Origin of the sequence: Dactylosporangium sp. NPDC051484 (genome assembly GCF_040689395.1) — a bacterium.
Lineage (GTDB): Bacteria > Actinomycetota > Actinomycetes > Mycobacteriales > Micromonosporaceae > Dactylosporangium.
This window is the reverse complement of the sequence record NZ_JBFAZX010000019.1, coordinates 55,466-139,539: the sequence shown is the minus strand read 5'-3', so window position 1 is coordinate 139,539 and position 84,074 is coordinate 55,466. Positions and strand designations below refer to the sequence as shown.

The following is an 84,074-nucleotide window of genomic DNA, read 5'->3' as shown; positions in this document are numbered from 1 at the left end:
TCGAGGGTCACGACATCCAGCTCGATCCGCGGATGCGTACGGTGGAAGTCCTGCAGCAGCACCGCCGGCGCGATCCGGCGACTGTGGACGTCGACACGCAGGGCGCGCCGACCGGGGCGCACGGCAGCGTCGGCGCGCGCTTGCACCCGGAGCAGTTCAGCGCGTGGGGCAGGAAGGCCTGGCCGTCGATCGTGAGCTGGACGCCGCGAGCCGTGCGGGTGAACAGCCGTACCCGCAAATCCTTCTCCAGTGCGGCGATGCGCTTGGACACGGCTTGCTGGGTGATCGACAGCGCGGCGGCGGCGTCCTGGAACTGGCCGGCATCCGCGGCCGCCACAAAGGTACGCACGGCGTCGAGGTCCACCACCGAACCCTACGCACACAACGGCCGGTTGTGGCTCGCCGCCGGTTCGATTGTTTGATCCCTTGTCCCCGGCCTTGCTTTGATCGGCGTGATCAACGGCGAGTTGTCCCGGGAAGGAGTGGGGTGGACCGGCGGTTCGGATGGCTGTGGGCGGCCTACGCGATCAGCGCCTACGGCTCCGGGCTGGGCTTCGGCGCGTTCCCGCTGATCGCCGTGCTGGTGTTGCGGGCCAGCCCCGCTCAGGTGTCGGCGCTATCCGCGGTGGGGCCGGCAGCCCGGAGTCGCCGGCCTCGCGACCGTGATCGCTGTCGAACTCGCGATCATCGTCGGCATGAGCCTGTACAACCCCGTGCTCGCCACCTACCGGCTCGAACACACCCCCAAGGACCGCATCGCCCGCACCCTGTCGGCCTGCTCGATCAGCAGCAGCGCGTCCATCGCCGTCTTCAGCGCGCTCGGCGGACTGCTCGCCGGCGCCACCAGCCCACGCGCGGCCATCGCGGTCGCGGGACTGCTGATCCTCGCCAGCCCGATGCTGCTACCCCCGCCGCCGCAAGGAAACGATCGCGGCTCAGGCGCAGGCCGAGGCGGGCAGGCCCTGGACCGGGACCGGCGTGCGGCCCCGCGCCTTCGCCTTGCCCACCAGCACGTCGGCGAGCGCGGACATCGAGGCGCGCGATCCGGAGTATGTCGCGACCAGGGTGCCCTTGGCCGAGCCGAGCACATACGGGGTGTCCAGCGCCACCGTGACCGCCGACGACGGCGACAGGTCGGCCGAGCCGCGGCCGTAGCCGATGAGCCGCACCTCGGCGCCGCCCTGGGTCACCACCTCGGCGCCCGCCTGGCGCAGCGACTCCTCCAGGATGCCCCGGGCGGTGTCGTTGCCCGCGGACGTGACCCGGATCGGGCCGGTGACCAGGGCGCCGGAGCACGGGCCGCGCAGGACGGTGATCGCGGCGGCGGCGCCGGCCCTCGCGGCCGACCTGCCGGCGTCGCCGTCCACGACGCTCATCGGCGGGCGCGACACCTCGGCCAGCCGCAACTTCAGCGTCAGGATCCGGGTCGCCGACTCGATCAGCCGCTGCTTGGTGATCCGCCCGGAGTGCACGGCGTCGAGCAGGCCCTTGTAGGCCGCGGTCAGGTTGGGCGGCATGAGCAGCACGTCGTTGCCGGCGAGGATCGCGCGGACCGCGGCCTCCCCCGGCGGCCACGCCTCGGCCGGCGTCATGTTCAGGGCGTCGGTGACGACGACCCCGGTGAAGCCGAGCTTCGTGCGCAGCAGGTCGACGAGGACCTTGCTGGAGAACGAGGCCGGTCCGCCCGGGTCGACCGCCTTGACCTCGAGGTGGCCGGACATGATCAGGCCGATGCCGGCGTCGCGCGCGGCGAGGAACGGCGGCAGGTCGGCGGACTGCAGCGCGTCGAGGCTCTGGCCGAGCACGGGCAGGCTGCTGTGGCTGTTGACGGTGGTGTGGCCGTGGCCGGGGAAGTGCTTGGCCGTCGCGGCGACCCCGGCGGACTGCAGGCCCCGGACGGCCGCGGCGACCTGGACGGCGACCTTCGCCGGGTCGCTGCCGAACGAGCGGGAGCCGATCACGCCGCCCGGCTGGGTGCCGAGCACGTCGGCGTCCGGGGCGAAGTCGACGTTGACGCCGATCGCGGCGAGCTCGGAGCCGGCCGCCCGCCACGCGGCCTCCGTCACCGCCGGGTCCCCGGCCGCGCCGAACGCGAGCGCGGACGGTAGCTGGACCAAGCCGTCGCGGATGCGGGTCACCTGGCCGTACTCCTGGTCGGTGCCGATCAGCAGCGGCAGCCGCGCGGGCAGGCTCAGCGCCGCCTGCTGCAGGCCCGCGGTCAGCTTCGCGACCTGGGCCGGGGACTCGACGTTGGTGGTCATGTTGGTGCCGGCGGTCGGGTCGTCGGCGCTGGAGGAGACGAGGATGAGGCCGCCCAGGTGGTACTTCTTGACGATCTCCGCCGGGGTCGCGGCGCCCGCGTAGTTGCGGTTGGCCGATGCCGAGCCGGAGGACACCTTGTCGGCGGCGTTGCCGTACGCGTAGGGCATCAGCAGCTGGCCGACGAGCTCCTCATCGGACAGGCGCCCGGCGACCTGCGCGGCCTGCGCCGCCGGGTCGCCGCTGGGCACCAGGGCGGACACCGGCCCGCTGGAGCTCGGGTCGGTGGCGCCGGATCCGCCGTCGGTGCAGGCGCTCAGCAGCAGGGCGAGCGCCGTCAGGGGCGGCAGGAGGCGGCGGGAGGCAGGCATCCCGCAACTCAACCATAAATGCGCAAACTGTCTCTGCCGGTTATCCGACCCGGGTGAGCAGGGTCAGCGGAACACCGTCGCCGGCGTGGCGGTAGGGCTCGAGCTCCGCGTCCCAGGGTGCGCCGAGCGCCTTCTCCAGGGCGTGGGCGAACGTCTCGTAGCCGCGGGCGCCGGCCACGAGGGCCCGCAGCCGGTCCTCGGACAGCACGATGTCGCCGTTGGCGCTGGTCGAGCCGCGGAACAACCCCCGGCCGGGCACGTGCATGAACCGCTCCCCGTCGAGGCCCGGACTCGGCTCCTCGGTGACCTCGAAGCGGATCATCGGCCACTGCCGGAGTGCGGCCGCGAGCTCACCGCCCGTGCCGGTCGCGCCGGTCCACGAGCACTGCGCCCGGCGGGCCGAGGGCTCGACGGGCTGCACCGACCACTCGAGTCGCACCGGTGTCCCGAGGACGCGTGCGATCGCCCACTCAACGTGCGAGGACACGGCGAGCGGGGTCGAGTGAACGTATATGACGCCACGCGTGGGCACGTAAGACCTCCTGGAGACCGAGGTGCGTCTTCCCCTACGACCTCGTGCCCCGTGGGTCATGCCGTCGCGTCGGCGGTGACTGTTGCGACCAATGATGACGATGTTGTCCCCGGTGCGCCAGAGAATCGGTCACACCGGTCGTACGAATTGTCCAACGATCGGAGCTTCCACCAGGTAACTCGCTTTTTCCGGGTGGTGCGGCCGGGTGTTACAGTTCCTTGTTCCGTACGCAGCCTCGACAAGGAGTTCCCGCCGTGGCGAGCAACACCTCAAAGACCGCGCGGGCCTCAGTCCGCGCAGGTCAGGCCGGTGCATCCGGCGCCCTCAGTGTGCTGGGTGAGTTCAAGTACCTCATCCCGCTCAACAAGGGCAAGCACGTCTACGTGCGCAACCTGACCAACGGCAAGACCGTGCACCTCAGCACCACCTCGGACGCGTTCGTCGAGGAGATCCGGCAGTTGGCCGGGGCCGGTCACGCCACGAAGATCCGCGCGGAGTTGCAGGCGCTCGCCGCCGCCACCCCGCAGGACGGCTGGGACGCGGCCGAGAAGCGCCTCGTCGAGGCGGGCGTGTTCGAGGCGGCCTGAGCCTCCTCTCGCTATGCGGACGCCGCCGGGTCACCCGGCGGCGTCCGGCGTTTCGCCGGGAGTACATCCGGGAGTACTCCTGGCGTACTCCCGGATTACTTCCGAGAATCACCGGGGTAATTTCAGGTACTTCCGGGTAACAATGGTCCATGGGTACCGTCGTCTCTCCATCCGTGAGGCTCAAGGACGGCGCCCGCCTGTACAGCGTGCTCCACCCCGCCGCGCTGGCCGCCCCCGGCCGGCGCCCCGTCACGGTGGTCCTCCTGCACGGCTGGACGCTCGACAACCGCCTCTGGCAGCAGCAGATCGCCGACTTGCCCACCCGGCTCGGCGCTCCCATCCGGCTGCTCGCCTTCGACCTGCGCGGCCACGGCCGCTCGTCGGCCATCCGCGGCGCCGACGCCACCCTCGAGCAGCTCGGCGACGACCTCGCCGAGGTGATCGAGCAGCTCGTCCCGCACGGCCCCATCGTCCTGGCCGGGCACTCGCTCGGCGGGATGGCGATCATGGAGTACGCCCACCGCTACGCGGCCGACTTCGCGCGCCGCGTCGTCGGGGTCGTGCTCGTGTCCACCTCCGCCGAGGGCTCCTCGCGCACCAGTTACGGGCTCAGCCCCCGGCTGGCCCGGGTGATGCGGATCCTCGAGGTCCAGGGCGCCGGGCTGCTGGCCCGCTCCGGCGCGTGGCGGCCGCATCGGCGCCTGATGCCGCTGCTCGCCCCGGGTGTGCGATGGCTCGTGTTCGGCCACCGGGTGGACACCAGCTGGGTCGCGCTGACGGCGTCCATGGTCGGCAACGCCCCGCTGTGCGCGATCGGCGGCTTCCGGCCCTCGGTCGACCTGCATCACCGCGTGGAGAGCCTGACCGCGATGCGCGGGCTGCCCGTGGCGGTGCTGGTCGGGTCGATGGACCGGCTCACGCCGCCGATCTGCGCCGAGACGATCGCCCGGGAGCTGCCCGACGCCGAGCTCCAGGTGTGCGACGAGGCCGGGCACATGCTGCCGATCGAACGCCCCGACGCGGTCACGGACGCGATCGTGTCGGTCATCCGGCGCGCCGCCCGCAACCGCCGCCGCGCGCCGAGGCCGCGCCGGCCGCGCACCACCGTGGCGGATGACGGCCTCGCCGCGTCGACGGGCTGAGCGTCCATCTCCGCGAACGCGGTGCCGCGCGGCCCCCCGCCCGGCGCGGGGAGGCGAGCCCAGCGCCACCGCGCCGGGCAGCTCGGCGGCGGGACGTCGCAGCCGGCCCCGGTGACCATCGTCACGCTGGCGGCGCGGGCGGCCCGTCCTGGCCGAACATATCCTCGAACACGGCGAGTTCGCCGGTGACGTCCAGGTGGTGCGTCACGGCCGCCAGGCAGGCGGCGACGGGCCCGGCGATCTCGGCGGTCCCGGCGAATGGCCCGGCACGGTTCACGACGGCATCGATGCCCTCGAACAGCCCCGGGGTGAGCGGACCCACCCGATGCGGCAGACCCTGCGGCAGGTTCGAACCGATCGGCCGGCACGGGGCACTCCCCGAGGGTCGCGGCCAGCCGGGTGAGCGGCGACCCGCTGTCACCGTTGATGTCGTAAACCATCCAGCTCACGCTCAGCAACGTATGAGACGCTGAGCACCGACGGAAGTCTCTGGGGAGGAGGGCCGCGGTGCATTACATCGAGGCGTGGATGGGCACGCTCTCCCCGATCTGGGTGTACCTGTTGGTCGGCACCATCATCGGGATCGAGAGCATGGGCGTGCCGCTGCCCGGCGAGATCGCGCTCGTCACCGCCTCCCTGCTTTCCGTCACCACCTCAGTGAACCCGTGGATAGTCGCCGGGGCCGCGTCGGTCGGCGCGATCGCCGGGGACAGCGTCGGATACCTCATCGGCCGCCGCGGCGGCCGGGCCCTGCTGGAGCGATTCGGCCGGCGGTTCCCGAAGCACTTCGGGCCCCCGCACCTGGCCAAGGCCGAGCGGGCGTTCCAGCGCTGGGGCGTCTGGGCGGTCTTCTTCGGCCGGTTCATCGCCCTGCTGCGCATCCTCGCCGGCCCGCTCGCGGGTGCGCTGCGGGTGCCGTATGGCAGGTTCCTCATCGCCAACGCCCTCGGCGGGCTGACCTGGTCGTTCGGCACCGTGTTCGCCATCTACTCGCTGGGCCAGGTCGCCGAGAAGTGGCTGAAGGACTTCTCCTGGGTGGCCCTCGTGGCCGCCGTCGTCGCCGGCCTGGTCACCACCATCTACGTGCGCCGCCGGGCGGCCGCTGAGGCCCGGGCGCTGCGGGCCGAGGCGGACAAGGCGGACCAGGAGCCCGCGGCCACGCCGTAGGAGGAGCCCTCCCCCATCCGGTTCGGCGGGGCAGTGCGCCGGTCGACCCCGGCCGTGCGCCGACGCGCGAGTAGGATTTCGGGGTTGTTTTTCGCCGGGCGGCAGGAGTAAAGCGTTGAGCGACGCGGTTCGCGACTCGGAGATCGCCGCTGAGCAGGCATATCTGGACCGGGTGTATGTGCGGCTGGACCAGTTGCGCGTCTCCGCCGCCGAGGTGGAGAAGGCCGGGTACAGCCTGGCCCGGGTCGGCAACTTCGGCGCCCTCGTCGAGCGCGACGCGATGGTCTACCACGCGGCGCGGCGCCGGCGCGCGCTGGAGAGCGAGCACGACGGGCTGGTCTTCGGCCGCCTCGACCTCGGCCCCGACGGGGTGTCCGGCGCGGACGCCGCCGCCATCGAGCCCGCGGTGCCGGACGGCGAGGTGCGCTACATCGGGCGGCTGGGGCTGCGCGACGAGGAGTACGAGTCGCTGGTCGTCGACTGGCGGGCACCCGCCGCGGCACCGTTCTACCGGGCCACCCCCGCCGACCGGATGGGTGTGGTGCGCCGGCGCAGCATCCGCAGCGCCGGCGAGAGGGTCGTCAGCATCGAGGACGACCTGCTCGACCCGGCGGGCGCACCCCCGTCGATGGCCGTCATCGGCGACGGGGCGCTGCTGGCGAACCTGTCCCGGGCCACCGGCCGGGGCATGAAGGACATCGTCGCCACCATCCAGCGCGAGCAGGACGACGCGATCCGCTCCCCCGCGTCCGGGATCACGATCGTGCGGGGCGGACCGGGCACCGGCAAGACCGCCGTCGCGCTGCACCGCGCCGCATACCTGCTCTACGCCGACCGCAACCGGTACGAGTCCGGTGGGGTGCTGGTGGTCGGGCCGTCGGACGTGTTCGTCGGGTACGTCTCGCGGGTGCTGCCGTCGCTCGGTGAGGACACCGCCACCCTGCGCTCGCTGGGCCAGCTGGTCGAGGGCGTTCAGGCGACCCGGCACGAGCCGCCGGAGGTCGCCGCCGTCAAGGGCTCGCTGCGCATGCAGCGGGTGCTGGGGCGCGCCGCCCGCAGCCCGGTCCCCGGTTCACCCGACAAGATCCGGATCTTGTACCGCGGGGAGCTGCTCAGCCTCGACCGGCCCGCGCTCGACGAGCTGCGCCGCACCGTGCTGGGCCTCGGCGTGAAGCGCAACGCCGCCCGGGCCAAGGCCGCCGGGTATGTGCTCGACGCGCTGTGGCGGCAGAGCGTCGAGCTGCTGCCCGCCGGCCGGCAGCAGAAGCGCGAGGATTTCGCCCCGGACATCGCCGAGCGCCCGGAGTTCATCCGGTTCATGCGCGGGTGGTGGCCGGTGCTGCGCCCCGTGGAGGTGCTCGGCTGGCTCGCCGACCGGCAGCGGCTGTCGCGCTGGGCGGGCGGCGTGCTGAGCAACCGGGAGATCGCCACCCTGGCCGCCTCCCTCGACCCCGACGCGTTGCCCGGCAGCCTGTCGGTCGAGGACGTGGCGCTGCTCGACGAGCTGCACGAGCTGCTCGGCGAACCGCCGGCGCGCAAGCGCCCGCCCCGCGACCCGTTCCACGTCGCCGAGGGCGTGCGCGAGGTGACCACCTACGCCGACCGGATGGCGGCGGCGCGCGCCCAGGCCGTGGAGCGCCCGGACGACTACCGCGACTACGCGCACATCATCGTCGACGAGTCGCAGGACGTCTCGCCAATGCAGTGGCGGATGGTCGGCCGCCGCGGCCAGCACGCCACCTGGACGATCGTGGGCGACCCGGCGCAGGCCGCGTGGGCCGACGCCGCCGAGGCCGAGCGGGCGATGCAGAGCGCGGTGGGCACCCGCCGCCGCTCCGCGTTCACGCTCACCACCAACTACCGCAACTCGGCCGAGATCTTCGCGGTCGCCGCCCGGGTGATCCGGGCGGCGCACCCGGACATCGAGCTGCCGACGGCGGTGCGCTCCTCCGGCCTCGAGCCCGTCGAGATCGTGGCCGACGACCTGGAGACGGCGGTGCGCGAGGCCGCGAAGACGCTGCTCGACCAGGTCGAGGGCACGGTCGGCGTGATCACCCCGACGGCGCGCCGCGCGGAGGTCGCCGGCTGGGTCGACGGCCTGGACCCGCGGCGCCTGCAGACGGTCGGCGCGCTGGACGCGAAGGGCATGGAGTACGACGGCGTCCTGGTCGTCGAGCCGGCCGACATCCGCGAGGAGGCGACGACCGGCTTCCGGACGCTGTACGTCGCGCTGTCCCGTGCCACGCAGCGCCTGACCACGGTCGGCACCCGCCCCTTCTGACCCAGAAGCGGCAGCGGCCGAGCGATCCGCGCCGATCCCGTGTCCCCAGGTGGCATGGCCGGCATGGGCTCTGGCCGGGTGCCGTTGCCGAGGCGCCGGCCGCCTGGCGGCGGATCGCCGCGCGTCCGGGCACGCGGGTGTGGCTGCCCTGCGACTGCTGCGGCCGCCATCCCCGGGCGCTGCTCGAGGAGGCCTTGGAGTCCTCGGACGCCTATCCGCTGCTGCCCGCCGGGTGGCCGTGGTGGGAGCGGCGATTCCCGCGCTGAGTCAGCTCTTCGGGGTGGCCGCCCGGCGAGAGACTTCGACCGGGCCAGCGGGGTACGCATGCGTGCGGGAGACGTACCGTCTGCGTGGGAACCCGTTGTGGGTCCGGACACTCGCGCAGTCGTGAACGCCCCCGCTGCGCCTGCGAAGGGAACGGCGTGATGCTCGCACAGCAACGTCAGGCGGCCATCCTCGACCTGGTTCGCCGCCACGGTGGCGTGCGCGTGAGCCAGCTGGTCCGCCAGTTCGGCGTCTCCGACATGACCATCCGTCGCGACCTCGAGGCGCTCGCCGACCGCGGCCTGGTCGACAAGGTGCACGGCGGTGCGACGGTCGCCGGGCCCGGCTCGACCGAGGAGCCCGGCTTCGACGCCAAGTCCGTGCGCCAGCGCAACGAGAAGGCGGCGATCGCCGAGCGGGCCGCGAAGCTGATCGAACCGCACACCGCCATCGCGCTGTCGGCCGGTACCACCACCGCCGCGCTCGCCGCGCACCTCGTCGACGTCCCCGGGCTGACCGTCGTCACCAACTCGATCCCGGTCGCCGACACCCTGTACCACGCCGGGCGCCCGGACCAGACGGTCGTGCTCACCGGCGGGATCCGCACGCCCTCCGACGCCCTCGCCGGCCCCGTGGCCGAGGCTGCGATCGGCTCCCTCAACGTCGACGTGCTGTTCCTCGGCGTCCACGGCATGAGCCCGCGCACCGGCTTCACCACGCCCAACCTCATGGAGGCCGGCACCAACCGGTTGCTGGTCGCCGCGGCGCGCCGGCTCGTGGTGCTCGCCGACCACACGAAGTGGGAAATGGTGGGTATCGCCACCATCACGCCGCTGGACGAGGCGGACGTCCTCATCACCGACGTCGGGCTGGCCGCCGAGGCGCGCGTGCAGCTGGCCGAGCGCGTCGGTGAGCTCATCGTCGTCGATCCGAACGGTTAGTCAGAAATTCGACAGGCCAGACCCCTCCAAACCCTCCATACGCCGGAGAACGAGTGAAGCGCACGGTCACCCACCTCGCCGACGGCCGGGAACTCATCTACTTCGATGAGCGCGACGACGCGCCCCGTGACGCCATCGACCAGCGGGACCTGCCCCCGCCGCCGGCGGCGTCGGAGATGCGGTACGACCCGATCCTCGACGAGTGGGTGGCGATCGCCGCGCACCGGCAGTCCCGCACCTTCCTGCCGCCGTCGGACCAGTGCCCGCTGTGCCCGTCGACGCCGCAGCGGCACAGCGAGATCCCGTCGCCGGAGTACGACGTCGTCGTCTTCGAGAACCGCTTCCCCTCCTTCAGCCACCGGGTCGGGCCGGTCCAGGGCGACGTGCTGCCCGGCCTCGTGCCGACCCGCCCGTCCGCCGGGCGCTGCGAGGTCGTCTGCTTCACCTCCGAGCACAACGCGTCGTTCGCGTCGCTGGACCCGCACCGGGTGCGCACGGTGATGGAGGCGTGGGCCGACCGTACCGCCGACCTGTCCACCCGTGACGACGTCGAGCAGGTCTTCTGCTTCGAGAACCGGGGCGAGGAGATCGGTGTGACGCTCTCCCACCCGCACGGGCAGATCTACGCCTACCCGTTCATCACCCCGCGCACCCGCCGCATGCTGCGCTCCGCCCGCGAGCACGCCGCCAAGAGCCCGGGCGGCGCGAACCTCTTCGCCGACGTGCTGGCCGCCGAGCGCGCCGGCGGCACCCGGATCGTGGCCGCCAACGAGTGCTGGACGGCGTTCGTGCCCGCCACCGCCCGCTGGCCGTTCGAGATCCACCTGTACCCCAACCGCCGGGTCGCCGACATCCCGGCGCTCAGCGGCGCGGAGCGCGACGCGTTCGGCCCGCTGTACCTGGAGGTCCTGCGCCGCCTCGACGGCATGTTCGGGCTGGCCATGCCCTACGTCGCCGCCTGGCACCAGGCGCCGGTGCGGGTCGCGCGGGACCTGGCCTACCTGCACCTGCAGCTGTTCAGCACCCGGCGGGCGCCGGGCAAGCTCAAGTACCTGGCCGGCTCCGAGTCCGGCATGGGCGTGTTCGTCAACGACGTCCGGCCCGAACAGGCCGCCGCGATGCTGCGTGAGGTGGCCCTGTGAGCAGCACCGCCGAACAGCGGCTCCCGGACGGACCCTACGACGCCGTCTGGGCCAGCCCCGGCCGGGTCAACCTGATCGGCGAGCACACCGACTACAACGATGGGTACGTGCTGCCCTTCGCCCTGCCGCACAGCACGGTGGTGGGCGCGCGCCGGCTCGACCGTCCCGAGTGGACGGTCACTTCGGAGCAGGCGGGCGAGACGGTCACCTTCGGGCCGCAGGACAGGGTGGCGGGCTGGGCCTCCTACGTCGCCGGGGTGGTGTGGGCGCTACGCGAGGCCGGCCACGACGTGCCGGGCGCGACCCTGACGGTCACCTCCGACGTGCCCCTCGGCGCCGGGCTGTCCAGCTCCGCGGCGCTGGAGTGCTCGGTGATGGCCGTCCTGCTCGACCTCGCCGGGATCGACCTGCCGATGGCGCTGCGGCCGCGGCTGGCGCAGCGGGCCGAGAACGAGTACGTCGGCGCGCCGACCGGCGTCATGGACCAGTCCGCCGCCACGCTGTGCCGGGAGGGTCACGCGCTGTTCCTGGACTGCCGGTCGCTGGCCACCGAACAGGTGCCCTTCGACCTGGCCGCGCAGGGCCTGGCCATGCTCGTGGTTGACAGCGGGGCGCCGCACGCGCACGTCAGCGGCGAGTACGCGGCCCGACGGCGCGGCTGCGAGGAAGCGGCGAAGATCCTCGGCGTGCCGGCGCTGCGCGACATCGACCCGGCCGGGCTGCCGGCCGCGCTGGAGCGCCTCGACGACAAGGTGATGCGCAAGCGGGTCCGGCACGTGGTCACCGAGGACCAGCGGGTGCTCGACACCGTGGCGGCGCTGCGGGCCGGCGACGCCCGGCTCATCGGGCCGCTGATGACCGCCTCGCACGCCTCGATGCGCGACGACTACGAGATCACCGTGCCGCAGGTGGACACCGTGGTGACCGCGGCCCTGGCGGCCGGGGCGCACGGGGCCCGGATGACCGGCGGCGGCTTCGGCGGGTGCGTGCTGGCCCTGGTGGACACCGACCGGTGCGACGAGGTCGAGGCGGCGGTGCGGGAGGCGTCCGCCGCAGCCGGCTTCACGCCGCCCGCCGCCTTCGTCGTGACCCCGGCGGAGGGAACCCGCAAGGTCAGGTGATCAGCAGGAGATCCAAGCGTCCGCCCAGTCTGCGTGGTCGTGGTCGCCGCCGCTTTCGGATCCTGACGTTGCGGCGCCTGCCGCACACGGTGTGCGATCTGCGTTCCCACCGCGCCGACACGATGGGTGCCTTGTCACCACCGGAGGCGTTTGGGAGGTAGGCGCGTGAGCGTGCCTGGATACCGCGACATGCCGGGGCCGCAGTGGGATGCCCACGCACCCGTGGACCTTGCGGAGGCGGAGGACTTCCTCGCCCTCTACCACGGCGAGCATCATGATCGCGGCGACGGGCGCGAGCGGCTGGCCCAGGTCCGCGACGAGATCGCCGAGACCGGCACCTACGCGCACACGCACGACGAGCTGGTATTCGGCGCCCGGGTCGCGTGGCGCAACTCGAGCCGCTGCATCGGCCGGCTCTACTGGCGCAGCCTGCTCGTGCGGGACCTGCGCAAGGTCACCGCCCCGGCCGAGATCTTCGGGGAGCTCGTGGACCACCTGCGCCTGGCCGGACAGCGCGAGCGCAACGTGGTCCGCCCGGTGATCTCGATCTTCGCGCCGCACACGCCGGGCCGCCCCGGCCCGCGGCTGTGGAACGAGCAGCTGATCCGCTACGCGGGGCACCGCCACCCCGACGGCACGCTCGTCGGCGACCCGCGCTACGCGCAGTTCACCGAGACGCTGCGGCAGTACGGCTGGCGCGGCAAGCCCGACAACCCGTTCGACGTGCTGCCGCTGGCGATCGAGTCGCCCGACGGCACGGTGAGCCTGCACGAGCTGCCGGAGGACGCGGTCTGGGAGGTGCCGATCACGCACCCTGAGCTGCGCTGGTTCGCCGAACTGGGGCTGCGCTGGCACGTGATCCCGGCGATCTCGAACATGCGGCTGACCATCGGCGGCGTCGACTATCCGCTGGCGCCGTTCAACGGCTGGTACATGGGCACCGAGATCGGCGCGCGCAACTTCGCCGACCCGGACCGGTACAACCTGCTGCCGCTGGTCGCCACGCGGCTGGACCTGGACACCGGCACCGAGCGCTCCCTGTGGAGGGACCGCGCGCTGGTCGAGCTCAACCGGGCCGTGCTGTTCTCCTTCGACCAGGCCGGCGCCCGCATCAGCGACCATCACACCGAGTCGGAACGATTCCTGGCGCACGTGGCCAGCGAGGAGCGCTCCGGCCGCCACACCCCGGCAGACTGGTCGTGGATCGTGCCGCCGATCAGCGGCGCGGCGACCAGCGTGTTCCACCGTTACTACGCCGAGGCCGACCAGCGCCCCAACTTCTACCTCGACCCGGACGCGCGGGAGCTCGGCCGGCGGGGCCGCTCTCCCGTGACGCCGGCCGCCAGCTGCCCGGTCGTACACGGGGAGCGGGTGACGCCGCCCCGGCCCCGGCCCCGGCCGGGCCCGGTAGACAGCCCGACGGGCGTCCGGCCGGTCCGCACCTAGAGCGCGGGACACCTAGAGCGCGGGACGTCGCGGGGCGGGACGGGTCCGCGGTCGTGCCCAGGCAGCGCCCGGCTGGCTCGGCCGCCTGCCGCGCCACTGAGCCCGGCTGCCGCGCCGCCAAGCCCGACTGCCGCTGCTGACCGAGTCCGCCGACAGCGGCACTGAACCCGCCGGCCGCGCTACCGAACCCACCCGCCGCCGCACCGAACCTGCTGCCGCGCTGCCGAGTTCGCCCGGTGCGGCACCGAACCCCGCCCGCCGTGGCACTGAGCCCGGCGGCGGCGGTGCTGGGCCGGCCGGCTCAGCCCTTGAGCACCTTGGCCAGGGCGTCTACCGCGCCGTCGATCTCGTCGCGGGTGACGATCAGCGGCGGGGCCAGGCGCAGCGTCGAGCCGTGGGTGTCCTTGGCCAGCACGCCGTGGGCCATCAGCCCTTCGCACGCCTCCCGGCCCGTCATCAGCGCCGGGTCGATGTCGATGCCGGCCCACAGGCCCCGGCCGCGGACCGCGGTGAGCCCCCGGCCGATCAGCTCGCCGAGGCGGCGGTGCAGGTGGGCGCCGACCTCGCGGGCGCGCGCCTGCGGCTCGCCGGTCTCCAGCAGCGCGATGACCCCGCGGGCCACCGCGCAGGCCAGCGGGTTGCCGCCGAAGGTGGAGCCGTGCTCGCCGGGGCGCAACACGCCGAGGATCTCGCGGCCGGCGGCGACCGCGGACACTGGCACGATCCCGCCGCCGAGGGCCTTGCCCAGGATGTACATGTCGGGCACGACGCCCTCGTCGTCGCAGGCGAACGTGGCGCCGGTGCGGCCGAGGCCGGACTGGATCTCGTCGGCGACGAACAGCACGTCGCGCTCGGAGCACAGCCGGCGCACGCCGGGCAGGTAACCGCTCGGCGGGACGATGACGCCGGCCTCGCCCTGGATCGGCTCCAGCAGTACCGCCACCGTGGTCTCGTCGACCGCGGCGGCGAGCGCGTCGAGGTCGCCGTAGGGCACCACGCGGAAGCCGGGAGTGTACGGTCCGTAGTCGGCGCGGGCCTCGGGGTCGGTGGAGAAGCTGATGATGGTCGTGGTGCGACCGTGGAAGTTGCCGTCCGCGACGACGATCGTGGCCTTCCCGTCCGGCACGCCCTTGATCTTGTACCCCCACTTGCGGGACACCTTGACCGCGGTCTCGACGGCCTCGGCGCCGCTGTTCATCGGCAGGACCATGTCCTTGCCGGTCAGGCGGGCCAGGTCGCGGCAGAACGGGCCGAACTGGTCGTGCAGGAACGCCCGGCTGGTCAGCGTGACCCGGTCGAGCTGCTCGCGCGCGGCGGCGATCAGGTCGGGGTGGCGGTGGCCGAAGTTCAGTGCCGAGTAGCCCGCGAGGCAGTCGAGATACCGCCGGCCGTCGACGTCGGTGACCCAGGCGCCCTCCGCCTCGGCGATGACGACCGGCAGCGGGTGGTAGTTGTGCGCGGTGTACCGCTCGGCCTCATCGACCGCGGGGTCCGTCAGGTTCGCAGCGCTGATCATGCCCGGACCTCCAGGGTGCAGCACTTCGGGCCGCCGCCGGCCTTGTGCAGCTCGGACACGTCGACCGGCACCGGCTGGAACCCCTTCGACGCTAGCTCCCGGGCCAAGCCGGTGGCGGCGGACGGCAGGACGACCCGGTGCCCGTCGCTGACGGCGTTGAGGCCCAGCACGGCGGCGTCCTCGGCGGTGGCGAGCACCGCATCGGGATACAGCCGGCGCAGCACCTGCTGGCTGCCGGGCGAGAAGGCCCCGGGGTAGTACGCGACGTTGCCGGCGGTGCCCGTGTGCTCCAGCACGGCCAGCGCCGTGTCGAGGTGGTAGTAGCGAGGGTCAACCAGTTGCAGGGTGATCACCGGCCGGCCGAACAGCTCCTGGGCCTCGGCGTGCGCGGCGTGCTCGGTGCGCAGCCCGGTGCCGGCCAGGATGACGTCGCCGGCGAGCAGCAGGTCGCCCTCGCCCTCGTTGACGTTCTTCGCCGCGTGCACGTCGAAGCCGTTGCGGGCGAACCACTCCAGGTAGGCCGGGCCCTCGTCGGCGCGCTCCGGGTGGCGGAACTGCGCGCCATACACCCGGCCGTCGACGACCGTGGCACCGTTGGCGGCGAAGACCATGTCGGGCAGGCCGGGCACCGGGTCGATGAGGTCGACGGTGTGGCCCAGGGACAGGTACAGCTCGTAGAGCGTCGTCCACTGCGCGACGGCCCGCTCGGCGTCGACCGGCGCGGTCGGGTCCATCCACGGGTTGATCGCATAGTCCACCGCGAAGTACGTGGGGCGGCACATGAGGTAGCGACGACTCATGGATAAAACCTACGACCGCCCGGCGCGGCGAACCATTGCGATTCGGTGCTTGTCAGCGCATGTTCCTTGTGTACTGACCGCGATTATCGGTGATTCATTGCAACCGTGGACGTGTGACCCAACCGGGACGCCGAAGACCTACTTGATCTCGCGCCAGTTGCCGGGCTGGGCCAGCAGGCCGGAGACGCAGTCCATGGCGCGGTCCTCGTCGGTGAACTCGTAGCGCCGGCCGCGGCCGTCGGCACCGCCCTCCCGCGACTCGACCCACCAGAGCCCGGCGTCCTCGAAGAGATACACGTCGCGGCGGGCCAGCCGGCCCCAGGTGCCGTTCCACCAGTGCTTTCTGCGCTCCATGAACAGGTATTCGAACACATGTGCCAACCGACCGGAAGGCGGCCCCACCCATATCGAACGCGGCGCGTGTGACGGAATGATTCGGCGGGTAAGCCGCTATTCATGGCACTTTCCGAGGACAGGCAGCCGCTGATCGCCACCCTCAAGAAGGCCGCGTTCCACCTCAAGGACGCGGGGATCCCGTTCTGCCTGGCGGGCAGCTTCGCGGTGTACGCGCGCGGCGGCGAGTCCGTCGACCACGACATCGACTTCCTCATCAAGGAGAAGGACGCCCAGCGAGTGCTCACCGCGCTGTCCGACATCGGCTTCCGCTGCGAGGTGCCGACGGAGGGCTGGCTGGTCAAAGCCTGGGACGTCACCGAGCACGGGGACCTGCTCATCGACTTCATATTCTGCCCGGTACAGCGGCCGGTGACCGACGCGACGCTGCAGGCCACCGACATCATCGCGGTCAACGCCTGCCACATGCCGGTGCTTTCGGCGACCGAGCTGATGATCCACAAGGTGCTCACCTGGTCGGCGCACTACTGCGACTTCGCCCGGGGGTTGCCGGTGGCCCGCTCGCTGCGGGAGCAGATCGACTGGCCGCGCGTGTACCGCGAAACGGCCCACTCGCCGTACGCCCATGCTTTCCTGTTCTTGATCGACCGCCTCGGCGTCATGTCGCTGGCCGAGGCCAGCGCGCTGTCGGCCGCCGTGTAGGCGGGAGGGAGAACGCCATGACCATCGACCGGTACATCGAAGGCGAGCTGCAGCACCTGCTCGCCGAGGACGAACGCATCACGGAACAGGGCATCAGGTTCGTGCGCACGGGGACGGGGATCGCCCTCGTCGGCGAGGTGGAGAGCGCCGAGCGGCGCGCGCTGATCTGCCAGGCGGTCGCCGAGGCGTTCCCGAACCTTCCGGTGCAATGCAACATCGGCCTCACGCGCGTGCACGAGCCGGAGGAGGTGGAGGAGCTGTGACGGCCGAGGACGGCCACGTGCGAGTGGCGGCGGTCGGCGACGTGCACCTGGACGCCGACGTCGTCGGACGGTACCGCCCGGCGCTGGAGCACCTCGGCTTCAAGGCCGACCTGCTGCTGCTCGCCGGCGACCTGACCCGTCACGGTACCGAGGAGGAGGCCCGCTGCGTGGCGCGGGAGTTCGGCGGACTGGCGGTGCCGGTGGTCGCGATTCTCGGCAATCACGACTACCACAGTGATCAGCAGGAGGGGGTGGCGGCGGTACTGCGCGACGCCGGCATCACCGTCCTGGAGTGCACCGGCACCGTCGTGAACTGTGCCGGCGTCCGCGTCGGCGTGGCGGGCACGAAGGGCTTCGGCGGCGGCTTCGCGGGCGCGTGCGCGAGCGAGTTCGGCGAGCCGGAGATGAAGGAGTTCACCCGCCACGGCCGCGAGCTGGCCGCCCGGTTCGGCGCGTCGCTGGCGGCGCTGGACTGCGACGTGCGGATCTCGCTGACGCACTACTCGCCGGTCCCGGAGACCCTGCTGGGCGAGCCGCTGGAGATCTATCCGTTCCTGGGCTCCTACCACCTGGCGCAGGCCATCGACGCCGCCCCGGAGGTGGGCCTGGCGGTGCACGGGCACGCGCACGCCGGCTCGGAGCGGGGCGCGACGCCGGGCGGGGTGCCGGTGCGCAACGTGGCGCACCCGGTCATCAAGCAGGCGTACAACGTGTACCAGCTGTCGCCGGTGCTCACGCCGGCCTGACACCCTGCCCCGATGCGGGTCAGAGGGGTTCGGCCAGCTCGCCGCGCAGGAAGGTCAGGGCGTGCGCCAGCAGGCGGGACACGTGCATCTGGGAGATGCCCAGGCGCTGCGCGATCTGGGTCTGGGTCAGGTTGCCGAAGAAGCGCATGGCGATGATGCGCTGTTCGCGCAACGGCAGGCGGGCGATCAGCGGGCGCAGCGACTCGCGGTCGTCCACGGCCTCAAGCGCGCGGTCGGCGCCGCCCAGCAGGTCCGCCAGCTCGGCGCCCGACTCTTCGCCGCCGGCGGGGGCGTTGATGGACAGGGCGCGGTACGCATGGCCGGACTCGAGGCCCTCGATGATCTCCTCCTCGCCGACGCCCAGACAGGCGGCCAGGTCGGCGACGGTCGGGGAGCGGCCGAGCTCCTGGGCCAGGCCGCCGGAGACCTTGGCGATCCCCAGGCGGAGCTCCTGCAGGCGGCGGGGTACGCGCACGTCCCAGCCCTTGTCCCGGAAGTGGCGCTTCAGCTCGCCGACGATCATGGGGATGGCGTAGCTGGTGAACGCGGCGCCGCGCGCCGGGTCGTACCCGTCGACGGCCTTGATCAGGCCGACGCCGGCCACCTGGGTGAGGTCGTCGAGGGGCTCGCCGCGGTTGCGGAAGCGGCGGGCCAGGTACTCGGCCAGCGGGAGGTGCAGCTCGATGAACCGGGCCCGAATCCGCGGGCGGTCGGGGCTGCCCGCCGGGAGGTCGGCCAGCAGCGTGACCAGCGCCTGCGCGGCGGCCTCGGTCTCCTTGCCGCCCGCGCGACCGGGCGCGGACGGGGCGGGTGCGGTGTTTCGGAATCGAGCGGTGACGGTCATGAGGGGATCCCCCTGCCTGCCGGGGACCGCGGCGCGCGAGGTCGGCACGCGGCGGCCCGGGCTTGAGAGTCGGCCGGTGGACGCTCTGGTCTCAGAGCGCCCGGCACGGGCCCGGCGGCGGGGTCGCGGCTGTTTGACGACCCGCCGGGCTGGTCCGGGGATGACCCGGATCATCCGCATCCATCCGACGGACGACCGGCGGATGGACTATCGGCCGTTCGGCTGATGAGGTCTGACCAACGTACCGCGAGGTGCACGCCACGGGCAAGGCGCGGGCACGGACGGGGGACCCTCCCGCGGTACGACATCCGGGGGTCATGAAACCTCGGAGAGGGCCTCGTCCTCCTCGTCGGCCTCGTCCGCGGCGCCCGGTTCCGGGTCGCCTCCGGTCACCGCGCGGTAGACGCGCTCCAGCTCCGCGGCCGTGCGCTCCCACGTGTATCGTGATCGAACTCGGTCGATGGCTGCGCTGGCGAAGCTCATCCGGCGCACCTCGTCGCCGAGTAGGTTGCGCAGGGCGGCGGCCAGGGCGGCGGTGTCGCGGGGCGGCACGAGCACGCCGGTGACGTTGTCGATAACGCTCTCCGCGATCCCGCCGACCTCGTACGCCACGACCGGCACACCGCAGGCCATCGCCTCCAGGGGCGTGAGGCCGAACGGCTCGTACCAGGGCGCACAGGCCAGCACGTCGGCGGAGCGGTACCAGGCGGCCATCTCGTCGTGGCCGACCGCGCCGACGAAGCGCAGGCGGTCGGCGACGCCCCGCCGGTCGGCGAGCTGCAGCAGCCGGCGGGCCTGCGGGTCGCGGTCGATGCCGGCGGGGTCGGGGCCGCCCACGACGACCAGCTCGGCGCCCGGGACGCGGCGCAGCGCCTCGATGAGGTCGGCCAAGCCCTTGCGCTCCACGAGCGGGCCGACGCTGAGGATGCGGCGCAGGCCGGCGCGGCGGTGCTCGGCGGCCGGACCACCGGGCGTGAACCGCTCCATGTCGACGCCGGACGGCACGATGACGGTACCGGAGCGGCGCACGCCCAACCGCCCCAGTTCGGCGACCTCGTCCTCACTCTGCGCGACGACCCGGTCGGCGAGCGAGCCGAGGGTACGCTCGAGCCCCACCCGCGGGCCGAGGCGGGCGTTGCGACCGGCGGGCAGGTGGCGGCGCTCGGCGGTGGCGAGGCCGTGATACGTGACGATGACCGGCCGGCGGTCCTCGGCGGTGGCGGTGAGCGCGGCGAGGCCGGAGAGCCAGTAGTGGGCGTGCACGACGTCGGGGCCCGGGGTGCGCCCAGTCCAGCGGGTCGCCAGCGCGCGGCCGAAGTCCCCCATGAGGGACAGCTGGTCGGCGGGCGGCAGCGGGCGGGCGGGGCCGGCGGGCACATGATGGACGGTGACGCCGGGCGCGAACTCGACCGCGTCGGCAACCGCGGGGTCCTCGCGCCGCGCGTACACGGCCACCTCGTGCCCGAGGCGCCCCAGCGCCTGGGAGAGGGCCGCCACGTGCGTGTGCCGCCCTTGCGCGCCCGGCCCGCCCAGTGCGAGCGGGCTGGCCTGGGCGGAGACCATGGCGATCCTCAAAACACCGACCTCCACCGAGCCGACTGCACTGACCGGTTCGCCCCTACCCGAGCCGGTTGGTGGTAAACATCAACGGGCGAGCCGATGGGCGGCGCGCACGGAGCGGAGAGGCAGGAGGCATGGTCGACAGGGCCCCCGCTGAGGGCGGCAGCGCCGAGCCGGCCGAGGCGCTCGCCGCGCTGGTCGCGAAGCTGCGGGCCGAGCTGACCGGGGTGCGCACCGCCATGCGGAACCGCGCCGTGATCGAGCAGGCCAAGGGCGTGCTCGTGCAGCGGCTCGGGATCACCCCGGACCAGGGCTTCGACCAGCTCGTACGGCTGTCCCAGCGCACGAACATCAAGCTCATCGAGGTCGCCGCGGCGATCGTCGGGACCACCTCGCCGGACCCCAACGCGCCGGACGTGGTGAACCTCATCGACGACGAGCTGCGCCAGCACGTGGCGCGCCGCCGGGCGGAGGGCAAAAAGCCGGAAAAGCCGGATACGGTACCGCAAAATGCCCGCAGACGGGCCGGCCGCACGCCCGAGGTGGAGGCGCTGCAGTCGCAGCACCAGCTGCTGAGCGCCCGGATCGCGGCGGCCCGCACCTACGACGAGATCTGCGACGTGCTCGGCACCGCGCCGACCGCCTGGCCGGCGCCGACCTCGGTGATGCTGACCCTGCTCGACCCGGACGGCGCGCAGCGCGCGGTCGGCGCCTGCGGGGTGCCGGGCGAGGTGCGCAGCCGGTGGTCGCGCATCCCGCCGGACCCCGGGGTGCCGCTGGTCGTGGCCGTGCAGGACGTCGAGACGCTCTGGTTGCGGGCGCGGTCCGAGCCGGCGCGGCGCTTCCCCGTGCTGGGCCAGCCGCCGTTCAGCGGCGAGACGCTGCTCGCCTCGCCGCTGATCTGCGGCGAGCGGGTCATCGGCGGCATCCTGCTGACCTGGACGGACGGGCTGCCCGACGGCGAGGAGCTGCGCCGATACGTGGCCGCCCTGCTGGAGCCGGTGGCCCGGCAGGTCGACGCGCTCATCGGCGACGACCTCGCCAGCGCCTGGTTCGACGTGGCCGGCGAGGAGAGCGGGCAGGCGGCGCCGGCACAGGTGTGGCTGCCGACCGTCATGGACTCGCTGCACAACCCGGCGGCGTTGCTCGCCCCGGTGCAGCAGGACGGTCAGCTGGTCGACTTCCGGGTGGAGTACGCCAACGGCCTGGCCCGGCAGATCTTCTCCGGCGCCCGGGTGGACCCGGACGAGGCGACGCTGCTGGCCGCGTACCCGGCGCTGGGCAGTTCGACGCTGCTGCCGGAGTTCGCCCGGGTGCTGCAGGACGGTCAGCCGCGCCGGCTCGACGGGCTGCGCGCCGACCCGCGCACCGACGGGGTGCCCGGTCCGCAGACGCTGTCGGTGCACGCGGTACGGCTGTGGGATCGGGTGTTCGCGGTATGGCGGGTCGCGACCGAGGCCGACCTGCTGTACGACCAGCTGCTGCAGGCCGAGCGGATCGCCGGGATCGGCTCGTTCTGCTGGGAGCTGCGCGATCCCGAGCCGCGCTGCTCCCCCGAGCTCGTCCGGCTCTTCCACCCCGGCCAGGTCACTCGCAGCCAGATCACCAGCGGCCAGGGCGAGGGCGACGCGGCCCGGCTGCCGGTTGAGGAGCTCACCGCCGCCGTGCACCCCGACGACCTGCTCGCCGTGCAGGACGCGGTACGCCGCACGATCATGGACGGCAAGCAGCTGCTGGCCGAGGTGCGCGGCGCCGGCCGGGTCAACGGCCGACGCCTGCGGCTGCGCGCCGAACCGATCTTCGACGACACCGGCAACGTCACCGCGGTGCGCGGCACGGTGCAGGACGTCACCGACGAGCGCGCGACCGAGGCCCGGCTGCGCCGCGCCGAGGAAGCCCTCGCCGCGCAGCGGCACCGTCTCGCCGGCGACCGACGCGCGGCCGAGGCGCTGCAGCGGGCACTGCTGCCCACCGGCCCCGAGCTCGCGCACCTGGAGGGCGTGCGGGTCCGCGGGCGGTGCCGCTCCACCGAGCGCGTCGGCACCGTCGACGGTGACTGGTACGACGCCACACCGGTCCCCGGCGGCGACACGATCCTGGTCCTCGGCGACGTCGACGAGCGCGGCCTGTCGTCGATGACGACGGCGGCGCGGCTGCGGTACGCGGTGCGCGCCTACGCCACGCTGGACACGGCGCCGGGCGACATCCTGACCGCGGTCAACGAAATGCTGTGCGCGATGGAGGCCGGGCACACCGCTCGTCTCGTCGTGGCGCAGTACTCCCCCGCCACCCGCGAGCTGCGATGGGCCGCCGCCGGACAGGTCGCGCCGGTCCGCTACGACCCTGGCGGGCGGGGAACGGTGCTGTCCGGGCCGCTGGGGCTGCCGCTCGGCGAGGTCGCGGAGATGCGGTACACCGACACGGTGGTGAGCCTGGAGCCGGGCGACCGGGTGCTGTTCTACGCCGACGGCCAGAAGGCGGGCGGCCGGCCGCGCGCCGACCGCCGCCGCGGCGGCGGCCTCGACCTGGTCCGGCGGGCCGGCGAGACCATCGACCTGACCGACTTCGACGCCGTGGTGGCGCACCTGGTGACGAGCCTGAACACGCCCGACGACGAGGACGTCTGCGCGCTGCTGGTACACGTATCCTGAGCCGCCTCGTTCGCTGCTCCATCGTCCGTCTACTTTGGCGAGGCCACGCTTTTGACGGGTTCGCGGATCTCGGCGCTTGTCAGAGCGTGCGGGTGTCCCAGTCCCAGGGCAGGGCGAGGCCGTCGAAGCGGCCGAGGGCGTCACGGTGGCGGCCGGCGAGCACGATCCGGTCCGGGCCGAGATGGCCGAGCAGGTCGTCGTCGCCGTAGTAGCGCACCCGCGGGTCGGGCCACTGCCAGAGGCTGTCGTCGAGCTCGCGGAGCCGGACCTTGACGGCGCGCAGCTCCTCGGGCTCGGGGTTCATGTAGACGAGCCCGTGCAGCGGGGCGTATGTGGCCTCGTACACGGCGGCGTACACCAGGAAGCGCGACAGCGTGAGGCCGGTCGGCAGCTCGTCGTTCTCGATGACCTCGGGATCGGCGATCCCGGAACCGAACGCTCCGTCATCGTACGAGTACCAGTCGTCGGCACCCTGCCAGAAACGGACCGTTTTGCTTCCATCTTTGTTTCCGTCGCGCTCGGTCACGGCACGCTGGTTCACGTCGCGAGTCGCGGGCGGGAGCATGGCGTGGTCGCGGCTGAGCGGGTACGTGTAGCGGGCGGCCAGGCGGTGCCACTCCAGCAGCGGCGCAGGCACGCCGGGGTCGTCGAGGGGCATCGGCGGGCGGTCGGGCGGGCCGTGCCAGCGATAGACGAACCGGCCGAGGCTGCCCGGCGAGACGACGTCCAACTCGTACACGGACACCATGATGCCGCCTGCCCCCGGCGCTGGAGTAGAAGTCGCCGCGGGAGCGAACGTTTCGGCCGACGCAGCGAAATGACGGCGCCGGCCACCCGCCGGCCGTGGCCGCACCAGTCAGGCGTCAGTCGCTGACCGCGACCCGCACCTCGCGAATGGGGGTCGCGGTGTCGTCGGGCGACGCCACGCCGGGGTTATCCCCTCGCTCGCACCCTGGGTGCGGGGTCGGGGAGGGAAGGGATCGGTCGGGCGGCACGCGGCGACGGGTCGGTCAGGGGCAGCCCGCCGCCGAGGTCCTCAAGGAGTTGGGGTCGGGCCGGAGCGGGCAGGTCGGTCAGGTGCGCGTCCGGTGCGCAGGACGCCGAGCAGGTGGGCGTGGACTGTTCGGGCCGCGGACTGGGCGGCACGGATCGCTGCCACGTCCGTCGGGTCGTGCGGGAAGAACGTGAGGCGGCCGTCGTCACGGAGCATGACGGGAACCTCCACGCGTTCGAGGATCGCGGTCAGGGCGCGCTGGGCGTCCAGCGCCGCCCGGCCGGCCCGGCGCGCCACGGCGGCCGGCACACGCCACAGGTCGTCGACGGTGAACGCCGACGGCATCGCCACATCGACCGTCATGCCTTCGACGATAAAAAGGGCACACGACGTACCGCCACCAAGATTTTCTTCCTGTGGATAACTTCGCTTTCCGGCGTTCCCGCTTGCCTCTCCGCGCGGCGTCTTCCGGTTTCCAGGCCGTGGCCTCGAGGCCCCGGAGCCCTCCGGTTCGCACCGGAAGGCCCCGTTCTGCCGTCGGGGCGACTGCGTGGCTAGAGGGTCTGCGTGGCGGCCACGGCCAGGAGCTCGCTGGAGTGGCTGCCGAAGACACCTACCGTGGGCGGCCGCGGGGTGAAGCCGGGCAGGCCATCCAGGCCGTCGCTGCCGTCGACCAGCCGGAGCTTGAACGGGCCGGCGCCCTTCAGGACCAGGGTGACGTCCACGCCCTTGGACGACGGGCCGTGGAAGACGACGCCGAAGCGGTCCTGCTCGGTGATGTACGTGGTGGCTTCCCGGCCCTCAACGGTGGCCGAGACGACGCGGTGGTCACCGACCTCGCCGTAGAAGGACAGGAAGCGGACCTGGCGCTTCGAAGTGATGCGCAGGTGCAGGGTGCGCTGGTCGCCCGACGTGTCGTCGGACAGGACCGTCGCCTCGGGGGCGGGCAGGTCGGCGGGCCGGGCGGGGCCGACGGAGAGCATGCCCTCGGGCAGGACCGGGAACAGCCGGTTGAGCGCCTGGTGGTTGCGCACATAGCCCGACGTCCAGTGGCCCGGGGACCGCTCCAGGCTGACCCACTCGGCGGTGCCGGTGTCGCGGTCCAGCGCATACATGAGGTGGGTCGGCTCGGGGTGGCCGGTGTCCCAGTCGTCGACGACCATGCCGGTCGTGGTGCAGATCAGCGACACCACCAGGGCCGCGGCCGCGGGGGCGGCGCCAAGCCGGCGATGGCTCGCCGCGAGCGGCGGGCGGAACAGCAGCTCCAGCACCGGCAGCGCCGCCAGGCCCAACAGCATCGCGAACATCGCCGCGGCGGCGCCGGTGGCCAGGCCCAGCGCGGGGAAGAACAGGGCGATGGTCGGCGCCAGGATGAGCGTGGCCACGGCGGCACCGGCGGTGAGGACGACGACCTTGGCCACGGCGGGGCGCGCGTAGAGGGCGCCGATGCCGGCCAGGGCGCCGACCAGGGCGGGGATGGCGACCAGGTACGAGCCGCCGGGGAAGGCCGCCGCGAAGAGCGCGCCGAGCAGCGCCAGCAGGGCCAGGCCGCCGGTCGCCAGCGGCACGGGGCCCAGCCGGCGGCGGCTCAGCGCATACCAGCACAGCAGGATCGCCCCCGTCAACGCGACGACGCCGAAGCGGAACCAGGTCGGGCGGGCCGGGTCGAGCAGTTCGCCGTAGCCGGGGCGAATCGTGACGAGCAGCGCCCACAACGCCTGGGCGGCGACCGCGACCGCGATCGGCGGGACCAGGGCCAGGCCCAGCCCGGCGAGCGTGCGCGGGACGGAGGTCAGGCCGCGGCGCCGGGCGAGGAACACCAGCGCGGCGACGGCGAGCAGGGCGAGGACGGCGATCGGCCAGGTCAGCGCCGACGGGTACCGGACCAGCAGGCCGGCGAACGGGAAATACACCGCGTCGCCGGAGGCGGGTCGCATCAGCGGCGGCAGGTCGGCCCGGCCGAACTCGCGGGCAAGCGCGAGGGCGTTGTCGCCGTGGTGCTGCAGGCTCGCCTTGTCCATCGTCGAGGGCCGGTCGAACGGGCTGTGGTAGACCGAGGAACCGTCGATGTACGCGGTGTTGAGACCGGTGAAGCGGCGCTGCGCGAGGAACGGCGTGAAGTCGGTGTCGTTGGACAGCAGCCGGTAGACCTCGACGGCGAGGCTGGTGCCGACCGGGTGCGGCGTGCGGGCGTAGACGTCGATGAGGTCGGCGTTGCCGTCCGAGGTCTGGAACATCACCGCGGGGCCGCTGCTGCCGCGGGCCTCGAAGTTGAGCACCACCGACTGCTTCTGGCCCAGCGGGTGCCGGCTGACGAACGCCTCGGCGCCGCAGAGGCACGCCTCCTCGGCGTCGGTGAACAGGAAGACGATGTCGTTGCGCGGGCGCGCGCCGCCGCCGGCGGTGAGAGCGCGGGCGACCTCGAGCAGGGTGCTGGTGCCCGCGCCGTCGTCGTTGGCGCCGTAGCTGACCTGGACGGAGTCGTAGTGCGCCATGAGGACGACCTGGCCGGTGGACGAGGTGCCGGGCAGCACGGCGACGACGTTGCGCACGTGCGCCATGGCGCCCTCGCCGAACTTGCCGGCGTTGACCCCGACCGTGTCCTGGACCTCGGGGTGCAGCCCGTAGCCGGTGAGCGTGTCGATGATGTGCTGCCGCACCCGGTCGGCCGCGGGGCTGCCGGTGACGTGCACCTCCTGGCCGATGCGCAGGACGTGCTCGAAGGCCCGGCCGGCGGAGAACTCGCCGGCGGGGGCCGAGGCGGGGCGGGGCGAGGGCGGCCGCACGTCGGCGATGCCGAGCGCGGCGATCAGCGCCAGGACGACAAGAGCCACGGCGGCCACGAGCGGGCGACGGGGCGGGGTGGTGAAGCCGCGGTCGGGGGCGCGGCCGAGGGCCGGTGCGGGGTCAGGGCCTCGATCGGGACCTTGATCAGGGGTTGGATCAGCAACCGGGTCGGGGGCGTCGGCGGCGACCTCGCCGCCGTGCTCAGGACCGGCCGACGACCTCGGGGACGCGGTGGTGCGCTCGCCGCCCTGGCCATGGCCGGAACCGGTGGGCGAGCCGGCGGACGGTTCCGGGGCTGGGGTTTCGCCCGAGTCGCGGTCGGGGGTGTTGTCGGACACGGTCTTCGGTCCTCCTGAACGGGGTGCCGGCGGGGTGGCCCGGCGCGGGGTGAGGACATTCTGCACGCCACCCCCGACATTTCTGGGGCGGCCGGGCAAACCGATTCCGGAGCGTGACGTCGTATGAACGGAGTGCTCAATGAGGCTTGGACTTCCTAGCGCCATCGTCCATGAACATCGAACTCACCCCCGCCGCCCCGGTGGCCTTCGACGTCGGCTACCTGGCGACCGCCGAGTGGCCATGATCGGCGTGGACGGGCTGGCCGAGGCCATGGCGCAGCCGTTCCTGCTCGCGCGGGTCGACCAGCACACCGCGGCGGTCTGGGAGAGCCTGATCGCGGCCGGGAAGGCACTCGACCCGATCTCGCTGGCCGCGTACGCCCGGTCGGCCATCGCGCGTACCAGTGTCACGGCCGGCCCCTGCCGACGCCGACGCCGACGCCGACGCCGACGCCGGACAGCATGGACTGGTCGGACGCGGACTGGACCGTGCCGCGGCTGGTCGCGGACTGCCACCTCGCCGACGCAGCCGACGCATTCTGACCGCCGACCGGTGCCGTGCCATCCCGATCGTGGCCGCGTCGGAGAAAAATCCGCCGTCAGGGCGCAGCGCGGCGCCGGGCGGGGCACAAGAGGTACGACTGCGAAATCAGCGACGGCGGCCTGAGGACTCGTTCCAGCGGAAGTGCACGAACAGGCGGCCGAAGTTGTCGGAGTCCTTCTCGACGCGGTGATACAGCGCCTTGATCTCGCGCTGATCGAGGAAACGCAGCACCCGCTTCTTCAGGGCGCCCGACCCCTTGCCGGGAATGATCTCGACGAGGGTGGCCCGCTTGGCCACCGCCTCGTCGATGATTCCGCGCAGGGCGCGCTCGATGTCGCCGCTGCGGTTGAAGATGTCGTGGAGGTCGAGCTTGAGCTTCACCCTCCTAGGGTAGTCACTCCGCGGTGACCGGGTGTCCGGCCGCCTTCCACGCGTGGAAGCCGCCGGCCAGGTCGGTCGCCCGGTACAGGCCAAGGTCCTGCAGCGCGGCCGCCGCCAGCGACGAGGTGTAGCCCTCGGAGCAGAAGACCACGACCGGCAGGTCGTACCGATCGGCGATGTTCAGACGCGCGTCGCTGCGCGGGTCGAAGCGCCACTCCAGGACATTGCGCTCGACGATGAGCGCGCCCGGGATCTCACCTTCGGCGGCACGCTGCGCGGCGGGGCGGATGTCGACGAGCACGGCTCCCTCCGCGGCGGCGAGGCGGGCCTGGTCGGCGTCGAGGCGGTGCAGCCGGGCACGTGCCTCGGCCAGGATGACGTCGATGCCCCGGCCCGGGTCGCGACGGATAGCCCGCTCGGTGGTGGGCTCGGCCGGCTCGGTGGTGGGCTCGGCCGGCTCGGTGGTGGGCTCGGCCGGCTCGGTGGTGGGCTCGGCCGGCTCGGTGGTGGGTACTGTCACCAGTCCGCCCCCGCCCTCGTCACTGACTCGACGCTGAGCCGGCCCTCGTGCAGCCGGTACCTCGTCATCGCGGTCAGCGCCGGACCGTACACGTGCACAGTGACGGCCGGGCGGGTGCCGTTGTTGACGATGCGGTGGACGTGGTGGGCGCCGAAGCGGCGACCCTCGCCCGCGGCGTGGACCGTGTTCGCCAGCTCACCGCCGCGCACGGTCTGCTCGACGACCTCGCCGGAGAAGACGGTGAACGCGCCGGCGGAGCCGCCGTGGTCGTGCAGGTCGGTGGCCTGCCCGGGCAGCCAGGTGAGCAGCCAGACCTCGTGGTCGTCGGCGAGGGCGAGGCGACCGTACCAGCGCCGCGCGGGATCGAAGCGGGGCGCGAACGGCCAGTCGTCGGGGGCCGCGGCGTAGGCGCGGGCGAGCGACAACAGGTCCGTCGCGCGGGTGACGGTGGTGACGACAGACATGGGCATGTTCTCCATTATTCGCACGTACTAGATAGGAATTAAAGCAGAAGACGCGGCCCTGTGGGGGAAGCCACGGCCACAGAAAACGGATGAAACGGAGCGGGACCGCGAGCGGGAGCTCTAGCGGGTACAGCGCGCGCTGGCGTGTCGAACCAGGTCGACCACCAGTCGTTGGGTCAGCAGCGCGCCGTCATGCCCCATGGAATGGATGCTGCCGAGCCGCTCGCGGCATCGTCAACTCGTGTCCACGATACGGGAAGCGGGCGACCATGGGGTGGTACGGCGGCCTGTCAGCGCATGACAGGGCGATGTGCGCGGTTTGACAGCGGCGCCGGGCATACTGCACTGCGTAGGCGACATTCACAGGGGGACACGCCATGAGCTTCGCTTTCCAGGCGACCGGCCTGGTCAAGCGCTTCGGCAAGACCACCGCGCTGGCCGGGGTGGACCTGGCCGCCGAGCCAGGGACGGTACTCGGCGTACTCGGCCCGAACGGCGCCGGCAAGACCACCGCGGTACGCATCCTGGCCACGTTGCTGCGCCCCGACGAGGGGCGGGCGGTCGTCGGCGGGTATGACGTCGTGCGCCAGCCGGGGGCGGTGCGCCGCATCAGCGGGCTGACCGGGCAGTTCGCGTCGGTCGACGAGGACCTGACCGGCACCGAGAACCTCGTCCTCATCGGCCAGCTGCTCGACCTGCGCGCGAAGGAGGCGAAGGCGCGGGCCGCGCAACTGCTCGCCGAGTTCGACCTGAGCGAGGCGGCGAACCGGCCGGCGAAGACGTACTCCGGCGGCATGCGTCGCCGCCTCGATCTGGCCGCCAGCCTCGTCGGCCGGCCCGCCGTGGTCTACCTCGACGAGCCCACGACGGGCCTGGACCCGGCCAAGCGCGAGGACGTGTGGAACATGGTGCGCGCCCAGGTACAGGAGGGCACGACGGTGCTGCTGACCACGCAGTACCTCGAGGAGGCCGACGCGCTCGCCGACAACATCTCGGTGATCAACCACGGCAAGGTCATCGCGCACGGCACTCCGGCGCAGCTCAAGCACATCGTCGGCGGCCAGACGATCAGCGTGCGGCCGGCCGATCCGGCGCACCTGGACACGGTCGCGACGATCCTGGCCAACGTGTCCGGCAACGAGCCGGAGTCGCACGGACGCGGGGTGATGTCGGTGCCGGTCGCGGACGGCAGCGCCATGACGGCCGTCGTACGCCGGCTCGACGAGGCGGGCATCAGCGTCATCGAGCTGTCACTGCACCTGCCCAGCCTCGACGAGGTGTTCTTCACGCTGACCCGCGAACGGCAGGAGGTGGCGGCATGACGACCACGACCACACGCAAGACCGCGGCCGACGGCACCCAGTTCATCGCGGCCGTCCCGGCGCGCCCGTTCGGGCTGGCGCGGCACAGCCTCGTCATGGCGCGGCGCAGCCTCATCAAGACGATGCGCACGCCGGAGCAGCTGCTCGACGTCACGCTGCAGCCGATCATCTTCATCGTGCTGTTCGTGTACCTCCTCGGCGGGGCCATCGCCGGGTCACGTCACGAGTACCTGCAGTTCCTGCTCCCGGCGCTGATGGTGCAGAACGTGCTGTTCGCGTCGGCGCCGACCGGTGTGAGCCTCAACACCGACATCAAGACGGGCGTCTTCGACCGGTTCCGCAGCCTGCCCATCGGACGGTCCGCGCCGCTGATCGGCGGGGTGCTCGGCGACATGATCCGGTTCGTGGTGTCGATCGTGGTGATGATCGGCTTCGGATACCTGCTGGGCTTCCGGATCGGTACCTCGGTGCCGGAGGCGGTCGCCGCCTGCCTGCTGGTCATGTTCATGGCGTTCTGCTTCAGCTGGATGTTCGTGCTGCTGGGCATGATCGTCCGGGAGCCGGGCGCGGTGCAGGGCCTCGGCTTCGTGATCATGTTCCCGCTGACGTTCGGCACCAACGTGCTCGTACCGACGAACACGCTGCCCGGGTGGCTGCAGGCGTGGGTGAACATCAACCCGGTCGCCGACGCGATGGAGGCGGCGCGGGGGCTGATGGTCGGCAACGCGCCGGTATTCGAGCCGGTGATGAAGACGCTCATCTGGTCCGTGGCGATCCTGCTGGTGTTCGCGCCGCTCGCGGTGCGCGCCTACCGCCGCAAGGCCTGACGACAGGGCCGGCCGCTCGGCCGGGCACGTGATGGTCACGGCGTGATGGTCACGGCGTGATGGTCAGAAGTGACTGTCACACCACGACCGGTCAGGGTATGACCAGCTCCAGGGCCCTGGCCCGCGGCATGTCCATGCCGCGGGCCAGGGCCGCGTCGAAGGCGGCGGCGCCGAGGTCGGCCCGCAGCTGGGCCAGGCGGCCGGTCCAGTCGGCGTTCGCCGCGTCGCGGGTGCCGGCCAGCCGCTCGGCCGCGCCGAGCAGCTCCGCGGCCCGCACGTGGTCGCCGAGCGCCCGGACGAGACCGGCGAAGGTGACCGCGAGCCGGCCCACGACCGGCATGTCCCGGGCCGGCAGCGCCAGGTCGAGCGCTTCGGCCAGCCGTGCCCGCGCCAGGTCATGCTCGCCGCGAGCCACATCGACCTCGGCGCGCGCCGCCAGCACGATCGCCTTGTACTGCGGGGCGACCAACAGCGACTGCTGCTGCAGCCGCCACGCCTCGAGGTAGAGCCGGTCGGCCTCGTCGATGTCGCCCTCGGCCCGGATGAGATGGCCGAGCTCCAGCATCGCGCGCGAGACGTCACGGGCCGGCTGCCGGGCGTCCTCGACGAACGCGCGCAACAGCGCCCGCGCCACCTGCGGTCCGTCGGTGTGCCGGCGCAGCGCCGCCATGCTGATCCGCAGATACGCACCGCTGGAGTGCACGCCGAGCTGTGAGTGCAGCTCGATCGACTCCTCCAGGTGCGTGATCGCGGCCGCGAAATCGCCCCGGCGGGTGTGGGCGTCGGCGACGGACGCGAGGGTCATCGCCAGGCCCCAGCGCTCCCCGACCCGGCGGAACTGCGCCGCGGCGGCGTTGAGCTCGCGAACCATACCGTCGATGTCGCCGTCGTTCTCGTGGAGGAGGCCAAGGATCGACAGCAGCATCGCCCGCGTCCAGGGATCGACCGAGCCGTCGAGACGGCGCCGGATGACCTCGCCGCCGCGCTCGCTGTCGTCCCGGAACAGCAGCACCACCGGCTCGATGAGCTCCACGAACGGGTGCCCGCCCGGCGGCACGGCGGCGGCGAGCGAGACGAGCTCGTCCAGCTGCTCCGCAGCGACCTGGAAGTCGCCCGCGAACCCGCTGTTCACGACATACATCGACGTAACCACGAGCCGCAGGTCCGTGGGCACCGGATCCGGCCCGCTGTCGGCCACGGCGAGGATGCGCCTGAGCCACAGCACCGCCTCGGCGTGGCTGTCCTCGAATATCCAGAACCAGCCGCTGGCGGCGCCGAGCCGGAACGCGCTCAGCGCGTCACCGGTGTCGCAGACGTGCGCCACCGCGGCGTGCAGGTTGTCCTGCTCAGGGCGCAGCCGGTCGAGCCACTCCACCTGCGCCCCGGTGCGCAGGTGCGGCTCCGCCTCCTCCATCAGGGCCAGGAAGTGGGCGGCGTGCGCGGCTCTGGCCGGGCCCGCTCCCCCGCGGCGGCCGAGCTCCTCGAGCGCGAACTCGCGGATCGTCTCGAGCATGCGATACCGCACCCGGCCACCCCCGGCCACCTGCAGCAGCGACCGGTCGACGAGGACATCGAGCAGTGCCTCGGCGTCGGCGGCGCCGCTGACCGCCGCCGCGGCGTCCGCGTCGAACGTGCCCGGGAACACCGCGAGTGACTCGGCGAACTCCCGCTCCTGCGGGCCGAGCAGGTCCCAGCTCCACGCCACCACCGCGTGCAGGGTGCGGTGCCGTGGCAGGGCCGTCCGGCTGCCGCCGGTGAGCAGCCGGAACCGGTCGTCGAGGCGCGCCGCGAGCTGCTCGGGTGTGAACGAACGCAGCCGGGCCGCGGCGAGCTCGATGCCCAGCGGCAGGCCGTCGAGCCGGCGGCAGATCTCGACCACCGCCCCGACGTTGTCGTCGGTCACCGTGAAACCGGGCCGCACGGCCGCCGCCCGATCCCTCAGCAGTTGTACCGCGGGAGACGCGCTCGCCCAGGCCGCTGTCATCGCCCGGTCGCGTGTCAAGGCCCGGCCATCCGTCATCGCCCGGTCACGCGTCGTCGCCGAGTCGAGCACCGTCGCCGGGCCGCCCGTTACTGCCGGGTCTCGCCCAGGCTGGAGTGCTAGCGGCGGGGACAGTCCGGGCGGGAGCGGGCCGGGCAGGGGCAGCAGGCCGGGCAAGGGCAGCGGGCCGACGGGGAACAGCGTCTCGCCGAGGATGCCCAGCGGCTCCCGGCTGGTCGCCAGGATCCGCAGCTTCGGGCACCGGCCGAGCAGCTCCTCGCTGAGCTTCGCGGCGGCGTCCACGACGTGCTCGCAGTTGTCCAGCACCAGCAGCACGCCGGGTAGCGTCAACGCCTCCGCGAGCTGGTCCAGGAGGTCGATGCGGCGGGGGCGCATTCCGCTCTCCGGCTGGCCGAGGCCGCCGGCGGTCAGCGTGCGCAGTACAACCGCGGGAACCTCGGCGGCCTCGGCCACCGGGGCGAGCTCAACCAGCCAGGCCCCGTCGGACAGCTGCCGCCCCAGCGCCGCGGAGACCGTGGTGGCGAGCCGGGTCTTGCCGGCCCCGCCGGGGCCGACGAGCGTGACGAGGCGGCTGTCGGCGACCTGCGTGGCGAGCCGTTGGACGTCGCCGGCCCGCCCGACGAAGCTGGTCAGCGGCGCCCGCAGGTTGCCGGTGCGGGGCGGGCGGGCCCCGGCGCGCAGGACGGCGGTGTGCGCGCCGCGCAGCTCGGGCGAGGGATCGGCGCCGAGGCGGTCGGCGAGGCGGAGCCGGCACTCCTCGAACGCGGCCAGTGCCTCCGCCTGTCGCCCATCGGCATGCAGGGCCCGGATCAGCAGCGCCACCAGCCGCTCACGCAGCGGGTTGGCGACGATGAGCTCCTGCAGCTCGGCGATGGCCCCGGCCCGGGTCTCGGCGGCGAGGCCGGACGCCTCGATGAGGTCCTCGGTCGCGGCCAGGCGCAGCTCCTCCCAGCGGGCGACGACCGCGCCGCGCTCGCCGCCGCTGTCGGCCAGCGCCGGGCCGCGCCACAGGTCCAGTGCCTCGCGCAGCAACCGGGTGGCGCTGCTCGGCTCGTCGGCCCGCAGCGCTGCGCGCCCTTCGGCGGCGAGACGCTCGAAGCAGCAGGCGTCGACGTCGCCTGGCGCGATGTTGAGCCGGTATCCGCCCGGGCCCGACTCCAGCGCCGGATTGCCGGCGCCGAGCGTCTTGCGCAGCCGCGACACCAGCGACTGCACGGCATTGGCGGGATCGGCCGGCGCCTGTCCGCCTCGGGCGCCGGAGCCGCCGCCGGGCGTGCCGTCGGGCCACAGGGCGTCGACGAGCTGGTCGAGGGGAACGAACCGGCCGGGCTCAAGGGCGAGGCGGACGAGCAGTGTGCGCAGCCTGGCGCCGCCGACCTCGACCGGCCGGCCGTCGACCTCGACGGTGAGTGGTCCGAGCAGCCCGACGCGCATGCCACAACTCTGCCACCCGAGTACGACAAAAACGGGGACCGGGTGATGCCCCCTCTGTGCAAGTCTCTGCCGCTGGCCACCAACGTCCGCCCAGGGCATTCATCGGGAAGGAACCCATGTCGTACTTTCCGACGGGCCTCGACTCTTTATGGTGCGCTGGTCACGTTCGACGGCGCTGGGCTCTGCTGTGCCCCGGGACAGGCCCGCCGGGGGTCACACGGCGGGCACTACCCCCTCCAGCAGGAACTCGCTGACCGGGCCGTACAGCTGCGGCTGAACGTTGTCGTCGATCGGCACCGTCACCGAGACCCGGCCCTCAGCCTCGCCGATGAACAGAGCCGGATCGTTGCTGTCCGCGAACGACACCACGTCGAGCCCGGCGGCCGCGGCCGCGCCGGCGAAACCGTGGTCGGCGACGACCAGGTCCGGGAGCGCCTCCCGACGCCACTCGAGCTCGGCCAGCATGGCCCGCATGCCGTCCGGCGAGTGGGTGTGCCACAACGCGATGCCTCGCTCCGCTGCGACCGCTACGCCACCGATGTACCGCACCGCCAGGGGGAACTCGCGACCGGCGTAGTGGACAGGGGCGTCGAACACGGCACCCGGCGCCGGCTGCAGCAACTCGCACCCGGCCGCGCGCAGCGCCGCGGCGATCGCCAGGTGTACCTCGATGATGCCGGCCGGGTGGCCGGTCGCCACGATCACCCGCTCGCGGCGCCGCGCGGCCAGGCGCAGGCGGTCCCGCATGCGCTCGAGCGCACGAACGGTCTTGTAAGGGTCGATGACATCGGCGCCCGTCGACCGCTCCGGGTTCGGGTCGATACCGACGCGCTCGGCCATGACCGCGAGCACCTGCGGCAGCGTCCACGTCTTGAGCGGTACGAGGCCGAAAACGTAGCCCTCGCGCCCTTCCGCGAAGGCGGCGGCGTTGCTGTGATTGGAGTCCCGGGTGGTCTCCACATCACCGGCGAGCAGGGCCTCGCGAAGGTAACTCACAAGATCAGGCATATGAACCATGGTAGGTACGGAGCCCGGCACCGCCGAGGGATGCGGCTTAAGGTCACAGCATGGCCGACATCTACCTCGAGACGGGCAAGAAGAAGGTCTTCGCCGGCAGCCTCGACTGGCCCGGCTGGGGACGGTTCGGCAAGACCGAGGAGGAGGCGGTCGAGGCGCTCGCCGCCTACGGCGCGCGGTACGCGCCGATCGCCACCGCCGCCGGGTTCGGCTTCCCCACCGCTGCTCGGCTGAACGTCGTGGAGCGGGTGCCCGGGACGGCGACCACCGAGTTCGGCGCGCCCGACGGGCGACCCGCCGCGGATGGGAGGCCGGTCACCGCCGCCGTCGCCGACCGGCACACGAGGCTGCCGCGAGCCGCGTGGGCGGCGTTCGACGCGTACGCCGCAACCGCGCCCGAATCCCTGCGCAAGGGGCCACGCGGCGGCGGCCGGGACCGCGACAAGATGATCGACCACGTCGTCGGGACCGACGCCGCGTACGCCAGAAAGATCGGCGTCAAGCACCGGCAGCCCGCAATCGGCGACCGCGCCGCGATCGAGGCGCTGCGTGACGACGTCATCGCCACGCTGGGCCGACCCGGAGACGGCGGACCGCTCACTGGCAACGGATGGACGGCGCGGTACGCGGCGCGGCGGTTCGTCTGGCACGCGCTCGACCACTTGTGGGAGATGGAGGATCGCTCAGAGTGACATAGAGGATTGGGAATGCATGGGTTGGGGGTGGGGGTGGTTACGGTCGGGGGGTGGATACGACGGGGGTGGTGGAGCCCCTCACTGAGGCGCTCGTTTCGCTCGCCGCGCTCGATCCCGACACGCTCGACGACCCGACGGTACGGGACTCGCTGCTGGCGCTGCTGCGCTGCCAGCATCGACTCGATGCGGTCATCGGCCGGTTCGTGGGGATCTTCGACGATCGCCGGCTGAGCCACCGCGACGGTTTCGGCACGACGAAGCAATGGCTGGTCGGGTTCGGCCGGTTGTCGGGGCCCGCCGCCAGCGGGCGGATGCGCGCCACCGGGGTCACGCGGCTGCTTACCGAGCTCGCGCAGTCGTTCGACGCCGGCGAGGTCAGCGCCGAGCATGTCAACCGGATCGGGCTGACCGCCGAGGAGGTCGGCGACGAGGTCATCGAGCAGGCCGAGCACACGCTGGTCGAGCTCGCGCAGAACGCCAACCCGGAGCACCTGCAGGAGGCGTGCGGCCATCTGCGGGACCTGGCCCTGGCGGATAAGAACACGCCGTCCGAGGAGCAATACCGGCGGCGGGGTGTCACGCTCACGCGGCTCGGCGACATGTGGCGCCTGCGCGGCGTCCTCGACACCGAGACCGGGGCGCTGTTCGGCACTGCCCTGGACGCGTTCACGGAGCCGCCCGGCCAGGGGGACGATCGCAGTCCGGCGCAGCGGCGGCACGATGCGACCGCGGACATGCTCAATGCCGTGCTGCGCTCGGGGCGGGCGCCCGAGGTCGCCGGGGGACGGCCCAGCATCGGACTGCTGATGCCGGTCTATCGCTATCTACGGGTGCACGACCACGGCGGTACCGATGCGGAGGAGACAGCTCGCGACGACGGCCCGGACGGTGCCGACTCCGTCCGCGGCGACGGCGTTGCGGGCGGCCCCGACGGTGGCGACCGCGACGGGCCCGCGGTGATGGCCGGGTGGGGGCCGGTGAGCGATGCGCTGGCCGCGCGGCTCAGCTGCGATGCCACGCTGCAGCAGCTGTGGCTGCATCCTGAGAACGGGGTACCACTGAAGCTCGGCCGGGCATACCGCAACACGCCCCCGCCGCTGCGACGAGCGCTCGCGGCTCGTGACCCGTACTGCCGATGGCCGGGCTGCCGGATACCGGCGAACTGGTGCGACAGTCATCACCTGCGCGAGTGGATCCGGGACCACGGCGAGACCGACGTCGACAACCTCGTGCTGTTGTGCCGGTATCACCACGTGTGCATGCATGAGCGGGGCTGGCGGCTGTTCCGAGAGCCCCGCAGCGGCTGGATCTGGATCATGCGGCCGGACGGGCGGCGGTACGAGCTCGGGCCCAGCCGGCCTCGGGTTGATGCAACGCCGCCCAGGAGTCGAGGCGGGGACCCGCCGCCAGGACGACATCGTGGGTACGGCGCCTCGATGGCCGGGCCATCGGGCTCACCGGTGGCGCTGGCGTCTGCGCCGGACGTGGCGACATCAACTGCGTCACAAACGGCCGCCTCGTCAGCGGTTGGGGCGGCAGGCCCGCCGGTGACTCGGCCGCGAGCGACGCCGAAGGCGCCGTCAACCGCGCCGGGCGCGATGGCGGACGCGCCCGTGGCACCGCCGAACGCCCCAGCGGATCGGTCCCATCCAAGGCGCGCAGGGTCAGCGCGACGCGGGCGGGAAGAGCAGCGCCACGTCAACCGTGAAACGCCGTGAGTCGGTCGGCCTCCGCGTCGACCTGGCGGCGGATCCGTGCCGACAGCGGCGCGAACTCGTCCCATTCCACACGGCTGGCCTTCAGCGCCCAGGTGCCGGCCACCTGACCGTCAACGAGGAACGTGCCGATCGACTGCGGCATGCGCACATGGAAGACCTTCGAGCGGTGCTCCTCCGGCAGGATCAGCGTGCGCCGTGCGTGGGCGAGCAGCGTGGCGTCGTAGGTCGGTAGGAACCGCACCGGCGCCGGGGTCTGCGGGTCCGGCAGCGGTCCATCGGGCACGTCGATCAGTTCCCGGCCGCGTTCGTCGCGGAATGTGCGCAGCTCGTGGCGGGCAAGCACCTTCGCCACCACGGAGACGGGCAGGCCCGCCCAGTCCGCGATCTCGGTGCGGTGGGCTGGCCCGAACGCACTGAGGTACCGCCGGATCAACAGGTCCTGCGCGTCGTCCTCGGTCACGTCGGGCGGGCCGACCCAATCCTCGGCGGCGCCGAACAGGTCGGCCCGGCGCCGCGCCCAGGTGCCGGACGGCGGCACGCGGACCATGTCGAGGAACATGCCGATGCCGTGCCGGATCCGTGGCCCGAACAGCTCGTCGAGTTCGCTCCGGCGCACCGGGCGTTCGCTCAGGAGTGCACGCAACCGTGCTACCGCGTCGTCAATCGCTTCGGGCTCTGGCCGGTCCCGGACCGTCCGCAGGTAGGCCGCTTGGCGCGCCGATCTGACGCCCACCTCGAACGGCCAGTAGTCGGCCTTGGACACCAGGTGAAGCGTGGCACGCAGGAGGGTCGCCTGGACCACCTCGCGGCGCTCCAACATCCGGGTCAGCCCATCACGATCGAAGCCCTCGATACGGGCCCACAGACCGATGTACATCGACGGCGCGTACTGGGCCTGGAGGCCGCCCATCCGCTGCAGCACCTCGGGGATGTCGAGCGACACGCGCTCCAGCAACATCTGGCGGGCAAGCAGCGCCCGGTTCAGGTCGCGCCAGGTAAGCGTCCGCTCCATACGGGAACGGTAGACGATCCCTCGCCGAACTCCTGGAATCGGCCGTTCCACAGGTTGACTCCGAGCTGCTCGACTCCGCGCTGCTCGACCGGATCGCGATCACCGAGCCGTTCAACCGTCGCTCGAGCGGCTGCGTTCGGGTCGCGTTCTTACGCGGCGTTCTTCAATGCGGTCAGCACGAGATCCATCGTGCGGTCATAGGTCATGCCCCGCTCTCGCAGCAGGCGCCCGCCGGAACCCCGCTCCTCCTTGATGACCGCCAAGAGGATGTGCTCGGTGCCGATGTAGTTGTGTTTGAGCGAAAGCGCGACCCGCAGCGACAGCTCCAGGCTCTTCTTCGCCCCGTTGTTGAACCGGGTCGGCAGCTTCGAAAGGCGGAACAGGAGGCCGCCGCGCTCGGCTGGCTCGGCGCGTTCCAGAGCACCCGGCCCGAAGGTCTGCTCCACGCTGGCGCGCACCGCGTCGAGATCGATGCCGATGGAGCGCAGTGCCGCCGCGTCGTCCCCGGCGGCGACCGTGGCCCGGATCTCGTCGTACTCGATGCCGCACGCACGCAGTACCGTATGCCCGATTCCGCCGTCGTCACGCAGCAGCGCCAACACCATGTGCTCGGTGCCGATCGCTTGATGGCCGAGTTCGTCGGCCTCCTGTTTCGTGACCTTCACGACGGTCCGGGCATGGTCGGTGAACCGCTCGAACATCACTGCTCCCCTTTCAGTGTTTGCGCCGATCCCGGCGCTGTGGTGGTCGGTGTTTCGGTAGCCGGCGTCTCGGCTCCCGAAGCCGCCCGCGCTCGCGACGCATCGGGGACGGCCGCGGACCGCGTCGGTACCCGTCCGGCGTGCTTCTTGTGCACGGCCTGCCTCGAGACGTCGAGGGCATCGGCGATCTCCTGCCAGGACCAGCCCTGCAGGCGCGCGTTGTCGACCTGGAGCACCTCCAGCGCGTCGGCGAGCCGGCGCAGCGCCACCGCGGCCCGCAGACCGATGCGCGGGTCGGGGCTCGCGGCCGCGGCCGCGAGGTCGTTTACCTCCGTCATGCGTCAACTTTAGTTGACATCACACCTCTCCGTCAACCATGGTTGACAGCACGCGAAACACCAACGGGCAGCCGGGCCGCCTACGCTTCCGGGCGCGAGCTCACACCTCCGGCCGACCTCCCAGTCGTCGACGTCACCAACCTGATTCGTCACGGCGAGGACGAACGAGCCACACACGAGATCGAATCGGCTGCCGATCACACCGCCCCCGCCGCCCGGGACCCTTCCAGCGGCCGCGACGGACAGCACCCGCACCCACGATCACCCCGGAAGGGGCTCGACGCCCCACCGATCCCGGTATCTGCGTGTGCGACATCGGCGGCATGCTCGATCGGATGACCGGCGGCTGGTACCGCTCGACGCCACACCGGGTCCGCAACGTGAGCGGGAACAAACGCCTGTCGTTCCCGCTCTTCTTCCACCCGGACTTCACCACAGAGGTCCCGCCGCTGCCCGGCCGGGCCGCCGCCGACGGCTCCGCCGGTGCCCAGCGGTGGGACGGGTCAGGACCTGAGGCTTTTACCGGCGCCTACGGTGAATATCTCGTGCGAAAGGTGGGCAAAGTGTTTCCGGAGTTGAGCGCGGACGTCGGGAGCGGCACCACAACCGGCATCGGCCCGACGACCTGAGCCCGCCGGCCGTTTCGAACTGCCTCCCAGGCCGCCCGGAGACCAGACCAGCAAGTCGGTCCGGGGCGATTGCAGAGGTGGTACCCGTTGCCCGGCGGCGGTTCGGATCGCAGAACCCGCGAAGGGGTTCGAAGAGCCGTTCCAGCAGGTCGGGCGCGTGGCACGATGACGGGAGCAAACCTGTCCGCGGTGTCCTTAGCGTATGAGTCACCACACCGCAACAGGAGGCGACGATGGCCACCCCGACCACCACCACGACCCGCAAGCTCACCAAGCTCGACAGCGAGCAGGGCATGCTGCTGTTCCTGGCGTCGGTCGTCCTGCTCAGTGTGATCGGCGTGATCGCCGTCGGCGCCTGACAGACCGCCGCCGAGCAGCAGGGCCGCCACGTGACGATCAGTGGGGCGAAGACGGTTCTCCTGGTCGGCATCGACCCACGGCCGAACCAGGACCCGTTGGACACGATTCGGTCGGACTCGATCATCGTCGTGCACATCCCGGAGGACCATCGGCCCGCGTACCTGATCTCGATCCCGCGCGACACCTGGGGTCGAGATCCCGCCTTTCGACAACGGCAGGTCCAGGTACGACGGCGGCCACGACAAGATCAACGCTGAGTTCGCCGAAGGCGGCATCAAGCTGACCGGCAGGGACCAGCGCCGATACGGCATGTCACTGCTCGCCGACACGATCAAGAGGAACTGGGGCATCTCGTTCGACGCCGCGGCAATCGTGGACTTCACCGGCTTCACCAAGGTCGTCGACGTGCTCGGCGGCGTGGACATGTACGTCGACCAGGAGACCCGGTCGATGCACATCGGCCACGACAGCAAGAGCGCCGCAGACATACCACGTCGGCTATCAGCATCTCGAGCCGTGGCAGGCGCTCGACTACGTGCGCCAGCGCGACACCCTGCCGAACAGCGACTACGACCGCCAGCGGCACCAGCAACAGTTCATCAAGGCGCTGTTCAAGGAGATCGCGAGCCGCGACGTGCTGACAGATTCAGGGAAGCTCAAGTGGGTGCTGGACGTGGTCGGCCAGTCGATGACCATCGACTCTGGCGGCATCGATCTCCAGGACTGGATCTTCGCCATGAAGGACATCGGCGGCGACGACCTGCTCACGGTCAAGTCCAACAACGGCACGTTCTACGAGTCGTCGGAGCAGTCCGGTGCCGAGGCGCTCGACGACAACACCCTGGTGCTGCTCAAGGCGGTCCGAACCAACACCGTGGCGACGTTCCTGTCGTCCCACGTCGACCTCTTGAGCAAGAGCTGAAGCCGCCGTTCGTACCGCACAGGAGCGCGGGCGAATCACGACCCGGCGCCGCGCAGCGCAACCATGCCCCGCGGCGACGATCGCCCGCGAGGGAGGGAGGCACCTCACAGTGCGCCGTCCGATCGCCGCTAGTCCACGTGTTCGCGCAGGTGCTCCAGCACCGTCCCGGTGATCTCGCCGAGGACCCGCACCTGCTCCTCGGTCATCAGATCGATGAAGTGCTCCCGGACCGCCGCCACGTGTCCTGGCGCGGCCGCCCGCAGCGTCGCCATGCCCTGCTCGGTGAGCACGATGAACGCGCCGCGCCCGTCCGACTGACACTCCTCGCGTGTGACGAGGCCACGCTGCTGCATACGCGTCACATGGTGGGAGAGCCGACTCTTGGACCACAGCATCCGGTCGGCCATCTCGCTGAGCCGGATGCGCCGGTCCTCGGCGTCGGAGAGGCTGGTCAGTACGTCGTAGTCGGGCTCGGAAAGCCCCTGGTCGGCGGCGAGCCGGCGAGCCAGCCGCAGGTCGAGCAGCGCCCGCATCCGGCGATAGCCGATCCAGGCACGGAACTCGTCCTCGTTCAGCCAGCGCGGGCCGGCGTCCGCCGGGACCCTGGTGGCGCCGGACGCGGGGAGAAGCGGGGTGTCGTTCACGTCTCAATCGTAGATGTTGACGTGTCATCAATCCATCGTCAGGATGATGACATGTCAACAATTAGATTCGATCCCACCGCTTCCGCATCCACCCCGGAAGCCGCCGAGCCGGCATCCGCAAACGCCGCAGCAACTACAAGCGCAGCGGCGGCAACCACCGCGATGACTGCCGAGCGCCGCCCGCGCCTCGAGATCATCGTCGCGAGCACGCGCCCCGGCAGGGCAGGCCGCGTCATCGCCGACTGGTTCATCGAGCAGGCCGAGCAGCACAGCGGCTTCGACATCCACGTCACCGACCTCGCCGAGCTCAACCTGCCTCTGCTCGACGAGCCGGAGCATCCGGCACTGCGCCGCTACACCAAGCAACACACGCGCGACTGGAGCGCGACCGTCGACGCCGCGGACGCGATCGTGTTCGTCATGCCCGAGTACAACCACAGCTTCACCGCTCCGCTGAAGAACGCGCTGGACTTCCTGTCCCAGGAGTGGCGCGACAAGCCGGCCGCGTTCGTCAGCTACGGCGGCATCTCCGCCGGCACCCGCGCGGTGTACGCGCTGCGGCCGGTGGTCAGCGCGCTCGGCATGATGCCGATCAACGCCCAGGTGGCCGTCCCGATCCGCACCCACATCACGGCCGACAAGCAGTTCCGCTCCGACGACGCCCTGGACGCCGCCGCGAAAGCCGTCCTCGACAACCTCGCCCGCCTGGCCCCGGCGTTCACTGCCCTCCGCGCCGTCAAGTAGCCATCAAGGTGGGCGTCCAGCAGTCCATCCGGCAACCGACGGCCGGCCGAAGGCGACACCCGTGCGGACGGTAGACCGCGACAGAGCGTTGCGCACCGAAGGGCCGCGCCGGCGCAGGCCGTGAAGCAGACACGCGAGCGGACCACGAACCAGTCCGGGCTGACTGATCTGCCTGATCTGCCCCGCCAAGCCGCGCGCCAGGGGTCGCATGACAGGATCGGCGCATGTCGAGGATCGTCGTCACGGGAGCAAACGGCAAGACCGGGCGGGTGGTGGTCTGCGACCTGCTCGCCCACGGCTACGACGTCGTCGCCACCGACGCCGTCGGCCGAGCCGGCCACCTCAGCGACCTCGGCACCCCCATGCTCGTCGCCGACCTGACCGACTACGGCCAGGCGGTCGAGGTGCTGCAGGGCGCCGACGCCGTGGTACACCTGGCCAACATCCCCGCACCCGGGATGTATCCGCCGGCGGTGACGTTCAACCGCAACTCCACCATGAACGCCAACGTCTTCCTCGCCGCCCAGGCCACCGGCATCGGCCGGGTGGTCTGGTCCTCGAGCGAGACGACCCTCGGCCTGCCGTTCGACACGCCGCCGCGGTACGCGCCCCTCGACGAGGACCACTTCCCGTACCCGACCACGACGTACGCTCTGTCCAAGGTCGTCGGCGAGACCCTCGCCCGGGAGATCTCCGGCTGGAGCGGCATCCCGTTCGTGGGCCTGCGCCTGTCCAACGTGCACACAGTCGACGGGCCGCGTCCCGGCGACTACGCCGCGGTGCCCGGCCACTGGGCGGACGCGCACGCGCGGAAGTGGAACCTCTGGGGCTACGTCGACGCCCGCGACGTGGCCGCCGCCTGCCGGCTCTCGCTGGACGCGCCGATCGAGGGCGCCCAGTCGTTCGTCATCGCCGCCGCCGACACCATCATGAACCGCTCGTCGGCGAGCCTCATGGCCGAGGTGTTCCCGGACGTGCCGATCCGCAAGGACCTCGGCGAGTTCGAGACCCTGCTGTCGATCGACCGCGCCCGCGAGGTCCTGGGCTACACCCCGGCCCACTCGTGGCGAGACCACGTGACGCACTGAAGCTCCAGCGGCCGGCCGCGACAGGCAACGGCCTCCCGGACCTCCGCCGCCGGGACCGCCCCGCCGCGGCCACCGCACGGCGACAAGCCGCGCCCCGTACGCGGAGGCAGGCCGCACCCCAACGTCAGGCCGTACGCCAGAAGCAGGCCAGACACGAGATCTCACGGCTCGCGTGACAGCAGCTCCAGCAGTACCGCCAGCGCGGCCGGCGAATCGAGCGCCGCCCGCGCCAGCAGCGTCAGGTTGTGCTGCTCTCCGTCCGGGCTCACCAGCACCCCCGCGGCCGCCGGATGGACCCGTCGCCACCCGCGCGCGGTGAGCGCCGATTCGGCGACCACCACCACCGACGGGGTACCGTCCAGCTCCTCCGGCTCGGCCGGCGGCTCCGGCTGCGCCGGCCAGTTCGCCGCCACCAGCTCGTCCAGCCGCATCAGCAGTACCTCCACGACCTCAGCCGGCCCGATCGGCGGCCGCCGCAGCAGCGTCGCCACCTGATCGGTCACGACCCGGGCCTGCCGGGCCAGCCACGTCGGCCACTCGTCGTCGGGCACGGCGGCGAAGGTGACCCACTGCCCGCTGTCGCGCTTGAGTACCTGCCGCGCCAGCTCGCGCTCGACGTCCGGCGACAGCGGCATCAGCGGTACCGAGTCCACGGTCCGCAGCGCCACGTGCGCCGGTGACAGCGACGCGATGGCTCCGGCCAGGCTCGGGTGACGCGCCATCAGGGCGGTCCGCGTGTCCTCGTCCAGCGACGCGATCACCGCCCCGGCCCGGACCGCCTCCCGCCATCCGGCGTGCAGATCCTGTACCGCGGCGCTGGTGCGCTGCCACACCTGCTCCTCCACGTCGAACGCCAGGTCGGCGAACTCGAACGCGGCCAGGTCGGCCTTGACCACCGCCCGGGCCGCGGTGTGCAGCCCGGAGGCGCTGCTGGCCGCCTGGTCCGCCTTGCGCTCCAGCGCGACGGCGAACTCCCGGGTCGCCTTCGCGATCGACTCCGAGCGTGACGACGGCACCACCGACAGCGGGTCCACCGCCTCCTCGTACAGCGCCCGCAGCCGCACCACCAGGTGCGCCCGCCGATGGTCGACGACCGCGAGCTCGTGCGCGACGAGCGCCCGCACCTCGTCGACGGTCAGGCACTGCAGCAGCGGCAGCCCAACGAGCAACAGCCGCCGCCGTCGACTCGCCCAGGAACGGATCGTTCCGTACCCGGTAAGCAGCACGGCATCGGGCCGCGCCACCCCCACCCGGGCCGCCACCTCGGCGACCAGGTCCAGCAACTCGGCCTGAGCCGCGGCCGGCACCCCGGGGTACGACGGATCCCCCGGGTCGCGGCCACCGTAGCGCATCAGCAACCACCGTGCCCGCCAAATACTGATATTGCCGGGCAATCCGCTTCTGGGTTCTTCCACGACGGCAACCGACACAGCGAAGCATCCTCACGACGGCGCCGCGACGCGTCAACGAGTCCGGCACATGCGCCAGGGGTGAAACCCGAAAGTCACCCGGATAGCCGCCGATGAGTCCTCCATCGACACGGGGGTGAGATGCACCAGAGGTTCAGGCCGCAACTGGACGCGCTGAAACAACGCGGGGCGGACGCGCAGGCCGTCGACCGGGCGGCCGAGGAGGCCGAGCACACCGGTCGATCGATCCGAGCCGTCCTCATCAACGGCCACGTCATCACCGAGGGGCAGCTGACCGCCGCGTCGGCCGACGCGTACGGCATCGCCACCCTCGACCTCGTCGATTACCCCATCGGCCCGGCCGCCGTCACCAAGATCCCGATGGCCCTGGTGCTCAAGCATCGTCGCGGGCATCGCCCTGAACGAGCACGAGATCACCGTCGGCATCACCGACCCGGGTGACGTGCTCGCCCCGGATGAGGTATGCGCCGCGACGGGCCGCACGGTGCGCCCGGTCGCGTCGCGCGCTCCGAGCTGCGCAAGATCATCAACCGGCCGCAGCGCGAGGAGAGCGACCTCGGCGAGGTCACCCAGAGCCTACGCGCGGAGGCGGCACCGGCCGTGTCCAACCGCACGGCCGTGAGCCAGGACGCGCCGATCGTCCGGTACGTCAACTCGCCGCTCAAGCAGGCCATCGTCACGAGCGCCGCGTGCCCCAGAACGGCCGCATCACGGTCGAGATCAACCAGCGGAAGGGTCAGCAAGCTCACCGTGGCCGCCGGCGACGGTTCGAAGCCGCAGGCGCGTCGGCGAGAGGTGAGCGTCCCCGTAGGGGTCGGTCTTGAGGACGCCGGCGCGGCATTCAGGGTCGGATCGGTGCATCGCCTGGATGGCCTCGAGGCCGGCGAGGACGAGGCTGACGGCATGACCATCCCGTGGGCGGCAACCTGGCGGTGTTCGCCGCGCCCGGGGTGTTCGGCCCGATGCGCTGGCGCCTGAACGCCTGGGCGGTGACCGGCCTGGCCGCGCTCGGCTCGGCCGTGCTCGAGACGCTGCATTACGTCCTGGACCTCGGCCGTGTCACCGCCGTCGACGACGTGCTCATCAACGGCGCCGGGGCTGGTCTTGCGGCGGTCCTGGCACGACGCTGGCACCGGCGCGCTCAGCAGCCCGATGCGCCCAGCCCGTCGCGATGAGCGCGAGGGCCGCGGCGTAGGTGGCCATCACGAACACGTCCCGGCCGGCGAAGTCCAGCCCGGCCGCGCCGGCGCCGATGAGCAGGTCGGAGACGAAGAACAGCGCCCCGCCGAGCCCCGCCCGGGCCGAGACGCCGGTCGCGGTGCACGCCATCGCGGCCAGCGCCATGCTGTACCCGAGGATCGGCCCCCGCAGCGCGCCGAGATGGCCCCACAGCAGCGCGTTGAGCCCGGCCCACAGCACCGCGTAGCCGACGACCGCGACGGCCCCGGGGTGCGCCCGGCGCAGGAACGCGGCCAGCAGGCACACCTGGGTGCCGAGGAAGCAGGCCATGCCGGCCAGGAACGGCAGCCGGCCGGGCACGAGCAGGACCACGTCGCCCGCGGTGGCGAACGCCAGTGCGGCCGTCACCGCGTCGCGGCGGCCCCGGCTCACGAGGTACCAGATCAGGATCGGGGCCAGCAGGGGCTTGGCGATCCACTGCAGGACGCGCTGGTCCGCGGCGACCCCGGCCAGCTCCACGGCGGCGGCAGCGACGAACAGCGGCAGCGACAGGCGCCTCATGCCGCGGGCCGCCAGCCGGGACGGCCGAACACGAAGCGCAGCCGGTCCCCCAGCGCGCGGCCGAGCGCACGTCCCACCAGATCGCCGTCCGTCCGGCTCAGGTCGTGAGCTCGTCGACGATCCGCTGCGCGTTGGTGGCGTGCTTGGCGTAGGCGCTGGCGAACGCGCTGCGCTGGACCGCCTGCGCGGCGTTGGTGACGCTCATCTGCTGCCAGCCGTTGACCTTCATCAGCTTGGTGTAGAACTTCGCCGACGCGAACGCCGGGTCCATGAGCTGCTCCGGCGTGCCCCAGATGCTGACCCGCTGCTGGAAGATCCCGACCGAGTCGTAGTTCGTGCCGGTGCCCTCGTGCGGCAGCTTCATCGACTCCGGCACCTTCGGGTTGGCGAGGTTCCTCAGATACGTCTCCTGCAACGCGGTCGCGATCGCCACCACCATCGCCCGCTCCGGCAGGTTCATCTGCCGCGCCACCTCGATCACGATGAACGCGTTGTTGGTCTGCTCCTGGGTCAGCCCCGCCACCGGCTTCGGCACCAGCGGCTGTCCCGGCAGCGCCGCCTGGGCGGCGCCGCGGGCCGCGTTGGCCCGGGCATGGGTCTCGTAGAACTTCGTGGTGTCGAAGCTGGTGTCATCCGCGACCGCCGCCTGCTGCTCGGGGAAGATCGCCCAGGAAACACCGACACTGATCAACGAGGCGACCAGGCTGACCGCGGCGAGCAGCGCCAATCTGCTGATGTGCAGACGACGTGCGGCAGCGCGCCTGCGCCGGGAGGTGGCGCCACGCACCGCGACAGCTTACGAACGTGGCGCCCGTACCGAAAGGCGGGATCCCCGGATAAATCCTGGCTTTAGGAAAAACTAAGGAACATCACGGAACATCATTATTCGGCTCCACCCGCCAGCCCGCGCCGTTTCAGCAGCGGCTCGATGAACGGATCGCGGCCGCGGAACGCGCGATAGACCTCCATCGAGTCCGCACTGCCGCCCTTGGCCAGCAGGCCGTCGCGGAACGCGTCACCGCTGTCGCGGCGCAGGCCGCCCCGCTCGGTCAGCCAGTCGACGGTGTCCGCGTCGAGGACCTCGCTCCAGATGTACGAGTAGTAGCCGGCGCTGTACGCGGCACCGCTGAAGACGTGCGCGAAGTACGGCGTGCGGTAGCGGGGCGGCACGAACGGCGTCGCCACCCCAGCCCGTTGCAGGGCCGCCTCCTCGAACGTCACGACGTCGTCGACCGCCGCCACGTCCTCGACGCTCAGCGTGTGCCAGGCGAGGTCGAGCAGGGTGGCCGCCAGGTACTCCGTCGTGGCGAACCCCTTGTTGAACCGCTCGGCGGCCTGGAGCCGGTCGACGACCTCCTGCGGCAGCGGCTCCCCGGTGCGGTGGTGCAGCGCGTAGCTGGCCAGCACCTCCGGCCAGAGCATCCACACCTCGTTGACCTGTGACGGGTACTCAACGAAGTCGCGCGGCACCCGCGTGCCCGCGAACTTCGGGAAGTACACCTGCGAGAACAGCGTGTGCAGGGCATGGCCGAACTCGTGGAAGAGGGTGCGGACCTCGTCCAGGGTGAGCAGCGTCGGCGCGCCGTCCGGCGCCCGGTTGATGTTGAGGTTGTTGACCGCGACCGGTGCGGTGCCGAACAGCCGCGACTGCGCCACGAGCGCGTTGGCCCAGGCGCCGCCGCGCTTGGACGCGCGGGTGAAGAAGTCGCCGACGTACAGCCCGAGCGGGCCGCCGTCGCGGTCGAAGACCTCGAACACCCGGGCGTCGGGGTGGTACGCCCGCAGGTCCGGCCGTTCCTCGAAGCGCAGCCCGTACAGCCGGCCGGCGGCGAAGAACACCCCGTCGCGCAACACCCGCTCCAGCTCGAAGTACGGGCGCAGCTCGGCCTCGTCGATCGCGTAGCGCTCGCGGCGGATCCGCTCGGTGTAGTACGCCCAGTCCCAGGGCCGCAGCGGGAACGCCGCGTCGCCGTGGGCCTCGTCGATGGCGGCCTGCAGGTCCTCGGCCTCGGCCGTCGCGTTGGCCATCGCCGCCGGCACGAGCTTGGCCAGCATCTCCTCGACCGCCGGCACCGAGCGGGCGGTGTTGTCGGAGATGTTGTACGCCGCGTGGTGCTCGAAGCCGAGCAGCCGCGCCCGCTCGGCGCGCAGCCGGACGATACGCAGCACGATCGCCGTGGTGTCGAGCTCGCCGCCGCGGGACCCACGGCTGACGGACGCGGTGTGCAGGCGTTCGCGCAGCGCGCGGTCGCGCAGCGACGCGAGCGCCGGCTGCGCCGTCGGCAGGATCAGGTTCAGCACGTACTTCCCGTCGAGCCCCCGGTCGCGCCCGGCCACCGCTGCGGCGGCGATCGCGTCGGCGGAGAGCCCCGCAAGCTCCGCCTCGTCGTCGACGACGACGGCGCCGGCCTTCATCTCGTCGCGCACGCGGTTGCCGAAGTCGGTCGCCAGGGCCGCCAGCTCGGCGTTGATCTCCCGCAGCCGCACGTGCTGCTCCGGCGACAGCTCGGCGCCGGCACGCACGAAATCGGTGTGGTACCGCTCCAGCAGCCACGCCGGCTCGGGCTCCAGGCCGAGCTCGTCGCGGTGCTCGTAGAGGGTCTTGATCCGGCGGTACAGCCCCGCGTCGAGCATGATGGCGTCGCCGTGCGCCGACAGCTTCGGGACGACCTCGGCCTCGATCGCCTGCAGCCTCGGCGTAGTGTCGGCGCTGGTCAGGGTGAAGAACACGGCCGAGACGCGCTGCAGGACGCGCCCGGAGCGCTCCAGCGCCACCAGCGTGTTGTCGAAGGTCGGCGGGGCCGGGTCGGCGGAGATGGCCGCGACCTCCGCGCGCTGCTCGGCCATGCCCCGCTCGAAGGCCGGCAGGTAGTGGTCGACCTCGATGCGGTCGAACGGCGGCAGCTGGTACGGCAAGTCGCTCGGCGCGAAGAACGGGTTGTCCGTGGTCACCTACCGACTGTATCGGCCCCCGCCCGGCCGTCACCTCCCCTGCAATCTTTCAGACGCCTTTTGCGACACACCTTGCGGAAACCGCGCCCGGCGATCCCCGGCCGGGCGGATCAGCGGATCGACGGGTCAGCCGCACCGAACAGCAGCCTGGCAATAAATTGATATCAATCACATCGATGCCGAGCTGCGGCCCTCTGGCCGGCGCCGGACCGCGCCGCTCAGTCGAGCGGCCCGGTGTACGCCGCCCGCAGCCGCAGTCGCGTCGGCCGCGCGTACTCCTCCATCGCGTGGGCGAGCCAGCCGACCGTGCGCGCGATGCCGAAGATCGCCTCGCCCGCGCCGCGGGGCATGCCGGCCAGGTGCGTCAGCAGCGCGAGCGCGAAGTCCACGTTCATAGCCGGCAGCCGCATCCGGCGCGCCTCGTCGAGCATCGCCTCCGCGACGGCCAGCCGGGGATGATCCGGTACCGCCCGGCGCACCCGTTCCAGCAACGCCGCGCCGCGCGCGTCCCCGGCGCGGTAGACGGCGTGGCCGAACCCCGGGATCCGCTCCCCGCGCCGCAGCCGCTCCCCCATCGCGTACGAAGCCCGGGAGGCCGCGCCGATCTCGGCGAACATCGACTCGACGCCGAGCGTGGCGCCGCCGTGCAGCGCCCCGCTGGTGACCCCGAGCCCCGCGAGGACCACAGCGTACGGGTCGGCCCGCACCGAGGCGGCCACCCGAGCCGCGAGCGTCGAGGACGCCAGCTCGTGGTCGGCGAGCAACACCATGGCGAACCGCAGCACGTCGGCGAGCCGCTCGTCGGCCCCGTCCCCGGCCAGCCTGCGCCACAGCCGCCCGTGCACGGTCAGGTCCCGCGCGAGCACGCCCGGCTCCACCACGACGTACGGCGTGTGCGGCTCCCCGGACCCGTCCCACACCGGCAGCGCGTCGACCATCCCCGCGACGAGCCCCTGCCCGACCCGCGCGACCGCCGCCGGCTCGAGGTTGAGCCGCACGGGATCGGCGACGGTGAGCGCGGTGACGATGACCTGAAGGCGCTCGAGCGGCAGCACCGCGCAGGACAGCCCACGCTGCGCCTCCCGGGCCGCCGCGACGGCCTCCGCCCCCGCCGCCCACGCCTCGGCCTCCGCTACTCGCGTGTCCGATGCCCGCTTCCTCGCCCCACGCACGGCTACCTCGACGGGCGGTTCGACGGGCGGTTCGGCGGGCGGCTCCAGCCCCGTCCACAGCCAGACGGCGACCTGCTCGAGCCGCCAGGCGTCGGCGAGCACGATGGCGTCCCGCCCGCGGTAGTAGTGCCGGTCCTCGCCGAGCATCGTGACGGCGGACTCGATGACGACCTCGGTTCCGCCGGGCTGCTGCCGGGGCCGCCCACGGCGCGCGAGGCGGTCGATCTCGGCGGGGTCGAAGACGCTGCGCCCGTCGGGGGCCTTGCGCCGGGTCAGCGCTCCCCGGCTGACGTACGAATACAGCGTCGCCGGCTTGACCCCGAGCCGCCGCGCCGCCTCGTCCGCCCCGATCCATCCGCTCACCCTCGGCCCCCCTCCGGCCACCGTTCCGCCACGCACACCATCCGCCCGCCGCGGGCACAGTCACTTCCGGTCCAGCCCGCAGCGATTGTTCGCCCGTCATGTTGCGCAAGCAATGTTGATTTTCATCAACATTGACACTTCTCCGTCCATATCGTCAAGCTGAATCCCATGTCGACCACAACGAAGCCGCGCATCCACTTCCTCGACGTCACCAATCGCGACGGGGTGCAGACCGCCCGGACCGGGCTGTCCAAGTTCGGCAAGACGATGGTGAACTTCCATCTCGGCTGCCTCGGGGTGACGCAGTCCGAGATCGGCTTTCCGTTCCTGTTCCACGAGGTGCCGTACATCCGCGCCCAGGCGGCGCTCGAGCGCGCCGGCGCGTTCGGGCAGCTGCGGCTGTCCGGCTGGTGCCGCGCCGTCCCGGCCGACGTCGAACGCTCCGCGGGGCTCGGGCTGCGCCACTACAACCTGTCGATCTCGACCTCGGACCAGATGCTGCAGAACAAGTTCCGCGGCCGCCTCGACCGCGACGCGCTGATCCGCGAGATGGTCGCGGCCGTGCGGGCGGCCAAGGCGGCGGGCGCGCAGACCGTCGGGGTCAACGCCGAGGACGGCTCGCGCACCGACGAGGGGTTCCTGACGGAGTTCGCGCTCGCGGCGCGGGAGGCGGGCGCCGACCGGCTGCGCTACTGCGACACGATCGGCGGCGACACGCCCGGGCGCATCGGCGAGCGGTTCGCCAAGCTGGCCGGCGCCGTCGGCATGCCCATCGAGACGCACTGCCACAACGACCTCGGCATGGCCGTGGCCAACTCGCTGGCCGGAGCCTTCGGCGACCTGGCTGCCGGGCAGGACGCCTGGATCAACACCTGCGTCAACGGTATCGGCGAGCGCTCCGGCAACGCCGACCTCGTCTCGTGCATCCTGGCGCTGCGGCACGGCTTCGGCGTGCCCGAGGGTGCGGAGATCGGCGACCCGATCGACCTGACGTGGGCGCGCCGCTTCGCCTGGTGGGCGTCGTACGCGTTCGGCCAGCCGCTGCCGAACAACCAGCCCGGCGTGGGTCCGAACGCGTTCGCGCACGAGTCCGGCATCCACGCCGACGGCGCGCTGAAGGACCACCGCAACTACGAGCTCTACGACGACGAGCTGCTCGGCCCGTTCCCGCGGGAGCGGCACGCCCGAGCCGGCCGCATCGTGCTCACCGGTGAGTACGGCGGGCTCGCCGGCTTCCGCCACGTCATGGACGACCTCGGCGTCGAGGTGAGCGACCAGGCGCTGACGTTCAAGCTGGTCCAGCTGTGCAACGCCGCGACCGGCCGCCCGCTCACCGACGACGAGCTACGCCTGATCGCCGCGTACCCGAACGAGCTCGCGCTGCTCTACCCGGGCTACCTGGACCGGCCCTGAGACCCGAAGGGCCTGGCAGGCCCGGCGAGCCGATCAGAGCATCGCGTGCTCGACGATCCAGCCCAGCCGCAGCGTCTCCTCGTACGAGAACTCCAGCGTCACGATCTCTTCATAGCGGCGCGACACCCGCATCGGCGTGAACCGGTGCACGGCACACTCCATCCACACCGGGATGCGAGAGGCCGGATTGGCCAGAACGACATGCTTGCCGCAGCGATGCGCATTCCCCATGGCGGTCAAGCTATCCGTGCCGCCCGGCGCTACCTACCCGGCCAGCCGGAGCCGCCTGATGCGTCAAGCGCACCACGCCGCGGTACACCAATTGGAGGGGAACCTGGGAGCAGAACGCGGTGTCGCCGCACAGACGACCGCGGGGATGCCAGCACGGACCGTGCCCATCTGCGCGACGACGATCGATGCGGCATCGAATAGCGCCGGACACGCAGCGTATCGAGCATGGCCATTACCCGTTCCGTGATTTCCCCGAAACGCACAGTTCACCGCAGAACCCGCTGTTTCGGCCTGACAGAACCGGCACCGCAGGTCATGATTTGCCCGTGGCCAGCCAACTGCGCGTGATGTCGATCTATGAGGGATTTTTCTCCGGCGGCGCCCGGGCCCTGCACACCACCGTGGTGGCCGGGCTGCACGCCGGGGGCAGTCATCACCATGCGGTGCTGAGCATCTATGGCGCCATGCGCCGGGAGACGATCCTGCAGCGCATGGAGGACGACGCCAGCTACCGGTCGCTGCGCGCCGCCGGCGTCGAGGTGCGCCCGCTCGGCCGCCGCATCGGCGGGGACACCGCGGCCCGCAAGACGTTCAGCCCGGCCGAGGTCGCCACCGCCGTCGCGCACGCGGAGCGGGCCGACATCATCCTGTCGCTCAAGGAGCAGCCGCTGCGGCTGGTGAACCTGCCCGGGTTCCCGCGCAAGCCGGTTGTCGTGTGCCTGCACCGCTGCGACCCGGAGAACCAAGGCAGCGCGCTGGTCGAGTTCAAGGCGGCGGTCGCGGACGGCAGGGTGGCCGCCGCGATCTGCTGCGCCGAGTCGACCCGGTCGGCGTACGAGGCCGCCGGTATCCCGTCCGGCCTGCTCGAGGTCATCCCCAACGGCGTGGACCTGTCCCGCTTCCGGCCGGTGCCGGCCCGCTGGCGCGCCGCGCTGCGCCGCTCGCTCGGCGTGCCGGTCAAGGCCGAGGTGGTCACCCTGGCCGCCCGGTATGACCCGATGAAGAACATCCCGCTGTTCCTGGCCGCCGCGCGCCGCTACCTGGAGCGCGCGCCCAACGGCCACGTGCTGCTGTGCGGTGCGGGCATGACCACGGCCAACGCCGAGCTGTGCGGCCTGCTCAACGACCTGTTCGACGACGAGCCGCGGTATCTCGGCCGCCTGCACCTGCTGGGCATCCGCCCCGACATGGAGGCCGTCTTCGCCGCCACCGACGTGGTGGCGCTGACCTCGACCAGCAGCGAGGCGGCGCCGCTGTGCCTCATCGAGGGCGCCATGTGCGGCGCCGTGCCGGTGTCGACCGACGTCGGCGACACGGCCGCCATCGTGGCCGGCCACGGGCTCATCACCCCGCCCGACCCGGAGGCGATCAGCGCCGCCTGGTCTGAGGCGGTCGACCGCCGCGCCGAGTTCGCCCCGCGGCTGCTGGGCAGCCGCGAGCGGTTCAGCCACACCCGGATGATCACCTCGTACGCGACGGTCATCGAACGGGCCCACCGCGCGGCGGGCCTGCGGGTCCCCCAGCGCCTCTAGCGCCCGAGCGACCGGCGCGGCGCCGCCGGCCCACGCAGCGCGCGCAGGCACCCCCCGGCGGCTCGGACCGCTTCACGGGCGATCCGCCGGGCGCGGCAGCCACCTATGTACCCGCATGCCGTCCGGCCTCCGCCGGCAAAGCGAGTCACCAGGGCCCGGGCGATAGCGGGGGCGACGCCCCGTCTACCGCCGTTGACCAGCGCGACCTTGAGGCGCGATTCATTCATGCACCCCAGCCCGGCCCGGGCGTGGCCGACGGCCTGACCGCCATCGGACTCGGCACTGCGGATGGAGAGCGCTCTCCATCCGCACCTTGCCTTTGCTTGCCTCCCGCCCGAATCACCCCGTTTCAACCCCTCCGGCACACGCTAAGTATTGACGGACCGGGCGGCCGGGCGCACCATTTGGAGAGCGCTCTCCGAGCGCGTTCCCGCCGGACCGCCACCGGCGAACGGCACCCGTCCACACCCCTGGGAGCTGCATTGAGAACAAGACGGCTCAGAAACATCGTGATCCCGGTCGGGGTCACCACCGCGGTCGTCGCGTCGATGGTCGTCGGCGCGATCCAGCTCACCGCGGCCAACGCGGCCGACGCCACGTTGCTGTCGCAGGGCCGGCCAGCGCTTGCGTCCTCGACCGAGCTCGGCGAGACGCCGGCCGCGGCCGCCTTCGACGGCAACAGCGCCACCCGCTGGAGCAGCCAGTGGAGCGACCCGCAGTGGCTGCGGGTCGACCTGGGATCCACCGCCACCATCTCCCAGGTCGTACTGCAGTGGGAGGCCGCCTACGCGACGGCCTTCCAGATCCAGACCTCGCCCGACGGCAACGCCTGGACCAGCATCTACAACACCACCACGGGCACCGGCGGCACGCAGACCCTCAACGTCAGCGGCAGCGGGCGGTACGTGCGCATGTACGGCACCCAGCGCGCCAACACCTACGGCTACTCGCTGTACGAGTTCAAGGTCTACGGCACGCTCAACAGCACGCCGCCGGCCTCCAACGGCCCCGGGTACGTGATGGCCAACCCGCCGGTCACCGGCGTGGTCCCGTCGACCGCGACGCCGCCGCCCACCAACCCGCCGACGACCCACCACGAGTTCCAGGCCAACTGCTCGGTGAGCCGCAGCAACCTGCCCGACGACCCGATCGTGTTCTTCGGCCTGCCGGGCGCGTCGCACTCGCACACGTTCATGGGCAACACCACCACCAACGCCAACACGACCCTGGCGTCGCTGCAGGCCGGCGGCACCGCGTGCATCACGCCGGGCGACAAGAGCGCGTACTGGATGCCCACCCTGCTCAACGGCGACCAGGCCGTGCAGCCGATCGGCCGCCAGGTCATCTACTACAAGAGCGGCGTCATCGACTACCGCAGCGTCCGCCCGTTCCCGGCCGGCCTGCGCTACGTCGTCGGCAGCCCGTCCTCGACGCTGGACGAGTTCAAGAACCACCCCGGCGCCGTCGAGGGCTTCGAGTGCGGCGACATCACCAAGCAGTGGGACATCCCCGCCAACTGCGTGGCCGGCACCCAGCTCAACGTCCGGTTCCAGGCCCCCAGCTGCTGGGATGGCCTGCACCTGGACACGCCGGACCACAAGTCGCACATGGCCTACCCGGTCGTGGGCGTCTGCCCGCCGGACCACCCGGTGGCCGTGCCGATGATCGAGTTCAAGATGGCCTGGCCGGTCAGCGGCGACATGAGCAACGTCCACTTCTCCAGTGGCCGCGGCTACTCGTTCCACTACGACTTCTACAACGCGTGGGACGCCCCGACCCTGAAGGCCCTGTCGGACCACTGCATCAACGGTGGGCTGCAGTGTGACCCGCGCGGCTTCGACCTGTACAAGCCGGACCGCGGCGCCGCCCTCAACGAGAACTACGTCCTGCCGTAACCAGCACCGCCACCAACCGTTCCCTTCCACACCGGCAAGGGCCCGCCTCCTTCCACGGGGCGGGCCCTTGCCATCATGGGCAGTTCAGCCTGGCCAGCACCGTGGAGATCATCTGCTGGTGTTCCTGCAGCGTCGGCAGCGTGTCCTTGGCGAAGCGCGCCAGGTCGGGGTTGGTGCCGTGCGCGGCCTCCTCCTGGAACAACCCGATCGCGGCGACGTGGTCGAGGTACTCGGCCGGCACGTACGAGCAGTCGAACGCCCTGCCGTCGAGCCGCGACCAGACACCGAGGATGTTCTGCCGCCCCGGGCTGGTGCCGTCCGGCGCGGTGGCGCCGTTCTGCCCGGCCAGCGCGGCGAGCTTGGTCCCGGCCCGGGTGTGGTCGGTGACCATCCGCGCCCCGAACGCCTTGACGTCGGCGGAGGCGGCCCGGGCCTGCGCCAGCTTCCCGCCGGCGACCTCGAAGTTACCGCCGTACGCGGCCGCCGTGACGAACGCGGAGTCCTGCGGCGAAAGTCCGGTTGGCGCCGCCGTCGCCGGCACACCGCCGAGGGCCATCCCGCTCAACGCCACGACCGCGAGCATCGGCAATCGCATGACAACCTCCCGCAAGAGCGATCTTGGTTGCCTGATTTCCAGGTGTACGGCGGGAAAACCCCCTCCCCGGCGGCAAACGGTCCTCATTCGGCGGCTCCGCGTCGAAGGCCAGCGGCCAGTGCTCGCGCGGCCCCGAGCGCCGGGTGCCCGCTCCTTGAGGCCGGCCTTCCGCCGTCAGGCCGGTGGCGTGAAAGCACTCCGCAGCCGCGGCCGGACCGTCGCCGGGTCCCCGGACAGGGTGGCGGAACAGGTCGGCGCTGGGGCCGGCGCGGGGGCCGGCGCCGGAACAGGCGCTTCCTGGGCCATTCCCTAGGCCATTCCCCAAGGCCATGTCGCGGTGCCGGGAGCAAGGACCGCCAGGGCCCGCAGCGGTCGGGCGCGCCCGCGTCAGGTCGATGTCGGGCGCGGCCCGTCGACCGCGACCGCCTCGAAGCCGGCCGGCCGGCGCACCACCACGCTCGCGTCGAACGTGCCGGCGCCCAGGTCGTACACGACGAGTGCCTTGCCGGTCGGCACCTGCTGGCCGAGGACGGCGGTGAAGGCGTGCGCGGCGGCGACCGGCTCGGGCACGAGCAGCGCGGCGCCGAGCCCGGCCCGGCGGGCGGCCTCGGCGAGCACGGCGCGGCGGGCGGCCTCGGCGAGCACGGCGCGGCGGGCCGTGCCCCACCCGGCCGGATGGGCCAGCGCCACGGTGAAGTCGTCGGACCCGGCGACCCGACGGGCCTCCGCGAACACAAACCGCAGCACCGCCGCGATCAGGTCGGTGACCGCCACCTCGCGGGCGCCGAGCAGGATGGCGTTTCGTCGATGTGCTGCTTCGGGTTGGGCTCCAGCCCCGCGGGATCGAACCGCGCGTGGTGCAGCGCGTCGCCGCCGACGACGAGGTCACCCGGGACCGCGCCCGCACGAGCGGCACCGGTAACGCCGCCAACACCACCCGGGGCGGCCGTGGAACCGTCCGGGGCCGTGGCGCCTTGCACGGGGCCGCCGGCCGGGGGCGCGGGCGAGGCCGGACCCGGCTTTGTCGGGGCGAAGACGGCGGACGGGAGCAACGGGTTGGCATCGAACAGCAGCGGTCTGACACGGCCATCGGGCCAGCGCATCAGGGCTACCGTGTTCGATGTACCGAAGTCGATCCCGAGCCCGAAGGCCGGTGACATGGCCTCATCGTAGTTCCACCGGGCGCTACGATCGCGTTTCGGACCGTTGCGGTCGCAACCCGGACAGTTCCTGGTACGCCTCGATGACCACGGCCGTGCGCCCCTCGACCCCGGCGAGCGGGTCCGGACCCGGATCGGCGGCTGGCACCGGCACAGCGAGCAGGCCGCGGACCCGTTCCCGCCGCTCGTGTGCGCGCAGCGACGCGACGAGCCGGCCCAGCGCCGCGATCCGGGCCGCGAACTGCGCGTCGAGGTCGCGCAGGCGTTCGGCGGCGGCCTCATGCCGCTCGTCGACCTCGTCGAGCAGGTCCCCCGTCGGCAGCCCGGCGCGCGCCAGGCGCAGCTCGGCGGTGTAGCCGTCCAGCCGTGCCCGGGCGCCGATCAGCTTGGCCAGGTGGTAGGCGGTGCGCTCCAGCGTCGGGCGGATGTCGGAGGGCTCCGCCATCGCGCCGAGCGAGGGCCAGCGCCGGGCGATCTCGGCCAGCAGCGCCTCGGCGTCGCGCCAGTCGCGGGCCCCGCCGCCGGTGAGCCGGATGCCGCCGCCGGTCCGGCGGCGCACGACGACCGCCACGGCGAGCAGCAGCGCGGCCGCGACGAGCAGGCCGGCCGCAGACGCGATGGGCCACAGCGCCAGCCCGCACAGCGGGATCGGCCACAGCCACCACGGCGCCCGCGCGGCACGCCGGGGATCGCGGACCACGCATGCGCTCCGCCGCCGGATTTCGTGCCGCCCCATCGGCACATCATGCCGTACGCCGGGCAGCGCGGCCTTCGCGTCCGCGCAGTACGTCTGCCGAAAACCTGTGCCACGGCGGGCGATCCCATCGCAGGCAGTGCCAGTCCGCCGTACGGTGGGCGCCATTGACTTTTAGTTAAGTTTATTTATCGTTGTGCATCAATAGCACCTGTCCTTCTCAGGAGGCAGTGATGACATCCCGACTCCGGCTCGCCCTGGCCGCCGCGGCGGTCCTGGCGACCACCGGCGGTATCACGGCGATCGCCACGCCGGCCCAGGCCGCCGGCTCGCTCACCGCGACGCTCAGCTACGACTCCGACTGGGGCACCGGCTACCAGGCGAAGTACACGATCGCGAACGGGACGGCCGCCACCGTCACGTCGTGGAAGATCGAGTTCGACCTGCCGTCCGGCTCGACGCTCGGCAGCTACTGGGACGTCCTGATGAGCCAGAGCGGCACGCACGTCACGGCGACCAACCGGACGTACAACGGCACCCTCACCGCCGGCGCCTCGACGAGCTTCGGGTTCTTGGTGACCGGCTCCGGCAAGCCCGCGAACTGCAAGCTCAACGGCGCCTCCTGCGCCGGCGTCGTCGACGACCAGGCCCCGTCGGTGCCCTCGAACCTGCAGGTCACCGGCACGACGTCCAGCAGCGTGAGCCTCTCCTGGGGCGCCTCGACGGACAACGTCGGGGTGGCCGGCTACGACATCTACCGAGGCGGCACCCTCGCGACGTCGGTGACCGGCACCAGCGGTACCGTGTCCGGCCTTTCCGCCTCCACGACCTACACCTTCACGGTGAAGGCCCGCGACGCCGCCGGCAACTCCTCCGGCGCGAGCAACCAGGTCAGCGCGACCACCCAGGCCGGCGGGGGTGGCGGAGGCGGCGGAGGCGGGACCACGCTCGCGGTCGCGCCGTACGTCGACATGGGCGCCTGGCCGACGCCGGCCCTCACCGACCTGGCCACCGGCGGCAACCTCAAGAACCTCACGCTCGCGTTCGTCAACAGCGCCGGCTGCAAGGCCTCGTGGTTCAACGCGTACGACCCGCGCGCCGCGTGGGCGAAGGACCAGATCGACGCGATCCGCGCCCGCGGCGGCGACGTGAAGATCTCCTTCGGTGGCGCGAGCGGCATCGAGCTCGCCCAGGCCTGCTCCACGGCGGCCGCGGTCGCGACCGAATACCAGGCGGTCGTCGACGCGTACGGCCTGAAGTACATCGACCTGGACATCGAGGGTGCCGCGGTCGCCGACCCGACCACGATCGCCCGCCGCTCGCAGGCCCTGGCCCTGCTGCAGGCCGCCCGCCCCAACGTGAAGATCTCGCTCACCCTGCCGGTCCTGCCCGAGGGCCTCACCAGCGACGGCGTCAACGTGGTGCGCTCGGCGCGCGACGCCGGCGTCAACCTGGACCTGGTCAACATCATGGCGATGGACTACCAGCGTTCCAGCGGCGACTACGGCAACTTCGCGGTGCAGGCCGCCCAGTCGACGTTCACTCAGCTGAAGGGCCTGTACCCGGCGAAGACCGACGCCCAGGTCTGGCGGATGCTCGGCGTCACCCCGATGGTGGGCAAGAACGACGACGGCGGCACGTACACCCAGGCCCACGCCCGCCAGCTGGTGACCTTCGCACAGACCAACCACCTGGGCATGCTGTCCTTCTGGGAGGTGTCGCGCGACCGCAACGCCTGCAACGGGGCGCTGTACCTGTGCACCAACGTCCCGCAGTCGCCGTACGAGTTCTCGAAGATCTTCGCCGCCTACACCGGCTGACCGGCTTCGCACCGGCGAGCCTCGAACGCGAAGCGGCGCCCGGCCGACGGCCGGGCGCCGCCTGCATAGGACACCCCCGCGGGTACCGGCCCGGCCGGGCATCGGGAGAATGGCCGCCAAATGACCCCGTTGCTCACCGCCGACGTGTTCGGCTGGACCGTGCACCACGCGCGCTGGCGCCGCGCCCGCGCACTGCTCGTGGTGGTCGCCGCGATCGCGATCCTGTCGCTGCACGCCGCGTTCGACCCGCCGGTCGAGTGCACCGACGCCGCCCCGTGCGGCCCGGACGCGCTCAACGCCGTGCTCCTCGGCCTGGTCGTGGCCCTGCCCGTGGCCGCGTTCGTGTCGCTGCCGGTCACCGCGTGGCTGGCCGCCGGGTTCTTCGCCGCCGCCGTGGTGTGGCAGGTCGCGCACCCGGCGCTCGCCTCGCCGGCGTGGCTGACCGGCGCGGACGCGGGCCTCGTGGTGCTGGCGTTCGTGGCCGCCCGGCTCGCGCCGCCGGGGCTGGGCAGCGGCGCGCAGATGTGGGCGGCCACCACGTCGCACCGCACACCGCCCGCGCCTCGGGTCCTGCCGCGCTACGGGCTGGGGTGGCGGCTGCTCGCGGTACCGCTGCTGCTCGGGGCTCTCGCGGTGAGCACCGCGGCGCTGGTGTCGCAGTCCCGCGCCGACGCCCGGCTCGACGGCGCGCGGCGGGTCACGGCGGAGGTGACCCGCCACCCGAACGAGTACTCCCTCGAGGTGCGGCTGCCAGGCGACGCGACCGCGCGGGTCACCGTGTCCGACGCGAGCGAGCACCCCGTCGGCGACCGCGTCGCGTTGCTCGTGGCCGAGGACGGGGCCGGGGACGGGGACGGGCTCTACCAGCTGGTCAGCGAACCTTACGACACCAGCGGCTGGCTGAGCCTCGCCGTGCTGCTGGCCGGGCTCGCCGCGGCCTGCCTGGCCCGGGCGCGGGAGCGCGCCGCGGCCGCAAGGGCGCTGTTCGCGGGCGAGCAGCCGGCGACCGAGGTGTACGTCTGGGCGCTCGGCGGCCACGTCGCCGTCTACGCCACCGACGCCCGCCCAGGCGAGCCGGCGCTCGTGGAGTTCTTCGCGCTGACCCGCAACGGCTCGCAGGACCTCCGCCGCGGCGTGCTCTTCGGCGTCCCCGCCCAGCGCCACTGGTGCGCGGTGGCGGTCGACGGCGAGCTCGTGGTGCCGCGCGGCCCGGCGCGCAGGGCCCGGTTCGCCCCGGTCTTCGGCGGCCCGGCCGGCGGCGACACGGACCTCGCCGCCGTGCCCGACGCGGCCCGGCTGCCGCTGCGCCCCGAGGAGATCATGGCGCTGCGCCCGGAGGACGTCTCGGCCGACCCGGAGACGGTGCACACGCACCGGCATAACCGGTTCTCCGGCTACGCCGCGGTCGTCGCCTCCTCCTGGCCGTTCCTCTTCGTGCTGTCGCGGCTGCTGCCGGCCCTGCCGTACTGGGCCGCGGTCGCCGTCACCGCCCCCGTCACCGCGATCGCCTGCGTCTCGGGCTGGCGGATGTTCCTGCGCCCGCGCGTGAGCTGGAACGGCGCCGGGCTCAGCGTCGTGGGCAGCATCGGTGCGCGGCTGCTGGTCTGGTCGGAGGTGCACGCGGTCCGCACGGACCGCCGCGGCGCGGTCGCCGTCGAGACCGACCGGAACGGCGCCGGCCTGGTCGTCGCCGCGCGTGGAGAGCACGCCTGGCTGCCCCGCGCCCTCGCCGGCGACGAGCGCACGGGCGCGCAGCTGGCCGGGGCGCTGCGCCTGGCCGCGGAGCGGGCGGCCGCCCGGTCGCGGGACCGCGTCCGCGACGTCGTGTCCCTCCCGCCCGCGCCGGTGCCGCCGGTCGCCCCCGCCGTGCTGTACGCGGCCTGGCTCGTCGAGACGCTCGTCTACGCCCTGGCGGTCCGGCTCTAGGCTCCAGCGCCGGCGCGGGGTCAGCCGCAATTCGTCAGAGCGCGGCGGCGAAGACCAGCACCTCCAGCTCGCCGGTGCCGTAGCCGCGGGTGCGCTTCTCCAGCGTCAGGCCGGCCTTGCCCGCCACCCGCTGCGAGGCGACGTTGTCCGGGTGGATGATCGCGATGACGCGCCGCGCGCCCAGGACGTCGCGCGCGTGGTCGCGGCAGGCCACGGCGGCCTCGGTGGCCAGCCCGGCACGCTGGAGGCCGGGCGCGACGTGGTAGCCGAGCTCGATCTCGTCGACGCCGTCCACGCGCTGCATCGTCAGGCCGCAGTCGCCCGCGAACGCCCCGCCCTCGCGCAGGTGCATGACCCACAGCCCGAAGCCGTCGTCGCGGTACCGGCGGCGGTTGTGCCCGATCCACTCGAGCGTCTCCTCGCGGGTCTTCGGCCGCGGGTAGTACCGCATCACCCCGGGGTCGCCGAGCAGTGCCGCGAGATCGTCCAGATCGTCGTCGCGCATCTCCCGCAGCACCAGCCGCGGCGTCGTCAGCACCGTCACAAAACGAATGTAGCGGGAAGTGATATATTGACAATAATCAGCGAGCTCCGGTGTGCTGTGCGACGCTCCCCGCATCCGCCACCCAGGAGGTCCCGTTGCGCAAACTCGCCGCCGCCGCGCTCGCCGCACTGTGCACCGCCGGCGCCGCACTCGCCGCCACCGCCCCCGCACACGCCGCCGATCCGGCCTGCACCGGCACGATCCGGATCGCGTCGATGACCTGGTCGCCGGCCCAGATCATGCCCGGGCAGGGCAGCACCCTGACGCTCGTCGCGCAGAACTGCACCGGCACGGCGCAGCAGGTCTCGTTGTTCTCCTACGGCCGGTTCCTCGGCGCCGGTTCCGACATACCGCCCGGGTGCCCCGTCATCGACCCGCTCGCGCCGCGCCAGATCACCATCGCGGCCGGTGAGACGTACACGGCGACGTCCGGCTACGGCACGTTCGCCACCTGCACCGCCACCCGGCTCCAGGTCACCGCGCAGTTCAGCATCGACGGCACGCCGGTGGCCTCCCGCTCCGCCGACCTGGCGATCGCGCCGATCCCGCCCAAACCGGGGTGCGCGGTGACGTACCGCACCACGAGCCGGTGGGACGGCGGGTTCGTCGCGCAGGTCACCGTCGCCGACATCGCGGCCGCGCCGATCGACGGCTGGAGGCTCGCCTTCAACTTCGGCGGCGACCAGCGCGTCAACGGCGCCTGGAACGCGACCACGGCCCAGTCCGGCGCCGCCGTCACGGCCCGTAACGAGGACTGGAACGCCGTCATCTCCCCCGGTGGTACTGCGACGTTCGGCATCACGGGCACGTGGCACGACAGCGACGCGCCGCCCACGGCCTTCACCGTGAACGGCGCGCCCTGCGAGGTGCGCTGACGCGCGACGTCACTCGACGTAGAGGTTGACCACGGCGCCGATCGGCAGCGCCACCATCACCAGCAGGAAGGCGAGCAGCGCGGCGGCGCCCTTCTGCTGCTGGGCGTGGATCGTCTTGAGCGTGCAGTCGCCGGTGAGGACGAACCAGTCGATGAGGTATCGCGCCACGTACAGCCCCACGTAGGCGACGCCGAGGGCCATGCCGAAGCCGGCCAGGCTCTCCCCCCAGGTGGTGAAGTCCCCGGCGATGGCGCCGTGCAGGATCAGCCCGACGGCGGTGAGCACGGCGGCGGACTCGAGGCCCTCGGTCACGCCGCCGGCCACCACCTCGGTGCGCAGCTTGCCGGGCGCCACGAGACCGTGCAGGTAGAACGCGATCACCAGACCGGCCACGCCGGCGACGGCGAACACGAGCGTGGACAGCAGCGAGGTCCGCAGGTCCGGCGCGTGGCCGATGAACGTGGCCCGCACGACGAGCGCCAGGCCGAGGTAGTAGCCGAGCCGGACCAAGCCGACCGAGAGCGGCACGCCGTTGAGCGCGCCGAGCGGGGTGGCGCGGGTGCGCAGGATCATCCAGTCGGTGATCCAGAACCCGAGGATCGCCAGGACCGTCGCCCACACGATCCCGCCGCCGATCCAGGCCAGCGAGCTCCACTTGGTCAGCTCATGCCCGATCAGGCTGGACACGCCGATGACCTGCACGGCGACGAAGCCGACCCGCTGGACGAGATAGCCCCAGTTGGATCGACGCCAGAGCTCGTCATGGTCGTCGAACGACGTGGCGGCGTTGAGCAGCCACCATCCGCCGCCCACGCCTACGATCACGATGAGCACCTGGAGCACCGCGATCAGGGCGGCGGTACCGTTCATGCCGTCACTCCTACAGAAGTCTCAGCCGTTTTCTCAGCCGTTGTGGTCGATGGTGTGCGGGACGAAGTGGCTCAGGTTGTCGGTGATGAGCCCGGCGCTCTCGCGGATGCCAAGGCCGGCCGGCTCGCCGTCGATCATCCAGACCCCCAGCACCGGATGCCACTCGCCGCCACGCTGGTCGGGGAAGGCTGGCAGCGGCGCGAACGCCTGGCACACGAACGGGCCGCCGTAGTCGCCGGGGGTGCTGGCCACGGTGACGCCGTCGACGACGATGGAGACGTTGGCGCCCTCGCGGCCCAGCAGCGGCTTGCGCACGTAGGACGTCATCCAACCCGGACGCTCGGACTCGAAGTACGCCGGCAGGAGCAGGTCGCGCTTGTCGGGGTCGTCGCCGTACAGGTGCCACAGGACCGGCAGCAGGCCCTTGTTGCTCCAGAGCATCTTGTAGGGCGGCTCGATCCAGACCGTTGAGTCACGGCGCGGGTCGCTCATGTCGCGGAAGCACTGCTTGCCGAACTGCTCCTGGACCATCCACTCCCAGGGGTACAGCTTGAAGACGACGTCGATGTGCTGCCCGTCGGGGTCATAGAAGCGGTCGCCCGCCGCGACGTCGCCGGCCCCGATCTGGTCCATCCAGAGGAATTTCGTGCGGTACCCCAGCGGGCCCAGCGCCTGGCGGGCCGTCTCCATGAGGTACTCGGTGTTGAACAGGTCCTCGCCGCTTTCCTCTTCCCGGTCGCAGGCGAAGTGGATCGTCACCGGGTCGAGCAGGTGCGTGCGGGCCTGACGCAGCCGCGGGATGTTGCGCCGCCACGCCTCGACCAGCATCTCGTGCAACGCGTTCCACTGGTCCTTGCCCTGGCTGGTCTGCTGGTGCCAGTACCACTGGGAAACCGCCGACTCGGGCAGCGCCGTGGGCGTGTCGGCGTTGAACTCCAGCAGCTGCGGCCGGCCCGCGTAGTCGCCGGCGTAGCGCAGGTCGAAGCGGCCGTAGATGCTTGGCGAATAGTCGCCCTTGGACCGGCCGCCGGGCTCGGTCTCGTCGTCCCACCAGGTGCGCTTGATCTGCTCCCAGGCGAACTCGGGGATGCCCAGCAGCTGGAACATGTTGTGGTCGATGACGAAGTCGCCGGCCGCGACACACATCTCGAATAGGGTCGCCGCGTCCGCGGCCAGCGAGTCGATCTCGGCGGAGGTGAAGTCGTAGAACGGCCCCTCGCGCCAGTACGACCTGGTGCCGCCGTCCGGGGCCGGGGTGTCGTTGTAGACGATCCCCTGCGTGGCGAGCTGCTCGCGCCAGTCGGGCCGGACGACGCCGTCGGCGATCCGTCGCACGTCAGCTGCCCGAGCTTCCGTGGCTGCTGCTGCCGAAGCCGCCGGAGGTTACCTTGCCGTTGCTCACGTGCCCGGTCTCGGGCAGGCCCGCGTTCGACCGGCCGATCGAGTCGGTCGACGCGACTCGGCTGCCGCCGCTGAGCCGGTACCCGGGCGACCGCCCACGCCCGTAGCTGCCGGTGTAGTAGTAGTAGCCGGGCTTGCCTTCGTCGCAGCGGACATCGGGCACGACCACGCCGTTCTGATCCGCGCAGTAGGTCTGCTGCTGCCGGCCGCACGCGGCCAGGCCGCCGGTCGTGGCCAGCGCCGCCAGCGCGAGGTAGCTTCGGCCCAGCGGCACCGAAGTGGATCGCCTCATCGTCTGCTCCCTCAGGTGTGCCTATGCACGGTAGATGACCTTCGCTACCGAGGCGACAGGACGGGCCAGTCTGCGACACTGTCAGCTATCTCGCAAGGCCACCGAATTCCAGTCCGATAGCGTGTGTCACTTCGCGTCAACGAGCCCTCTTAGGCTTGGCGCATGGTTCGTGCCGGCCTCTCCCGCGCGCAGGTGTGCGTCGCCGCGCTCGAGCTCGCCGACGAGGTGGGCATCGCGCACTTGACGATGACGGCGCTCGCGCGGCGGCTCGGCGTCGCGATCCCGAGCCTGTACGAGCACGTCCGCGGCATGGCCGACCTCCTCGACGTGATCGCCGCCCGGGCCACGAACGAACTCGCCGAGATCCTGGACGCCGCGCTGCGCGGCCGGACCCGCCACGCCGCCCTGGAGGCGTACGCCGGCACGCTGCGCGCCTGGGCAACCGCCCACCCCGGTCGGTACGCCGCCACGAAGCGCCCGCTGACCGACCCCGAAGGCGCCGCGTCCCAGGCCCGAATCGTCGCCGGCTGCGCGACACTCCTGCGCGGCTACACCCTGGAGGGCCCCGTCGGCATCGACGCCGTCCGCTTCGTGCACAGCGCGGTGCACGGGTTCATCGACATCGAGACCGACGGCGGCTTCCGCGCCGCCCAGAACCTGGACAAGAGCTGGGCCGCGGCCCTGGAGGCCATCGACCGCGCGCTGACGACATGGCCGAGGCCGGCCGAATGACCACCCGCTACCGGCGCCGAGGCGATCACTTGACCTGGCAGACCACCCGCACGTCCCGCTCCTCCCCCACTGCGACGGTCACCGCCGACGGCTCGCAGAGCGCGTCGCCACTGCGCGCCTCGAGCCGGTACGCCCCCGCCGCCAGCACGAACCGGAACCGTTCCCCGTCGCCCAGCCGCTGCCGGGCCACCTCACCACCACCGCGCCGCACGACCACGGTCCCCGCCACGGCGACCGGCTCGCCCGCCGATCCGCTCGCCTCCACCGCGGGTGGCGGCCCTCCGGAGTACACGATCGCACCAGTGACGACACCGGTCGCACCGCCACCACCGTCGCCAACGCCGGACCCGCGGCCACACGCCACCGCCCCGGCCTGCATCAGCAACGCGAGCGCCAGCGCCGCTCCCACAACGAGGCGCCGCCGGACCCGGGCAGCTTGGCTCACAGTCCGCTAGCGTAGCCCCACACACCGTAGCGCTGCTGTCCACACCAGCCCGGCCAGCAGCGCGGCCCCCAGGGCGAGGGCGCCACCGGGCCCGGGCGACTCGGCTCACGGGCCGCCAGCGCAGCCCACGCTACGACGCCGGGTGTGGACGCCGGACAGGCCGGGTTCTCGCGAGGCCGTTTAGTTCGAGCTATAGTCGGCAGGCGCCTGCGGAACCTAGCCGCCGTTGGACGATCAAGACGACAACCGACGTCCGACAGTGGTTGCGTTCCCTGCGTCAGTCCGATCCAGACACCTATCTTGCCGTCAACGTCGCGATCGACATGTTGGCCGAGCGTGGGCCTGGGCTTGGACGTCCGCTGGTCGACACGCTGCAGGGCTCGACCATCGGCAACCTGAAGGAGCTTCGACCGAGGTCCGGTCGGGACGTGTCGATCCGTATCCTGTTCGTCTTCGACCCTTGGTCGCAGGCCGTGCTCCTTGTCGCGGGGAACAAGGCAGGTGAGTGGTCGGGGTGGTACAAGACGGCGATCCCCGTAGCCGAGATCGCCTACGAAGACTGGCTGGCCTTTGAGAGGAAGCGAAGGGAGGAGTCATGACCGAGTTTCACGACTGGGAGGACATCCGCGCCGAACTCGACGACGGCGACCCTGATGCGCTTGCCACTGAGCGTGCCCGCACCGAGGCCTGGGTGAGCGCCTTTCACCTCGCCGAGGAACGCAAGCGACTCGGTCTGACGCAACGTCAGGTGGCAGACCTCATGGGGGTCACTCCGGGCCGGGTCAGCCAGATCGAGAACGGCGACCTCGACGCCAACGAGGTCGCGACCCTGAGCCGTTATGCACAAGCTTTGGGTGCTCGGCTGCGGATCATCTTCGACTACGGCAACGATCTCCGCCAGATCGCCTAACGCCTCGCCACCCAGCGGGCCGGACCTTGGGTCCACGCTAAACGCGACGACGGCGTGGTGGCCCGCTTCGCGGGGGCCACCACGCGGACGAGCGTCTGGAACGCTTGGCTCATCAGGCCGGCTTGGGCCTGACCCCCGCCCGCGCCCTGGTCGGGCCCCTGCCCGGTCAGCTGGCCCCGTTCGGCTGGCCCAGTCAGCCGGGTCCGATCGCCGGAAGCGAGCCCCCGTAAGACTCCATCAGGATGCGCGTCAGCGAATCCCGAATCGTCTCGACCACCTCGGGACCGATGACCCCGGTCCACTCCTCCTCGAGTTCGACGTAGATTTCCTCCACCGCGACCAGGAGGTCACGCCCCAGCGGCGTGAGCGCGACGGTCTTCACCCGCCCGTCCTCCGCGAGCGCACCGCGCTCAACGAACCCGCGCTGCTCCAACTGGTCGAGCGCCTTCGACGCCGCCTGCTTCGACACCCGCATGAGCTGAGCGAGCTGCCCACCAGTGGTCGGCCCACCTCGCGCGGCCAACAGCACATACCCGGCGGATGGCGGAACGTCCCGCCATCCTCGCCGCGCCAGCCGCTCGTGCAACTGCTCGACAAGCAGACGGCCGGCCATCACGAAAAGCCGGGCGAGCGGCACGGAATCGGCGACGTCAGACACGCACGGACCATACCGTCACGAAGTCGCCGAGGCCCGACCATCACGACCTCCGACACGACTGTCGGATCGCTCGAACGGCCGCCCCGCAGCCCCGTCAACTTGGTTGACCATATTCAATCAGCCGAGTAAGCTCTCCGTCAACCAGGTTGACCAGATCTAGGGAGTTGCATCTAGGAAAGTCACCCGCATGACCGCCCGCCGGGGCGTCGGACGACTCACCTCAGAAAACCCGGCTTCGGCGAAGATGCTGCGACTTCCCACGTACAGCTCACCGACCCAGGCGAAGTCCTGCCCAGGTCGCTTGACAATTGGATAGCCCTCGATCGCCAGCGCACCGCGGTCCCGTGCGAAGTCGACCGCGGCGCGCGCCAGCGCCCGGCTGACGCCCTGCCGCCGGTAGCCCGCACGCGTGACGAAGCATGTGACGGCCCAGACGTCGGGGTCGGTCCTGTCCTCGTCACGGTCCACCCACGGCACCCGCGCGGAAAGCAGACGGCGATAGGCCACGCGCGGCTCGACCGCGCACCAGCCGGCGGGCTCGCCGTCGAGGAACGCGACCAGGCCGCTGGTCGAGCGCGCCCCGGGGTCGCCACACCCGGTCTGTTCGCGCAGCCGCTCGGCGCGTTCCTCGACGGACGCCGACGACCCCGATCCGCCGTGGATCTTGAAGTACTGGCACTGGCATCTGAACGGATCACCGCGGGTACCGAAAATGGCCCGCAGGTCGTCCCAGCCCGCCTCGTTGGCGGGCACAACAGAGATCACGTCAGCCCCGTTCCCTTTGTGCGGCTCGTTCAGTCCATGCCGCTCAGCTGTCTGGCGCTATCTGGATTCCTGCCGGAGGGCGATCAGCCGGTCAACCTAGACTGGCGGTCATGCTCGAGACGGTGGTTCCCGGGGTTTACGCCTGGATGCAGCCGGACGGCACCTGGTGGGTCAACAACGCGGGTGCGGTCGCCGCCGGCGACGAGGTGTTCCTGGTCGACACGTGCGCCACGGAGGCGCGCACTCGCAGTTTCCTGACCGCGGTCGAGCAGGCCGCACCCGGCCGACCGATCCGGATGGCGGTCAACACGCACCAGCATGGCGACCACACGTACGGCAACAGTCTCCTACCAGCCGGCACTGTCCTGATCGGACACGAGTGCATGCGCGAAGGGCTGCGGACGGACCCGATCATCGACGGCTGCCCGCCGTTCTGGCAACCGGTGCCGGATTGGGGCAACGTGACGCGGCGCCTGCCTGACGTCGCGGTGCGGGACCGCCTGACGGTCTATGCGGGCGACACCAGGATCGAGCTGCTCCACCCGGGCGGGCCGGCACACACAACGGGTGACCTGGTGGCCTGGCTGCCGGACGAGCGGGTCCTGTTCACCGGCGATCTCGTCTTCAGCGGCCTGACCCCGCTGGTGTTCATGGGCTCACTCCCGGGCGCCATGGGGGCGCTGCACTGGATGGCCGCCCTTGAGCCGGCGTATGTGGTGCCCGGCCACGGACCGCTGTTGACCGGCGAGGAGATCGCCGCGGCTTTCGACAAGATCGGGCGGTACTACGAGCTGGTTCTCGATACGGCAGTGGATGGCCTGTCCGCCGGCCTGACCCCGCTGGAGGCCGCCCGCGAGTGCGACCTGGGCGAGTTCGCGGCGTGGGCCGACGCGGAGCGGATCGTGCTGAACCTGCATCGGGCATACGCCGATCAGCAGGGCAGCGAGCTGGACCTGATCGCCGCGCTGTCGGACGCCGTGGCCTGGCGCGGCGGCCCGATGCCGACCTCGGTGTAGCAAGGCCCCCAACGCCAACGGCCACGCTGCCTCCACCGTGGTCGACGACGCGGGTGAGGCTCAGGCCATCCGGCGAGGACGTGATCGGCCGCAGCCCGCGTCTCGCCGCGCTCGTCACGCCACCATCCGCTGCTCGGCCAGCTCGGTCAGCCGCACGGTGCAGAGGCCGCCGCGCTCGGACGTCACGTCGGTCACCTTCAGCTGCGTGCCGGGGGCGAGGATGAACTCCTCCTCACCGGTGAACGCGGAGAAGCTGCGAATCCCGACCGCCCGCACGGGCCGCACCTCGAAGAGCGTCCGCTTGCCCCGGCTGCCGAGGAACGCCTTGGCCACGCTGAGCTTCGACGTGCACGAGGAGACGCCCCACCAAGTCACGGTCTGGCCGAGCGGATACTGCGGGCGCAGGTCCAGCGACACCCCGCGCCACAGCGGCTCGGTGCGGGCGGGCAGCCGCGACACGGCTGAGAACAGCAGCCTCAGGTAGGGCAGGTACGGGACGACCCGGCCCCGGTCCGGGTTGCGCAGCGTGGCGTTGATCTGCCGGTAGAACGCCGACTCGCAGGTGTACAGATAGAGCGCCGCGACCTCGTCGGAGGTGAGGCCGCCGGACGAGCTGCCGTCCGCTTGGCGCCGGCCGAACTCGTGCGACGTCTCAACGTGCCAGTCGAGGCCCGCCAGCAGCTTGGCCGCCGGGGCGATCGCCTCGCGGAAGTCCAGGAGGGGGGTGTCGAAGACGCCGGTGATCGCGGGAAGGGAGAGGCCCTCGTCCTTGACGCTGGCGAGGCGCTCGAGGTAGAGCTTGTGCAGCTCCATCGTGGAGGCGATGAACGCACCCATGCGCTCGGCACCGTCCCGCGCGCCGTGCTCGTTCCAGCCCTTGCTGGGCAGCCAGTCGATCTCGTCGGCCCCGAGGGTCCGCAGCGCCGCGTTCACGGTCGCGAAGTGGTCCCCGTCGCAGAAGATGTCGCCCTGCGCGGCCGGGTTCGGGTGGTCGATGTGGCGGACCTCGACCGCGGGATACTTCTTCTGCAGTCGCAGCACGACGTTCTTGAGGTTGCGGGCGTGCACGCCCCACCACGCGAACACGACGCCCCGGTCCTGCTCATCGGCGTCCTGCTTGGCCTTCAGGATCTCCTCGACGAGCCGCTCGACGACCGGCCGCCAGAACGCGGTGTGCTGATCGGTGGCCATGGCGCCGTCGCCGCTGGCCGTGAGCGAGGCGTTGAGCAGCAGTACACCCTGGGTCAGCATCGCCTGGAACCACTCCGGCGGCTGCACGGTGTCGTGTTGCTTGAGCAGGGCGCGGATGTCGGCGATCGGCGTCTTCTTCGCGATGCCGTACTTCCACATCGCCGCCGCCTTGATGATGCAGCGGATGCTGACGACCTTGCCGAACTGGCTGTCCGCCCACTCGTGGAAGGTGTTGTCGAACATCGCGATGCCGGTCGCGCTCGCGGGCCGCGGATACGGGTTCTGCCCGAAGACGACGACCTTCCACTTGTGCGGTGGGTTGGGCTTGAGCGCCTGGAAGGTCAGCTCGCGGACGGGCACGACCTGCGGGCTGCGCCCTGGGCCGATGAACGTGGCCGCAGCCGGCTGCGCCTCGATGACCGGCTTGAGCAGCGGCAGCCACGGCTCGCCGCCGCCCTTGAACAGCTCGGCGAGGGCCAGCGGATCGTCCGGGTCGAAGGCCGCCGTCACTTCGTTGTCGCTCATCGTGTGCTCCCCGCTCTCCACTGTGGACCTAGCCCGCACGAGGCTCGGCGCACGGTAACACCGACTCGACGCGCTCGGGTATCTTCGTGGCCCATGACCGTCAAGCAGGAACAGTCGCCGCTCCGGGTCGTGCTGAGCGACGTCAACGCGAAGGTGGTACAGGCGTGGATGTCGGCGTTCGCCGACACTCCCGAGGTCGAGATCGTCAAGGGCTCGATCCTCGACCAGCACGTCGACGCCTGGGTCAGCCCCACCAACTCCCACGGGGTCATGAACGGCGGCGTCGACGCGGTCATCAAGCGCCACCTCGGCGCCGGCATCCAGCTGCGCGTCCAGCGCGCGATCCGCGACGAGTTCGGGGACTCCCTGCCGATCGGGAGCGCCGTGTGCGTGCCGTCCGGGGCGGCCAACCCGAAGTTCCTGATCTCGACGCCGACGATGGAGCAGTCCGTTCAGAACGTGCGTGAGACGCTGAACGTGGCCCTGGCCTGCGCGGCCGGGTTCCAGGCCGTCCACATGCGCAACGACCGCGAGCCCGGCAGCATCGCGTCGGTGGCGCTGGTCGGCATGGGCGCGGCGACGGGCAAGGTGCCTCCGCAGGTGTGCGCCAACCTGATGTGGGCCGGCTACACCCTGTTCAACGACTGCACCTTCAGCGACTACGAGGAGCTACGCTCCACCGTCCGCGAGCAGCTCGACGACATCGAGAGCCGCCCGGCGACCGAACGGGTCCGCATCGCGCCGCCGACGCAGCGCACCAGGCGCCGTTAGGACCCTGGACCGCGCCTGTCACGGGTCTCATCACGGCGGCGGCTGATCCGCGCCGCGCGGGATAGCATCGGGCCATGCCCTTGACCGCGAACGACGTCGAGCGGTTCGAGGCATCCAGGCGGCGCCTGGAGGCCATGGCCTACCGTCTCCTCGGCTCCGCTGAGGAGGCCGAGGACGCCGTGCAGGAGACGTTTCTGCGCTGGCAGGCCGCCGACGTCGACCGCATCGAGGTCCCCGAGGCCTGGCTGACGAAGGTCCTCACCAACCTGTGCCTCAATCAGCTCACCTCCGCGCGGGCGCGCCGCGAGACCTATGTGGGGCAATGGCTTCCCGAGCCGCTGCTCGGCGGGGACCCGATGCTCGGACCGGCCGACACCGTCGAGCAGCGCGAATCGGTGTCGTACGCGGTCCTCACGCTCATGGAGCGCCTCTCCCCCGGCGAGCGGGCGGTGTACGTGTTGCGGGCGGCCTTCGACTACCCGCACCGGGAGATCGCCGAGATCCTCGACATCACCGAGGCTGCCAGCCAGCAGCTCTTCCACCGCGCCAAGAAGCACATCGCGGACGGCAAGGCCCGCATCGAGATCGACGAGGCCGCCGCCCAGCGGATCGTCAAGGAGTTCCTGGCGGCCGCCACCAGTGGCCGGACCGAGCCGCTCGTGCGCCTGCTCACCGAGGACGCCGTCGCGGTCGGCGACGGCGGCGGGAAGATCCCGGCCCGCGTCAAGCCGTTCGAGGGCGCCGTCGCGGTCGCGAAGTTCCTGTGGGGCCTGTTCAAACCGGGCGAGGCCAAGCGGGCCATCGCCGGCGGCGCGCCCGAGGTCTACGCCTGGACCGCCAACGGCGACCCCGCCGTCGTGGCCGTCGTGGATGGCCGGATCGTCGGCGTCATGTGCCTGGAGGTCACCGCCGAGGGCATCGCCGCGTTCCGCAACCAGGTCAACCCTGACAAGCTCGAACGGGCGGCCGCGCACTGGGCGGCCGCCGACCGCGGGGAGCCTCTGTTCAACGCCTTCTGACCGATGTGAGGTGCTTCACATCGCGTTCCTGTCAGGAAACGGCGAGCCGCCCGGTTCGAGTGGCAGACCCGCGCAAGACAGGAGCAACGAAATGCAGCATCGCATCATCGTCCTCGGCGCCGGATACGCCGGTGCCAGCGTCGCCGGGCGCCTCGCCAAGCGGCTTCGCGGCGAGGACGTCGCCATCACCCTCGTCAACGCCGAGCCCGACTTCGTCGAACGCGTCCGCATGCACCAGCTCGCGACCGGCCAGGACCTCAAGCCCCGGCCATTCGGCGAGATGTTCGCGGGCACCGGCGTCGAACTGAGGCTCGCGAAGGTCACCAGCATCGACGTCGACCGCAAGGCCGTCGCCGTCATCGACGCGAACGGCGCCGAAGAACTCGCCTACGACACGCTCGTCTACGCCCTCGGCAGCGGCTGGAACGCCCAAGACGTTCGCGGTACCGCTGAGTACGCCCATGAGATCGCCAGCCGCCCCGGAGCCCTCCGGCTGCGCGAGCGGCTGGCCCGCCTCGGCGCCGGGCAGAGCGTGGTCGTCGTCGGCGGCGGTCTCACCGGCCTGGAGGCGGCGACCGAGATCGCCGAGGCCCGCCCCGACCTCGGCGTCGCCCTCGCCACCAGCGGCAGCCTCGGTGACTGGCTCTCACCCAAGGGCCGCGAGCACCTGCGAAACGTCTTCGGCAAGCTCGGGATCACCGTGCACGAGCACGCCGCCGTCACCGGCGTCGAGGCCGACCACGTCGCCACCGCCGACGGCCGGGCCATCCCGGCCGCCGTCACCGTGTGGAGCACCGGCTTCGCGGTCCACCCGATCGCGAAGGCGACCGCCCTGGAGGTCACCGGCACCGGCCAGATCGTGGTCGACGGGAGCATGCGCTCGGTCTCGCACCCGGACGTGTACGCCGTCGGCGACGCGGCCATGGTGATGGGCCCCGGGGACAAGCCGTTGCGAATGTCATGCGCCTCGGGAGTTCCGACCGCGTGGCAGGCCGCCGGCGCGATCGCGGCGCGCCTGAGCGGCGGGAAGCTGCCGAAGGTGCCGATCCGCTACTTCAACCAGTGCATCTCACTGGGCCGCAAGGAGGGCTTGATCCAGTACGTCACCGCCGACGACCGCGCCGTGCAGGCGGTACTGATCGGACGGCTCGCCGCCGTCTACAAGGAACTGATCTGCAAGGGCGCCGCCTGGGCCGTCGCCAACCCGACGCTCGGGCTGCCGACCCGGCGCCGCCGCGTGACGCGGGAGCGGGCTGTGGCGGGCTCGGCCGTCAAGGCGCTGGCGTAGAGCACGATGCGAGGCGGGCGCTCTCGAGTGCACCGCCTCGCCGCCCGCCATTCCCGCGCGTGTGCACCCGATCACGGCCCGTCCAGCCGTAGTCTCAACTTCATGGCGACGACTCAGACACACACCCTCGCCGCGCCCGGCGTTGACCTGGTCTACGACGTCCGCGGACCGCTCCCGCCGGCCGGTGACCGGCCTGCGCTGTTCATGATCGGCCAGCCGATGACGGCGGAGGGCTTCGGCACACTCGCCACCCATTTCACGGACCGCACAGTTGTCACGTACGACCCACGCGGCCTGGGCCGAAGCGTGCGCACGGACGGCCGGTCGGATCACACGCCGCAGCAGCAGGCGGCCGACCTGCACCTGCTGATCGAGGCGCTCGGCGCCGGTCCGGTCGACGTGTTCGCGAGCAGCGGCGGTGCGGTGACCGCGCTCGAACTGGTCGCGACCCACCCCGGCGACGTCGTCACGCTGGTGGCACACGAGCCGCCGATCAACGCCGTGCTTCCCGACGCCGCGGGCGCCGAGCGCGCTCGGGCCGCCTTTCACGAGGCGTACCAGGCGAACGGCTCCGGCGCGGGCATGGCCGCGTTCATCGCGATGACCTCCTGGCAGGGCGAGTTCACCGACGCGTTCTTCGCCCAGCCCACGCCCGACCCGGCGATGTTCGGCATGCCGACCGACGACGACGGCACCCGCGACGATCCGCTGTTGTCGAAGAACTCGTGGGCGATCACCGACTACCGCCCCGACGCGGGCCTCCTCACCGCGGCGCCGAGCCGGATCGTGATCGCGGTCGGCGAGGAGTCGGCGGGCACGTACACGGCGCGCACGGCCCTGGGCACCGCGGCCCTGCTCGGCCAGCAGGCGACGGTTTTCCCGAGCCACCATGGCGGCTTTCTCGGTGGTCACTTCGGTTACGCGGGCAAGCCCGAGGAGTTCGCCGCGCGGCTACGCGAGGTTCTGGCCGCCGGCTGACACTCCGCCGGGGGCCACGAGGGCGGGGGTTTCCGCCCCGCCCTCGCCGAAGGACGCGCGGGCAGGGTGAGCGCTCCTAGCCAACGAGGACGACGCGCGTCAGGCCGCGTGTCCGTAGTGGCGTTCGCGGTACTCCTGCAGCGCCCGCCGGACGATGCCCGACTTGCCCTCACGATCGCGGCCCGCGGCCTGCTCCAGCCATTCGAGCATCGAGGGCGGCAGGCGGAATGTGGCGGGCCGCATCACCGGTGCGCCCTGGTCGTCGACCTGCACCATCGGCTCAGCGGCGAACTCGGCCGTCGCGGCCGGGCAGCTGGTGTTGTTGGCCTTCGTCATGACAGTGAAGTCCGGCAGTTCACCCATCGCTGTTCCTCCCGAGCCAGGTCTCGAACTCGGCTCCGCTCGTCGGCTTGGCCCGTGCCACCCGCCAGACGAACGAGTCGTCGTAGCGAACCAGCAGCACGGCAATCGCTCGGCGCTGCGCAGTCACCGAGTACACCGCGAGCACATCCTTGTCGGCGCGGACCCATAACTGATCATGTTGCGGCGCCTCCAACGCCTCGGCGACCTCGGCGATGCTCACCTCAGTGAGCTTCGCCGCCGGTTCACCAACCGCCGGCATCAGCCACAGCAATGCAGCCACGCCGCCAGCGTATGACACGTATGACACACGCCGCCAGGCCTCTCAATCGGCGGGCGTCCGTCCGAGCACCCGCACGTCGGCCCGCACTGCGGTGTGCGTATCCGCAGACCTTCCACCCGGGAGGTCTGGCTTCGCCTGCCTTGGCGCCCCGCCGCTGACTGCCCTGGCTAACGTAGGTCAAGCGCCTCAGCACAAGCGCGGTAGCCGTGCTGTGAGGCCGGCGAGATTGCTGATCACGTCGGCGGCGTCCATGCCATCGGGCGCCGGTCGCCCGCGCCGGTTGACCCAGATCGCGGCCATGCCGGCGGCCTGAGCGCCCGCTACGTCTGCTGTCAGCGAGTCTCCGACATGCAGGACCCCCTCGGCCCTCATCCCCAGCATCGCCAGGCCGCGCCGGAACATCTGCGGCGACGGCTTGTACGCGCCAACGTCCTCGCTGCTGACCACGGCAGCGAATGACAGCCCGTGGTAACTGAGCGCTGCCTCCAGGTCCGCCCGGTCGATGTTGGACACGACGCAGATCGGCAGGCCAACGCTATTCAGGAAGTCGCGCGTACCGGGTCGCAGTGGAGCCGTTCGCCAGTGTCTGAACTGGTCTTCGCACAACGCGACCGCATCCGCGGTACATCCAGTCGCCGCCAACGCCGTGGCGAGGCTGGCCACGGCAATCTCGCGCTGCGGCCGGAAGGGGGAGGCCACCATTGCGGCTTGGAACGCCTGCCACCACGCGCCGTCGATGTGGTCGGGGGTCACCGCCCCGGACGCACTGGCAGCGGCACGGGTGCAGATCGACGCCACTACCTCGTCGTCCTCTTCGACGACGGTGCCGTAGAAGTCGAGCAACAATCCCTCGATCACAACCGTAGTGTCGTCGCGTAGCGGGTCTGCGTCGAGTCAGATCAGTGCGACGACAGCTGCGGGCGGCGCTGTCGCAGGCGATCGCGGACGGTTGCACCACCGTGAACGTCGCTAAGTCCGTCGGGCTTGCGACGATCCGCACGCACAAGCGCAAGGCATGGACCAGCTTGGCGAGAGCCTCGGATGAACGGGGCTGCGACCCGCGCCGCAGCGCCGGATCATGCCCTCATGACCAAGGACGTGGACCGGTCGCAGGCTCCCAGTGTCTTCGAGGTGCTCCGGACAGCGACCGTCTGGTTCGTGGCCGGCGGACTCGGCGCATGCTGCTGCTCTACTCGCTGCACCTGGTCGTCGATGCCCTGCTGCCCGACTCGTGGAATGTCGGCGCCGGCTAGCCAGGGCAGCGGAGAGACCAACTGCTGCACTCCGCTGCCGTTCCGGACCCTTTCGGGCCCGCTTGGCCTTCATGTCGGCGCCTTTTACCAGCGCTTTTGTGGGGCGGGCGGGACTCGAACCCGCGACCAAGGGATTATGAGTCCCCAGCTCTAACCTGCTGAGCTACCGCCCCAAGCGTCGCAAGTTTACCGAGCCATGCAAGTCGAATGCTGCCCCGAAACGGTATGGGCCAGAAAAAATGGCCTCCGAGGAGGCCAGTAAAGCTCCCGCGATAGGACTCGAACCTATAACCTGCCGGTTAACAGCCGGCTGCTCTGCCAATTGAGCTACGCGGGATCGCATCTCCCCCTCCGTTCGAGGGCGACCGGGAAAGAGTACAGCATGACTCGGGGGGTCTGCGCCAGCGGGTATCCCATCCGTTGGCGCGGACCACCGCATCGGGTGCCAGATCTTGGCAAACCGCAGCAAGATCGATGTGTCGGGACGACGATGGACGGGTATGTCAACGCAAGACGGCGCAGCAGGCAACGATGACCCGGCGCCGTCAGAAGGAGGTCGTCGCCATGCGCGGCAAGCTACTGTTCCTCGGCGGTCTGGCCGCGGGCTTCGTGCTCGGCGCCCGGGCCGGTCGGGAGAAGTATGAGGAGCTCAAGACCACTGCTCTGAAGATCAAGGAGAGCCCGACGATGCAGGAGGCCGCCGGGGTCGTCCAGGAGCAGGCGACGCGGCTCTACAGCGAGGGCAAGACCAAGGTCACCGACAGGCTGGCGAACAGCCGCTTCGCCGAGACGGATCTTGGGCAGCGCCTGCTGCACACGTCGCAGTCGCCCGCGATCGAGCGGGACATGGCGACGAGCGGCACGCGCACGACGCCGTCGTCGGGCACCAGCTTCTAGGTCACGACCGAACACGTGCAGGGCCGACCCGGGCAAACCGGGTCGGTCTTCGCGTGTTCGGCCAAAAGACCAAAGCAAGGCCAGCAACAAGGCGAGGCCGTGCGCCAAAGCCGTATAACCGACACGTCCGCGCAAACAGGATGGACGACGCGGCCCTCGACCAAGCGAAGGCCGCGCCGGAAGAGGAGCGTCAGGACGAGGACGAGAAGGCCGCGTCGAAAGCGGCCGCCGGGGCGTCGAAGGCCAGCCTGCGCACGAACTGCAGGGCCTCCGGGGCGCCGACCAGGCGGTCCATGCCGGCGTCCTCCCACTCGATCGAGATCGGGCCGATGTACCCGATCGCGTTGAGGGCCCGGAACGAGTCCTCCCACGGCACGTCGCCGTGGCCGGTGGAGACGAAGTCCCAGCCGCGGCGCATGTCGGCCCACGGCAGGTGCGACGCGAGCCGGCCGCGGCGGCCGTCGCCGGTGCGGACCTTCGCGTCCTTGCAGTCCACGTGGTAGATGCGGTCGGCGAAGTCGAAGATGAAGTTCACCGGGTCGAGCTCCTGCCACACGAAGTGTGACGGGTCCCAGTTGAGACCGAACGCCGGGCGGTTGCCGATCGCGTCGAGGGTGCGCCGCGTCGTCCAGTAGTCGTACGCGATCTCGCTCGGGTGCACCTCGTGCGCGAACTTGACGCCCACCTCGTCGAAGACGTCGAGGATCGGGTTCCACCGGTCGGCGAAGTCCTGGTAGCCGGCCTCGATCATCTCCGGTGGTACCGGCGGGAACATGGCCAGGGTGTGCCAGATCGACGACCCGGTGAAGCCCACGACCACGTCGACGCCGAGCTTGCGCGCGGCCCGCGCGGTGTCCTTGATCTCCTCGGCGGCACGCCGCCGCACGCCCTCGGGCTCGCCGTCTCCCCAGATGCGGGCCGGCAGGATGCCCTGGTGCCGCTGGTCGATCGGGTGGTCGCAGACGGCCTGGCCGACCAGGTGGTTGGAGATGGTCCAGACCTTCAGGTTGTACTTCGCCAGCGTCTCCAGTTTGCGGTCCACGTAGGACTCGTCGGAGATGGCCTTGTCGACCTCGAAGTGATCGCCCCAGCAGGCGATCTCGAGACCGTCGTAGCCCCACTCGGACGCGAGGCGGCAGACCTCCTCGAAGGGAAGATCGGCCCACTGGCCGGTGAAAAGCGTGATTGGACGCGCCATACTGCTGTCCTCCGATGAAGGGGGTTCCAGGCGCGAGGGAGACCTGTTGATTCACAACGGGTGGAACGGAAACGAAGTGGGTTGCGCCCCCACGCTGCAATCCTAAAAGACCTGCTAGCAAAGCAAAAGAGGTTCCCCGCCCGCTCGGACCGCGCCGGGGAATGGAGTCCGGGCGGCGTCGGCGTCGCCGACCCGGAATCCGCAACGGCGCGTCATGTGTCCGAGCGGGCGGGGCCCGAAGGAAGGGCCGTTCGGCGTCTCGGCCCCACCTCCGTCAATCCGGCCGGCGCGAGGCCGACCGAGGTCAATCCGGCCGGCGCGAGGCCGACCGAGGTCAATCCGGCCGGCATGGGGCCGACCGAGGGTCGATCCGGCCGACGCGACGCCGGCCGAGGGTCGATCCGGCCGGCTGGGGCGTCAGCCGATCAGCGTGAACTCGTCGATGTCGAAAAGCGACCCGGAACCGCCGTGGAACACGAGGTACAGACTGGTGGAAGCATTCGTGGCGAGCGGAATCGAGGCCTCCTGGAAGGTGTCCCAGCCGCCCGTGTTCGTCACCGCGAGCGTGCCGAGCAGTGCGCCGGTCGAAGAGCCGGCACGGAACTCCACTGTGCCGCCGGTGCCCGCCGAGGACCACTTGACGCGCACCCCGGCGACCGTGGCGAGGTTGACGCCGGTGTACCCAGCCCAGTCGTTGTTGTCGATGAAGCCCGCCGTCTGGCCGCCCGACGCGGAGCCGTGCGCGGCGACCTGCAGGCCGCTCATCGACGACCACGCCTCGCCCTGCCGGGTGGTGGCGTTACGCAGGAGGGTGAACTGATCGACGTCGAACAGCGAGGTTCCGGTGCCGCGGAACACGAGGTACAGCGAGGTGGCGGCGTTCGAGACGAGCGGCGTGAACACGTCGCGGAACGTCTCCCAGCCGCCGGTGTTGGGCACCGCGACCGAGCCGAGCAGCGGGCCCGTGGTCGACCCGGCGCGGAACTCGATGGTGCCGCCGGCGCCGGCCGAGGAGGCGCGCACGGTGACGCCCTTGACCGCGGACAGGTTGACGTTGTTGAACCCAATCCAGTCATTATTGTCGATGTAGCCGGCAGTCTGGCCGCCTACGGCCGGGGCGTGGCCGGCGGCCTGGACTCCGCCGGTCGAGGAGTACGCCTCGCCCTGGTAGACCGACGCGCCGGACGGCGCGGGCGGCGAGCAGTCGGCGTCGACGCGCTTGGCGGTGTAGCGGATGGCGCCGAGCAGCAGCTTGGTGAAGTTCGTGTCGGTGTAGCTCTCCTCGGTGTGACCCAAGCCGGTGTAGAAGGAGCGTCCGCTGTCGATGGTCTTGCACCAGGTGATCGGGTGGTCACCGTTCATGGTGCCGCCGGAGTACGACGACTCGTTGAGCGACGTCAGCACGTGCGCGGTGCCGCGCGGGTTGGACTGGTAGTTGTACCACTCGTCGGTGCGCACCCAGGTCGCGCCGAGATGCGCCGTCGCCGGGTGGGTGCGGTCCTCGACGTTGACCGTGGCCTGCTGGATCGCCGGGTGCGAGGCGAACCAGGCGCCGACCAGCGTGCCGTAGAAGGGCCAGCCGTACTCGGTGTCGGCCGCGGCGTGCACGCCGACGTACCCGCCGCCGCCACGGATGTACGCCTCGAACGCGGTCTGCTGCGCGTCGTTGAGCACGTCGCCGGTCGTCGACAGGAAGACCACGCTCTGGTACTGCGCGAGGTTGGCGGTGGTGAACGCGGCGGCGTCCTCGGTGGCGGTGACGGTGAAGTTGTTGGTGGTGGCGAGCGCTTGGATGGCGGCGACGCCGTTCGGGATGGACGAGTGGCGGAAGCCGGCCGTCTTCGAGAAGACCAGCACTTTGTACGGTGCGTCGGCCGCGCTGGCGGGCGCGGCGCTCAGGGCACCGGTGGCTAGGAGGCCCACCGTAGCGGCGGCGAGCCACGAGCGGATGGTCATGACAGTTCCTTCACGATCGACTCGTCGGGTCTGCGCGCGCCGCCGCGCTGTCATGTCGGTACAGCTCTGCAGTTGTCGTTTGCCCGGGGCCACGGCCCGGCACCTGGCTGGCGCCGCGCCGGGGCTCCGGTTGTGCTCTCCCCCGCGACCGGTACCTCCACCCGCGGGGCGCAACCGCGGATGGTCCCTCGCTACCGGTGCCGGCGGAGAAGTCGGAGGGGTTCAGCCACGAATTCCCAACAGGTGCTCCATGGCCAGCTGGTCGAGCCGCTCGAACGCCATCCCCCGGGCGGCGACCGTCTCGACGTCGATCTCCTCGGCGCGCAGCGCCTCCAGGGACTCCCCCGGCAGCAGCGTCGGCACCGACAGCTCGTCGACCCGCGCGGTCGCCAGGGCGGCGGACACCTCGGGATCGTCGCGGAACGTGCGCACCTTCTCCTTGAGGATCAGGTAGTTGCGCATGCAGGCCGCCGCGGTGACCCAGACGCCGTCGGCGTCCTCGGTGCGAGGCGGCTTGTAGTCGAAGTGGCGCGGCCCGGCGTACGCCGTGGGGTAGCCGGAGCTGTTCTCCAGCACATCGACGGTCCAGAACGCGCCCCGCAGGTTGCCGGCGCCGAAGCGCAGGTCCTGGTCGAAGCGCGGCCCGTGCTGGCCGTTGAGGTCGATGTGGAACAGCTTGCCGTGCCACAGCGCCTGCGCGATGCCGTGCGCGAAGTTCAGCCCGGCCATCTCCTCGTGCCCGATCTCGGGGTTG

The 84,074-nt window shown here is 71.8% G+C and carries 82 protein-coding genes, 2 tRNA genes and 3 pseudogenes (1 of these 87 cut by a window edge); 40 read left to right on the top strand and 47 right to left on the bottom strand.

The features are described from left to right. Nucleotides 1–7: 7 nt before the first annotated feature. The 3 genes from AB0367_RS26755 to AB0367_RS26745 form a co-directional block, all read right to left on the bottom strand. Nucleotides 8–364, bottom strand: a complete 357-nt coding sequence (locus AB0367_RS26755) for a LysR family transcriptional regulator (RefSeq protein ID WP_366229168.1) — start codon at nt 362–364, stop codon at nt 8–10. A gap of 571 nt (nt 365–935) precedes the next feature. Further along, a complete protein-coding gene (locus AB0367_RS26750) occupies nt 936–2,630 on the bottom strand; it encodes a glycoside hydrolase family 3 N-terminal domain-containing protein (protein ID WP_366229167.1) in 1,695 nt (564 codons plus the stop codon). 40 nt (nt 2,631–2,670) lie between these two features. Beyond that, on the bottom strand, nt 2,671–3,162 hold the full coding sequence (locus AB0367_RS26745; protein WP_366229166.1) for a DUF3145 domain-containing protein: 492 nt from the start codon (nt 3,160–3,162) through the stop codon (nt 2,671–2,673). Between the two features lie 254 nt (nt 3,163–3,416). Here AB0367_RS26745 and AB0367_RS26740 point away from each other — a divergent pair, with 254 nt between their 5' ends. Both AB0367_RS26740 and AB0367_RS26735 read left to right on the top strand, forming a co-directional pair. Then, nucleotides 3,417–3,749, top strand: coding sequence for a hypothetical protein (locus AB0367_RS26740; protein ID WP_366229164.1), 333 nt, complete (start codon nt 3,417–3,419; stop codon nt 3,747–3,749). Nucleotides 3,750–3,922: 173 nt separating this feature from the next. Beyond that, nucleotides 3,923–4,891 carry an alpha/beta hydrolase gene (locus AB0367_RS26735; RefSeq protein ID WP_366229163.1) on the top strand — a complete coding sequence of 323 codons (969 nt, stop codon included), beginning with the start codon at nt 3,923–3,925 and terminating at the stop codon, nt 4,889–4,891. Nucleotides 4,892–5,012: 121 nt separating this feature from the next. On the opposite strand, the gene AB0367_RS26730 is transcribed toward AB0367_RS26735, so the two are convergent. After that, complete coding sequence (locus AB0367_RS26730) at nt 5,013–5,213, bottom strand: hypothetical protein (protein ID WP_366229162.1); 201 nt, start codon at nt 5,211–5,213, stop codon at nt 5,013–5,015. A gap of 185 nt (nt 5,214–5,398) precedes the next feature. On the opposite strand from AB0367_RS26730, the gene AB0367_RS26725 reads away from it, so the two are divergent. The 6 genes from AB0367_RS26725 to AB0367_RS26700 all read left to right on the top strand — a co-directional run bounded on the left by AB0367_RS26725 (nt 5,399) and on the right by AB0367_RS26700 (nt 13,253). Beyond that, entirely contained in the window at nt 5,399–6,058 is a 660-nt protein-coding gene (locus AB0367_RS26725) for a DedA family protein (protein WP_366229160.1), read from the top strand. A gap of 115 nt (nt 6,059–6,173) precedes the next feature. Next, a complete protein-coding gene (locus AB0367_RS26720) occupies nt 6,174–8,339 on the top strand; it encodes an ATP-dependent DNA helicase (protein WP_366229159.1) in 2,166 nt (721 codons plus the stop codon). Between the two features lie 425 nt (nt 8,340–8,764). Continuing rightward, nucleotides 8,765–9,544 carry a DeoR/GlpR family DNA-binding transcription regulator gene (locus AB0367_RS26715; protein ID WP_366229158.1) on the top strand — a complete coding sequence of 260 codons (780 nt, stop codon included), beginning with the start codon at nt 8,765–8,767 and terminating at the stop codon, nt 9,542–9,544. A gap of 53 nt (nt 9,545–9,597) precedes the next feature. Further along, nucleotides 9,598–10,686, top strand: coding sequence for a galactose-1-phosphate uridylyltransferase (gene galT, locus AB0367_RS26710; RefSeq protein ID WP_366229157.1), 1,089 nt, complete (start codon nt 9,598–9,600; stop codon nt 10,684–10,686). Next, nucleotides 10,683–11,807 carry a galactokinase gene (galK, locus tag AB0367_RS26705; protein ID WP_366229156.1) on the top strand — a complete coding sequence of 375 codons (1,125 nt, stop codon included), beginning with the start codon at nt 10,683–10,685 and terminating at the stop codon, nt 11,805–11,807. The genes galT and galK overlap by 4 nt, the downstream gene beginning before the upstream one ends. 165 nt (nt 11,808–11,972) lie before the next feature. Beyond that, on the top strand, nt 11,973–13,253 hold the full coding sequence (locus AB0367_RS26700) for a nitric oxide synthase oxygenase (RefSeq protein WP_366229155.1): 1,281 nt from the start codon (nt 11,973–11,975) through the stop codon (nt 13,251–13,253). 301 nt (nt 13,254–13,554) lie between these two features. Here AB0367_RS26700 and rocD read toward each other — a convergent pair whose 3' ends face one another. The 3 genes from rocD to AB0367_RS26685 form a co-directional block, all read right to left on the bottom strand. Beyond that, nucleotides 13,555–14,769, bottom strand: a complete 1,215-nt coding sequence (gene rocD / locus AB0367_RS26695; RefSeq protein WP_366229154.1) for an ornithine--oxo-acid transaminase — start codon at nt 14,767–14,769, stop codon at nt 13,555–13,557. After that, the gene (gene ddaH / locus AB0367_RS26690; RefSeq protein ID WP_366229153.1) at nt 14,766–15,569 is read right to left on the bottom strand and encodes a dimethylargininase; all 804 of its coding nucleotides are present in this window, start codon (nt 15,567–15,569) and stop codon (nt 14,766–14,768) included. The genes rocD and ddaH overlap by 4 nt, the downstream gene beginning before the upstream one ends. 138 nt (nt 15,570–15,707) lie before the next feature. After that, the gene (locus AB0367_RS26685; RefSeq protein WP_350546882.1) at nt 15,708–15,923 is read right to left on the bottom strand and encodes a hypothetical protein; all 216 of its coding nucleotides are present in this window, start codon (nt 15,921–15,923) and stop codon (nt 15,708–15,710) included. Between the two features lie 102 nt (nt 15,924–16,025). Here AB0367_RS26685 and AB0367_RS26680 point away from each other — a divergent pair, with 102 nt between their 5' ends. From AB0367_RS26680 to AB0367_RS26670, 3 genes are read left to right on the top strand one after another with little or no spacing between them, the layout of a single operon-like run. Continuing rightward, nucleotides 16,026–16,625 (top strand): nucleotidyltransferase family protein, encoded by a 600-nt coding sequence (locus tag AB0367_RS26680; protein WP_366229152.1) that lies wholly within the window; start codon nt 16,026–16,028, stop codon nt 16,623–16,625. 17 nt (nt 16,626–16,642) lie between these two features. Then, nucleotides 16,643–16,888, top strand: coding sequence for a hypothetical protein (locus tag AB0367_RS26675; protein WP_366229151.1), 246 nt, complete (start codon nt 16,643–16,645; stop codon nt 16,886–16,888). Continuing rightward, nucleotides 16,885–17,634 carry a metallophosphoesterase gene (locus AB0367_RS26670; protein WP_366229149.1) on the top strand — a complete coding sequence of 250 codons (750 nt, stop codon included), beginning with the start codon at nt 16,885–16,887 and terminating at the stop codon, nt 17,632–17,634. Before AB0367_RS26675 ends, AB0367_RS26670 begins: the two co-directional genes overlap by 4 nt. A 19-nt stretch (nt 17,635–17,653) precedes the next feature. On the opposite strand, the gene AB0367_RS26665 is transcribed toward AB0367_RS26670, so the two are convergent. Together AB0367_RS26665 and AB0367_RS26660 are read right to left on the bottom strand one after the other, a co-directional pair. Next, nucleotides 17,654–18,478: a SigB/SigF/SigG family RNA polymerase sigma factor gene (locus AB0367_RS26665; RefSeq protein ID WP_366229148.1), complete on the bottom strand. Its 825-nt coding sequence runs from the start codon at nt 18,476–18,478 to the stop codon at nt 17,654–17,656. A gap of 315 nt (nt 18,479–18,793) precedes the next feature. Further along, entirely contained in the window at nt 18,794–20,068 is a 1,275-nt protein-coding gene (locus AB0367_RS26660; RefSeq protein WP_366229147.1) for a glycosyltransferase, read from the bottom strand. Between the two features lie 104 nt (nt 20,069–20,172). Between AB0367_RS26660 and AB0367_RS26655 the strand changes: the two genes are divergently transcribed. Further along, nucleotides 20,173–22,689 carry a SpoIIE family protein phosphatase gene (locus AB0367_RS26655; protein ID WP_366229146.1) on the top strand — a complete coding sequence of 839 codons (2,517 nt, stop codon included), beginning with the start codon at nt 20,173–20,175 and terminating at the stop codon, nt 22,687–22,689. A gap of 79 nt (nt 22,690–22,768) precedes the next feature. On the opposite strand, the gene AB0367_RS26650 is transcribed toward AB0367_RS26655, so the two are convergent. The 6 genes from AB0367_RS26650 to AB0367_RS26625 all read right to left on the bottom strand — a co-directional run bounded on the left by AB0367_RS26650 (nt 22,769) and on the right by AB0367_RS26625 (nt 28,723). Beyond that, nucleotides 22,769–23,428, bottom strand: a complete 660-nt coding sequence (locus tag AB0367_RS26650; RefSeq protein ID WP_366229145.1) for a hypothetical protein — start codon at nt 23,426–23,428, stop codon at nt 22,769–22,771. A gap of 297 nt (nt 23,429–23,725) precedes the next feature. Next, nucleotides 23,726–24,046 (bottom strand): hypothetical protein, encoded by a 321-nt coding sequence (locus AB0367_RS26645; RefSeq protein ID WP_366229144.1) that lies wholly within the window; start codon nt 24,044–24,046, stop codon nt 23,726–23,728. 191 nt (nt 24,047–24,237) lie between these two features. Continuing rightward, nucleotides 24,238–26,808 (bottom strand): M28 family peptidase, encoded by a 2,571-nt coding sequence (locus tag AB0367_RS26640; RefSeq protein WP_366229143.1) that lies wholly within the window; start codon nt 26,806–26,808, stop codon nt 24,238–24,240. A gap of 649 nt (nt 26,809–27,457) precedes the next feature. Further along, nucleotides 27,458–27,733 carry a Smr/MutS family protein gene (locus AB0367_RS26635; RefSeq protein WP_366229142.1) on the bottom strand — a complete coding sequence of 92 codons (276 nt, stop codon included), beginning with the start codon at nt 27,731–27,733 and terminating at the stop codon, nt 27,458–27,460. A 13-nt stretch (nt 27,734–27,746) separates the two neighbouring features. After that, on the bottom strand, nt 27,747–28,142 hold the full coding sequence (locus AB0367_RS26630; protein WP_366229176.1) for a rhodanese-like domain-containing protein: 396 nt from the start codon (nt 28,140–28,142) through the stop codon (nt 27,747–27,749). 107 nt (nt 28,143–28,249) lie between these two features. After that, nucleotides 28,250–28,723, bottom strand: coding sequence for a cysteine dioxygenase family protein (locus AB0367_RS26625; protein ID WP_366229141.1), 474 nt, complete (start codon nt 28,721–28,723; stop codon nt 28,250–28,252). Nucleotides 28,724–29,094: 371 nt separating this feature from the next. On the opposite strand from AB0367_RS26625, the gene AB0367_RS26620 reads away from it, so the two are divergent. Both AB0367_RS26620 and AB0367_RS26615 read left to right on the top strand, forming a co-directional pair. After that, the gene (locus AB0367_RS26620; RefSeq protein WP_366229140.1) at nt 29,095–30,039 is read left to right on the top strand and encodes an ATP-binding cassette domain-containing protein; all 945 of its coding nucleotides are present in this window, start codon (nt 29,095–29,097) and stop codon (nt 30,037–30,039) included. Further along, nucleotides 30,036–30,866 (top strand): ABC transporter permease, encoded by an 831-nt coding sequence (locus AB0367_RS26615; RefSeq protein ID WP_366229138.1) that lies wholly within the window; start codon nt 30,036–30,038, stop codon nt 30,864–30,866. The genes AB0367_RS26620 and AB0367_RS26615 overlap by 4 nt, the downstream gene beginning before the upstream one ends. Nucleotides 30,867–30,957: 91 nt before the next feature. On the opposite strand, the gene AB0367_RS26610 is transcribed toward AB0367_RS26615, so the two are convergent. After that, entirely contained in the window at nt 30,958–34,302 is a 3,345-nt protein-coding gene (locus AB0367_RS26610; protein WP_366229137.1) for a BTAD domain-containing putative transcriptional regulator, read from the bottom strand. Between the two features lie 213 nt (nt 34,303–34,515). Continuing rightward, the gene (locus AB0367_RS26605; RefSeq protein ID WP_366229136.1) at nt 34,516–35,310 is read right to left on the bottom strand and encodes a phosphatase; all 795 of its coding nucleotides are present in this window, start codon (nt 35,308–35,310) and stop codon (nt 34,516–34,518) included. A gap of 59 nt (nt 35,311–35,369) precedes the next feature. Between AB0367_RS26605 and AB0367_RS26600 the strand changes: the two genes are divergently transcribed. Continuing rightward, nucleotides 35,370–36,011, top strand: a complete 642-nt coding sequence (locus AB0367_RS26600) for a hypothetical protein (RefSeq protein ID WP_366229135.1) — start codon at nt 35,370–35,372, stop codon at nt 36,009–36,011. A gap of 53 nt (nt 36,012–36,064) precedes the next feature. Continuing rightward, nucleotides 36,065–37,732 carry a DUF222 domain-containing protein gene (locus AB0367_RS26595; protein ID WP_366229134.1) on the top strand — a complete coding sequence of 556 codons (1,668 nt, stop codon included), beginning with the start codon at nt 36,065–36,067 and terminating at the stop codon, nt 37,730–37,732. On the opposite strand, the gene AB0367_RS26590 is transcribed toward AB0367_RS26595, so the two are convergent. The 3 genes and pseudogenes from AB0367_RS26590 to AB0367_RS26580 all read right to left on the bottom strand — a co-directional run. Then, nucleotides 37,713–38,744, bottom strand: coding sequence for a winged helix DNA-binding domain-containing protein (locus tag AB0367_RS26590; protein ID WP_366229133.1), 1,032 nt, complete (start codon nt 38,742–38,744; stop codon nt 37,713–37,715). The two genes, AB0367_RS26595 and AB0367_RS26590, sit on opposite strands and share 20 nt — an antisense overlap. Nucleotides 38,745–38,893: 149 nt before the next feature. Next, nucleotides 38,894–39,445, bottom strand: coding sequence for a Clp protease N-terminal domain-containing protein (locus AB0367_RS26585; RefSeq protein ID WP_366229132.1), 552 nt, complete (start codon nt 39,443–39,445; stop codon nt 38,894–38,896). Between the two features lie 140 nt (nt 39,446–39,585). Continuing rightward, nucleotides 39,586–39,783 (bottom strand): annotated as a pseudogene (locus tag AB0367_RS26580) (helix-turn-helix domain-containing protein); the annotation flags it as partial. A 305-nt stretch (nt 39,784–40,088) separates the two neighbouring features. On the opposite strand from AB0367_RS26580, the gene AB0367_RS26575 reads away from it, so the two are divergent. The 4 genes and pseudogenes from AB0367_RS26575 to AB0367_RS26560 form a co-directional block, all read left to right on the top strand. After that, on the top strand, nt 40,089–40,412 hold the full coding sequence (locus AB0367_RS26575) for a 2OG-Fe(II) oxygenase family protein (RefSeq protein ID WP_366229131.1): 324 nt from the start codon (nt 40,089–40,091) through the stop codon (nt 40,410–40,412). Between the two features lie 233 nt (nt 40,413–40,645). Next, nucleotides 40,646–40,771: a hypothetical protein gene (locus AB0367_RS26570; RefSeq protein WP_366229130.1), complete on the top strand. Its 126-nt coding sequence runs from the start codon at nt 40,646–40,648 to the stop codon at nt 40,769–40,771. Nucleotides 40,772–40,967: 196 nt separating this feature from the next. After that, nucleotides 40,968–41,228, top strand: a pseudogene (locus tag AB0367_RS26565) (LCP family protein); the annotation flags it as partial. A 43-nt stretch (nt 41,229–41,271) separates the two neighbouring features. Then, nucleotides 41,272–41,694, top strand: a pseudogene (locus AB0367_RS26560) (LCP family protein); the annotation flags it as partial. Nucleotides 41,695–41,822: 128 nt separating this feature from the next. Here AB0367_RS26560 and AB0367_RS26555 read toward each other — a convergent pair. Further along, nucleotides 41,823–42,338: a MarR family transcriptional regulator gene (locus tag AB0367_RS26555; RefSeq protein ID WP_366229129.1), complete on the bottom strand. Its 516-nt coding sequence runs from the start codon at nt 42,336–42,338 to the stop codon at nt 41,823–41,825. 162 nt (nt 42,339–42,500) lie between these two features. Here AB0367_RS26555 and AB0367_RS26550 point away from each other — a divergent pair, with 162 nt between their 5' ends. Together AB0367_RS26550 and AB0367_RS26545 are read left to right on the top strand one after the other, a co-directional pair. Beyond that, nucleotides 42,501–43,082: an NAD(P)H-dependent oxidoreductase gene (locus AB0367_RS26550; protein ID WP_366229128.1), complete on the top strand. Its 582-nt coding sequence runs from the start codon at nt 42,501–42,503 to the stop codon at nt 43,080–43,082. A 224-nt stretch (nt 43,083–43,306) separates the two neighbouring features. Next, entirely contained in the window at nt 43,307–44,170 is an 864-nt protein-coding gene (locus AB0367_RS26545) for an NAD(P)-dependent oxidoreductase (RefSeq protein ID WP_366229127.1), read from the top strand. A gap of 161 nt (nt 44,171–44,331) precedes the next feature. On the opposite strand, the gene AB0367_RS26540 is transcribed toward AB0367_RS26545, so the two are convergent. Beyond that, entirely contained in the window at nt 44,332–45,522 is a 1,191-nt protein-coding gene (locus AB0367_RS26540; protein ID WP_366229126.1) for a hypothetical protein, read from the bottom strand. A 198-nt stretch (nt 45,523–45,720) separates the two neighbouring features. Here AB0367_RS26540 and AB0367_RS26535 point away from each other — a divergent pair, with 198 nt between their 5' ends. The 3 genes from AB0367_RS26535 to AB0367_RS26525 are packed head-to-tail and all read left to right on the top strand — an operon-like array spanning nt 45,721 to nt 46,775. Next, entirely contained in the window at nt 45,721–46,041 is a 321-nt protein-coding gene (locus tag AB0367_RS26535) for a hypothetical protein (protein WP_366229125.1), read from the top strand. Between the two features lie 21 nt (nt 46,042–46,062). After that, entirely contained in the window at nt 46,063–46,578 is a 516-nt protein-coding gene (locus AB0367_RS26530) for a hypothetical protein (protein WP_366229177.1), read from the top strand. After that, a complete protein-coding gene (locus AB0367_RS26525) occupies nt 46,563–46,775 on the top strand; it encodes a VanZ family protein (protein WP_366229175.1) in 213 nt (70 codons plus the stop codon). The genes AB0367_RS26530 and AB0367_RS26525 overlap by 16 nt, the downstream gene beginning before the upstream one ends. Here AB0367_RS26525 and AB0367_RS26520 read toward each other — a convergent pair. The 4 genes from AB0367_RS26520 to AB0367_RS26505 form a co-directional block, all read right to left on the bottom strand. Beyond that, nucleotides 46,684–47,340 (bottom strand): lysoplasmalogenase, encoded by a 657-nt coding sequence (locus tag AB0367_RS26520; RefSeq protein ID WP_366229124.1) that lies wholly within the window; start codon nt 47,338–47,340, stop codon nt 46,684–46,686. The genes AB0367_RS26525 and AB0367_RS26520 overlap by 92 nt on opposite strands. 97 nt (nt 47,341–47,437) lie before the next feature. Next, nucleotides 47,438–48,127, bottom strand: coding sequence for a hypothetical protein (locus tag AB0367_RS26515; RefSeq protein ID WP_366229123.1), 690 nt, complete (start codon nt 48,125–48,127; stop codon nt 47,438–47,440). Between the two features lie 95 nt (nt 48,128–48,222). Continuing rightward, complete coding sequence (locus tag AB0367_RS26510) at nt 48,223–50,292, bottom strand: M3 family metallopeptidase (protein ID WP_366229122.1); 2,070 nt, start codon at nt 50,290–50,292, stop codon at nt 48,223–48,225. Between the two features lie 218 nt (nt 50,293–50,510). Continuing rightward, nucleotides 50,511–51,827 carry a citrate synthase gene (locus AB0367_RS26505; protein WP_366229121.1) on the bottom strand — a complete coding sequence of 439 codons (1,317 nt, stop codon included), beginning with the start codon at nt 51,825–51,827 and terminating at the stop codon, nt 50,511–50,513. A 168-nt stretch (nt 51,828–51,995) separates the two neighbouring features. On the opposite strand from AB0367_RS26505, the gene AB0367_RS26500 reads away from it, so the two are divergent. Further along, nucleotides 51,996–53,240, top strand: coding sequence for a hypothetical protein (locus AB0367_RS26500; RefSeq protein WP_366229120.1), 1,245 nt, complete (start codon nt 51,996–51,998; stop codon nt 53,238–53,240). A gap of 33 nt (nt 53,241–53,273) precedes the next feature. Here AB0367_RS26500 and AB0367_RS26495 read toward each other — a convergent pair whose 3' ends face one another. Beyond that, a complete protein-coding gene (locus AB0367_RS26495; protein ID WP_366229119.1) occupies nt 53,274–53,471 on the bottom strand; it encodes a hypothetical protein in 198 nt (65 codons plus the stop codon). 326 nt (nt 53,472–53,797) lie between these two features. Between AB0367_RS26495 and AB0367_RS26490 the strand changes: the two genes are divergently transcribed. Both AB0367_RS26490 and AB0367_RS26485 read left to right on the top strand, forming a co-directional pair. Next, nucleotides 53,798–55,003 (top strand): glycosyltransferase, encoded by a 1,206-nt coding sequence (locus AB0367_RS26490; protein ID WP_366229118.1) that lies wholly within the window; start codon nt 53,798–53,800, stop codon nt 55,001–55,003. Between the two features lie 548 nt (nt 55,004–55,551). Beyond that, nucleotides 55,552–56,898 carry a DUF1996 domain-containing protein gene (locus AB0367_RS26485; protein WP_366229174.1) on the top strand — a complete coding sequence of 449 codons (1,347 nt, stop codon included), beginning with the start codon at nt 55,552–55,554 and terminating at the stop codon, nt 56,896–56,898. A gap of 73 nt (nt 56,899–56,971) precedes the next feature. Here the strand turns inward: AB0367_RS26485 and AB0367_RS26480 are convergent, their stop codons facing one another. The 4 genes from AB0367_RS26480 to AB0367_RS26465 form a co-directional block, all read right to left on the bottom strand. Beyond that, entirely contained in the window at nt 56,972–57,493 is a 522-nt protein-coding gene (locus tag AB0367_RS26480; RefSeq protein ID WP_366229117.1) for a DUF4142 domain-containing protein, read from the bottom strand. Nucleotides 57,494–57,880: 387 nt separating this feature from the next. After that, nucleotides 57,881–58,267, bottom strand: a complete 387-nt coding sequence (locus AB0367_RS26475) for an Hsp70 family protein (RefSeq protein ID WP_366229116.1) — start codon at nt 58,265–58,267, stop codon at nt 57,881–57,883. Further along, nucleotides 58,249–58,653, bottom strand: coding sequence for a hypothetical protein (locus tag AB0367_RS26470; RefSeq protein ID WP_366229115.1), 405 nt, complete (start codon nt 58,651–58,653; stop codon nt 58,249–58,251). Before AB0367_RS26470 ends, AB0367_RS26475 begins: the two co-directional genes overlap by 19 nt. 25 nt (nt 58,654–58,678) lie before the next feature. Next, entirely contained in the window at nt 58,679–59,353 is a 675-nt protein-coding gene (locus AB0367_RS26465; protein ID WP_366229114.1) for a hypothetical protein, read from the bottom strand. 227 nt (nt 59,354–59,580) lie between these two features. On the opposite strand from AB0367_RS26465, the gene AB0367_RS26460 reads away from it, so the two are divergent. Both AB0367_RS26460 and AB0367_RS26455 read left to right on the top strand, forming a co-directional pair. Continuing rightward, nucleotides 59,581–61,167: a cellulose binding domain-containing protein gene (locus AB0367_RS26460; protein ID WP_366229113.1), complete on the top strand. Its 1,587-nt coding sequence runs from the start codon at nt 59,581–59,583 to the stop codon at nt 61,165–61,167. Nucleotides 61,168–61,287: 120 nt separating this feature from the next. Further along, entirely contained in the window at nt 61,288–63,093 is a 1,806-nt protein-coding gene (locus AB0367_RS26455; protein WP_366229112.1) for a hypothetical protein, read from the top strand. Between the two features lie 34 nt (nt 63,094–63,127). Here the strand turns inward: AB0367_RS26455 and AB0367_RS26450 are convergent, their stop codons facing one another. Continuing rightward, entirely contained in the window at nt 63,128–63,637 is a 510-nt protein-coding gene (locus tag AB0367_RS26450; protein ID WP_366229111.1) for a GNAT family N-acetyltransferase, read from the bottom strand. 95 nt (nt 63,638–63,732) lie between these two features. On the opposite strand from AB0367_RS26450, the gene AB0367_RS26445 reads away from it, so the two are divergent. Next, nucleotides 63,733–64,512: a cellulose-binding domain-containing protein gene (locus AB0367_RS26445; RefSeq protein ID WP_366229110.1), complete on the top strand. Its 780-nt coding sequence runs from the start codon at nt 63,733–63,735 to the stop codon at nt 64,510–64,512. 9 nt (nt 64,513–64,521) lie between these two features. Here the strand turns inward: AB0367_RS26445 and AB0367_RS26440 are convergent, their stop codons facing one another. From AB0367_RS26440 to AB0367_RS26430, 3 genes are read right to left on the bottom strand one after another with little or no spacing between them, the layout of a single operon-like run. Beyond that, nucleotides 64,522–65,382 (bottom strand): DUF350 domain-containing protein, encoded by an 861-nt coding sequence (locus tag AB0367_RS26440; RefSeq protein WP_366229109.1) that lies wholly within the window; start codon nt 65,380–65,382, stop codon nt 64,522–64,524. A 33-nt stretch (nt 65,383–65,415) separates the two neighbouring features. After that, entirely contained in the window at nt 65,416–66,717 is a 1,302-nt protein-coding gene (locus tag AB0367_RS26435) for a glutathionylspermidine synthase family protein (RefSeq protein WP_366229108.1), read from the bottom strand. A gap of 1 nt (nt 66,718) precedes the next feature. Then, the gene (locus AB0367_RS26430) at nt 66,719–67,075 is read right to left on the bottom strand and encodes a hypothetical protein (protein WP_366229107.1); all 357 of its coding nucleotides are present in this window, start codon (nt 67,073–67,075) and stop codon (nt 66,719–66,721) included. Nucleotides 67,076–67,237: 162 nt separating this feature from the next. Here AB0367_RS26430 and AB0367_RS26425 point away from each other — a divergent pair, with 162 nt between their 5' ends. Next, nucleotides 67,238–67,807: a WHG domain-containing protein gene (locus AB0367_RS26425; RefSeq protein ID WP_366229106.1), complete on the top strand. Its 570-nt coding sequence runs from the start codon at nt 67,238–67,240 to the stop codon at nt 67,805–67,807. A 25-nt stretch (nt 67,808–67,832) separates the two neighbouring features. Here the strand turns inward: AB0367_RS26425 and AB0367_RS26420 are convergent, their stop codons facing one another. Continuing rightward, on the bottom strand, nt 67,833–68,252 hold the full coding sequence (locus tag AB0367_RS26420; RefSeq protein WP_366229105.1) for a hypothetical protein: 420 nt from the start codon (nt 68,250–68,252) through the stop codon (nt 67,833–67,835). 263 nt (nt 68,253–68,515) lie between these two features. Between AB0367_RS26420 and AB0367_RS26415 the strand changes: the two genes are divergently transcribed. Then, on the top strand, nt 68,516–68,851 hold the full coding sequence (locus AB0367_RS26415; RefSeq protein ID WP_366229104.1) for a type II toxin-antitoxin system RelE/ParE family toxin: 336 nt from the start codon (nt 68,516–68,518) through the stop codon (nt 68,849–68,851). Continuing rightward, nucleotides 68,848–69,162 carry a helix-turn-helix transcriptional regulator gene (locus AB0367_RS26410; protein WP_366229103.1) on the top strand — a complete coding sequence of 105 codons (315 nt, stop codon included), beginning with the start codon at nt 68,848–68,850 and terminating at the stop codon, nt 69,160–69,162. Before AB0367_RS26415 ends, AB0367_RS26410 begins: the two co-directional genes overlap by 4 nt. 193 nt (nt 69,163–69,355) lie before the next feature. On the opposite strand, the gene AB0367_RS26405 is transcribed toward AB0367_RS26410, so the two are convergent. After that, nucleotides 69,356–69,820, bottom strand: coding sequence for a MarR family transcriptional regulator (locus tag AB0367_RS26405; RefSeq protein ID WP_366229102.1), 465 nt, complete (start codon nt 69,818–69,820; stop codon nt 69,356–69,358). 156 nt (nt 69,821–69,976) lie between these two features. After that, nucleotides 69,977–70,573 (bottom strand): GNAT family N-acetyltransferase, encoded by a 597-nt coding sequence (locus tag AB0367_RS26400; RefSeq protein ID WP_366229101.1) that lies wholly within the window; start codon nt 70,571–70,573, stop codon nt 69,977–69,979. 122 nt (nt 70,574–70,695) lie between these two features. On the opposite strand from AB0367_RS26400, the gene AB0367_RS26395 reads away from it, so the two are divergent. Further along, nucleotides 70,696–71,601: an MBL fold metallo-hydrolase gene (locus AB0367_RS26395; protein WP_366229100.1), complete on the top strand. Its 906-nt coding sequence runs from the start codon at nt 70,696–70,698 to the stop codon at nt 71,599–71,601. Between the two features lie 114 nt (nt 71,602–71,715). Here the strand turns inward: AB0367_RS26395 and AB0367_RS26390 are convergent, their stop codons facing one another. Next, nucleotides 71,716–73,317 carry an ADP-ribosyltransferase domain-containing protein gene (locus AB0367_RS26390; protein WP_366229099.1) on the bottom strand — a complete coding sequence of 534 codons (1,602 nt, stop codon included), beginning with the start codon at nt 73,315–73,317 and terminating at the stop codon, nt 71,716–71,718. Between the two features lie 93 nt (nt 73,318–73,410). Between AB0367_RS26390 and AB0367_RS26385 the strand changes: the two genes are divergently transcribed. From AB0367_RS26385 to AB0367_RS26370, 4 genes are all read left to right on the top strand, one after another. After that, on the top strand, nt 73,411–74,088 hold the full coding sequence (locus AB0367_RS26385; protein WP_366229098.1) for a macro domain-containing protein: 678 nt from the start codon (nt 73,411–73,413) through the stop codon (nt 74,086–74,088). 74 nt (nt 74,089–74,162) lie between these two features. Next, nucleotides 74,163–75,107, top strand: coding sequence for an RNA polymerase sigma factor SigJ (sigJ, locus tag AB0367_RS26380; RefSeq protein WP_366229097.1), 945 nt, complete (start codon nt 74,163–74,165; stop codon nt 75,105–75,107). A 91-nt stretch (nt 75,108–75,198) separates the two neighbouring features. Beyond that, nucleotides 75,199–76,395, top strand: coding sequence for an FAD-dependent oxidoreductase (locus AB0367_RS26375; RefSeq protein WP_366229096.1), 1,197 nt, complete (start codon nt 75,199–75,201; stop codon nt 76,393–76,395). Between the two features lie 102 nt (nt 76,396–76,497). Further along, nucleotides 76,498–77,373: an alpha/beta hydrolase gene (locus AB0367_RS26370; RefSeq protein WP_366229095.1), complete on the top strand. Its 876-nt coding sequence runs from the start codon at nt 76,498–76,500 to the stop codon at nt 77,371–77,373. A gap of 99 nt (nt 77,374–77,472) precedes the next feature. Here the strand turns inward: AB0367_RS26370 and AB0367_RS26365 are convergent, their stop codons facing one another. From AB0367_RS26365 to AB0367_RS26345, 5 genes are all read right to left on the bottom strand, one after another. Continuing rightward, the gene (locus AB0367_RS26365) at nt 77,473–77,736 is read right to left on the bottom strand and encodes a hypothetical protein (RefSeq protein WP_366229094.1); all 264 of its coding nucleotides are present in this window, start codon (nt 77,734–77,736) and stop codon (nt 77,473–77,475) included. Beyond that, entirely contained in the window at nt 77,729–78,016 is a 288-nt protein-coding gene (locus tag AB0367_RS26360) for a hypothetical protein (RefSeq protein WP_366229093.1), read from the bottom strand. The genes AB0367_RS26365 and AB0367_RS26360 overlap by 8 nt, the downstream gene beginning before the upstream one ends. Before the next feature lie 186 nt (nt 78,017–78,202). Continuing rightward, the gene (locus AB0367_RS26355) at nt 78,203–78,874 is read right to left on the bottom strand and encodes an HAD family hydrolase (protein WP_366229092.1); all 672 of its coding nucleotides are present in this window, start codon (nt 78,872–78,874) and stop codon (nt 78,203–78,205) included. A gap of 494 nt (nt 78,875–79,368) precedes the next feature. After that, nucleotides 79,369–79,442: transfer RNA gene (locus AB0367_RS26350), tRNA-Ile, on the bottom strand. A 91-nt stretch (nt 79,443–79,533) separates the two neighbouring features. Beyond that, nucleotides 79,534–79,606: transfer RNA gene (locus AB0367_RS26345), tRNA-Asn, on the bottom strand. Between the two features lie 227 nt (nt 79,607–79,833). Between AB0367_RS26345 and AB0367_RS26340 the strand changes: the two genes are divergently transcribed. Next, nucleotides 79,834–80,166: a hypothetical protein gene (locus tag AB0367_RS26340; RefSeq protein WP_366229173.1), complete on the top strand. Its 333-nt coding sequence runs from the start codon at nt 79,834–79,836 to the stop codon at nt 80,164–80,166. A 190-nt stretch (nt 80,167–80,356) separates the two neighbouring features. Here the strand turns inward: AB0367_RS26340 and AB0367_RS26335 are convergent, their stop codons facing one another. The 3 genes from AB0367_RS26335 to xylA form a co-directional block, all read right to left on the bottom strand. Next, the gene (locus AB0367_RS26335; RefSeq protein ID WP_366229091.1) at nt 80,357–81,364 is read right to left on the bottom strand and encodes a sugar phosphate isomerase/epimerase family protein; all 1,008 of its coding nucleotides are present in this window, start codon (nt 81,362–81,364) and stop codon (nt 80,357–80,359) included. 417 nt (nt 81,365–81,781) lie between these two features. Continuing rightward, nucleotides 81,782–83,320: a ThuA domain-containing protein gene (locus tag AB0367_RS26330; protein ID WP_366229090.1), complete on the bottom strand. Its 1,539-nt coding sequence runs from the start codon at nt 83,318–83,320 to the stop codon at nt 81,782–81,784. A gap of 222 nt (nt 83,321–83,542) precedes the next feature. Then, nucleotides 83,543–84,074, bottom strand: partial view of a xylose isomerase gene (gene xylA / locus AB0367_RS26325; RefSeq protein WP_366229089.1) — the final stretch only. Its footprint extends 647 nt past the window's final position; only the last 532 of its 1,179 coding nucleotides appear in the window; its start codon lies off the right edge, out of view — the gene reads right to left on this strand; it ends in the stop codon at nt 83,543–83,545.

Excerpts from the sequence above, each read along its gene's own strand:
- AB0367_RS26750 (WP_366229167.1), bottom strand. The coding sequence starts at position 2,630 with ATGCCTGCCTCCCGCCGCCTCCTGCCGCCCCTGACGGCGCTCGCCCTG.
- AB0367_RS26715 (WP_366229158.1), top strand. The coding sequence starts at position 8,765 with ATGCTCGCACAGCAACGTCAGGCGGCCATCCTCGACCTGGTTCGCCGC.
- rocD (WP_366229154.1), bottom strand. The coding sequence starts at position 14,769 with ATGATCAGCGCTGCGAACCTGACGGACCCCGCGGTCGATGAGGCCGAG.
- ddaH (WP_366229153.1), bottom strand. The coding sequence starts at position 15,569 with ATGAGTCGTCGCTACCTCATGTGCCGCCCCACGTACTTCGCGGTGGAC.
- AB0367_RS26685 (WP_350546882.1), bottom strand. The coding sequence starts at position 15,923 with ATGGAGCGCAGAAAGCACTGGTGGAACGGCACCTGGGGCCGGCTGGCC.
- AB0367_RS26680 (WP_366229152.1), top strand. The coding sequence starts at position 16,026 with ATGGCACTTTCCGAGGACAGGCAGCCGCTGATCGCCACCCTCAAGAAG.
- AB0367_RS26675 (WP_366229151.1), top strand. The coding sequence starts at position 16,643 with ATGACCATCGACCGGTACATCGAAGGCGAGCTGCAGCACCTGCTCGCC.
- AB0367_RS26665 (WP_366229148.1), bottom strand. The coding sequence starts at position 18,478 with ATGACCGTCACCGCTCGATTCCGAAACACCGCACCCGCCCCGTCCGCG.
- AB0367_RS26655 (WP_366229146.1), top strand. The coding sequence starts at position 20,173 with ATGGTCGACAGGGCCCCCGCTGAGGGCGGCAGCGCCGAGCCGGCCGAG.
- AB0367_RS26645 (WP_366229144.1), bottom strand. The coding sequence starts at position 24,046 with ATGACGGTCGATGTGGCGATGCCGTCGGCGTTCACCGTCGACGACCTG.
- AB0367_RS26625 (WP_366229141.1), bottom strand. The coding sequence starts at position 28,723 with ATGCCCATGTCTGTCGTCACCACCGTCACCCGCGCGACGGACCTGTTG.
- AB0367_RS26620 (WP_366229140.1), top strand. The coding sequence starts at position 29,095 with ATGAGCTTCGCTTTCCAGGCGACCGGCCTGGTCAAGCGCTTCGGCAAG.
- AB0367_RS26615 (WP_366229138.1), top strand. The coding sequence starts at position 30,036 with ATGACGACCACGACCACACGCAAGACCGCGGCCGACGGCACCCAGTTC.
- AB0367_RS26610 (WP_366229137.1), bottom strand. The coding sequence starts at position 34,302 with ATGCGCGTCGGGCTGCTCGGACCACTCACCGTCGAGGTCGACGGCCGG.
- AB0367_RS26605 (WP_366229136.1), bottom strand. The coding sequence starts at position 35,310 with ATGCCTGATCTTGTGAGTTACCTTCGCGAGGCCCTGCTCGCCGGTGAT.
- AB0367_RS26600 (WP_366229135.1), top strand. The coding sequence starts at position 35,370 with ATGGCCGACATCTACCTCGAGACGGGCAAGAAGAAGGTCTTCGCCGGC.
- AB0367_RS26590 (WP_366229133.1), bottom strand. The coding sequence starts at position 38,744 with ATGGAGCGGACGCTTACCTGGCGCGACCTGAACCGGGCGCTGCTTGCC.
- AB0367_RS26585 (WP_366229132.1), bottom strand. The coding sequence starts at position 39,445 with ATGTTCGAGCGGTTCACCGACCATGCCCGGACCGTCGTGAAGGTCACG.
- AB0367_RS26570 (WP_366229130.1), top strand. The coding sequence starts at position 40,646 with ATGGCCACCCCGACCACCACCACGACCCGCAAGCTCACCAAGCTCGAC.
- AB0367_RS26550 (WP_366229128.1), top strand. The coding sequence starts at position 42,501 with ATGACTGCCGAGCGCCGCCCGCGCCTCGAGATCATCGTCGCGAGCACG.
- AB0367_RS26545 (WP_366229127.1), top strand. The coding sequence starts at position 43,307 with ATGTCGAGGATCGTCGTCACGGGAGCAAACGGCAAGACCGGGCGGGTG.
- AB0367_RS26540 (WP_366229126.1), bottom strand. The coding sequence starts at position 45,522 with ATGCGCTACGGTGGCCGCGACCCGGGGGATCCGTCGTACCCCGGGGTG.
- AB0367_RS26535 (WP_366229125.1), top strand. The coding sequence starts at position 45,721 with ATGCACCAGAGGTTCAGGCCGCAACTGGACGCGCTGAAACAACGCGGG.
- AB0367_RS26530 (WP_366229177.1), top strand. The coding sequence starts at position 46,063 with ATGCGCCGCGACGGGCCGCACGGTGCGCCCGGTCGCGTCGCGCGCTCC.
- AB0367_RS26525 (WP_366229175.1), top strand. The coding sequence starts at position 46,563 with ATGCGCTGGCGCCTGAACGCCTGGGCGGTGACCGGCCTGGCCGCGCTC.
- AB0367_RS26520 (WP_366229124.1), bottom strand. The coding sequence starts at position 47,340 with ATGAGGCGCCTGTCGCTGCCGCTGTTCGTCGCTGCCGCCGCCGTGGAG.
- AB0367_RS26500 (WP_366229120.1), top strand. The coding sequence starts at position 51,996 with ATGTCGACCACAACGAAGCCGCGCATCCACTTCCTCGACGTCACCAAT.
- AB0367_RS26495 (WP_366229119.1), bottom strand. The coding sequence starts at position 53,471 with ATGGGGAATGCGCATCGCTGCGGCAAGCATGTCGTTCTGGCCAATCCG.
- AB0367_RS26485 (WP_366229174.1), top strand. The coding sequence starts at position 55,552 with ATGGTCGTCGGCGCGATCCAGCTCACCGCGGCCAACGCGGCCGACGCC.
- AB0367_RS26480 (WP_366229117.1), bottom strand. The coding sequence starts at position 57,493 with ATGCGATTGCCGATGCTCGCGGTCGTGGCGTTGAGCGGGATGGCCCTC.
- AB0367_RS26470 (WP_366229115.1), bottom strand. The coding sequence starts at position 58,653 with ATGTCACCGGCCTTCGGGCTCGGGATCGACTTCGGTACATCGAACACG.
- AB0367_RS26460 (WP_366229113.1), top strand. The coding sequence starts at position 59,581 with ATGACATCCCGACTCCGGCTCGCCCTGGCCGCCGCGGCGGTCCTGGCG.
- AB0367_RS26455 (WP_366229112.1), top strand. The coding sequence starts at position 61,288 with ATGACCCCGTTGCTCACCGCCGACGTGTTCGGCTGGACCGTGCACCAC.
- AB0367_RS26440 (WP_366229109.1), bottom strand. The coding sequence starts at position 65,382 with ATGAACGGTACCGCCGCCCTGATCGCGGTGCTCCAGGTGCTCATCGTG.
- AB0367_RS26430 (WP_366229107.1), bottom strand. The coding sequence starts at position 67,075 with ATGAGGCGATCCACTTCGGTGCCGCTGGGCCGAAGCTACCTCGCGCTG.
- AB0367_RS26425 (WP_366229106.1), top strand. The coding sequence starts at position 67,238 with ATGGTTCGTGCCGGCCTCTCCCGCGCGCAGGTGTGCGTCGCCGCGCTC.
- AB0367_RS26410 (WP_366229103.1), top strand. The coding sequence starts at position 68,848 with ATGACCGAGTTTCACGACTGGGAGGACATCCGCGCCGAACTCGACGAC.
- AB0367_RS26395 (WP_366229100.1), top strand. The coding sequence starts at position 70,696 with ATGCTCGAGACGGTGGTTCCCGGGGTTTACGCCTGGATGCAGCCGGAC.
- AB0367_RS26390 (WP_366229099.1), bottom strand. The coding sequence starts at position 73,317 with ATGAGCGACAACGAAGTGACGGCGGCCTTCGACCCGGACGATCCGCTG.
- AB0367_RS26385 (WP_366229098.1), top strand. The coding sequence starts at position 73,411 with ATGACCGTCAAGCAGGAACAGTCGCCGCTCCGGGTCGTGCTGAGCGAC.
- sigJ (WP_366229097.1), top strand. The coding sequence starts at position 74,163 with ATGCCCTTGACCGCGAACGACGTCGAGCGGTTCGAGGCATCCAGGCGG.
- AB0367_RS26375 (WP_366229096.1), top strand. The coding sequence starts at position 75,199 with ATGCAGCATCGCATCATCGTCCTCGGCGCCGGATACGCCGGTGCCAGC.
- AB0367_RS26370 (WP_366229095.1), top strand. The coding sequence starts at position 76,498 with ATGGCGACGACTCAGACACACACCCTCGCCGCGCCCGGCGTTGACCTG.
- AB0367_RS26365 (WP_366229094.1), bottom strand. The coding sequence starts at position 77,736 with ATGGGTGAACTGCCGGACTTCACTGTCATGACGAAGGCCAACAACACC.
- AB0367_RS26340 (WP_366229173.1), top strand. The coding sequence starts at position 79,834 with ATGCGCGGCAAGCTACTGTTCCTCGGCGGTCTGGCCGCGGGCTTCGTG.
- AB0367_RS26335 (WP_366229091.1), bottom strand. The coding sequence starts at position 81,364 with ATGGCGCGTCCAATCACGCTTTTCACCGGCCAGTGGGCCGATCTTCCC.
- AB0367_RS26330 (WP_366229090.1), bottom strand. The coding sequence starts at position 83,320 with ATGACCATCCGCTCGTGGCTCGCCGCCGCTACGGTGGGCCTCCTAGCC.